Origin of the sequence: Streptomyces fagopyri, assembly GCF_009498275.1 — a bacterium.
GTDB lineage: Bacteria > Actinomycetota > Actinomycetes > Streptomycetales > Streptomycetaceae > Streptomyces > Streptomyces fagopyri.
The window spans coordinates 2929926-3042932 of sequence record NZ_CP045643.1 but is presented as its reverse complement, the minus strand read 5'-3'; the positions used below and the strand labels follow the sequence as shown (position 1 = coordinate 3042932).

Here is a 113007-nt window from a genome sequence, read left to right as displayed (position 1 = left end):
TCGTGGGGTACGGCCTTCGGCATGGTGCTCGCCGACGCGGGGTGCGAGGTCACCCTGTGGGGCCGGCGCGCGGAACTCGCCGAAGCGGTCAACTCCACGCACACGAACCCGGACTACTTGCCGGGCGTCGAACTCCCCGGGAACCTGCGGGCCACCACCGACGCCGCCGAGGCCGCGCGCGACGCCGACTTCACCGTGCTCGCGGTGCCCTCCCAGACCCTGCGGGCCAACCTCGCGGACTGGGTGCCGCTGCTGGATCCGGACACCGTGCTCGTCTCCCTCATGAAGGGCGTCGAACTCGGCTCGGCCATGCGGATGAGTGAAGTGATCGAGGACGTCGCCAAGGTCGGCGCCGACCGCGTCGCCGTGGTGACCGGGCCCAACCTCGCACGGGAGATCGCCGCCCGGATGCCGGCCGCCGCCGTCGTCGCCTGCACCTCGGAAGCGGTCGCCCAGCGCCTCCAGGCCGCCTGTCACACCCCGTACTTCCGCCCGTACACCAATACCGACGTGGTGGGCTGCGAACTCGGCGGGGCGGTCAAGAACGTCATCGGTCTCGCCGTCGGCATCGCGGACGGGATGGCCCTCGGCGACAACGCCAAGGGCTCGCTCATCACGCGCGGGCTCGCCGAGACCACCCGGCTCGGCCTCGTCATGGGCGCCGACCCGCTGACCTTCTCCGGACTGGCGGGCCTCGGCGACCTGGTGGCCACCTGCTCGTCGCCCCTCTCGCGCAACCACACCTTCGGCACCAACCTCGGCAGGGGCATGACCCTGCGGGAGACCATCGCCGTCACCAAGCAGACCGCCGAGGGTGTCAAGTCCTGTGAGTCCGTGCTCGATCTGGCCCGTCGGCACGGCGTCGACATGCCCATCACCGAGACGGTCGTCGGCATCGTCCACGAGGGCAAGCCGCCGGTCGTCGCGCTCAAGGAACTGATGTCGCGCAGCGCGAAGCCCGAACGCCGCTGAGCCGTCGCGCCGCCGCCCCGTCACCGGCCGGACGGGCGGCGCGCGGTGCTCCGTGACGCCTTCCGCGGCACCGGGGATCAACGCTGTGCGACCACTCGCGCGACGCTGAGCAACGGCCGTCGCGGGGCGCTGACTCAGCGCGCTACCACCGGGTACTCTCAACGCGATATGAGCACCGAGAACCTCCCCCAGAGCCCTGAGCAGCCGCCTCGCAAGCCGCGCGTGGCCGTCGTCTTCGGCGGGCGCAGCTCCGAACACGGGATCTCCGTGGTCACGGCCGGCGCCGTGCTGCGCGCCATCGACCGGACGAAGTACGACGTCCTGCCGATCGGCATCACCCTGGACGGCCGTTGGGCGCTCACCGCCGACGAGCCGGAGCGGATGGCCATCGTCGACCGGCAGCAGCCGAGCGTGGACCTCCTCGCGGAGTCGGCCGAGGGCGGCGTGATCCTGCCCGTCGACCCGTCGAACCGCGAAGTCGTCTACAGCGAGCCCGGATCCGTCCCCAAGGCCCTGGGCGAGGTCGACGTCGTCTTCCCCGTGCTGCACGGCCCCTACGGGGAGGACGGCACGCTCCAGGGGCTCCTGGAGCTCTCCGGGGTCCCGTACGTCGGCTCGGGCGTGCTCGCCTCGGCCGTCGGCCAGGACAAGGAGTACATGAAGCGGGTGTTCACCTCCTTCGGGCTGAAGGTGGGCCCGTACACGGTGATCCGTCCCCGGGAGTGGGAGCTCGACCCGGCCGGTGCCCGCGAGCGCGTCGCCGAGTTCGCGGGGGAGCACGGCTGGCCGCTGTTCATCAAGCCCGCCCGTGCCGGCTCGTCGTTCGGCATCACCAAGGTCGACTCCTTCGAGGGCCTCGACGAGGCGTTCGAGGAGGCCCGGCGCCACGACCCGAAGATCATCGTGGAGGCGCTGCTGCGCGGCCGGGAGATCGAGTGCGGGGTCCTGGAGTTCGAGGACGGCCCGCGCGCCAGTGTGCCGGCCGAGATCCCGCCGGTGCAGTCCCACGACTTCTACGACTTCGAGGCGAAGTACATCGATTCGGCCCCGGGCATCGTGCCCGCGCCGCTCACCGAGGAGCAGACCGCCGAGGTGCGGCGCCTGGCGGTCGAGGCCTTCGACGCGGCGTCGTGCGAGGGTCTCGTCCGCGCGGACTTCTTCCTCACCGAGGACGGCGAGTTCGTGATCAACGAGATCAACACGATGCCGGGCTTCACGCCGATCTCGATGTACCCGCGGATGTGGGAGGAGACCGGGGTCGACTACCCGCGGCTGGTCGACCTCCTGGTGCAGGCGGCGCTGCGGCGCTCCACCGGCCTGCGGTAGGTCCTGGATCCGGGTAGATCCTGGATCCGGGTAGATCCTGGATCGAGGGCCGGACGGGCCGGACGGGCCGGGCCGGACGGCTGGGGCCGGACGATCGGTCGCCGTGGGGGCCGGGCACGCCGGTCCCCGGCCTCACCACTCCGGTCCGGCTGTCGCGGCCACTGCGGTCCGGCGGTTCCGGCCGCTCCGTCGCGGCCACTGCGGTCCGCCCGGTTCGTTCCGGCCGGTTCGTTCTGTTCCGGGCGGTTCAGCCCGTTCGTCTCAGTCGGCGATCCCCGCGGGGATCGCCTTCTTGATGGGCGCCGCCAGATCGACGAGCGCGGCCGAACCGTCCCGCTGGGCCCACTTCTTCGGCACGCTGACCTCGACGTACGCCCGGCGCAGACTGCTGGTGAAGCGGTACGCCCCGTCGTCCCGCTTCTCCATCAGCCAGCCGACTCCGTTCACCTCGCCGCTGAGCGCTTCCATGTCGCTCATCTTCGAGGGTCGTTCGACACCACAGCGCAGTATGATCGCCGGGCTTCCCCAGCCCGCGGTCAGCGCGGACCGGGGCTCGGGATCGTTCCGGTCGAGGCCGTCCACCTTCTTCGGCAGCACCTTGTCCAGGTCCCGGCACAGCGCGGAGACCTTCGCGCCCGGACCGGGAACCACGGCCGAGGCGCCGTCGTCTGCTGAGGAGCAGCCCGTGACGGTGATCAGCAGGGCGAGAACGGGCAGCCCGAGAAGAGTGGTGTGCCGGTGACGGGAAGAGTTCACCGGCCAAGGGTAGACGGGGGTTAGAGGTGCACCACCGGGCAGGTCAGGGTACGGGTGATGCCATCCACTTGCTGGACTTTCGCGACCACCATGCGGCCGAGATCGTCCACCGTGTCGGCCTGGGCCCGCACGATCACGTCGTACGGTCCTGTCACGTCCTCGGCCTGGATCACCCCCGGGATCTTGCTGATCGTTTCGGCGACGGTCGACGCTTTGCCGACCTCCGTCTGGATCAGGATGTACGCCTGTACCACGGAACCTCCAGGGCGGCCACGAGGATCATGTGGGGAAAAGGAACGCCACGGTATCGCGTCGCCGCTCGCCGCGGGGAGACCCGCGGTGACTGGGGCTTGCGCGCCGGGGTGAGCGGACTGCACAAGTTGACGGTCAACTCGACCGTACCGAGGACAGAGACGGCTCGCTACCGGGCACCGGTGGCGGCAGAGGGAGCAGTACGACGATGAAGGGCACCGTGGGCGAGTTGGGGGAGTTCGGGCTCATCAAGGAGCTCACTTCGCGTCTCACCACCACCCCGGCGGTCCGGGTCGGCCCCGGCGACGACGCCGCGGTGGTGGCCGCGCCCGACCGCAGGGTCGTGGCGAGCACCGACATCCTCCTGGAGGGCCGGCACTTCCGCCGGGACTGGTCGACTGCGTACGACGTCGGGCGCAAGGCGGCCGCCCAGAACCTCGCGGACATCGCCGCGATGGGCGCCGTACCGACCGCGCTGCTGCTCGGTCTCGTCGTACCGGCCGAACTCCCGGCGACCTGGCCGTCCGAGCTGATGGACGGGATCCGTGACGAGTGCCAGGTCGCGGGCGCGGCCGTGGTCGGCGGCGACGTCGTACGGGGCGACACCATCACCGTCGCGATCACCGCGCTCGGCGACCTGCGCAACCACGAGCCGGTGACGCGGGGCGGCGCGCAGCCCGGCGACGTGATCGCCGTCACGGGCTGGCTCGGCTGGTCGGCGGCCGGGCACGCGGTGCTCTCCCGCGGCTTCCGTTCGCCGCGGGCCTTCGTCGAGGCGCACCGCCGCCCCGAACCGCCGTACCACGCGGGCCCCGCGGCCGCCGGGCTCGGGGCGACGGCGATGTGCGACGTGAGTGACGGGCTGATCGCCGACCTGGGGCACATCGCCGAGGCGAGCAAGGTCAGGATCGACATCCGCTCGGGCGCCATCGACATCCCGTCGCAGATGAACGACATCGGCCAGGCCGTCGGCGTCGACCCGATCCAGTGGGTGCTGACCGGCGGCGAGGACCACGCGATCGTCGCGGCCTTCCCGCCGGACGTGAAGCTGCCCGCGCGCTGGAAGGTGATCGGCGAGGTCCTCAACCCCTCCGCGCTGCCGCAGGTCACGGTGGACGGCGCGCCGTGGACCAGCAAGGGCGGCTGGGACCACTTCGGTGACATCGAGTCGTGAGACGGCCGGGGCCGGTGCGGTGCGCGTCGAGGGCGTGCGCCGTGCCTTCCCCCGGCCTCGCGCGCGGACAGCAGAAAACCCGCCCACCGTGAGGTGGACGGGTTCAGTGCAAGCGAACCAGCAGTGGCCGCGCGCTGGCGGTTGTCAGCGCGTCACCTTGCCGGCCTTGATGCACGAGGTGCAAGCGTTCACGCGCTTCGGCGTCCCGCTCACCACGGTACGTACACGCTGGATGTTGGGGTTCCAGCGGCGGGAAGTACGGCGGTGCGAGTGCGAGATGTTGTTGCCGAAGCTCGGCCCCTTGCCACAGACGTCGCAGTTGGCAGCCACGGGTCACTCCAAAGACTTCAGATGCACTTACGGTGGATCCCGGCATGCCGGGATCAAGATCTAGGATCTGAGTGGCGGTGCCAGGGGGAAGGCCCGATCGGAATCGGGCAACTGGAGCAGCATACAACGACTGCGTCCGGAGAACGAAACTACCATGGCGGCCCCCGGGGCCGGCCCCGGCCCTCCTCCGGACCCGCTACCGTCAGTAACCCGCTCTGGGTCTACGCTGCGTCCCAGTCCAGCAGCTCAAGGGAGGCGCAGGTGCCGCAGGTGCCGCAGACATTGGATGCTCTCGCGGTGCGCACCTGGTGCGGCCTCGCGCTGGAGGCGCTGGGACGGGCCCGCGAGGAGATCGACGCCATCAATGTCTATCCGGTGGCCGACGGGGACACCGGGACGAACCTCTATCTGACCGTGGAGTCGGCGGCGGCGGCGGTGGAGGCGGTCTTCGCCGGCCACGAGACGGTCGCCGCCGCGGGCGCCGGCCGCGCGAGCGCGGCGGGCGGACGGCCCACGCTCGCCGACGCGGTGCGGGCGATGGCGCACGGGGCGCTGATCGGGGCCCGCGGCAACTCCGGGACGATCCTCGCGCAGCTGCTGCGCGGTATGGCGCTGGTGCTGGCCGCCGACGGCGAGAGCGCTCACACCGATGCCGGGGGACTGCGTCTCGCCCTGCGGCAGGCCGCCGACTCCGCGCGTGAGGCCGTCGCGCACCCGGTCGAGGGCACGGTCCTCACCGTCGCCGCGGCCGCCGCCGAAGCGGCCGGAGGTGCCGAGGGCGACTGCGCGACGGTCGCGCGCGCGGCCTACGACGGAGCGTGGGCCGCTCTCGTGGCGACCCCCACGCAACTTCCCGTGCTGGCCCGTGCCGGTGTGGTCGACGCGGGCGGCCGGGGGCTGGTCGCGGTGCTGGCGGCACTGGTGGAGACGTTCACGGGGGAGTCCCCGCGCGCCGGGTGGGCGCTGGGCGAGGCGCACGCGCGCGTGGCGGTGGCGGCCGGCCCCGTGACCGAGGCCGGCGTGGCCGGCGGTGCGCGTCCCGCTCCCGGCGACGCCGCCGGGTACGCCGACCCCGGATGCGCGGACGACCGGCCGGACGACGGAGGACCGGCCTTCGAGGTCATCTACCTCCTGGAGGCGGAGGACACGGCCGTGACGCGGTTGCGCGAGCGCCTCGACCGCCTCGGGGACTCGCTCGTGGTCGTCGGCGGCGACGGACTGTGGAACGTCCACGTCCATGTGGACGACGCGGGCGCCGCGGTGGAGGCGGGTGTCGAGGCCGGACGGCCGCACCGCATCAGGATCACGCACTTCGGGCTCGGCGACGCGCACACCGCCGGTGCGGCGGGGCTGCCGCCGCGGGAGCGGGCGCAGCGGGCCGTCGTGGCCGTGGTGCCCGGCGAGGGACTGGCCGGGCTGTACGCCGAGGCCGGGGCGACCACCGTGCTCGCGCGGCCCGGCGAGCCGCCCGCCAGCGGGGAGCTCGTGGACGCCGTACGACGGGCCCACGCGCGCGAGGTGGTGCTGCTGCCCAACGACGCCGACCTGCGGCACACCGCGGCGGCCGCGGCGGAACAGTCCCGTACGGAGGGGGTGCGGGTCGCGCTGATCCCGACCCGGTCCGCGGTCCAGGGCATCGCCGCGCTGGCCGTGCACGAGCCGGGGCGGCGCTTCGACGAGGACGTCGTCGCCATGACCTCGGCGGCGGGTGCCACCCGGTACGCCGAGGTCGCCGTCGCCGAGCGGCAGTCCTGGACCATGGCGGGCATCTGTCAGGCCGGGGACGTTCTCGGCCTGATCGAGGGGGACGTGGCGGTGATCGGTGCGGACATCGCGGCCACGGCCGAGGCGGTCATCGACCGCATGCTCGCCGCCGGTGGGGAGATGGTGACGCTGGTCCTCGGCGACGAAGCGCCCGGGGCGATCGCCGCGCGCCTCGAATCGCGGGTCAGGGAGACGTACCTGGCGGTCGACACGGTGGTGTATCGAGGGGGCCGGCAGGGCGCGTTGCTGCTGATCGGGGTCGAGTAGCACCCGCGGCCCGACACACCCCGGGGAGTCCCGCCCCCGCCGCCCCTGCCCGACCCGTCCCCCGGCGCCCCTGCCCGACCCGTCCCCCGGGCTCCGCCCCGGACCCCGCCAGGGGCGCCGCGCCCCCTGGACCCCCGCGTCGCCCGAAGGGCTCGTCCTCGAACGCCGGACGGGCTGAAGGACATGACCCCGGCCTTTCAGCACGGGCCGAACTCTCCGGCGCAGGCCCGCACCCTCAGCCCGTCCGGCGCTTGAGGACAAGGCCCTCAAGGCCGAAGCGGGGGTCTGGGGGCGGCAACCCTCAGGCATGGACGGGTCGGGCAGGGGCGGCGCGGGCGGGAGACGTCAGGGCCGGGGACGACGGACCCGGTCACCCCCGTCGAACCCGTCACTCCTCACCCCGCTCCTCCATCATCCGCAGGATCTTCTCCGCCTCGGCCCGCCGCGCCCCCACGACCCCGTCGTCCTCCTCCGGCACCCCCGCGTAGGCGGACAGAACCCCGCGCGCCCGCGCGGCCGCCGCGGCGGGCCGCAGCAGATCCGCCTCCAGCCACCCAGCGGCGAGCTCGGCCCCCGTCCACGCGTCGAGCGCCTCGTCCCCCAGGGACGCGAACACCGATACGGCCCGCGTGACATGCCCCAACGCCTCCTCGAAGAGACCCCGGGCGACGCCCTCCTGTGTGTCGTCGGTGACGGACCGGGCGACGAGGTCGCCGAACTGCCGGTGGGTGTGGCCGAGTTCGGCGACAAGACGGAGAGGGACCTGCGGGTCCCGCTCGTCACCCGCCTCGGAAACCGTCCGCACCGCCTCCTCGCACTCCCGCACCGCCGACGCCATCAGCTCCCGCGCCCGGTCCAGCCCCGCCCCCGTACGCAGGGACGCCCAGGCCCGGGCCCGCAGCGACCGGACCAGCGCGTGCGGGTTGCCGAGCTTTCGCCAGAGGTCGCCGGCGCGGGCGTACGCCTGTTCCGACTCGGCGGGCAGCCCGGCGCGGCCGAGCGCCTCGGCGGCGAGATGGGCGAGCATCGCGTGATCGCGCTCCTCGGGCCAGTGCTGGGCGATGTCCGCGGCCCGCAACCAGTTCTCGGCCGCCGCACTGTGCTCGCCGAGCTCGGTGAGACAGTCGCCGAGCCACCACCGTGTCTGCACGATCGCACCGTCACCATGCATGTCGCCGGTCAGATCGGGCAGCGCGGACTCCAGGATCTCCGCGGCCTCGGCCCAACGCCCCTGCCGGAGCAGGAAACCGCCCAGCTGGTGGCGCGCCCAGGCTCCGAGCGTGGGCCCCTGCCCCGCCTCGTCGGCCCAGTGCGCGGCCTCCAGCGCGTGTCCCGCGGCGGCCGTGAACTGCTCGGTGTCGCCGAGGACCTCGGCGAGCTGGAGGTGCAGCTGCGCCTGCCCCATCGGCTCCAGGGCGGGCCCGCCGTGCTCCAGCGCGGCCCGCGCGGCCCGCTCGGCGCCCGCCGCGTCGCCCAGGTGCCGGGCGATTCCGACGAGCCGGGACTCGTACTCCACGGCGAACGACGGCAGCCCGGCCGCCACGTACGCCTCCGCCGCCCCTCCGAGCAGTTCCGCGGCGCCCTCGGGGTCACCGGACCGCGCCGCGAGCTCGCCTAGCATCGCCTGCGCCTCCGCGGCCCGGGAGGCCATCCGTACGTCCGCGACGTGCGGCCCGGCGAACGCCAGCAGTTCCCGTACGGCCGCCTCGGCGGCCGGGATCCCATCGGCTTCGGCCGCCCCGGGCCGGGCCGGACCGGACCCGTCCGCCTCACCGCTCTCCTGCACCCGGTGCACCAGGATCCGTGCCCGTCCCACCAGCACGGACGCCGTCTGGGACACTCCCGTACCGCCGTCCGCGAAGAGAGCGAGCGCCTTCTCGTACAACTCGGTGACGGCCGCCAGTGCCTCCTCCGACCCGCCGACGAGGGCGAGGACGTAGGCGGCGCGGGCGCGGGCGGCGAGCGCCTCGCCGGGGTCGCCCGCCGCGTCGTACAACTCCGCGGCCTCGTGGAAGAGCCCGATGCCCTCGGGCCCGCGCTCCATCGCCGCGTGGTCGGCGATCTCCGCGCGGTCGCGGACCTCCAGCTCCCGGCCCTCGGCGGCACGGGAGACCGCCGCCCAGGCCGCCACGGCGCCCGGGCCGCGGGACCGCGACAGCCGCCGGGCCTCGGCGAGCAGCGCGGGCAGGTCCGGCCCGGTGGCCCGCTCCGGGCCGTCGCCGCCCGGCCGCGCCGCCGTCCCGGGCGCCGGGACCGGCGCGGGACGCGCGTCCGTTTCCGGCGCCGCGCCGGCCGTGGCCGTCGGTACGTGCCGTGCCGAGCGCACGCCGAGCGGCAGCCGGTCCACCAGCGGCTCCCGGTCCATCCGCGCCCGCGCCCGCCCGCTGACGTACGACGTGCCGTTGCGCGCGTCGAAACGCGCGGCGAGGGAAAGGGCCTCCTCGCGCGCGTGGACGGCGAGTTCGCCCGCGGTCCACACGCGCCCGGCCGGTCCCGGTACCGTCCGTCCGCCGAGGCCGAGCCCCGTCAGGCGGTCCATCACCAGCGCGGTGACGGCCATGAAGTCGAGCCTGCTGCGCGGGTCGCCGGAGTCGGTGAAGTAGGCGGGCCGCTCGGCGAGCAGCTCCAGGGCCCGCCCCTCGTTCCCCGACAGCGCGCAGAACTCCACGTGGTCCGCGTAGGCCGTGCGCATGCTCTCCATGGGGCGCACCAGACGCAGTCCCCGGAGGTGATGGGCACGGGCCTCCTCCGGGCGGCCCAGCCGCAGCAGCGGGACGAGGGAGGACGCCAGTACGGTGTGCGGCTCGTGGGCGCAGCTGTGCTCGCCCTCCAGGACCGGGCGCCACAGCTCCAGCGCCTCCGTGTCGGCGTCGCGCTCGGCCCGCCACCATCCCTGGTTGTGCAGTTCGCACGCGTGGCAGTCCGCCATGCTGTCCCGGTCGGCGGCCAGCCAGGCGGTATGTGCCCGCTCCGCGCGCTCCAGGTCCCCCAGGTGCGCGGCGACACTGAACTCGGCACCGCGCACCGCCCGTTCGGAGTGACCGGCGAGGCGGTAGCGGTACTCCATCTCGCCGAGCCACTTCTCTATGGAGGCGAGCGGGATGTGCGGCTGGTCGAGCATGCCGGCCGACATCCACTTGAAGACCCAGTGCAGCGAGTGGATCTCGTACTCGTCGAAGTCCTCGGGGTGTTCGTCCCACAGGCGCAGCAGGCGCGCGAAGGGGACGAACATCTTGTCCTTCTCGGAGCTGTAGTTGTAGACCTTCAGCTGGTGCCCGAGCGCCTCGATCACGGCGAGCGGGATGTCCAGCTTCTCCGCCTCGGCGAGCAGCTGTTCCGCGCGCGCGTTGCGGGCGGGCCCCTCCGGCTGCTCGTAGTTCTCCCCCATCGCCTGGCGCAGGGTGTCGAAGTCCATGGCCGGGCCGCTCATCGGCGTTCGTCCTCTCCGGGGTCGCTGTGGGTGGCCCATTCCAGGAGGCCGATGAACGCGCGGTTGAGGAGCGCCGAGTCGGCGGGCCGCAGCGGGCGCTGCGCCATCAGGAGGGCCTGGCCGTAGAGGGACTCCGTGGCGGTGCCGATCAGCTCCCGGTCGCTCAGGGAGCTGATCCGCCGGATCAGCGGGTTGAGATGGTTGAGCACCAGACGCGCGCGCGGAGCGCTGCCGCGCAGCGAGCCGAGAATGCCCGCCCACAGGTCGTCGGCCCGCTCCTCGGCCTCCGCGCGGGCCTGCTCGTGACGGGCGGCCCGGTCGTCCAGGTGCAGGGCCGGGACCGACAGCGGGTGGAAGGCGCGCAGGGACACGTCGCAGCCCAGCGGGTCGAGCCTGGCGCGCGCGGCCGCCAGGAAACCCGAGAGGGCCAGCTCCTCGGCGGGGTCGATCGCGTCCAGGTGCGCCGTGACGGTGTCGGCGTCCAGCTCCGCGACCACCGCGCCCGGACGCACCGAGGGCAACGCCTCCACCAGCTCGCTGTCGTAGGTGTAACCGCCGTTGACGACACCGATGCCCTGTGCGGAGGCGATGGGCGCGACCTGGCGGTACTCCTCCACCGTGCGCGTGAAGTGCACCACCGGGTGGCGCTGTGCGAACTCCTCCAGGGACAGCCGTCCGTCGGTCGTCTCGAAGGGCAGCCACGGCAGCATCGTGCGCAGCATCTCGTTGTCGTGCCGCGCCAGGGACTTCACGCCCAGGTGGTGGACGGACAGGAAGGCCGCCAGCCGCTCCGGGTCACCCGCCGCGAGTCCCGTCAGCCACGACCGGATGCGCTCGCCGAGGGCCTCCCGCACCGCCGCCAGGGTCTCGTCCTCGTAGAGGGACTCGCGTGACGCGGTGGGCCGCAGGCTGTCGGTGTCCAGCACACAGCGTACGAAGAACGCCCAGTCGGGCAGCAGTTGTTCGGCCCGCTCGGTCAGCAGCATGCCCTTGAGGTGCACCCGGTGGCTCGCGCGCTGCGCGGGGCTGACCGCGGACGGCAGGACGTACGCGACACCCCGGACGCCCGCGAGCGGCACGTTCAGTTCGATCGAGTCCAGCGGCGTGAAGCCGAACAGCTCGTGGCAGTGCCGGGCCAGGGCCACCCTGCGGGTCGCGGGGCTCGGGTGCGCGCGGTCCCAGGGCGCGGGAAGGTCCGCGATCGCCTCGTCGCCGACGCGCACGTCGTACGGCAGCAGGGAGCCGAAGTCGCGGGCCAGGGACCGCACCCGCTCCGCGGTGAGCCATTCGCCGGCCCCGGCACGCGCCACCAGGTGCACGGTGGTGCCCGGTTCCGCGCGCGCCTCGTGCGGCAGCGTGCGCACGGTGTACGAGCCGTCGTCGGTCGCCGTCCACTCCACGGGCGGCGCGTCGGGCGTCCGGGCGCTGCGGCTGACGACCCGGATGCGCTCGGCGACCACGAAGCACGCCAGCAGTCCGATGCCGAACTGCCCCAGGAAGTCGGAGCGGGCCGCCTGGATGCCGTCGTCCCGCTTGGAGCTGCGGCCGATCGTCGCGAGGAGGCTGTGCACGTCGGACTCGGTGAGCCCGACGCCGGAGTCCTCCACGCGCAGGGTGCCGTCCGCCGCGTGCAGCCGCACGGTGGCGGGCGCGTCCGGCTGCTCGGCACGCCGGGCGGTGATCGCGTCCACGGCGTTCTGCAGCAGTTCGCGCAGATAGACCTTGGGGCTCGAGTACAGGTGATGGGAGAGCAGGTCCACCAGACCACGCAGGTCGACCTGGAACGAATGGGGTGACGGGGATGCCTGTGAGGGCTGTGAGGTCTGGGAGTCCATCGTCGCTGCGCCGAGGGTGGGGGGACGGGCGACGGCGCGGGGTCGGGCGGTCCCGGCGGACGGTGACCGCGAAGAGGTCCGGAGCGCGCCATCCTAGGCCCGGAACGAGCCGCCTGACCAGCGGATTTCCAGGACGTATACGGCATTGTCGGTGGTGTGGTGTGCAATGGATCTCGTGCCCGCGCTCGATGAACCACTGAAGAAGGTGCTCGGTCCCCCCACCGCGAAGGTGATGGCCGAGCATCTCGGCCTGCACACCGTCGGTGACCTCCTGCACCACTATCCGCGCAGATACGAGGAGCGCGGTCAGCTCACCCACCTCGCCGACCTGCCCATGGACGAGCATGTGACGGTGGTCGCCCAGGTCGCCGACGCGCGCCTGCTCACCTTCGCCTCCTCCAAGGCGCCCCGCGGCAAGGGCCAGCGCCTGGAGGTGACCATCACGGACGGCAGCGGCCGCCTCCAGCTGGTCTTCTTCGGCAACGGCGTGCACAAGCCCCACAAGGACCTGCTGCCCGGCACCCGCGCGATGTTCTCGGGCAAGGTCTCCGTCTTCAACCACCGCCTGCAACTGGCCCATCCGGCGTACGAACCACTGCGCGGCGACGGCGCCGACGACACCGCCGCCGCCGCCGAGAGCATCGACTCCTGGGCCGGTGCGCTCATCCCGATCTACCCGGCCACCGCCAAGCTGGAGTCCTGGAAGCTCGCCAAGGCCGTCCAGACGGTGCTGCCCAGCGCCCAGGAAGCCGTCGACCCGCTGCCGGACTCCCTGCGGGAGGGCCGTGGCCTGGTCGCCCTGCCCGAGGCCCTGCTGAAGATCCACCGCCCGCACACCAAGGCGGACATCGCCGACGCCCGCGCCCGGCTCAAGTGGGACGAGGCCTTCGTGCTCCAGGTGGCGCTGGCCCGCCGCCGGCACGCGGACGCCCAACTCCCCGCCGTGGCCCGCAGGCCCCGGCCGGACGGCCTGCTCACCGCCTTCGACGCCAAGCTCCCCTTCACCCTCACCGAGGGCCAGCGGAAGGTCTCCAAGGAGATCTTCGACGACCTGGCGACGGAGCATCCGATGCACCGGCTGCTCCAGGGAGAGGTCGGCAGCGGCAAGACGCTGGTCGCCCTGCGCGCCATGCTCGCCGTCGTCGACACGGGCGGGCAGGCCGTGATGCTCGCGCCCACCGAGGTGCTCGCGCAACAGCACCACCGGTCGGTCACCGAGATGATGGGCGAGCTGGCCGAGGGCGGGATGCTCGGCGGCGCCGAGCACTCCACCAAGGTCGTGCTGCTCACCGGGTCCATGGGGGCCGCGGGTCGCCGGCAGGCGCTGCTCGACCTGGTCACGGGCGAGGCCGGCATCGTCATCGGCACACACGCGCTGATCGAGGACAAGGTGCAGTTCCACGACCTGGGCCTGGTCGTCGTCGACGAGCAGCACCGCTTCGGTGTCGAGCAGCGCGACGCCCTGCGCGGCAAGGGCAAACAGCCCCCGCACCTCCTGGTGATGACCGCCACGCCCATTCCCCGCACGGTCGCGATGACCGTCTTCGGTGACCTGGAGACCTCCGTCCTCGACCAGCTCCCCGCGGGGCGCTCACCGATCGCCAGCCATGTCGTCCCCGCCGCGGACAAGCCGCACTTCCTCGCCCGCGCCTGGGAGCGCGTACGCGAGGAGGTGGACAACGGCCATCAGGCGTACGTGGTCTGCCCCCGGATCGGGGACGAGGAGGACGATCCGAAGAAGGGCGGCAAGAAGAAGTCGCCCGAGGACGAGGCGGAGAAGCGTCCGCCCCTCGCCGTCCTCGACATCGCCCGGCAGCTGGCCGAGGGCCCCCTCCAGGGACTGCGGGTCGAGGTCCTGCACGGCCGCATGCCACCCGACGACAAGGACGCCGTGATGCGCCGCTTCGCCGCGGGCGAGACCGGCGTCCTGGTCGCCACGACCGTCATCGAGGTCGGCGTCAACGTACCGAACGCCACGGCGATGGTGATCATGGACGCCGACCGGTTCGGCGTCTCCCAGCTCCACCAGCTGCGCGGCCGGGTGGGCCGGGGTTCCGCGGCCGGACTCTGCCTGCTGGTCAGCGAGATGCCCGAGGCGAGCCCGGCCCGTCAGCGGCTGAACGCGGTGGCGTCCACACTCGACGGCTTCGAACTCTCGCGCATCGACCTCGAACAGCGGCGTGAGGGCGACGTCCTGGGCCAGGCCCAGTCCGGCGTCCGCTCGTCGCTGCGGATGCTCGCCGTCATCGAGGACGAGGAGATCATCGCCGAGGCCCGTGAGGAGGCGGCCGCGGTGGTCGCCGCCGACCCGGAACTCGCCGGACTCCCGGGCCTGCGCACCGCTCTGGAGGCGCTCCTGGACGAGGAACGCGAGCAGTACCTCGACAAGGGCTGACGGGAACGGCCCGCGGGTGACGACGGGACGGGTGGGAACTGTCGGCGGGGGCTGCCGGGAACGCGGGCGGGGGCTGACGAGGGCTGCCGGCGAGGGTCGACGGGCTGCGGGGGCCGCCGACAACGGCCGACAGGCCCCTACGGGTGCGGAAGAGCACCGGCCACGCGGGCGGCGGAGCCGGCCCGGTCCGGGAAGGACCCCGGTCCGGGAAGGACCCCGGATCAGGAACCACCCCGTACGCCGGACCGGGAGGAACTCCGTACGCCGGACCGGGAGGAACTCCGCGCGCCGGTCCGGGAACCACCCCGGGTCCGGACCGGGCAGCATCCCGGACGTGGGGCGGGGAGGCGGGATCGGGGCTCCGGCTGAGAGACTGGCGCCGACACATCACCAGCGCAAAGGACCCTCATGACCCGCGTGATCGCCGGCCGGGCCGGCGGACGCCGTCTATCCGTCCCGCCGGGCACCGGCACCCGGCCCACCTCCGACCGGGCGCGCGAGGGCCTCTTCTCCACCTGGCAGTCCCTGCTCGGCGGCCCGCTGGAGGGCGAGCGCGTGCTCGACCTGTACGCGGGCTCCGGCGCCGTGGGCCTGGAGGCGCTCAGCCGCGGTGCCGGACACGCCCTGCTCGTCGAGTCCGACGCCCGCGCCGCCCGCGTCATCCGGGAGAACGTGACGTCACTGGGCCTGCCCGGCGCCGAGGTCAGGCAGGGCAAAGCGGAACAGATCGTTCAGATGCCGGCGCCCGCGGAACCGTACGACCTCGTCTTCCTCGACCCGCCGTACGCCGTACCGGACGACGATCTTCGCGAGATTCTGCTCACACTCCGGACGCAGGGCTGGCTCGCGGGCGAAGCGCTCGTCACCGTGGAGCGCAGCACCAGAGGCGGCGAATTCGGTTGGCCGGACGGTTTTGACGCGCTCCGGGCCCGTCGTTACGGCGAGGGGACCTTTTGGTACGGTCGCGCCGCCTCTACGTGCGAAGACGCACGATGACCGGACCGGAGAGCGAGGGACCACAGTTGCGCCGCGCCGTCTGTCCGGGGTCATTCGACCCCATCACCAATGGACACCTCGACATCATCGCCCGCGCTTCCAGGCTCTACGACGTCGTGCACGTCGTGGTGATGATCAATCAGTCGAAGCAGGGCCTGTTCACCGTCGACGAGCGGATCGAGCTGATCCGCGAGGTCACCGCGGAGTTCGGCAACGTCCAGGTCGAGCCCTACCACGGCCTGCTCGTCGACTTCTGCAAGCAGCGGGACATCCCCGCCATCGTCAAGGGACTGCGCGCGGTCAGCGACTTCGACTACGAACTGCAGATGGCCCAGATGAACAACGGCCTCTCGGGCGTGGAGACGCTGTTCATCCCGACCAGCCCCACCTACAGCTTCCTCTCCTCCTCGCTGGTCAAGGAGGTCGCGACCTGGGGCGGCGACATCTCCCACCTGGTCCCGCCGGTGGTCCTGGAGGCGCTGAAGGGGCGGCTCGGCCAGGAGTGAGGGCCTGACAGTGCGTCACCCGGTGTCGGGCGGGGCGGGAGTGGTCGTACAGTCGAACCGTCCGTCTCCATCACAGCTGTAGAGAGTGGCGAGCACACGGTGGACGTGCAGAAGAAGCTCGATGAGATCGTCTCGGCGGTCGGCAGCGCCCGTTCCATGCCCATGTCGGCCTCGTGCGTGGTCAACCGCGCCGAGCTGCTCTCGATGCTCGAAGAGGTGCGCCAGGCCCTGCCCGGCTCCCTCGCCCAGGCCGAGGAGCTCATCGGCGGCCGCGAGCAGATGGTCGAGCAGGCCCGCATGGAGGCCGACCGGATCATCGAGACCGCGCACGCCGAGCGCGGCTCCCTGATCTCCGACACCGAGGTCGCCCGCCGATCCCAGAACGAGGCGGACCGCATTCTCACCGAGGCCCGCCAGGAGGCCGAGGAGATCCGTGTCGAGGCCGACGACTACGTCGACTCCAAGCTCGCCAACTTCGAGGTCGTCCTCACCAAGACGCTCGGCTCCGTCGGCCGGGGCCGCGAGAAGCTCCTCGGCACCGGACCCGGCATGGACGAGCAGGGCTACGAGGACGAGGACGCCCCCGAGCGCAGCCACGACCCCGAGACGCTGCGCCGCAACGCGGACGAGTACGTCGACGTGAAGCTCGGCGCCTTCGAGGCCGTCCTCGCCAAGACCCTGGAGGCCGTGGGCCGCGGCCGCCAGAAGCTGCACGGCCGGATCGCCAGCGACGACCTGGGTGACCTGGGCGCCTTCGCCGAGGACGGGAGTCCCGTCCAGCACACCAGCGACGCCGACTACCTGGCCGGTCTCGCCGAGCTCGCGGAGGTCCCCGAGCGGCCCGTCCAGACCCCCGAGGTGCCGGCCCAGCCGACCTACGCGCAACAGCAGGACGCCTACGCGTACCAACAGCAGCAGCAGGCGGACCCCTACGGCTACCAGCAGCAGTACGCCCAGCAGGACGCGTACGGCTACCAGCAGGCCGACCCGTACGCCTCCTACCCGCAGCACGGCTACGACCAGCAGCAGGCGTACGACCAGGGCGGCCGGCAGGGCTATCCGGAGCAGCAGACGCACGCCATGGACCCGCAGGCGAACACCCTGGACGAGACCAGCCTCTTCGACACCACCATGATCAGTGCCGAGCAGCTGCGGGCGTACGAACAGGGGCGCTGACACCGGATTGGGCCGAGAGCGAAAGGTCCAGTATCCTGGCTCTTCGGTCGCGTGTACGTCCGCGATCACCGCTGCCCGGGAACACCAGGGGCGGCGGCCCCTGGAGTTTTGAAGATCGAAAGCAGGAACGGCTCTGAACACCCACCTCGACCACCGCAACCCATTCGTGTTCGACACACACGAGCTGGGCCGGCGTCCTGGTGCGTTGCAGCGCTTGACCCGCACGATCGACGCCCCCGCGGATCTCGGGATCCAGGGAGTCATCGGAGTGCCGGAAGGCGCCCCGGTGGAGCTCGAACTCAGGCTCGAGTCGGTCATGGAAGGTGTGCTTGTCACAGGCACCGCCCGTGCACAGGCCGAGGGGGAGTGCGTAAGGTGTCTGGAGCCGCTCGAGCAGTCGCTCGCCGCGGACTTCCAGGAGATGTTCTCGTACCACGACGCCGACGACCGGGGCCGCGCCAAAGCGGAGCCGGCCGACGACGCCGGGGAATCCGCGGATAGCGAGGACATGCTCTTCATCGAGGACGGCCTGTTCGACCTCGAACCCGTGCTGCGTGATGCGGTGGTGCTCGCACTGCCGATGCAGCCGGTGTGCCAGGACGACTGCCCCGGCCTGTGCTCCCAGTGCGGAGTCAGGCTCGCGGACGACCCGGACCACCACCACGACGCCGTCGACATCCGTTGGGCGGCACTGCAGGGACTCGCTGGTTCATCCGGAGACGGCGAGAAGGACGAGTTGAGCGGCGGCGCGCTTCCATCAGCGCACGCCGACGAGAAGCAGGAGAAGTAGCCGTGGCTGTTCCGAAGCGGAAGATGTCGCGCAGCAACACGCGCCACCGCCGGTCGCAGTGGAAGGCTGCGGTCCCCACCCTGGTTGCGTGCGAGCGCTGCCACGAGCCCAAGCTGCAGCACATCGCGTGCCCGGCTTGCGGCACCTACAACAAGCGCCAGGTCCTCGAGGTCTGAGCGGCCGGTGAGAGGTCTGATGTCTGACGCCAAGGCGGAACCAAACGCCAAGAAAAAGGCGGAGAACACAGCCTCGTCCCACACGCTTCTGGAAGGGCGGCTCGGGTACAAGCTCGAGTCCGCCCTTCTGGTGCGTGCGCTGACCCACCGTTCCTACGCGTACGAGAACGGCGGTCTGCCGACCAACGAGCGGCTGGAGTTCCTCGGGGACTCCGTGCTCGGCCTCGTGGTCACGGACACGCTGTACCGCACCCACCCCGACCTGCCCGAAGGCCAGCTGGCCAAGTTGCGGGCCGCGGTGGTCAACTCGCGTGCGCTGGCGGAAGTGGGCCGCGGCCTCGAACTCGGCTCCTTCATCCGGCTCGGCCGGGGCGAGGAAGGCACGGGAGGCCGGGACAAGGCATCCATCCTCGCCGACACCCTTGAAGCGGTGATCGGCGCGGTCTATCTCGACCAGGGTCTGGACGCGGCGGGTGAGCTCGTCCACCGGCTCTTCGACCCGCTGATCGAGAAGTCCTCGAACCTGGGCGCCGGCCTGGACTGGAAGACCAGTCTCCAGGAACTCACCGCGACCGAGGGGCTCGGCGTACCCGAGTACCTGGTCTCGGAGACCGGCCCGGACCACGAGAAGACCTTTACTGCTGCCGCCCGCGTCGGAGGCGTCTCGTACGGCACCGGCACCGGCCGCAGCAAGAAGGAGGCGGAACAGCAGGCCGCGGAGTCCGCGTGGCGTGCGATCCGTTCGGACGCGGACGAACGCGCGAAGTCGGCCCAGGCCGCCGAGCAGGTGGCTCAGGCCGCTCAGCAGGCTGCCCAGGCCGCCGAGGAGGCCACCGACGCCCCCTCGGCTCCGACGAGCGACCCGGCCACGGCCTGATTCCTTCGCAAGAACGCCGGCAGAACCCGCGGCGACCGCGGACCCGTCCACCAGCGGTGTCAGCGGTCCCGCGGGGACGGCCGCACCAGCAGTGACAGCGGTACCGCGGTAACCGCGGGGCCCGAACCCCGTCGCAGCATCCGTGCCGCGGCGGGGTTCGGGCATCCCCGCGACCACACCCCGAAGGAGCGCCGTGCCCGAGTTGCCCGAGGTCGAAGTCGTGCGGCGTGGCCTGGAGCGCTGGGTCAGCGGACGGACCGTCGCCTCGGCCGAGGTACGGCATCCACGGGCCGTACGCCGTCACCGGACAGGGCCCGAAGGCTTCACCGAGGCGCTCGCCGGGCAGCGCGTCGGACCGGCGATGCGCCGCGGCAAGTACCTCTGGCTCCCCCTGGACGACTCCCCGTTCTCCGTGCTCGCGCACCTCGGCATGAGCGGCCAGCTCCTGGTGCAGCCGCAGGACGCCCCGGACGAGAAGCACCTGCGTATCCGCGTCCGCTTCGACGACGACCAGGGCACCGAACTGCGCTTCGTCGACCAGCGCACCTTCGGCGGCCTCTCCCTGCACGAGACCACCCCGGACGGCCTGCCCGACGTCATCGCGCACATCGCCCGGGACCCGCTCGACCCCCTGTTCGACGATGCCGCGTTCCATGCCGCGCTGCGCGCCCGCCGTACGACGGTCAAGCGCGCCCTGCTGGACCAGTCGCTGATCAGCGGCGTCGGCAACATCTACGCCGACGAGGCGCTCTGGCGCTCCAGACTCCACTACGAACGCCCGGTGAGCGGCTTCACCCGGCCGCGGACCGCCGAACTCCTCGGCCACATCCGTGACGTCATGAACGAGGCCCTCGCGGTCGGCGGCACCAGCTTCGACAGCCTGTACGTCAACGTCAACGGCGAGTCCGGCTACTTCGACCGCTCACTCGACGCCTACGGGCGCGAGGACGAGCCCTGCCGCCGGTGCGGCACGCCCATGCGCCGGCGCGCCTGGATGAACCGGTCCAGCTACTTCTGCCCGCGCTGCCAGCGACCGCCGCGGCTCACGGACTGACGCCGGCGGCGCGCTTTCGCCGCGACGGCACCGGACGGGCGGAGCCTCGGGCCCCTCGGTCCGCTCAGCTCTCCCGGGCCTCACGCGTCTCGTCGTACCGCTCGCGCGCCTCCAGGACGTCGTCCATGCGCCCCTCCAGGAAGTGGATGAGGGTGAGCAGACGCTCCGCGACCTCGTGGCCGAGCGGCGTGAGGGTGTAGTCGACGCGTGGCGGGTTCGTCGGCCGGGCGTCGCGGTGCACCAGGCCGTCGCGCTCCAGCGCGTGCAGCGTCTGGGACAGCATCTTCTCGCTGACGCCGTCGACCCGGCGCCGCAGTTCGTTGAAGCGGCACGTGCCGCCGTGCAGCGCTCCGAGCGTGAGCGATCCCCAGCGTCCGGTCACGTGCTCCAGCGTGCCCCGGGACGGGCAGCTGCGCGCGAACACGTTGTACGCGAGGTCCTGACACTCACCGCTCTCGGCGGCCGGCACGGTGATTTCCATGAGATCACCATACTCCGCGACAGCGCTAACCAGAAGGTTGCACTAACTAGAAGTTAGTGCTTTCCTTCTGTTCGTTGTCTTCACCTGGAGGAGTCCCATCGTGAGCACCCCTGTCGTCTCCATCGCCTACCACTCGGGCTACGGCCACACCGCTGTCCTCGCCGAGGCCGTCCGTGCCGGTGCGGCCGAGGCCGGTGCCGAGGTCCACCTGATCAAGGTCGACGGGATCACCGACGCCGAGTGGGAACGCCTCGACGCCTCGGACGCGATCGTCTTCGGTTCGCCGACCTACATGGGCACGGCGTCCGGCGCCTTCCACGTCTTCGCCGAGGCGTCCTCGAAGCGCTGGTTCGGGCAGGACTGGCAGGACAAGCTCGCCGCCGGGTTCACCAACTCCGGCTCCAAGAGCGGCGACAAGCTGCACACCCTGCAGTTCTTCCAGATCCTGGCGGCGCAGCACGGCATGAACTGGATCAACCTCGGCCTGCACCCGGGCTGGAACAGCAGCTCCGCGTCGGAGCAGGACCTCAACCGCCTCGGCGTCTTCGCCGGCGCCGCCGCGCAGACCAACGTGGACGAGGGCCCCGAGACCGTGCACAAGGCCGACATCGCGACGGCGGAACATCTCGGCCGCCGGGTCACGGAGGCGGCACGGGCGTTCTCGCGCGGCCGCGCGGCCGCGTAGCCGGCGGGGGAGCGCCCGGGTGCCTCCGCGACTCCCCGCCACGCGCCCCCTACGGCGGGGCCGCGCCCGGCACGCGTACGGCGGGGCCGTGCCTGCCACGCGTACGGCGGCGCCGTGCTGCCCACCCGTACGAAAAGGCCGCGCCCACCGTTGTCCGGTGGGCGCGGCCTCGATCGTGCGTGGGGTGGGTCAGTAGCCGAAGAAGTGATTGGCCGCCTTTCTGACCTGCACGCCCTCCGGCGGCCGACCGCATGACCTGGGCATTAGCGGTCGGCCGCTGTCGTCGTCTGTCACCATTGGCCACCCTCAGACGGCCCAGCGACGGCCCGAGAGCCATCGGTGTCGCTGCCTACCTTTGCCCAGAGCTGCGATGATCTCCCGGTGAGCTATCCCGCAACGGACGAGCTGTCGTCAGCAGAGCGCGCATTCATGATCAATGCGACGGAGATCGATATCCTGCCCGGCGTTCGGGGAGACCTGGACGAACCATTGGCATCTGCCGACCCCACCGAGCTTGCCGCAATCCTTCTGCCGCTCATTGACAGAGGCTGGATTGACGTCTGCCTGCTCATTGCCTGGACCGCTCCGGATGGCCAGCCGGGACTCCAGCCCGGTCCTTCCATCCCGCGATACGACCTTCCTGCCTTGCTGGCGGACGCTGACAACTGGGAGTACCCGGACGACGGTGAGTGGCTGGGTCGCCTCACGCTTGTCCTCACGGAAACGGGGCAGTTGATTCCCCGGTGACCTTGGCGACACCCGCTTTAGGAGCGAGGTTGGGTGATCACCGGTGTGACCTGGGAATCCCGGCCTTGGGCAGTGTGGGGCGGTGCGCACCCTGACGAACCTCGATTCCCCGTGAGTCCCCGTCCGTTCTGGCACGGAAGTGGCACGCCCCGCGGCCCCTCGATGCGAACTATGGGCGGGGCGGTCACTGGGGTCTGCTCGGCTGGTCAGACGGTCATGGGGGGCTGCTCGCGGTTGAATTCGGTCGCGATGGTTGCTGTACCTCGCTGCGGTACGGCAGGAAGGCGTGAGGTACAACTGCGCCATGACGACTCGACCGACGCTGAAGATGTGGTGGGCTGAAATGGCAATCTGCCTTGCCGTGGCGGTCGCGACATTCGCTGGCATCTGCGCCTTTTTGGGGTCATCTGCACCCGAGGGTCGCCACGTCACCTTGGGCGGCGGGGCCTCCATTGTGCTGGTTGCGCTGTCCGCCGGCGTCGGCATCTTCGTGAGTGGCCGGTTCAGGGCGTGGGGGCTGCGTCGGAGGTCCGGGTCCTGCACACGGTCTTGAAAACCGTCGTGGCGCGAGTCACCGTGGGTTCAAATCCCACACCCACCGCAGGTGAACGGCCCCTGACCAGGTAACTCGGTCAGGGGTCGTTGCGTTGCCTGCTGTCCGTGAGTGCCTGCGGTTCACCGTTGTTTCCCGCTGGATCGGGCACGTCTGGGGCACGACGCTTTCAGGGTTGCCTTGAGAGCGCTGATGGGCGACGCCGGCCACGATCGGTTGCCGTGGTTGCTGCACCTCCCACCGCTGCACAGCGCATGTGCCCCGTCAGGCTGGCGTGCACTTCTTCTTCACTGCGTTGTAGAAGTCGTCGGCGAACTCGTCCTCGGACATAGCTGAGGCGAACGAGGGGACGTGGATGGGGTGCTGCGGGTCGTGCGCTCGGTAAGCGGCGCAGTACTCCTGCTGCTGTTTCTTGGTGCTCTCGTACCAGGCCGCTTCCCCTGGCGACCTAGTGGGATGCAGCGGCTTGGGCTCTTCCTGCGAGCACCCTGCAAGCAGGGCAGTCAGCGACAGAGCCAGGGCGGCTATCGATACGCGTCTCACACAGTCTCCCGGTGATGAAAGCGAAGGTCGGCGGAGCGGCTTTGGGCTGGAGCTGCTTTGGGGCGAGTGATCATGGCCCCTTAAGCTTCCGGCGAGTCGGGCAGTCTGTGGACCTGCCCGTTAAAGCACGACGTTGGGGCCATGATCTTAGAGGCTCGCCCCAAAGTGGCTGCCTAAAGCCGTGGAGCCGACCGCCCCGGCCACGACGGGTTCTCACCTCATGCCGCCGGGCAACCCTCTCCAGGGCGCGCGTCGGCGCAGCCCGCGCGGAGCGGGCCGAAGGCAGGAGCGTCGCGCGGAGCGGAGCCGGTAGCGCGCCCGGCGGAGCGGAGCGGAGCCGGGGCTTGATGAGGTAGAGAAACCTGTAACTGTGCTGGTCAGCTCAAAGGCGGCACGGGGACGTGATAGGTCAGCGTGTAGCGGTCGGCCGCAACGATGATGTCGGCAGTCTCGACCGGGCGATCGTTGACGTAGTACGTCCGGGTAATCGCCATCACGGGTACGCCGGGGCCGATTTGAAGGGCCTCGCTCTCGTACGGTCGTGGCGCACGGGCGTTCACGTCCTCGGTGACGTGCGTGATGTGAAGGCCCAACGAGTCCATGCGAGGAACCACGCCTGTGATGGTTCCGCCTTCCGGCTGCTCCACCGGCGTCCCCTCTGTGATCTCAAGGGGCTCGTGCGACGTCGACAGCATGATGGGTTCGTCATCAGCGAAGAAGCGGTACGTCGTTCGCGTAACGGGAGCTCCAGGCTCAAGGGCCAACCGATCGGCAATCGCCTTCGTCGCCATGGTCCGGCGGCTCTGGTACTCCCACTCTGAACGACGGCCTTCGGACTCTGTGGCGCGCTTCATCGGTGAGCCTGTTGGCCGCTTGCCGTAGAGATCGCCGAGTACCCGCCGGCGCAGCGGTCGCTGCTCGCGCACGAAGGTGCCGCGCCCTTGCTGCTTGATGACCAAGCCTTCGTTCTGCACGACTTCCATGGCGTTGCGGATCACGATGCGCGAGACACCGTAGTCCTCCATGAGCTCAGCCTCAGAGGGGATCCGGTCTCCCGCCTGGAGTGTGCCATCCGTGATCTGTTGCCGGATGTCATCGGCAACCTGCACGTACGCCGGTCGTCCCTGGTAGCTGGCCATAGCTATCTACTCTCTCCGTCTACTCGATAGAACAAGTAGACCATGCCCCTTTGAGCCAGGTGAAGACGGGCCGTCAAACCTCCTTGTCGAGTCGTCATACTCATTATAACCTTTTGCCTAGGACGAAAAGCAGGGAGCGACGCCCTACCGCCAAGCAGATACGTCGCTCCCCTGATCCCACGAAGGGAACCTCCATCATGCCTGCTTCTCCCCTGACGGTGCATGTCCTGCTTCAGCGCGGTTGCCCGGCCTGCATGGGTTCTCAGTGCGCTGATCCGGCCGAATGCCTGTTCTTCCTGACCTCGCGCCCCTGGGCCGACTGCGTCAGGTGCGAGGGCTCCGGCTGGGCCGGTGAGGACTGCGACCCGTTGGAGATCTTCTGCGGCTACTGCGACGGCTCCGGCCTCAACGAGTACGCGCCCGGTCAGATCACGGACGACGAGATCAGCGACGGCGCCAAGCAGCGGCTCGCCGCGCACGTCGCCCGTCTCACCGCGCTCGTGCCCCCGCCGGTGCTGGAGGTGGCGGCATGAGCGTGCTCGCCTCCTGCGCCGACCTGCTGGACGCATTACCAGCCCGGTCGCCGCACTGCCCCGCCTGCGGCACCCACGCCCCGGCCTGGGTCCGCGTCGACATCGACGGCCTGTCCATCGTCACCCACGACGGTGACCTGATCTGCCCGCGCGACCATTCCTTCGGCTACACCCCCGCCCCGGCCCCGCTGGCGGTGGCCGCGTGACGGACTTCCCCGTCGCCCCGGAGGCCGTGGCTGGCGCTGCGGCCTCCATGGGCACCGACCCCCTGACCCTCGCCGACCTGCTACGGGTGGCCAACTCGCCCGGCTTCGACCGCTGGCAGGAACAGGTCCGCCGTACCGGCGGCTGCGCCAACCCGATTCACCTGATGGGCCAGACCGTCACCCGCGACCGCGCGACCGGTGACGTCCTCTACTCCTACAGCACCGCCGACGAGCCTGGCGGACGGCTACGGGTCGCGTGCGGCAACCGGCGGGCCTCGCGCTGCCCGTCGTGCGCCTGGACCTACGCCGGGGACACCTATCACCTGATCCGTGCCGGGATCATCGGTGACGTGAACAAGGGCGTGTCCACGATCGTCCGGGATCACCCCCGCGTGTTCGCGACCCTCACCGCGCCCTCGTTCGGCCCCGTCCACAACCGGCCCGCCTCCGGCCGCTGCCGCTGCGGGAGCTTCCATACGGAGGACGATCCGGCACTCGGCACAGCCTTGGACCCGGCTCGGTACGACTATGCGGGCGCGGTGTTGTGGAACAACCATGCCGGGGACCTTTGGCGCCGGTTCACGATCTACCTGCGCCGGGAGATCGCCGCACACGCGGGCCTGACGCAGGCCGCCTTGAAGGAGGTGTGTCGGGTCTCCTTCGGCAAGGTCGCCGAGTTCCAGAAGCGCGGGGCTGTCCACTTCCACGCGGTGGTGCGCATGGATGGTCCGGACGGGCCCGACACCTCCCCGCCGGCGTGGGCCACGGTCGCGCTCCTGGACGACGCGATCCGTGCCGCTGCCGACCGGGTCTCTGTTCCTCTTGCGGCTGCCGGGGACTTCCCCGCCCGAGTACTGCGGTGGGGCTCACAGGTCGACGTGCAGCCCATCGGCGCCCTCGGCAACGAGGAGCTGACGGAACAGGCCGTGGCCTCCTACGTGGCCAAGTACGCCACCAAAGCGGCCGAGACAACCGGCACCGTCGACCGCCGGGTCGGGGAACTCTCGGAACTCGACAAGCTGCCCCTGCCCGGCCACACCCGGCGCCTGATCGAAGCGTGCTGGGACCTGAACGACGCCTACCCGGAACGGATGCTCGCCCACTGGTCCCACATGCTCGGCTTCCGCGGCCACTTCTCCACCAAGTCCCGCCGCTACTCCACCACCCTCGGTGCCCTGCGCCAGGTGCGCGCCGACTACCGCGCCCGGCAGGAACGCCGCGAGCGCGGGCTCTCCGAGGATCTCGACGACTCGGAGGGCTCCACGCTCGTGCTCGCCCACTGGACCTACGCCGGACACGGCCACACCCCCGGCGAATCCTGGCTCGCCGCAACCATCGCAAAGGACATCCAGACGAACCGAGACGCCGCACGCGAAGCCTTGGCCGAGATGCCCGAGCCTGACGGCTGGGAGGTGTGCGCATGACCGGGCCCATGCCCGTCCAGTACCTCACCCCGGAAGACCTGGTCGTCATGTTCCGGCTGCCAAGTGTCGAGACGGTCTACCAGTGGCGCCGCAAAGGCACCGGGCCCCGCGGTTTCCGCGTCGGGCGGCACCTTCGGTACGACCCGGCAGACGTTCAGTCCTGGGTGCAGTCCCTCGTGGAAGGGGCTGCCTGATGGCCGGACACATCCAGGACCGCTGGTACAAGACCGAGCCAGGCGCTGGCGGCAAGACGGTCAAGGTCAAGACCGATCGACACGGGACCGGTCTGCGCTATCGCGCCCGGTACATCGGACCGGACGGCTCGGAGAAGTCCAAGAGCTTCCCCGATCGTAAGAAGCGAGAGGCCGAACGCTGGCTCACCAACATCGAGGCGGACATGTCGCGCGGCGACTATGTCGCTCCTGACGCGGGCAAGGTCACGTTCGAACAGTACGCAACTGGGTGGATAGCCTCGCAGATCACGGATCCTCTCACCCGCGAGTCGGTGGAGAGCCGTCTACGCCTGCACGCGATCCCGCACCTCGGTGTGCGTCCGATGGCGTCGTTCACCCCGTCACACCTCCGGGTCTGGTTGCGGGTACTGGAAGACCGGGGCCTCTCCGCCGGCTACCGCCGGGGCATCTTCGCCCATGTCTCAACGGTGTTCACTGCCGCTGTTGAGGATCGGGTGATCAGGGAGAACCCGTGCCGTGCCCGGTCGGTCAGGGCGCCTCGGCTTGAGCCGCGCAAGGTGAAGCCCTGGTCTGTCGAGCGCCTGTTGGCGGTCCGTTCGGCGCTGCCGGAGCGGTACGCGGCCCTCGTCAACCTCGCCGCCGGATGTGGGCTGAGACAAGGGGAGACGTTCGGCCTGGCGGTGGAGGATGTGGACTTCGCCAACGGAACGCTGCACGTCGTTCGGCAGGTCAAGCTGCTGCGACTGCACCGACCGATCTTCGCTCCACCCAAGGGCGGCAAGGAGCGGGACGTACCGCTGCCCGATTCGGTGGCTCGTGCCCTGGCTGCTCACCTCAAAGCGTGCCCGGCTGTCCGGGTCACCCTTCCCTGGAAGGCTCTCGACGGGCCACCCGTGACGGCTTCGCTGTTCTTCACGGGTCCCGCGGGACTTCCGCTCGACCGCAACCGATTCAACGATCGGGTCTGGCGGCCGGCGCTTCGGGCCGCTGGAGTCGAGACCGGACGCGACAACGGAATGCACGCGCTGAGGCACTTCTACGCCTCGGTGCTCCTGGACGCGGGGGAGAGCATCAAGGCACTCAGCGAGTACCTCGGTCATCACGACCCCGGATTCACGCTGCGGACGTACACCCACCTGATGCCGACAAGCGGAACTCGCACCCGGGCCGCCGTGGACCGTGTCTTCCCGGACTGATCGGTGCCTGACGGCCCAGAGACGGCCCCAGGCAGTACCTGGGGCTCTGACCTGCGATTATCTCAGTAGCCGAAGTCCTGCGTCCACCAGGGGCCGCCCGCGGCGAGGTGCACGCCGACGCCCAGGGTCTTGAAGTCGCAGTTCAGTATGTTGGCGCGGTGGCCCTCGCTGTTCATCCAGGCGTCCATGACCGCGGCCGCGTCCGCCTGGCCACGGGCTATGTTCTCGCCGCCGAGCGCGGTGATGCCCGCCTTCGCCGCACGGTCCCACGGGCTGAGCCCGCTCGGGTCGGTGTGGTCGAAGAAGTCACGCAGGGCCATGTCGTCGCTGAAGGACTGGGCGAGGTCCGTCAGGGCGCTGTTCGCCGTGACCGGGGTGCAGCCGACCTTGGCCCGCTCGTCGTTGACCAGCTTGAGCACCTCGGCCTCCGCGGCGGCCTCGGCCGACACCGTCACCGGGGCGGTGGCCACCGGCGCCTTCGGCCGCGCGACCTCGGAGACCGGAGCCGAGGGCTCCTTGGGCTCGGCGGTCTCGCCCGGCTCGGTGGTCACCGGCTTCTGGGTGGGTGTCGCCGCCGGCGCGGTGGGCACCGACGTGGAGGCGGGCGCGGAAGGGGAGGAGGCGCGGTCGGAGTCGCGGCTCGTCGACTGGTCGTCGCGGCTGTCCGCGCTGCCCGACGTGCCGCCCTGCTGGGTCTCCTGGCTGGAGGGGGAACCGACGGCCTGCACCTTGTCGGAGTTGTTGCTCCCGCCGCCGAGCGCGTAGTCCTTCGCGCCGGGCACCACTCCGGCCGCGACGGCGACGGTGCCCAGGGCGACGGCCGCCGAGACACCGAGCAGACCCGTGCGAACGGGCGTGGCGGCCTTCCTCCTGCGGTGCGAGCGCGCGGCGGCCGTGCTCGGGAGGTCGGCGATGGCCGCGTACCCGTACAGGTTCTCCGGCCCATAGCTTTCCGTAGAGGGTCCGTACGTATCGGTGACCCCGGTGGCGCGGCCTGTGGCGGCGCGGCCGGCGGCGGAGCGTCGGTGGCGTCCCATCTCCTGGCCTTCCTCGATCTTTCGGTCAGCGTCCCTCACTCGAAAGAGTGAGTTTCATATGAGACTCATTGGACCGGGACGGTACCGCATGGCGGGAGGGGAGGAAGTGCCCGGAGAGACTTTGTCCGGTTAGCGTGCACGCATGAACGAGGTTGCACGAGTGGTTGTTTGGGTACGCGGGCGCGTCCAGGGTGTCGGTTTCCGCTGGTTCACGCGGGCCAGGGCGCTGGAGATCGGCGGCCTGAGTGGTTTTGCTCTCAATCTGGACGACGGACGGGTCCAGGTGGTCGCGGAGGGCCCCAGATCCGCGTGCGAGGGTCTGCTCAGCTGGCTCCAGGGGGACGACACACCCGGGCGGGTGGACGGAGTCACTGAGATCTGGGACACGCCCCGGGGGATCTACGACGGCTTCGCCATCCGGTGACGGTCACCGGCGCGAGGACCCCGCCGGAAGCCGCGGCGCATGCCTCTGGCACCTGCCGGGAGCGGAAACGGCCTGGTGGTTGCCAAGAACGGCTTGTCGTGGCAGGCTCCCGGAATAAGGATGATCTCCACACCCCCAGGGCCCCACACGAGTCGCAGCGCAGCCGCCCCAGAGCCGCGCGACAGCGGGTTGCCCCCCAATACGGGGTGTGATCGTGTTGACCGTCAAACTTTTTGGTGAGACGCTGAAAGCCCCGCGCACCTTAGCTGTTTGGCATGTGGAACCGCAGCAAGAATTTAGCAAGTGTCAAGCATCGCGGGTGCGATTCCCTCACGACCCACACCGCTTCGGTCGGTCACTCAGTGTGGAGGACCATCCATCATGGCAAAGGCGCTTCTCGGTTACGTCGGCGGTTCCGACCCGCGACTCATTGCCGAGATGCGACGGCTCCAGCAGCGCGTCCAGGACCTCGAATCCGAGCTCGGACGGATTCAGGCCGAGAACGACGCGCTCGCGGCTGCCGCTTCTCACGATTCGCTTCTCGAGAGCATCGACGTACCCCAGGCGGAGCCTGCGCTCACCTGATCACTGCACCGCACCACGACAGCAGTGGTTGGGCAGCCCCTATCAACCGCTAAGTTGTCAGATTTGCAAGGGACGCCTCTTCGGCGTCCCTTCTTCTTTCCCCCGTCTGCGCCTCAAGCTCTTGTACGTCTGGTGTGCCCTGCACGTTCATGGGTGAAACCGCGGGTTCATGGAGTGAGACCGGCCCGAAAGGTAGAGTCCGGCGGCGTGCACCTCAAGGCCCTGACCCTGCGCGGGTTCAAATCGTTCGCCTCGGCGACCACGCTGCGCTTCGAGCCGGGCATCACCTGCGTCGTGGGCCCCAACGGCTCGGGCAAGTCCAACGTCGTGGACGCCCTGAGCTGGGTGATGGGTGAACAGGGGGCGAAGTCGCTGCGCGGCGGGAAGATGGAGGACGTCATCTTCGCCGGCACCACCGGCCGCCCGCCGCTGGGCCGTGCCGAGGTGTCCCTGACCATCGACAACTCCGACGGGGCACTGCCCATCGAGTACGCCGAGGTCACCATCACGCGGATCATGTTCCGCAACGGCGGCAGCGAGTACCAGATCAACGGCGACACCTGCCGGCTCCTCGACATCCAGGAACTCCTGTCCGACTCCGGCATCGGCCGCGAGATGCACGTGATCGTCGGACAGGGGCAGCTCGACTCCGTCCTGCACGCCGATCCCATGGGCCGCCGCGCGTTCATCGAGGAGGCGGCCGGCGTCCTCAAGCACCGCAAGCGCAAGGAGAAGGCGCTGCGGAAACTGGACGCCATGCGGGCGAACCTCGCCCGGGTCCAGGACCTGACCGACGAACTCCGGCGTCAGCTCAAGCCGCTCGGCCGGCAGGCCGCCGTCGCCCGCCGCGCCGCCGTCATCCAGGCCGACCTGCGCGACGCCCGGCTCCGCCTCCTCGCCGACGACCTCGTACGCCTCAGGCAGGCGCTCCAGACGGAGATCGCGGACGAGGCGGCCCTCAAGGAACGCAAGGACTCGGCCGAGGCCGAGCTGAAGAAGGCGCTCCAGCGCGAGGCGCTCCTGGAGGACGAGGTGCGCCGCCTCACGCCCCGCCTCCAGCGCGCCCAGCAGACCTGGTACGAGCTGTCGCAGCTCGCCGAGCGGGTGCGCGGCACGATCTCGCTGGCCGACGCGCGGGTGAAGAGCGCCACCTCCGCGCCCCCGGAGGAGCGGCGCGGCCGCGACCCCGAGGACATGGAGCGCGAGGCCGCGCGCGTCCGTGAGCAGGAGGCCGAGCTCGAAGCGGCCCTGGAGGCGGCCGAGCACGCCCTGGAGGACACGGTCGCGCACCGGGCCGAGCTGGAGCGCGAACTCGCCGTCGAGGAACGCCGGCTCAAGGACGTGGCCCGGGCCATCGCCGACCGCCGTGAGGGACTGGCGCGGCTGGGCGGACAGGTCAACGCCGCGCGTTCACGGGCCGCCTCCGCCCAGTCCGAGATCGACCGGCTCGCCGCCGCCCGAGACGAGGCCCAGGAGCGGGCGGTCACGGCGCAGGAGGAGTACGAGCAGTTGAAGGCCGAGGTCGACGGCCTCGACGCCGGCGACGCCGAGCTGACGGAGCGCCACGACGAGGCCAGAGCGGCCCTCGCCGACGCCGAGTCCGCCTTCACCGAGGCCCGCGAGGCGACCACGGCGGCCGAACGCAGGCGCGCCGCGACGCAGGCCCGCCACGAGGCACTGGCGCTCGGTCTGCGCCGCAAGGACGGAACGGGCGCGTTGCTGGGAGCGAAGGACCGGCTCACGGGGCTCCTCGGCCCCGCCGCCGAGCTGCTGTCCGTCACCCCCGGGTACGAGGTGGCCCTCGCCGCCGCCTTCGGTACGGCGGCGGACGCCATCGCGGTCACCACACCCGCCTCGGCGGCCGAGGCCATCCGGCTGTTGCGCAAACAGGAGGCCGGGCGGGCGGCGCTGTTGCTGGCGGGGGCACCGGAGGAGCCGCCGGCGCCACGGATCGGGGACGGTGCCGCCACGGACGCGACCGGGCGCCGGGACGCGTACGCCGTTGAACCGGCCCGCCGGGACCGGACCGACAGCGGCCTCGGCGTCCGTCAGCCCGGCCGGCACCACGAAGACGGCCACGACGGCGACGGCAGCCATGGCAGTCACGGCAGTCACGGCAGCGACAACGAGGCCGACGGGACCCGGCCGGCGCACCCCACCGGTCCTCCCCGCGCCGCGGACCTCGTCCGGGGCCCCGCGGAGCTGATGCCGGCCGTACGGCGGCTGCTGCGCGGGATCGTCGTGGTCGGCACCCTGGAGGACGCCGAGGACCTGGTCCACGCGCGGCCGGAGCTGACCGCGGTCACCGCCGAGGGGGACCTGCTCGGGGCGCACTTCGCGCACGGCGGCTCCGCCGGGGCGCCCAGCCTGCTGGAGGTGCAGGCGTCCGTCGACGAGGCCGCGGCCGAGCTCGACGAGCTCGCCGTGCGCTGCGAGGACCTCGGCGAGGCGCAGCACCGGGCCGCCGAGCGGCGCGAGGAGCGGGCCGCGTCCGTCGAGGAACTGGGGGAGCGGCGGCGCGCCGCCGAGCGGGAGAAGTCGTCCGTGGCCCAGCAGTTGGGGCGGCTGGCCGGGCAGGCGCGCGGTGCCGCCGGGGAGGCCGAGCGGAGCGCGGCCGCCGCCGCGCGGGCGCAGGAGGCGCTGGACCGGGCCGTCGAGGAGGCGGAGGTGCTGGCCGAGCGGCTGGCGGTCGCCGAGGAGATGCCCGTGGAGGAGGAGCCCGACGCCGCGGTACGGGACCGGCTCGCCGCGGACGGGGCCAACGCGCGGCAGACCGAGATGGAGGCCCGGCTCCAGGTACGGACGCACGAGGAGCGGGTGAAGGGGCTCGCCGGGCGGGCCGACGGGCTCGACCGGGCCGCGCGTGCGGAACGTGAGGCACGCGCGCGTGCGGAGCAGCGGCGGGCCCGGCTGCGGCACGAAGCGGCGGTCGCGGAGGCCGTCGCCTCCGGTGCCCGGCAGCTGCTCGCGCACGTCGAGGTGTCGCTCGGCCGGGCCGAGGAGGAGCGGGGCGCCGCCGAGAACGCCAGGACGTACAAGGAGCAGGCGCTCGGGGCCGTCCGGGGCGAGGGGCGCGACCTCAAGGCGGAGCTGGACAAGCTCACGGACTCGGTTCACCGCGGTGAGGTGCTCGGCGCCGAGAAGCGGATGCGCATGGAGCAGCTGGAGGCGAAGGCGCTGGAGGAGCTCGGCGTCGAACCGGCGGCGCTGGTCACGGAGTACGGTCCGGACCAGCTCGTACCGCCCTCGTTGCCCGCCGAGGGCGAGGAGCTGCCGGAGGATCCGGAGCACCCGCGCAACCAGCCCCGGCAGTTCCACCGCGCGGAGCAGGAGCGACGGCTCAAGTCGGCCGAGCGGGCCTACCAGCAGCTGGGGAAGGTCAACCCGCTCGCCCTGGAGGAGTTCGCCGCGCTGGAGGAGCGTCACAAGTTCCTCAGCGAACAGCTGGAGGACCTGAAGAAGACGCGTGCCGATCTCCTCCAGGTGGTGAAGGAGGTCGACGAACGGGTCGAACAGGTTTTCACCGAGGCGTACCGGGACACCGCGCGGGAGTTCGAAGGTGTCTTCAGCCGGCTGTTCCCGGGGGGTGACGGGCGGCTGATCCTGACCGATCCCGACAACATGCTCACCACGGGTGTGGACGTCGAGGCGAGGCCCCCGGGCAAGAAGGTGAAGCGGCTGTCCCTGCTCTCCGGTGGGGAGAGGTCGCTCACGGCCGTCGCGCTGCTGGTGTCGATCTTCAAGGCCCGGCCCAGCCCGTTCTATGTCATGGACGAGGTCGAGGCGGCGCTCGACGACACGAATCTGCAGCGGCTGATCCGGATCATGCAGGAGCTCCAGGAGGCCTCGCAGCTGATCGTGATCACGCATCAGAAGCGCACGATGGAGGTCGCCGACGCGCTGTACGGCGTGTCCATGCAGGGCGACGGTGTGTCGAAGGTCATCAGCCAGCGGCTCCGCTAGGTCGGCGGCTTCGGCGGCTCAGGCGGCCGGAGGCTTCACGGGGGCGGGCGGAGTGCCCCCGGTTTCTCGGGGTATCCGAACCACGTCAGCCCCAAGCCTTCAAAACTTGAACACGATGGCCGCACCGGAGTGGGGAAAAGTCACAGCAGTCCGATTATCGGCTTCGATACTTGAAGGCATAGTCTCTGCGACGTTGCTTTTGCCTTCGGGTGGTGGGTGGCGTGAACCCATGCGCCACTGGAACCACCCTTGAAGGGGGCTTGCCCCCCACACCCCCGGCAGCGAGGCCGGTGGCCCGAGGAGTTACACGTGACCAGCACTGCGCAGGCACCCAAATCAGGAGCCGGGACGGCTCACCCCGAACATCTCGGGCACGTCATCTTCATCGCGGCCGCGGCCGCGATGGGCGGCTTCCTGTTCGGCTACGACAGCGCCGTGATCAACGGCGCCGTCGAAGCGATCCGCGGCCGCTACGACATCGGTTCCGCGGCCCTGGCGCAGGTCATCGCCATCGCACTGATCGGCTGCGCCATCGGCGCGGCGACCGCGGGCCGGACAGCCGACCGCATCGGCCGTATCCGCTGCATGCAGATCTCCGCCGTCCTCTTCACGGTCAGCGCCGTCGGTTCCGCGCTCCCGTTCGCGCTGTGGGACCTCGCCCTGTGGCGCATCATCGGCGGATTCGCCATCGGCATGGCCTCCGTCATCGGCCCCGCCTACATCGCCGAGGTCTCCCCGGCCGCCTACCGCGGCCGGCTGGGCTCCTTCCAGCAGGCCGCGATCGTCATCGGCATCGCCATCTCGCAGCTCGTCAACTGGGGCATCCTGAACGCCGCGGGCGGCGACCAGCGCGGCAAGGTCATGGGGCTCGAGGCCTGGCAGGTCATGCTCGGCGTCATGGTCGTCCCGGCCGTCCTCTACGGTCTGCTCTCCTTCGCGATCCCCGAGTCGCCGCGCTTCCTGATCTCCGTGGGCAGGCACGACCGCGCCCGTGAGGTCCTCAAGGAGGTCGAGGGCGACAGGGCCGACCTGAACGCCCGCGTCACCGAGATCGAGCACGCCATGAAGAGCGAGCACAAGTCGAGCTTCAAGGACCTGCTCGGCGGCGGCTTCTTCTTCAAGCCGATCGTCTGGGTCGGCATCGGTCTCTCGGTCTTCCAGCAGTTCGTCGGCATCAACGTCGCGTTCTACTACTCCTCGACGCTGTGGCAGTCCGTCGGCGTCGACCCCTCGCAGTCGTTCTTCTACTCGTTCACCACGTCGATCATCAACATCATCGGCACCGTGATCGCGATGATCTTCGTCGACCGGGTCGGCCGCAAGCCGCTCGCGCTGATCGGCTCCGTGGGCATGGTGATCGGTCTCGGCCTGGAGGCCTGGGCCTTCTCCTACGACCTGGTGGACGGCAAGCTGCCGGCCACCCAGGGCTGGGTCGCCCTGATCGCCGCGCACGTCTTCGTCCTCTTCTTCGCCCTCTCCTGGGGTGTCGTGGTCTGGGTCTTCCTCGGCGAGATGTTCCCGAACCGGATCCGCGCCGCCGCCCTCGGTGTGGCCGCCTCCGCGCAGTGGATCGCCAACTGGGCCATCACCGCGAGCTTCCCGTCGCTGGCCGACTGGAACCTCTCCGCGACCTACGTGATCTACACGGTCTTCGCCGCGCTCTCCATCCCCTTCGTGCTCAAGTACGTCAAGGAGACCAAGGGCAAGGCCCTGGAGGAGATGGGCTAGGCCCCCCGAACGCGAGGAGAAGGGCCAAGTCCCCGCTGCCCCTCTCCTCGTACGCGTGAGAGACGTACTGCCCCGGCTCAGCCCTCCAGGTCCCTGAGCCGGGGCAGTACGTCTTCGCAGAACAGGCGCAGGCTGCGCCAGCCCTCCTCGACGGGCATTCCGCCGGACAGCGGATGGAGCACGTGGTGGTCGAGCCCCTGGGCCGCACACGCCTCGGGCGTCAGGACGCGGTACACGCCCTCGGCGCGCAGCTCCTCGACCGTGGTGGCCGCCGACCGCACCGCCGACCGGATGTCCCCGGACTGCCAGGAGGCGTAGGTGCGTGCCTCGTGCAGGAAGTGCCGGCCGTACGCGGCCCATGCCCGGTCCGGATCCTCCGCGATGTGCAGCAGTGGGGTCTCGGCCGCGGGCATCATGGTCCAGCCCTCGGTGCCGTACTCGATCAGCCGCTCCTTGTAGTAGGCCTCCAGGCCGGGAAGGTGCGCGCTGGGGAAGAACGGCAGCCCGAGCCGGGCGGCGCGGCGGGCGGCGGCCCGGGAGGATCCGCCCACCAGCAGCAGCGGATGCGGATCGGAGAACGGGCGCGGGGTGACCCGTACGGTACGGCCCCGGTAGGTGAACTCCTCGCCGGTCCACGCCTTCAGCACCGTCTCCAGCACCTCGTCCTGGAGCCGGCCGCGCCGCTTCCAGTCGACGTCGAACTGGGCGTACTCCTCAGGCCGGTAGCCGATGCCCGCCACCGTCACCAGACGGCCGCCGCTCAGCAGATCGAGGACGGCGACGTCCTCGGCGAGCCGCAGCGGGTCGTACAGCGGCCCGATGATCGCCGAGACGGTGACCGCGAGGTGCCGGGTCGCGCCGAAGACGGCACCCGCGAAGGTGAACGGCGAGGGCAGCCAGTTGTCGGCGACGCCGTGATGTTCCTCGGTCTGCACGGTGGTGACGCCGTGGTCGTCGGCGTAGGCGGACATCTCGACCGCGGCCCGGTAGCGGGCGCTCAGCGACGCGGGGGTCGCGTCCGGGTCGACGAGGTTGAAGCGCACGACCGTCACGGGCATGGGGAGCCCCCCTTCGTGTGTGGAGGGGGACGGTAGCTGACGGATCGTCAGACAGCCATAGTCGCGCGCTCCTCGGCGGGTTCCGCCCCGGGGCCCACCGGGGGTTTGGGCAGGACGGCGTACAGGAGGAAGGAGGTCACCATCGTCGCCGCCCAGCCGAGGCCGTACGCGCCGACCGGATTGCCCGTCGCCAGCGGACCCGTGAACCAGTCGGACGTGGTGAACAGCAGCCCGCACCCGAGGCCGATCGCCCACGCCGCGACCGCGGCCGGGCTGAAGCCGCCCCGGTACCAGTAGGCGCTGGTGCGCGTGGTGTCGAGCAGGGCCACGGCGTCGTAGGCCGGCCGGCGCAGCATGTCCGCGCCGAAGACGCCGGCCCAGGCCGAGAACGTGACCGCGAGCAGGGTCAGGAACGCCAGGAACGAGCCGATGAAGGAGGGCGCGACCAGCATCAGGACGCCACCGAGGAGCAGCGAGATGACGGCGTTGACCGAGACCGCCCACGGGCGCGGCAGCCTGATGCCGAGGGTCTGCGCGGTGAACCCGGCCGAGTACATCGACATGGCGTTGATCAGCAGCATGCCGACCAGGGCGATGAGCAGGTAGGGCACCGCCAGCCACAGCGGCAGGGCCGCGCCGAGGAACGAGACCGGGTCGGCGGCCGAGGCCAGGTCCGGTGTGGTGACCGCCATGACCGCGCCCATCAGGGTCAGCGGGAGCACCACGACGACGGCGCCGCCGAGCGTGTCGCGCACGATCGCCGCGGAGGAGGTCCCGCGCGGAAGATAGCGCGTGAAGTCCGGAGCCGAGGGGACCCAGCTGATCCCGCCCGCCGCGATCAGACCGATCCCCACGATCATCAGGTGCGTCGGGCCGGCCGGCCGCCGCAGGACCTCGTCCCAGTCCGTACGGGCGACCAGACGGCCGAGGACGAGCAGGGAGAAGGCGGCGAAGAGGCGGACCGCCCACCTGTTGCACCGGTGCACGGCGTCGATGCCGAGGCCGGAGATCGCGAACGTCGCCACCACGAAGAGCAGCAGCGTCACGAGGACCAGGAACGTGTTGCTCCTGACGCCGAAGACGATGTCCAGGACGGTCAGCAGTGCGTAGGCGCCGGTCACCGCGTTGATCGTCTCCCAGCCCCAGCGCGCGACCCAGATCAGCGCACCGGGCAGGAGGTTCCCGCGCTGGCCGAAGACGGCGCGCGACAGGGCCATGCCGGGCGCCCCGCCCCGCTTGCCCGCGATGCCGATCAGCCCGACCAGGCCGAACGACACGGCCGGGGCCACGGTGGCGACCACCAGGGTCTGCCAGAGATCCAGTCCGTAGGAGACGGCCAGCGTGGCGCCCATGGTCAGCAGCAGGACCGTGATGTTGGCCGCCATCCAGGTGGGGAGGAGATCGCGGGTCCTCGCGTGCCGCTGGGAGTTCGGCACGGGCTCGATGCCGCGCGTTTCGACGGCGCCATCGGAGGGCTCGGTGGTACTCATGGGCAATGATCATAGATTATGTCGGTTTGTCGCCTTTACTGTGCTCGGGCCTCTTCCGGTTCCCGTACGAGGTCACGGATTCGCTCCCCGGCAAGGGAATCTCCCTCCCCGGGGAGCGATGACTGATACTGGGGGCGTTATGGAAACCGTCATCCTTGCTGTAGTCATCGCCGTGGTCGTGATCGGCGCACTCGGCGGGCTCGTCATCGGCAGTCGCCGCAAGAAGCCGCTGCCCCCGGCGCCCCCCACCACGCCCGACATCACCGCCCCTCCGGCCGAGCCGCACCTCGGCGACGAGGCCGAGACCCCGCGCGACGAAACGCGCCGGACGATAGAGGAGGTGGACCTTCCGGACGGCTCGTCGCCGTCCGGCGTCGCCGTCGAGGAACCCCCGCCCGTCGTCGAGGCGCCCGCGATCGAGGTCCCGGAGCCCACCGCCGGACGCCTGGTGCGGCTGCGCGGCCGGCTCTCCCGCTCGCAGAACGCGCTCGGCAAGGGGCTGCTCACGCTCCTCTCGCGCGAGCACCTCGACGAGGACACCTGGGAGGAGATCGAGGACACCCTCCTGACCGCGGACGTCGGCGTGCAGCCCACCCAGGACCTGGTCGAACGGCTGCGTGAGCGCGTGAAGGTGCTCGGCACCCGCACGCCCGACGAACTGCGCTCGCTGCTGCGCGAGGAGCTCCTGGCGATCCTCGTCCCCGAGTTCGACCGGACGGTCAGGACCGACTCGAACCTCGACACCCCGGGCATCGTGATGGTCGTCGGGGTCAACGGCACCGGGAAGACCACCACCACCGGCAAGCTCGCCCGCGTGCTCGTCGCCGACGGCAAGAACGTGGTGCTCGGCGCCGCCGACACCTTCCGCGCCGCCGCCGCCGACCAGCTGCAGACCTGGGGCGAGCGCGTCGGCGCCCGCACCGTGCGCGGCCCCGAGGGCGGCGACCCCGCCTCGATCGCCTTCGACGCGGTCAAGGAGGGCATCGAGGAGGGCGCGGACGTCGTCCTCATCGACACCGCCGGGCGCCTGCACACCAAGACCGGCCTCATGGACGAGCTCGGCAAGGTCAAGCGCGTCGTCGAGAAGCACGCGCCGCTCGACGAGGTGCTGCTGGTCCTCGACGCCACCACCGGCCAGAACGGTCTCATCCAGGCGCGGGTGTTCGCCGAGGTCGTCGACATCACCGGCATCGTGCTGACCAAGCTGGACGGCACCGCCAAGGGCGGCATCGTGATCGCGGTCCAGCGCGAGCTGGGCGTGCCGGTCAAGCTGGTGGGTCTGGGCGAGGGAGCGGACGACCTGGCCCCGTTCGAGCCCGGGGCGTTCGTGGACGCGCTCATCGGTGAGTGATCCCGGCTTAGGCGCGAGGGAGGCGCCCGTTCCCCCGGTGCGACGGGAACGGGCGCCTCGTCGTACCGGGCCGTGTCGGCCGTCGTTCGACGCTACGCGCGCGACCGGTGCGCCACGTAGGCCAGCGTCCCCAGCAGCAGCCGCGCCTGCGGCGGCCTGGTCGCGGAGTCCAGCGCGGGGGAGCGCAGCCAGCGGACCGGGCCGAGACCGGCGCGATCGGAGGGCGGCGCGGAGACGAACGCGCCGGGGCCCAGGCCGTGCAGGTCGAGGGACGCGTCGTCCCAGCCCATCCGGTAGAGCAGCTCGGGAAGTTCGGCCGCCGCGCCGGGGGCGACGAAGAAGTGGGCGCGGCCGTCCGGGGTGGCGGTCACCGGACCGGTGGGCAGTCCCATCCGCTCCAGCCGGACCAGCGCCCGACGGCCGGCGGGCTCGGCGACCTCGATCACGTCGAAGGCCCGGCCGACCGGCAGCATCACCGCGGCACCCGGGAACTCGGACCAGGCCTCGGACACCTCGCCGAGCGTCGCGCCCGCCGGGATCACCGGCGCGAAGTCCAGCGGATGCGCCCCCGGCGCGGAGCAGCCGGCCCTGCCGCACGAGCACGCCCCCGCGGCGGCCCGGGCGCCGGGAACCACGTCCCATCCCCACAGTCCGGTGAACTCGGCCACCGCTGTGCACTCCGACGAGCGGCCGCGGCGCCGGGAGCCGGGCCGGATCTCGCGAATTCCCCGGGTGCTGCCGATCGTGAAGCCCATGCCCCCTCCAACGGGTCCGACGCACCCTCGGTTACGACCCGGATGCGAACCGTTACTCACCGTGCCCGCGCCTGGGTCCGCGCCCATGCCCGTGTTCGTGTCTGTTCGTGCGTCTCTGTCTGCGTCCGTGCCCCTACCCTGGACGCCGTGCGGCTCCGCCGGTGCGCGGGGGGCGCGGGCGCGCTCCGATGGGGTGCGTTTCGCCGTGCGCGCCCCCGCACGCATCGCTACGCCCACTTCTGGCTGTCCTATGTCAAGTGAATCGCGTACTGGCGATCTGGAGTTCATTCGAAGGGGTGGCGAAAGGTGGCGTTTCACGGATCGCCATGGCTGGACGGGTGATCGTAGGATTACTTTGAGTACACGAGTCCTGGGGACGAATGCACTCGTGGGTATGCCGGAGGCAACTCGGCTTCCCGTTCGAAGGGTGAGAACCACCGGACGAGCGGCCGTATTTACCGGCATTCTGATAGGGCTTGGCGCACGCAGCGTACAAGTGGTCTCAGGGATGGGGGCGTTCCAGTGGGCGGCAACGGCGGAAGCGGTGTGAACGCTGACAAGCGCCCGAATGAGCTCTTGGGCTCGTGGTTCGTGCGCAGTGGCTGGTCGAAGGGCGAGCTGGCGCGCCAAGTGAACCGCAGGGCCCGTCAACTGGGGGCCAGTCACATCTCCACGGACACCTCACGGGTGCGCCGCTGGCTGGACGGCGAGAACCCGCGCGAGCCGATCCCGCGGATCCTGTCCGAGCTGTTCTCCGAACGGTTCGGCTGTGTCGTCGCCGTCGAGGACCTCGGCCTGCGCGCCGCCCACCAGTCACCTTCCGTGTCGGGTGTCGACCTGCCCTGGACCGGCCCCCAGACCGTGGCCCTGATCAGCGAGTACTCGCGCAGCGACCTGATGCTCGCGCGGCGCGGCTTCCTCGGCAGCTCGCTGGCCCTGTCCGCCGGACCGTCCCTGATCGAACCGATGCAGCGCTGGCTGGTGCCCACCCCGACGCCGCCCCCGGAGGAGCCCGAGCACCCGGCCGCCGCCCGCCGTGCCGGCCGGCTCTCCGCGCCGGAGCTGGATCTCCTGGAGTCCACCACCGTGATGTTCCGCCAGTGGGACGCCCAGTGTGGTGGCGGCCTGCGGCGCAAGGCGGTCGTCGGGCAGCTGCACGAGGTGACCGACCTGCTCCAGGAGCCCCAGCCCGCGGCGACCAGCCGGCGTCTGTTCAAGGTCGCCGCCGAACTGGCCGAGCTGGCGGGCTGGATGAGCTACGACGTGGGTCTCCAGCCCACCGCGCAGAAGTACTTCGTGCTCGCCCTGCACGCCTCCAAGGAGGCCGGCGACAAGCCGCTGGGCTCGTACATCCTCTCCAGCATGAGCCGCCAGATGATCCACCTCGGGCGGCCCGACGACGCGCTGGAGCTGATCCACCTCGCGCAGTACGGGAGCCGGGACTGCGCGAGCCCGCGCACCCAGTCCATGCTGTATGCGATGGAGGCCCGCGCCTACGCCAACATGGGACAGCCGGGAAAGTGCAAGCGGGCCGTCCGGATGGCCGAGGACAGCTTCGAGGACGTCCACGACTGGGACGACCCCGATCCCGACTGGATCCGCTTCTTCTCCCAGGCCGAGCTGCACGGCGAGAACTCGCACTCCTTCCGCGACCTCGCCTATGTCGCGGGCCGCAGTCCCACCTACGCCTCGCTCTCCGAGCCCCTGATGCAGAAGGCCGTCGACCTCTTCGCCAAGGACACCGAACACCAGCGTTCGTACGCACTCAACCTCATCGGCATGGCCACCGTGCACCTGCTGCGGCGCGAGCCCGAGCAGAGTGCGGTATTGGCCAAGGACGCGATGGCGGTCGCCAGGAAAGTGCGCTCGGAGCGCGTGAACACTCGTATCCGAAAGACGGTCGACACGGCCGTCCGCGACTTCGGTGAACTCGCGGAGGTCGTGGACCTCGCCGAGCAGCTCGCCGTGGACCTGCCGGAGACCGCCGAAGCGGTCTGACCCCAGGCCGCGCATGCGGTCCGACCCCAGTACCCCGGCCACGGCCGGCCGTCCCGAACTGCCCGACTCGGCTCCCCCATGCCAGGTCATCGGACGACCGACCGTGGCCGGTTTCTTCGTATCCGGGGAAGGTTGCGCAACAATAACGATCGCTGCGCCCGGTATCGGGCAGTTCATGCACGCGTAACACACGAGACGCCTTCGTCACTGCGGCGAAACATCGAGGGGCGTCGACGGAAACCGCGCTGCGTCAATCTCATGGCGCATAACCGGCCCACCCCTCATACCGCTCAGGCTTCGCCCGCACGGGGCCGTACCAACGACGAGGAGACGCCGATGGCACCAGCCATCACGCTAGCCGCAGAAGCTCCCAAGCTCTCGGCCGCCAACACCGGGTTCATGCTCATCTGTTCCGCCCTGGTGCTGATCATGACCCCCGGCCTGGCCTTCTTCTACGGAGGCATGGTCCGGGTCAAGAGCACCCTGAACATGCTGATGATGAGCTTCATCAGCATGGGGATCATCACGATCCTGTGGGTCCTGTACGGCTTCTCCCTCGCCTTCGGCACGGACAAGGGCTCCTTCATCGGCTGGACCTCGGACTGGGTCGGCCTCAGCAACGTGGGCCTGACGGAACTGTGGCCCGGCTACACCATTCCGATCTTCGTCTTCATGGTCTTCCAGCTCATGTTCGCCATCATCACGCCCGCGCTGATAAGCGGTGCGCTGGCGGACCGGGTGAAGTTCACGGCGTGGTCGCTGTTCATCACGCTGTGGGCCACGGTCGTCTACTTCCCGGTCGCCCACTGGGTCTGGGGCACCGGCGGCTGGGCGTTCGACCTCGGCGTCATCGACTTCGCCGGTGGTACGGCCGTCCACATCAACGCGGGTGCCGCGGCGCTCGGCGTGATCCTGGTCATCGGCAAGCGCGTCGGCTTCAAGAAGGACCCGATGCGCCCGCACAGCCTCCCGCTGGTGATGCTCGGCTCCGGTCTGCTGTGGTTCGGCTGGTTCGGGTTCAACGCCGGCTCCTGGCTGGGCAACGACGACGGCGTCGGCGCGCTGATGTTCGTCAACACGCAGGTCGCCACCGCCGCCGCCATGCTGGCCTGGCTCATCTACGAGAAGATCCGCCACGGCGCGTTCACCACGCTGGGCGCCGCCTCCGGCGCGGTCGCCGGCCTGGTCGCCATCACCCCGTCCGGCGGTGCGGTCTCCCCGCTCGGCGCGATCGCCGTCGGCGCCATCGCCGGTGTGGTCTGCGCCATGGCCGTCGGCCTGAAGTACAGGTTCGGCTACGACGACTCCCTCGACGTGGTCGGCGTGCACCTCGTCGGCGGTGTCATCGGCTCCCTGCTGATCGGCTTCTTCGCCAGCGGCAAGGGCCAGTCCACCGTCGAGGGCCTCTTCTACGGCGGCGGCCTCACCCAGTTCTGGAAGCAGTGCGCCGGCGTCTTCGCCGTCCTCGGCTACTCCCTCGTCGTCTCCGCGATCCTCGCCTTCCTCATCGACAAAACGATGGGCATGCGGGTGACCGAGGACGAGGAGATCGCGGGCATCGACCAGGCCGAGCACGCCGAGACCGCATACGACTTCAGCGGAGCGGGCGGCGGCATCGTCGGCGGCTCGGTCTCCGCTCTCGCGGGTACGCAGAGCAAGAAGGTGGACGCATGAAGCTCATCACCGCCGTCGTGAAGCCCCACCGGCTCGACGAGATCAAGGAGGCCCTGCAGGCCTTCGGGGTGCACGGTCTGACGGTCACCGAAGCCAGCGGCTACGGCCGCCAGCGGGGACACACCGAGGTCTACCGTGGTGCCGAGTACACCGTCGACCTGGTCCCCAAGATCCGTATAGAGGTGCTGGCCGAGGACGACGACGCCGAGCAGCTGATCGACGTCGTGGTGAAGGCGGCCCGCACCGGCAAGATCGGTGATGGCAAGGTGTGGTCCATCCCCGTCGAGACGGCCGTCCGGGTCCGGACCGGCGAGCGCGGCCCGGACGCGCTGTAAGCGGAAGAACAGAACAGGAGTCGCTGGGTGACGAGTACGGACATGCGTACGGATGCAGAGGACTCGGGACCCAGCGGCTACGCGGCGGCCCGGCTGCGCCTCCTCCAGGAGGGGGCGCGGTCCGGGCCGCCGCGCCGTACCGCCCTCGCCGAACTGACGGACGAGTGGCTGACCGGCCTCTTCGGCGCGGGCACCCAGAGCGGTAAGGACGTCAAGAACGGCAAGGACGTCAAGAACGGCAAGGAGGGCGCCGGGGGCGGCAGGGACGGCCAGGACGGCGAGCCCGCGGCGCGGCTCACCCAGAAGGGTGGTGGCGGGCGACGGGAGGGCCTGCGCGGGGTCTCGCTGGTCGCCGTCGGCGGCTACGGCCGCGGTGAGCTCTCCCCGCGCAGCGACCTCGATCTGCTGCTCCTGCACGACGGCAGCGACTCCGGTGCGGTCGCCGCCCTCGCCGACCGCATCTGGTACCCCGTCTGGGACCTCGGTCTCGCCCTCGACCACTCGGTCCGTACGCCCGGCGAGGCCCGCAAGACGGCCGGCGACGACCTCAAGGTGCAGCTGGGGCTGCTCGACGCGCGCCACATCGCCGGCGACCTCGGCCTCACCACCGGACTGCGGACGGCCGTCCTCGCCGACTGGCGCAACCAGGCACCCAAGCGCCTCCCCGAACTCCAGGAGCTCTGCGCCGAGCGGGCCGAGCGCCACGGCGAACTGCAGTACCTGCTGGAACCGGACCTCAAGGAGGCCCGCGGCGGCCTCCGCGACGCCACCGCCCTGCGCGCCGTCGCCGCCTCCTGGCTCGCCGACGCGCCCCGTGAGGGCCTCGCCGACGCCCGCCGACGCCTGCTCGACGTGCGCGACGCGCTGCACCTGACCACCGGACGCGCCACCGACCGGCTCGCGCTCCAGGAGCAGGACCAGGTCGCCGCCGAACTGGGACTGCTGGACGCCGACACCCTCCTGCGCCAGGTCTACGAAGCCGCGCGGGTCGTCTCGTACGCCAGTGACGTCACCTGGCGCGAGGTCGGGCGCGTGCTCAAGTCACGCGCCGTCCGTCCCCGGCTGCGCGCCATGCTCGGCGGCGGCGCCAAGCCGGCGGCCGAGCGCTCACCCCTCGCCGAAGGGGTCGTCGAGATGGACGGCGAGGTGGTGCTCGCCCGCGCCGCGCGCCCCGAACGTGACCCCGTGCTCCCACTCCGCGCCGCGGCCGCCGCGGCGCAGTCGGGACTCCCGCTGTCCCTGCACGCCGTACGGCGCATGGCCGCCGTCGCCCGCCCGCTGCCCACACCCTGGCCCGCCGAGGCACGGGAACAGCTCGTCACGCTGCTCGGCTCCGGGCGCCCGACCATCGAGGTCTGGGAGGCGCTGGAGGCCGAGGGACTCATCACCCGGCTGCTGCCCGACTGGGAACGGGTGCGCTGCCGGCCGCAGCGCAACGCCGTGCACATCTGGACCGTCGACCGCCATCTCATCGAGACGGCCGTCCGCGCCTCCGAGCTGACCCGCCGGGTGGGCCGTCCCGACCTCCTCCTCGTCGCCGCCCTGCTGCACGACATCGGCAAGGGCTGGCCCGGCGACCACTCCGTCGCGGGCGAGATCATCGCGCGGGACGTGGCCACCCGGATCGGCTTCGACCGCGCGGACGTGGCCGTGCTCGCCACCCTCGTACGCCACCATCTGCTGCTCGTCGACACGGCGACCCGGCGCGACCTGGACGACCCGGCGACCGTCCGCTCGGTCGCCGAGGCCGTCGGCTCACAGGGCACCCTCGAACTGCTGCACGCGCTCACCGAGGCGGACGCGCTGGCCACCGGACCGGCCGCCTGGTCCTCCTGGCGCGGCTCCCTCGTCACCGACCTGGTCAAACGCGTCGCCGCCGTGCTCGCCGGGGACGCCCCCGAGGAGCCCGAGGCGGCGGCCCCCACGGCCGAGCAGGAACGCCTCGCGATCGAAGCCTTCCGCACCGGCGGCCCGGTCCTGGCCCTGCGCGCGCAGACCGAGCCGCCCACCGAGGAGGAGCCCTCCGGAGATCCGGAACCCCTCGGCGTGGAGCTGCTGATCGCCGTGCCCGACCAGCCCGGGGTGCTGCCCGCGGTCGCGGGCGTCCTCGCGATGCACCGCCTGACCGTCCGCACCGCCGAGCTGCGCGCCCTCGACCTGCCCGACGGCGTACAGGGCTCGGTGCTGCTGCTCAACTGGCGGGTCGCCGCCGAATACGGCTCCCTCCCGCAGGCCGCCCGGCTGCGCGCCGACCTCGTCCGCGCCCTGGACGGTTCCCTGGACATCGCCGTCCGGCTCGCCGAGCGCGACGCCGCCTATCCGCGGCGCCGCGGGACCATCGCGCCGCCGCCCCGGGTCACGGTCGCCCCGGCGGCCTCCCGGCACGCCACGGTCATCGAGGTCCGCGCGCACGACGCCCCGGGCCTGCTGCACCGCATCGGCCGCGCCCTGGAGGAGGCGAGCGTACGGGTGCGCAGCATGCACGTCTCCACGCTCGGCGCCAACGCCGTGGACGCCTTCTACGTGACCGGACCCAAGGGCGCGCCACTGCCGGGGGAGGAGGCGGCTTCCGTGGCCCGTGGGCTGGAGGAGATGCTGCGGGGATGACCGGGACCGAGGCCGCCCCAGGTCTCGTACGAACGCGGTGGAGACCCCACCGCACCCGGCCGGATACCCTGGAGGGCGATTCCCATCGCCCCCGACCCCTGAGGACAGACGAGCGCCGTGTTCGATACTCTCTCCGATCGCCTCTCAGCGACGTTCAAGAACCTGCGGGGCAAGGGCCGGCTGTCCGAAGCTGACATCGACGCCACCGCACGCGAGATCCGTATCGCGCTCCTCGAGGCCGACGTGGCCCTGCCGGTCGTGCGGACCTTCATCAAGAACGTCAAGGAACGTGCCCTCGGCGCCGAGGTCTCCAAGGCGCTGAACCCGGCCCAGCAGGTCCTGAAGATCGTGAACGAGGAACTCGTCACGATCCTCGGCGGCGAGACCCGCCGTCTGCGGTTCGCCAAGAACCCGCCCACCGTGCTCATGCTCGCCGGTCTGCAGGGTGCCGGTAAGACCACGCTCGCCGGAAAGCTCGGCAAGTGGCTCAAGGACCAGGGCCACTCGCCGCTCCTGGTCGCCGCCGACCTCCAGCGCCCGAACGCCGTGAACCAGCTCAGCGTCGTCGCCGAGCGCGCCGGCGTGGCCGTCTACGCGCCCGAGCCGGGCAACGGTGTCGGTGACCCGGTCAAGGTCGCCAAGGACTCCATGGAGTTCGCGAGGACCAAGGTCCACGACATCGTGATCGTGGACACCGCGGGCCGCCTCGGCATCGACCAGGAGCTGATGCAGCAGGCCGCGGACATCCGTGACGCGGTCAGCCCCGACGAGATCCTCTTCGTCGTCGACGCGATGATCGGCCAGGACGCGGTCAACACCGCCGAGGCCTTCCGCGACGGTGTCGGCTTCGACGGCGTGGTCCTCTCCAAGCTCGACGGCGACGCCCGCGGTGGTGCCGCGCTCTCCATCGCCTCGGTCACCGGCAAGCCGATCATGTTCGCGTCGAACGGCGAGAAGCTCGACGACTTCGACGCCTTCCACCCGGACCGGATGGCCTCCCGCATCCTCGACATGGGTGACCTGCTCACCCTGATCGAGCAGGCGGAGAAGACGTTCAGCCAAGAAGAGGCCGAGAAGATGGCCTCCAAGCTGGCGTCCAAGAAGGGCCAGGACTTCACCCTGGACGACTTCCTGTCCCAGATGGAGCAGGTCAGGAAGATGGGCAGCATCAGCAAGCTGCTCGGCATGCTCCCGGGCATGGGCCAGATCAAGGACCAGATCAGCAACCTCGACGAACGCGACGTCGACCGCACGGCCGCCATCATCAAGTCGATGACCCCGGCCGAGCGCCAGGAGCCGACGATCATCAACGGCTCGCGCCGCGCCCGTATCGCCAAGGGTTCCGGTGTCGAGGTCAGCGCGGTCAAGGGCCTGGTCGAGCGCTTCTTCGAGGCCCGCAAGATGATGTCGCGCATGGCCCAGGGCGGCGGCATGCCGGGCATGCCGGGGATCCCGGGCATGGGCGGCGGCCCCGGCCGCGCCAAGAAGAAGGTCAAGCAGGCCAAGGGCAAGCAGCGCTCCGGCAACCCGATGAAGCGCAAGCAGCAGGAGGAAGAGGAGGCGGCGCGCCGCGAGGCCGGAGCCCAGCCGGGCGGCGCCTTCGGACTGCCCGCCGGCCAGCAGGGCCAGAACTTCGAGCTGCCGGACGAGTTCAAGAAGTTCATGGACTGACCGACCGGTGAACTGACGGACCGACCGCACCGGCGCATGGACGGGCGGTTCGCCCCGCACACCGCCGCCGTCCCGTACGTCACCGGGGGCGCCCCTCGTCCGAGGGGCGCCCCCGGTGCTTTTCTCGCGGCTCCTGCACGTGCTGGCGAGCATGACGTGGCGTAACGTCCTGATATGAGCAACCCTGTGCCGCCACGCAAGGACCCCGATCAGCCGTGGCGTACCGAGGGCACGCCACCGGAGCCGAACCCGCCGCCCTCCGGCCGGCGGAAGATGCCGGGTGGCTGGATAGGCCTGGCGGTCGCCGCGCTGATCGTGTTCGTGATCGCCGTCCTGGCGCTCTCCTTCTTCAACGAGGGCAACGAGCCGACGATCTCGTACACGGAGTTCAGCAAGCAGATCGACGGGGGCAACGTCACCAAGATCTACTCCAAGGGCGACGCGATCCAGGGCGAGCTGAGAACCGCCCGGAACAAGCCGGACGGCGGCGGGAAGTACACCAAGTTCAAGACGCAGCGCCCGTCCTTCGCCGACGACAAGCTCTGGCAGAACCTGGAGAAGCGCGGCGTCACGGTGACCGCCTCACCAGTGGTCCAGCAGCGCAGCCTGCTGTCCAACCTGCTGCTCTCGCTGGCCCCGATCCTGGTCCTGGTGGCGCTGTGGTTCTTCGTCGCGCGCCGGCTGCGGCCGGGGATGGGCGGCCCCGGGGGAATGCTCGGCCGCAAGGCGCCCCCCAAACCCGTCGAACTCCAGCCCGGCGCCCAGCGCACGACCTTCGCGGACGTGGCGGGCATCGACGAGGTGGCCGGCGAGCTCAACGACGTCGTGGACTTCCTCAAGAATCCGGACGCCTACCGCAGGATGGGCGCCAAGATGCCCCGCGGCGTACTCCTCGCGGGCCCTCCCGGCACCGGAAAGACCCTGCTCGCGCGGGCGGTGGCGGGGGAGGCCGGGGTGCCGTTCTTCTCGGCCTCGGCCTCGGAGTTCATCGAGATGATCGTCGGCGTGGGCGCCTCGCGCGTCCGTGAGCTCTTCGCCGAGGCCCGCAAGGTCGCCCCCTCCATCATCTTCATCGACGAGATCGACACCATCGGACGGGCCCGCGCCGGAGGCTCGGCGATGGGCGGCCACGACGAGCGCGAGCAGACCCTGAACCAGATCCTCACCGAGATGGACGGCTTCTCGGGCGCCGAGGGCGTCATCGTCATCGCCGCGACCAACCGCGCCGACATCCTGGACCCGGCGCTCACCCGCCCCGGCCGTTTCGACCGGGTCGTCAGCGTCTCACCGCCCGACCGCGGCGGCCGCGAGTCGATCCTGGAGATCCACACCCGCGAGATCCCGCTCTCCCCGGACGTGGACCTGGCCCAGGTCGCCCGGACGACCCCGGGCATGACAGGTGCCGATCTGGCCAATCTCGCCAACGAGGCGGCACTGCTCGCGGTCAAGCGCAAACAGGAACGGGTGACGCGGACGGACCTCTCCGAGGCGCTGGAAAAGGTGCAGCTGGGCGCCGAACGTCCTCTGGTCATGCCCTACGAGGAGCGCCGCCGCACGGCGTACCACGAGAGCGGCCACGCCCTGCTCGGCATGCTGAGGCCGGGTGCCGACCCGGTCCGCAAGATCACCATCGTCCCGCGCGGGCGCGCGCTCGGCGTCACGCTCTCGACCCCGGACGCCGACCGCTACGCGTACACCGAGGAGTACCTGCGCGGCCGGATCATCGGCGCCCTGGGCGGCATGGCAGCCGAACACGTCGTCTACGCGGTCGTCACCACCGGCTCCGAGAACGACCTCGAACAGGTCACCAACATCGTCCGGGGCATGGTCGCCCGCTGGGGCATGACCGAACGCGTCGGCCGGCTCTCCGCCCTCCCGGGCGACGCCCAGCAGGCCTACGGCCTCGCCGCCGCACCGGCGACCCTCGACTCCATCGACCACGAGATGCGCCGCATCGTCGACGAGTGCTACGAGGAGGCCTGCCAGAACCTCCGCGACCACCGCGACCAGCTGGACGCCCTGGCGGAGGCACTGCTCGCCAACGAGACGCTGGAGGAGGCGGACGCCTACCGGATCGCGGGCATCACGCGGACGCGGAAGGAGGAGGGCTGAGCCCTCGCCCTCCGCGGCGCCGCCGGACCCTCCGGCCTACCTCGTCCGGGCGATCAGGTACCGGAAGACGTTCGGCATCCACACCGTCCCGTCCCGCCGGCGGTGGGGGTGGAGCGCCTCCGTGAGCTCCTTGTCGACCTGGACCTCGTCCGCCGCGGCCACCGCCGCGTCCAGCAGCCCGGTCGACAGCAGCCCCCGTACCGCGCTCTCCACGTCCGCGTACCCGAAGGGGCAGGCGACCCGGCCCGACCCGTCGGGCCCGAGCCCGGCCCGCTGGGCGATCTCCTCCAGGTCGTCCCGCCGGGCGGGCCGCCATCCGCCGTCGCGCAGCGGTTCGGCCAGTCCGCCGACGCTCCGCAGCACGCCGGACGTGGCGCAGCGCTCCGGCGGCCCCCATCCCACCAGCACCACGGCCGCCCCCCGCGCGGCGAGCGGGGCGGCCGACGCCAGCGTTTCGGCGAGTCCTTCGGAGTCACCCGCCACGGCCCCGACCGGCTCGAACGCCGTCACCAGGTCGTACGCGGGACCCTCGGCGCCGGCCAGGTCGGCGGGCGTTCCGCCCACGATGCGGGCGTCGCCGCGCGAGGGTGCGCCGTGTTCCCCGGGCAGCAGCCTCTCCCGCGCGAGCCTCACTCGTTCGGGTGAGGAATCGTCGACCCCGGTCACCGCGGCGCCCCGGGAGGCCGCCGTCAGCAGGGCCAGCCCGGAACCGCAGCCGAGGCCGAGCAGCCGTGTCCCGCCGCCGACTTCGAGTCGCTCGTAGACGGCCTCGTGGAGCGGTACCAGCATCCGCTCCTGGATCTCGGCCCAGTCACGCGCGCGTACCCGCCGGTCCACACGGGAGCGAGGTCCCGCGTGCCGCAGGTGTTGCCGCACGAGCGTAGGTGTCATCGAAAGCGCCCCAATCCGCCGAGAGTTGTCGCTGTGCCCCGTTTCCCCGACCCCCGCGCCGTGCGCGCGCACTTCCCCCGTATGTCAGATAACTCCGCACTCGTCGCGCCGTCCAGGGGTTGCGGCGCGCTGCTTGTGCGCTGTCCGCGCGCGGCGCGAGAATTCACGTCCCGGCAACGTGGGCCCGTACCATCGCGCCATGGCAAAGGCACCTGTTCTCACGCCCCAGGCGGAAGACTTCCCGCGCTGGTACCAGGACCTGATCAACAAGGCCGAACTGGCCGACAACGGGCCGGTGCGCGGCACCATGATCATCCGGCCCTACGGGTACGGGCTGTGGGAACGGATGCAGCAGGAGATGGACGCCCGCATCAAGACGGCGGGCGCCCAGAACGCGTACTTCCCGCTCTTCATCCCCCAGTCGTACCTGACGAAGGAGGCCGAGCACGTCGAGGGCTTCGCCCCCGAGCTCGCCGTCGTCACGCACGGCGGCGGCAAGGAGCTGGAGGAGCCGGTCGTCGTCCGCCCCACCTCCGAGACGATCATCAACGCCTCCTTCTCCAAGTGGGTGCAGAGCTACCGCGACCTGCCGCTGCTGATCAACCAGTGGGCGAACGTGGTCCGTTGGGAGATGCGCCCGCGCGTGTTCCTCCGCACCACCGAGTTCCTGTGGCAGGAGGGCCACACCGCCCACGCCACGTACGAGGACGCCCGGGACTACGCCGCGTACATCCACAAGGAGGTGTACGAGGACTTCATGGTCGACGTCCTGGGCATCGACGTACTGCTCGGCCGCAAGACCCCGCGCGAGCGGTTCGCGGGCGCGATCAACACCCTCACGCTCGAAGGCATGATGGGCGACGGCAAGGCCCTCCAGATGGGCACCAGCCACGAACTCGGCCAGAACTTCGCGAAGGCCTTCAACACCCAGTACCTGTCCAAGGACGGCAGGCAGGAACTCGTCTGGCAGACCTCCTGGGGGTCCTCGACCCGCATGGTCGGTGGCCTGATCATGTCGCACGGCGACGACAGCGGGCTGCGGGTGCCGCCCCGGCTCGCCCCCGTGCAGGCCGTCGTCCTGGCGATCAAGGACGACGAAGCGGTTCTGGCCAAGGTCCGCGAGATCGGCGACCGGCTCTCGGCGGCGGGCGTACGGGTCCAGGTGGACGACCGTACCGACACCCCCTTCGGACGGCGCGCGGTCGACTGGGAACTCAAGGGCGTACCGGTTCGCATCGAGGTCGGGCCCCGTGACCTGGAGAACGGCACCGCGATGCTGGCCCGCCGCATCCCCGGCGGCAAGGAACCGGTCGCCCTCGACGCCCTGGCGGGACTGCTCCCCGCCGTCCTGGAGGAGGACCAGGCGCTGCTCCTGAGGCAGTCGCGCGAGCGCCGTGAGTCCCGTACGTCGGACGTGGCGACGGTCGAGCAGGCCGTCGAGGCCGCCGCGGCCGGTGGCTGGGCCCGCATTCCGTGGGCCGACCTCGGCGAAGAGGGCGAGGCCAGGCTGGCCGAGCACTCCGTGACCGTACGGTGTCTGGTCGCCGAGGACGGGTCGGTGCCCGACAGCGACGACGCACCCGGTAACGTCGCCGTCGTGGCGCGCGCCTACTGAGCCGTCCCCCAGGGCGGCCGAAACGCCTCTTGCGCATCTGATGACGACAGGTGACCCGGCGTGCGGACAGCGTCTACGCGCCGGGGCGTACGCGTTACTACGTACCGGCTTGGTGTGAGCTGTGAGGCTTCTCCGCAGATCAGCGCACCCGCCCTCGTCAGGACGCATCAGCGGCAACTGACGGGTACGTGCAAATTATTTGGGATGCCCCGGAATAGGAACACACAGGGCCCCCGGCTCGTTGTCACGACGTGAGCACGACACCACCTGTTCTTGCCGCAGAGCTGGCAGGGGCGTGGGCCGACATTCAGCGGCACCACCCCGAGCTGCCCGATCTGGCCGCGCCCGAGTCCCTGATCGGAGAATCGTCGTCCGCCTGCGGGCACGAACTCTCCTTCGAACGCCTGTTGCACGAGGCAGTCCATGGCATCGCCGCCGCCCGCGGAGTCCGCGACACCTCACGCGCCGGCCGCTACCACAACCGCAGATTCCTGGCGATCGCCGAGGAGCTGGGCCTTGACCACCCCGAGGAACCGCACCCGAGCAGCGGCTTCTCGCTCGTCACGCTCAACCCCGAGGCGAAGCGCCGCTATCGCCCGACCATCGAGCGGCTCCAGCGGGCCCTCAAGGCGCACACCGCCGCGACCACCGCCGACACGGCCCGCTCGTTCCGGGGCCCCGCCGCCCGGCACGGCTCCTCCGGAGGAGGCGTCCGCGTCAAGGCCGTCTGTGACTGCGGCCGCAACGTACGGGTCGTCCCGTCCGTGCTGGCACAGGCGCCGATCGTGTGCGGGGGGTGTGGCAAGCCCTTCCGGATCCCGGAAGTGGTCGGGGCGGCCGCGAGCTGAGAGGACGGCTGCTCGTGGCAGCCGTACTCGGCCGCACCGCCCGGTGAGCGCCGGGTGACGGCGCCCCGGGGCCGGCGCCGGGCCCCCTTCAGGCATGGCCCCGCACATACGCCCGGTGAGGTGAACCTCCAGGGTGTGGCACAATGGCTAGCTGTACTCGACAGTCGCATAGGACCCCTCTCTCCTCCGGCTGACGCGTCCGTCGGGCACTCGGGTACCGCAACCCCACGCGGCAATCTCGCCGTGCCCAACCACGTCAAGACCAGGAGACACCACTTCCGTGGCAGTCAAGATCAAGCTGAAGCGTCTGGGCAAGATCCGTTCGCCTCACTACCGCATCGTCGTCGCCGACTCCCGTACCCGCCGTGATGGCCGGGCCATCGAGGAGATCGGCCTGTACCACCCGGTGCAGAACCCCTCGCGCATCGAGGTCGACACGGACCGCGCGCAGTACTGGCTGGGTGTCGGCGCGCAGCCGACCGAGCCCGTGCTCGCCATCCTCAAGCTGACCGGCGACTGGCAGAAGTTCAAGGGTCTGCCCGCCCCCGCTCCGCTGCTCGTCGCCGAGCCGAAGGCGTCGCGCCCGCTGTTCGACGCCCTGGGCGGCGACGACGAGGGCAAGGGTGAGGCCATCACCCAGAAGAAGAAGGCTGAGAAGAAGGACGAGGCCGCGGCCGAGTCCGCGTCGACCGAGGCCTGAGCATGCTCGAGGAGGCTCTCGAGCACCTCGTGAAGGGCATCGTCGACAACCCCGACGACGTGCAGGTCGCCTCGCGCGACCTGCGCCGCGGGCGCGTACTGGAGGTCCGGGTCCACCCCGACGACCTCGGTAAGGTGATCGGCCGCAACGGCCGCACCGCGCGCGCTCTGCGTACGGTCGTCGGCGCCATCGGCGGCCGCGGTGTCCGCGTCGACCTCGTCGACGTGGACCACGTCCGCTGACGTAACAGGCAGCACCGGCTCGGGCCGGGGAGGGCCATCCGGCCGTCCCCGGCCCGTAGTCGTCTGCGAAACAACGCCGCAGGCACACCGACAGGAGATCAAGCACAGTGCAGCTGGTAGTCGCTCGCGTCGGCCGCGCCCACGGCATCAAGGGCGAGGTCACCGTCGAGGTACGTACCGACGAGCCGGAAGTCAGACTCGCCCCCGGCGCCGTCCTGGCCACCGACCCCGCCTCCACCGGTCCGCTGACCATCGAGACGGGCCGCGTGCACAGCGGCCGTCTGCTGCTCCGTTTCGAGGGCGTACGCGACCGCACCGCCGCCGAGGCGCTGCGCAACACCCTGCTCATCGCCGACGTCGACCCCGACGAGCAGCCCGAGGACCCGGACGAGTACTACGACCACCAGCTGATGGACCTGGACGTGGTCACCAAGGACGGTGACGAGGTCGGACGGATCACCGAGATCTCGCACCTGCCGGCGCAGGACCTGTTCGTGGTCGAACGGCCCGACGGCACCGAGGTCCTGATCCCGTTCGTCGAGGAGATCGTCATCGAGATCGACCTGGACGAGCAGCGAGCCGTCATCGACCCGCCGCCGGGCCTGATCGACGACCGCGCCGAGATCGCGTCCTCCCGGGACTCCACCGGGGAAGAGGCGTAATGCGGCTGGACGTCGTCACGATCTTCCCGGAGTACCTGGACCCCCTGAACGTCTCGCTCGTCGGCAAGGCACGCGCGCGTGGACAGCTGAACGTGCACGTGCACGATCTCCGGGAGTGGACGTACGACCGCCACAACACGGTCGACGACACCCCGTACGGCGGCGGCCCCGGCATGGTCATGAAGACCGACCCCTGGGGCGAGGCCTTGGACTCCGTACTGGCCGACGGCTACGAGACGGGCTCGCACGAGCCCGCCCTCGTCGTGCCCACGCCCAGCGGACGCCCCTTCACCCAGGAACTCGCCGTCGAACTGTCCGAGCGCCCCTGGCTGGTGTTCACCCCCGCCCGCTACGAGGGCATCGACCGCCGCGTCATCGACGAGTACGCCACCCGCATGCCCGTCCACGAGGTGTCCATCGGCGACTACGTGCTCGCCGGCGGCGAGGCGGCCGTCCTCGTCGTCACGGAGGCCGTCGCACGTCTGCTCCCGGGCGTCCTCGGCAACGCCGAGTCCCACCGGGACGACTCCTTCGCACCCGGGGCCATGGCCAACCTCCTGGAGGGCCCCGTCTACACCAAGCCCCCCGAGTGGCGCGGCCGGGAGATCCCCGACGTGCTGCTCAGCGGCCACCACGGCAAGATCGCCCGCTGGCGCCGCGACGAGGCACTGCGCCGCACGACGGCCAACCGGCCCGACCTCATCGAGCGCTGCGAGGCGTCCCTCTTCGACAAGAAGGACCGCGAGATGCTCTCCATCCTGGGGTGGCAGCCGGATCCCGACGGCCGATTTTGGCGCAGACCCGAGGCCGTGGAAGAATAGGCCGCTGCTCTACGTCGTCCGGCGTGCGCCCCTGCCACAGGGGGACACGACGCCCGCCCCGACGCGGCAGCACTCTCCTGAAAACCCTTCTCCCGTCGATGACCTGTGGCATCGGCGAAGAAAGCAGATTTCATGTCTCACCTGCTCGACTCCGTCGACAGCGCCTCGCTGCGCACCGACGTCCCGGCCTTCCGCCCGGGTGACACCGTCAACGTCCACGTGCGCGTCATCGAGGGCAACCGCTCTCGTGTGCAGCAGTTCAAGGGCGTCGTCATCCGTCGCCAGGGCGCCGGTGTCCGCGAGACCTTCACGGTCCGCAAGGTCTCCTTCTCGGTCGGCGTCGAGCGCACCTTCCCGGTGCACACCCCGATCGTCGAGAAGATCGAGCTCGTCACCCGCGGTGACGTGCGTCGCGCGAAGCTGTACTACCTCCGTGACCTGCGCGGCAAGGCCGCGAAGATCAAGGAGAAGCGCGACAACTGAGCTCACGCGGAGGCTCATACGGACGCCGGATAGCATCTGGCTCCGATGAACACCGAAGCACAGCACACGGAGCGCGACCGCTCCTCCCACCCCGCAGAGTCCGTGGAGAACACGGACACCGAGGGGGCGGAGGGACGGTCGCGTTTCGCGTTGTCGGACCGGGTCGTGGAGTGGGTCCCCGGCGGCCGGATCACGCTGACCGTGCTGGTCTGTCTGCTGTTCCTGGTCGGTTTCAGCACCTTCGTGGCGCAGCCCTTCGAGATTCCCAGCAGCTCGATGGAGCCGGGATTGAGGATCGGGGACCGCGTTCTCGTAAATAAGTTGGCGTACCGTTTCGGTGCTGAGCCGCAGCGGGGAGACATCGTCGTGTTCGACGGCACCGGCTACTTCGGGAACGCCGACTACGTCAAACGCGTCGTCGGTGTGGGGGGAGACCACGTGGTCTGCTGCGACAAGAAGGGGAGGCTCGAGGTGAACGGCCGTTCGGTCGACGAGTCGACGTTTCTGTATCCGGGGGACAGCCCGTCGGAGGTGCCCTTCGACGTCGAGGTGCCCGCCGGCGGCCTGTTCCTGCTGGGGGACCACCGCAGCGACTCCAGCGACTCCCGGGACCACCTGGGGTCCCCCGGGGGCGGCATGATCCCCGTCGGCGACGTCATCGGCCGAGCCGACTGGATCGCCTGGCCCTCGGACGACTGGACCCGTCTGAGGCGCGCCGGCGCCTACGCGCGCGTCCCGGCAGCGGACGGTGCCCATGGGTAACCGCGGGAGGCCGCGCGGAGTCTCCGAGCACGCGGCCGACAACCTGCTGCCCACCGGGACACGGCGCGCCTCCGGAGGCGCCGTACGCCCCGGCCGCGCCGAGCGCCGCAAGCTCCAGCGCAAGGTGAAACGGCGACGGCGGCGCTCCGCGGTCAAGGAGATCCCGCTTCTCGTCGGCGTCGCGGTGCTCATAGCCCTGGTCCTCAAGACCTTCCTCGTCCAGGCCTTCGTCATCCCGTCGGGCTCCATGGAGAGCACGATCCAGATCGGCGACCGGGTGCTCGTCGACAAGTTCACGCCATGGTTCGGCTCCAAGCCGCAGCGCGGTGACGTCGTCGTCTTCAAGGACCCGGGGAACTGGCTGGCCGGGGAGAAGACCACCAAGAAGAACGACCCGGTCGTCATCAAGCAGGTCAAGGAGGGGCTGACCCAGATCGGTCTGCTGCCCTCCGACAACGACAAGGACCTCATCAAGCGGGTCGTCGCGGTCGGCGGCGACACCGTCAAGTGCTGCGACACGCAGGGGCGCGTCACGGTCAACGGCATGCCGCTCGACGAGCCGTACATCCACGCCGACAACAAGCCATCGGATTTCCCCTTCGAGGAGACCGTCCCCAAGGGCCGCCTCTGGGTCATGGGCGACCACCGGGACAACTCGGCCGACTCCAGGTACCACCGCAAGGAGAAGTACGGCGGTACCGTCTCCGAGAAGTCCGTCGTCGGCAGAGCCATGGTCATCGCGTGGCCCTTCGGGCACTGGACTCGCCTGAAGGAGCCGGACACGTACGCTTCGGTGCCGAGCGGGTCGGCCACGGCCATGGGACCGTCGCATAGGGTGGCGTCCGCGGATCTCAATGGATTGATCCCGCTCCCGAGCCCTGCGGAACTCCCGCTCGTTATGGGAGTGGTGGGCCTGCGCCGGATCCGGGGCAGGCGGTGGCACGGAGTGAGGAGTGGATGTGGGGGATTTGGCGGTCGGCGCACGATCCGGACACGATGGCCCCGAGGAGCAGCCGGAGCGAGTCGACGGATCGGCCACCCCGGCCACGAGCGAGGACGTCGGTACCGGGAGTGACTCCGGGGACGGCGGCGGTACGAAGGAGCACGGCGAGCAGGACGAGAAGCCCAAGAATCCGCGTTCCTTCTGGAAGGAACTGCCGCTCCTCATCGGTATCGCACTGGTCCTCGCGCTGCTGATCAAGACCTTCCTGGTGCAGGCGTTCTCGATCCCCTCGGACTCGATGCAGAACACCCTCCAGCAGGGCGACCGGGTACTGGTCGACAAGCTCACGCCCTGGTTCGGCTCGGAGCCCTCACGCGGCGAGGTCGTCGTCTTCCACGACCCCGACAACTGGCTGGCGGGGGAGCCGACGCCCAACCCGAACGCCGTGCAGCAGGTCCTCAGCAAGATCGGCCTGATGCCGTCCGCGGACGAGAAGGACCTCATCAAGCGGGTCATCGGCGTCGCCGGTGACACGATCGAGTGCGAGAACTCGGGCCCGCTGACGGTCAACGGCAAGGCGCTCAACGAGACGTACGTGTACGCCGGGAACACGCCGTGCAGCGTCGACGACCAGGGCGGCCAGTTCAAGGTGACGGTACCCGCGGGCAAAATCTGGGTCATGGGTGACCACCGGCAGAACTCGCTGGACTCCCGTTACCACCAGCAGGACAAGTACCAGGGCTTCGTACCCGTGGGCAACGTCGTGGGCCGCGCCATCGTGATCGCCTGGCCGCCCACCCGCTGGAACACGCTGCCGATCCCCGACACCTTCGACCAGAACCTCAGCGCGGCCGCCCCGGGCGCCCTGGGACTGGCCGGCGCGGCGCCCCTGGTGCTCTGGCGCAGGCGTCGCCTTACCGCCGGAAACCCCAGGGTTTCTGGGCGGGGTACCGCCGGGTAGGGTGCCGTCCCAGATCGCCGATCTTCCGCGGCCCGTACCCAGGACCGCGTGGTCGATTCTCCGAGTCGGAGGAGCACTGGGATGAGCAGCACGTCAGGTCGTACGGACGAGGGCCACGGGCGGCTCGGCAGCGTGCTGTCGGGACTGGCCGTGGCCCTCGGCTGTGTGCTCTTCCTCGGCGGCTTCGCCTGGGGCGCGGTCGTGTATCAGCCGTACACGGTGCCGACCGAGTCGATGGTGCCGACCATCAAGGTGGGCGACCGCATCCTGGCGGAGCGGATAGACGGCGCTGACGTCGAGCGCGGTGACGTCATCGTCTTCAAGCAGAAGAGCTGGGGCGACATGCTCATCGTCAAGCGGGTCGTCGCGGTCGGCGGTGACACCGTCGCCTGCTGCACGAACGGCAAGCTGACGGTCAACGGCAAGAAGATCGACGAACCGTATCTCCCCCAGGGCGAGGCCGCCGAGACGAAGCGCATCCCGACCGTCGAGGTCCCCGAAGGACGGCTCTTCCTGCTCGGCGACGAGCGCAGCGGCTCGCTGGACTCGACGGCACACCTCACCGAGGCCTTCAACGGCACGGTGTCGCGCGCCGCGGTGAAGGGCCGCGTCGACGCCATCGCCTGGCCCATGGAGGGCATGCTGAAGCGCCCCACGGGCTTCGAGGCGCTCGGCGGGATCTCCACCCCCGGACCCCTGCGACTGATCCTGACCGCCGTGGTGGCGGGCGCCGTGCTGGTCCTCGGCGGGGCGGCGTACGGCCCGGTCGCCAAGCGACTGGGACGCCGGCGAGGGAGGCGGACGGAGCCCGTCGGTGTCGGCTGAGCCGTCCGGGCCGTCCGGGCCGTCCGGAAAGACCGCCCGGCCCGGACCGGCCGCCATGCCGCCCGTGGCACCGGAGCGGGCCCCGGGCACCGGCCCGGGAGCGGACTCGTACGACGGCGGGCTGCGGAGAGTCGCCCGGGTGGTGCTCCTCGACGCGCAGGAGCGCATTCTGCTGCTGCACGGACATGAGCCGGACGATCCCGCGGACGACTGGTGGTTCACCCCCGGCGGCGGCCTGGAGGGCGACGAGACCCGTGAGCGGGCCGCGCTGCGGGAACTCGAGGAGGAGACCGGCATCACCGAGGTCGAACTGGGCCCGGTGCTGTGGCGGCGCAGATGCTCGTTCCCCTTCGCGGGACGCCGCTGGGACCAGGACGAATGGTACTTCCTGGCCCGTACCACCCAGACGGGAACCGTCGCCGCCGGGCTGACGGAGCTGGAACGGCGAAGTGTCGCCGGAGCGCGCTGGTGGACGTGCCAGGAACTGACCGAGGCACATGAGACGGTGTATCCGACCAGGCTCGCCGAGCTGCTGCGGAGGCTGCTCGACGAGGGTCCCCCGGCCCGGCCCGAGGTCCTCGACACCGAAATCGTCTAGGGGCTCGCGGTGCTGGCGCACAATAGGGGGACGCACGGCTGAAGGGGAACATGCCATGAGCGCCGAGGACCTCGAGAAGTACGAGACCGAGATGGAGCTGAAGCTCTATCGGGAGTACCGCGACGTCGTCGGTCTGTTCAAATACGTGATCGAGACCGAACGGCGCTTCTATCTCACCAACGACTACGAGATGCAGGTGCACTCGGTCCAGGGTGAGGTTTTCTTCGAGGTGTCCATGGCGGACGCCTGGGTGTGGGACATGTACCGGCCCGCGCGCTTCGTGAAACAGGTACGGGTGCTCACGTTCAAGGACGTGAACATCGAGGAGCTGAACAAGAGCGATCTGGAGCTGCCCGGCGGCTGAACGCCGCGGGGGACCCCATGACCGCGTGAGTACGGCAGGCGGCCGCTGACGGACGACGATCACTCGTGAGGGTGACGGAGTTGTCCCCAGTCGGCCGCCTGTCCACCAAGATCCAACAGTGGGCGGACGCGGCCGCAATGTTGGCGCCGGAGGTGGTGCCGACATGAAGACGTCCAAGGCACGCAACGCACTCGGCAAGTACGGCGAGGACCTGGCCGCACGGCGGCTGACCGAGACCGGAATGACCGTCCTGGCGCGCAACTGGCGCTCCGGCAGGACCGGCGAGATCGACATCGTGGCCCGGGACGGCGACGCGCTCGTCGTCTGCGAGGTCAAGACACGCAGGACGGGGGCCTTCGAGCACCCGATGGCGGCCGTCACCCCGGCCAAGGCACAGCGCCTGCGCGGCCTGGCGGAGCGCTGGCTCCAGGAACACGGCGGAGCCCCGCCCGGCGGTGTCCGCATCGACCTGATCGGCGTCCTCCTCCCCGACCGCGGCGCACCCGTGGTCGAGCACGCGCGGGGAGCGGCCTGATGGGGTTCGCGCGTACGTGCTCGGTGGCCCTGGTCGGCGTCGAGGGCGTGGTCGTCGAGGTCCAGGCGGACCTGGAACCGGGCGTCGCGGCGTTCACCCTGGTCGGCCTCCCCGACAAGAGCCTCTCCGAGAGCAGGGACCGGGTCCGCGCGGCAGTGGTGAACTCCGGCGCGGTGTGGCCCCAGAAGAAGCTCACCGTGGGCCTGAGCCCGGCCTCGGTGCCCAAGGGCGGCAGCGGGTTCGACCTGTCAAGCGCTACGCAAGGACGCCTTTAAGCGCTACCGTATTGGGCTATGAAGACCGAGCCTGCCGCCGGTGCCCGGCGCCGCGTCGTGATCTACGCCCGTATCTCAGACGACCGCGAAGGCCGCCGCTACGGGGTACGGCGCCAGGAACGCGACTGCCGAAAGCTCGCCGAGGAACTGGACGTTGACGTCGTCGAGGTCCTGATCGAGAACGACATCAGCGCCTACTCAGGCAAGCGGCGCCCCAAGTACGACCGCATGCTCAAGATGCTCCGCAGCGGCGAGGCGGACGGCGTCCTTGCACTCACCTCACGCCGCCTCCAGCGCCGCTACCGCGAGGCCTTCGACTTCCTCGACCTCGTCGAGGAGAGAAGCCTCCTCGTAGCCACCGTCAAGGGCGGCACCTACGACCTCACCACCGCCGACGGCCGGCGCGAGGCCCGGCGGAAAGCCGTCGACGACCAGCACGAGGCCGAGGAGATCGCCGAGCGGGTCCGCGACGCGAAGCAGGACAGCCTCCGGGAAGGCACCTACCGCGGCGGCCCCCGCCCGTTCGGCTACGAGAGCGACGGCGTAACCCCCCGCTCCCTGGAATGCCTCGCGTGCACCGCGGCCACGGACTTCGTCATCACGCGCACGGACACCGAGACCGGGGACGACTTCGCCGTCGCGGCCCACTGCGGCGCGTGCGGCGGCCCGGCCCACATCGTCGAAGGCTCCGAGGCCTGGCTCGTCGACAAGGCCATCGACTCCGTCATCGCCGGTGAATCCCTCGGCTCCATCGTCCGCCGGTGGACAGCTGACAAGGTGCTCACCGTGCCCCGCAGGAAGCGGCTGGAGGACGGCACCCGGACCGAGCCGACCGGACGCGGCTGGAAGCACACGGAGCTACGCCGCGTGCTGCTGCGGCCCCGGAACGCCGGCCTGATGGACCACCGCGGCGAGATCGTCGGGAAGGCGGCGTGGCCGCCGTTGACGACAGAGGAGAAGTGGCGGGCAGCGAAGACGATCCTGGAGCAGCCGGAGCGCCGCACGTCGTTCGGGAACGCTCGTAAGTGGCTGGGGTCCGGCCTCTATGTGTGCGGGGCCCTCGTGGGGCGGTACACGGCCCCTGACGGCCGCGTGTTCCTGTTCTCCGGGTACGCCGAGGACGACGACGCGCTGCCCCTGTACGTGGCCGCTGACGGCCCCGACGGGCAACAGTGGACACCCAGGGAGCTGGAGGCGGAGTTCGGGAAGCTGAAGGCCGCCGAGGTCGTCCCCGTCCCGGAAGGGCGGCGAGGATGCCGCGAGACGATGCGCTGCTCAACCTCCGGGCGGAGTAGCGGAGCCACCAAAATTGCCTACCGGTGCCGGGCTGCGGTGCACGTGACGCGAACCGCGGAGCTGCTCGACGGGTACGTGGAGGCACTCGTCGTCGAGCGGCTGAGCCGTCCGGACGCGGTGAGCCTGTTCGTGCCGAGCCCGAAGGTGGGGGAGTCCACGGAGCAGCTGGCGCTCCGGGCCAACACCCTGCGCGTGAAGCTGGACCAGTACAGCGCCGACTACGCCGACGACCTGATCACCCGGAAGCAGATGCTCGACGGCACCGCGCGCACGCGGTCCAAGCTCACGGAGATCGAGGGGGAGATGTCTCGCCGTGCCACGGTGCCGCTCCTCGCGCGGCTGCCCATCGGTACGCCGGGGTTCGAGCAGGCGTGGGAGGCGTACACGCTGGAGCGGAAGCGGGCGATCATCGACGCCCTCATGACGGTGACGGTGCTGCCGTCGCGCCGGGGCCGGCCGAAGGGCTTCAAGCCGGGGACGGGGGCTGTCTACTTTGACCCGAGCGCGGTGCGCATCGAGTGGAAGGCGCCCCGGTAGGCGGAGAAGTAGGACACCCACGAGGCCCGACCTGAGAGATCAGGCCGGGCCTCGTCAGCATGTTCCTACCTGAAGCCGATCTCGAACTCGTGCCTCAGCTTGGGCCCGGGCTCGGCGCCAGCGCGGCCCTTCACGCTGGGCCCCAACCAGCCTTCGCGGCGCGCTCGCGCAACCCAGGTGCGGATGGTCTCTTCCGGCCGATTGAAGTCGGCGGCGAGACGCTTGACTGCTCCCGGCGGCTGGCCCGGGCCGGTGTAGAGCCAGTAGCGGTGCGCCACCGCGCGAAGCAGTTCATCGTCGAGGGACACGCGTCCGCCCTCACGAATGCGCTGAGCAAGTTCGATGTCAGGAAGCGTCGTCGTAGGGCCAGCGTCGGGGCCCAGTTCTGCTCGGACGTGGCGCAAAATCTGGCCGACCGGCACCTTCTGCACCATGCCGCCCGTCACTCCGCCAGCTGCGCGCGCGCCTGGTCTGACTTCGAGACGAGAGATGACGAGTCCCTGATCCTTACGGCTTACGTCGCCGTTCGCGAGCCACTCGCCTGAAGGGGATTCGCATTCGAAGGTGGCCACCGTGTCGCCGTCACCGCTGGTCAGCGATGCGCGAACGGTCGGCTTCGAGTGCTCTGCGCCCGTCACCATGTCTCCTTTAGTCACCTGGTGAGTATCGCTACAGCGCTGCACGCGGTCAACATGCACCAGGTCGCGTGACATGGTTGAACTTACTCACCAAGTCTGGGAACATGGCTACATGGCCGCAACAGTAGCGGAGCAAATCCGCTCTCGGCTGCGCATCCGCGTCGACCTGCCGCCCCCGGACGAACGCCGAGGACTCAGGGAAGAAGCCGGACTGTCGCAGCAGGAACTCGCCGACATCGTGGGCGCCACGCGTCAGGCAGTAGGGCATTGGGAGACCGGCGCCCGTGAGCCCCGCGGGGAGCTGCTCGCCCGTTACGTCGAGGCGATCCGCACCCTCAGGGAAGTGGCGTGACAGCGCGGGAGAAGGCAGCCGCGGCTGCCGAACGGGGAGACCTCGCGGGGGAGAGCTACTGGCTTTCCATCGCGGAGACCGTCGACCTGGCCCCGCCGCTGGCCCCCGAGCAGACGGCCCGCCTTCGCATCCTCGTGGCCGTCGACTCCCAGGTATCCACTGCCGCATGAAAGCGGCCCCCAGCAGGCGCGTCAACGCCTGTAGCCAGGGGCCTATCCGAACCGAGAAACGCCGAAGGCCCGGCGCACCTACGACAGCAGACCGGGCCCTCAACAGAACGGATGTAAGCACTATGGCACAGACCCTCACGGCCAGCACCAGCGCACTTCCGGCCGAGGCCGTACGCCCGCGCACCGACTCCGCCACCATCGCCGCGGCCGGCCTGTACGTCGCTGGCGCCGCGTACGAGGAGGCGCTCCGCCACCCGAACCGGGTCGCCACGCTGGACAACATGTGCGACGGGCTCGCCGAGATCGCTCCGGAGATCGCCCGCGTCCTCAAGACCGAGGCCAGCGCCGAGTTCGCCGAGGCCCTGCGCGCCGCGACCGTCGCTCCGCTGTGGGCGTTCACCGCGATCGAGCGGGGCCGTGCCGAGGCGGGCGCCGGGTACGGCTACCTCTTCGACCTGCTCGCGGACAGCCTCCGCGGCGGCGCCAACCCGGACATCGTCAGGACGACCGCGCTCGGTGCGCCCGCCCGGATCCGTGAACTCGCCGAGCACGCCGAAAGGTGACGTCAGCACCCGGCAACTGCCGTCCCGTCCCGGCTGCTTCGGCGGCCGGGCGGGGCGCAGGCACCACCTAGACCTGATCACCGCGAGGCCGCTCCCAACAGGGAGAGAAGAACTAGCCAACCCGCACCGGCCGAGCCCTCGCGAACGGACCACGAACCATGCTCGACACACAGCGGAGGCGAGGGCCGACCGCCCGCGGCCGTAGCCGTTGGGCCCACCGGATCGCCCGCACGTACAGCCTCACCCTCCCCGAAGCGCGCGCCGAACTCCGGCGCCTCGCCGCCCACGGCTGGCAGGCATGGGAGTTCCACACCCGCTTCGCCGGCGCACGCAAGGACGACAACACCTGATGGGCTACGAGCTGTACCGCGAGGTGAAGGTGTGGGCACCGCCTTCTCTGACCCACCGCGAGAAGTTGACGGCGATGGTCCTCGCAGACGACGCCAACGATAGGTCGCGCCTCACGTGGAACAGCGCGGTCGACGCCGAGATCATGCGGCACGCCATGGTGAAGAACGACCGCGACATGCGGAAGATCCTGGCCCGCCTCCAGGACGAAAAGGTCATCGAGCATGCGGGTGGCGGGCACAACGGCAAGGTCGCCAAGTACCGGTTCCTCCACCTGCATCCCGACGGGTGCCCCGGTGAGGCCGGCTGCGGGTGCCCGCTGACGTTGGCGGTCCAGAACGAACCGGCTACGTCTCCGAAGGAGGTTCAAACAGGACCGACAACGGGCTCTGTAGCCGGTCCGATTCGGACACCCAACAGCGAGGGGTCGGTCCAAAAAGAACCGCCTACGGACGGAGTAGCCGGTTCAAATTGGCACCGTAGCCGGTTCGAATCGAACCCCCCTACTCCTCTATCTCCTCAACTACCTCCTCTCTCTCTGGCTGAGCAACTCGTACGTGACTCCGGCGCCGTGGCCGACGACGAGAGAGAGACCTTCATCGACTGGATCACCACCACCCACAAGCCCAACGGCCCGGCCTGGTGGCGCACCGTCGCGAACAACAACGACTTCGCCGCCCTCGCTGAGAAGTGGCGCGCCGATCAGCCCACCAAGCCCGCGTCCAAGACACCGGCCTGGTGCGGCCACTGCGGTGACGACAACCCCGCAGCCCGCTTCAACCCCAACTTCCGGCTACTCGACGGCGCCCCATGCCCCGACTGCCACCCCGACGCGCGCAGGAGCAAGACCGCATGACCGATGACCAGCCCGACATGGAACGGGTTCCACCACGCGACCGAGCGTCGGAACAGTCCGTCCTCGGCGCCATGCAGCTGTCGAAGGACGCCATCGCCGACGTCATCGACAGCCTCCGCTCGCCGGCCGACTTCTACTTCGCCAACCACCAGACGATCTACCGGACGATCCTCGACCTCTACGGCCGCAACGAACCCGCCGACCCCGTGACCCTCGGCAGGGAACTCGCCAAGACCGGAGACCTTGAGCGCGTCGGCGGCGCCTCCTACCTCCACCAACTCATCCAGCAGGTGCCATCCGCGACCAGCGCCGAGCACTACGCCGGCATCGTCCGCGATCTCGCCGAGTTCCGCAGCATCGGCAGCGCTGGGGTCCAGATCACAGAGCTGGGCTACCGGGCACACGGTGACATCGACCAGGCCAAGGAGTCGGCCGCCGCCGCTCTCGAAGGCGCCTTGACCACGAGCGAGGAGTCACAGGGCGCGTACATCGGCGACACCCTGGGCGAGTACCTCGACGCCCTGGAAGGCCGCCGCAACAACGGGGAGATCACCGGCGTACCGACCGGCTTCTCCGACCTCGACCTGCTGACGAACGGTCTCCACCCCGGGCAGATGGTCATCGTCGCGGGCCGCCCCGCCATGGGGAAGTCGACGCTGGCCCTCGACTTCGCCCGCGCCTGCTCCATCAAGCACGGCCGGCCGTCCGCCTTCTTCTCCCTGGAGATGGGCCTGACCGAACTCCAAGACCGGACGCTGTCCGCTGAGTCGCGGGTAGCCCTCCACCACCTCCGGTCTGGGAACGTCACCGACGACGACTGGGCACGGATCGCCCAGCGCATGTCCGACGTCTCCGCCGCACCCTTGTTCATCGACGACACCCACGGCCAGACCCTGTCGTCGATCAAGGCCAAGTGCCGCCGGAGGCAGCAGCGTGAAGGCCTCGACCTGGTGGTCATCGACTACCTCCAGCTCCTCGGCGCGGGCACCTCCCGCAGGCACGAGAACCGACAGCAGGAAGTGTCGGAACTGAGCCGTGGGATCAAGCTCCTCGCCAAGGAACTGCACGTCCCGGTCGTGGTCCTGGCCCAGCTGAATCGCGGGTCGGAGCAGCGGCAGGACAAGAAGCCTCAGCTCTCGGACCTCCGGGAGTCCGGCTCCCTGGAGCAGGACGCCGACATGGTGATCCTCGTGCACCGCGAGGACGCGTACGACAAGGAATCACCGCGCTCGGGCGAGGCGGACCTCATGGTCGTCAAGCACCGCAACGGGCCACTGGCCACGCTCACGGTGGCGGCCCAACTGCACTATTCCCGGTTCGTCGACATGGCACAGACGTGACCGGCATGGAGCGCTGGACCAGTCGAGCCGACCGGATCCGGGACGGAGGCGGCTACACGTACGCGAGCCTCGCCCGGGACCTGGTCGACGGCCTCGGTTGGACGGCCGCCGTAGACCTCGCTGCCGCACTCCGGCACCACGTGTATGGCCAGCCTGGCAGCCACCCGCTGCACGTCTCGGTGAAGCCCCTTTACGACCGCCTCGGGTGGGAGCAAGCGGCCCTGCTCACCTCGTGGTTCCGCAACGCACGCAACCGCCCATGAACTTCCGGCCGTCAACCGGCGGCCGGTCAACCCCGAACAGGGAGAACCACTGTGAAGATCGCCACCGGCAACATCATCAACATGGCCCCGGCGCAGTCCGGATGGACCGTCAACTTCCACCACGGTGAACCCGAGACCGTCACCTGCCCCGTCATCGGATGGGCCACGGTCGTCGAGGGCATCGTCGGGGATGGCGTCGCGCTCACCTCCGTGAAGGCCGCGTTCGTGTACCTCGACACGGTCTGGACCGCCGACGAACTGCGCGAACACGACCACGAGGTGAGCGCCGTTCTGCTCAACGCCCCCGCGTCCACGCCCGCCCACGCGCTCGTCTGACCCGCACACCAATCGGCCGGCCCCGCGGGAGACGGGGCCGGCCACCCCAAGGACACCACGAAGGAGAACCACGTGACCATCACCACCGACGAGAAGAAGGTCATCCGCGCGCAACTCCGCGACCTCCGCGGAGAACTGAAGACCTGGACGCTGAAGACGCCCGGCCTCCACATCGACCAGGCCCTCGTCTGCCAGGACCACCGGAAGCCGAACACGGCCTGCGAACCGTGCTGCTCCGGCCTGTACCGCAAGGAGAAGACGGACCGGATCCGCTCCGAGATCCGGACGCTCAACGACCAGCTGACGCCGCCGGAGCCGGAGAGGTCCGCTGTCCGAGAAGCCACGGTCATCACCGGCAACGGCGAGCAACTCGTCATGTTCGTCTGACCCGCCCACGAGCAGGCCGCCCCGGATCTCGGGGCGGCCACCCACGCACACAGAAACCGGCCCCCGACCAGCAGTAACACCAACCGCCCACGCACACGTAAGGAGTGAAACGGATGAGCCCCAGACAAGCCGGCCCCACCCCCTACCGCCGCGTACCCCTGGAGACCAAAGCCGCGCAAGGGCTCGCCGTTCTCGAACTCGTCACAGCAGGCGCCAGCATCCGCACCGCCGCCGAACAGACCGGGCTGTCGACGACCACCGCGTGGCGGCGCGCGCACTGGGTCCGCGACTGGTCGCTGCCCGGGTTGTACGGGCTCACGCCGCGCAGGCTGCCGCCGCAGCGGGGCACGGCCCTGTGTCCTCGCGGCCGGCCGTACATCGAGGAACTGGACGGGCCGGGTGGCCCGCTCTACCGAGGAGGAATCTGATGACTGCAACTCACCCCAGGCACAAGGCGTCCGCTGTTCTGTGGCTCGCGGCAGGGAAGTCTCAGCGGGCCGCGGCCGAGGCGGCCGGAGTTTCGCCGAGCACGGTCCGGCAGTGGGTCACGGACCCCGTGTTCGTCGCGGAGGTCGAGTCGACCAGGGTCGTGTACTCGCAGAAGCCGCAGGACGGGCGGGCGTTGGTCGAGCACCTCGCCGAGGTGGAGGCGCGACTCGCCCCGCAGGGTCCGGAGCGGCTGCGTGACGGGAGTGTCCGCGTGCCGGTGGCGGTCCCGGCGGGCGCGTCGCCTCGGCAGCAGGAGCGTGCGGTTGCTCGGGCGATTGCCCGAGGTCTCCGCGTGGCGCGGGAGGCGGAGTCGTGAACGTCGACGACGTCATCGCGGAGCAGATCGAGCGGGCCCGTCAGCGGATCGAGCGGGAGCGGCGTCAGCGCGCCGAGCTGGCCCTGGCGCGTCGGGCGGGGCTGGCTCGGCGGCACGCGCAGAAACTCCGGAACCTCGCCCTGAGTCCGCTGAGCAATGGGTCGTTGGCCGCGTCCGGGGCCTGACCACACAGACCAACCCGCACACCGAAGCCAGTACGAGCAGATCAGGAGAGAACATGATCGACGTCAAGGGAACGCCGTGGGCCGTCAACATCTCGGGGGACCGTGAGCACCCGTTCGCGATGCCCCGCGACCTCGCGATGCTGCCGCCGAAGGTAGCCGCGGCCTACGAGAAGGTCGTGGCGGCGCAGAAGGCGGAGGCCAAGGGCCCGGCGAAGAACGGGAACAACTTCGTGGCGATGAAGGAGACGAACGACGCGGTGCGTGCCGCGCTCGGCGAGCTGTACGACGTGGCTGCCTCGACGTCGCAGGCGGCTCGGCAGCAGTACGCGGAGGCGTTCGAGTACGGGGTGCGCCGGTACGTGCGGGCTCTCGCGGACGCGCAGAGCGCACTCCAGGACGTTGCGACGGCCGCGGCCCTGTACGACCAGGCGGCGCACGGTCACGGGGTCGGCCTCAACCCGGTGTCGACCATGAAGGCGGCGATGACGGCCCGGTCTCTGTCCGAGTCGCTGGAGTCTCTGCCGGCCGTGCCCGAGCTGGAGGCCTGATGAACCGGAGGACGATGACGCGGTCGGCGACCGCGGAGGAGAGGGCTGCGGCCCGGGCTGCGGGTCTGCCGGCGCCGACGGTGGTTGAGGTGCCGTTGACCTCGGCGGCGGAGCAGCACGTGGCGCGTCTCGGGCCCCGGAGGAAGTCGCCGAAGCCAGCGGGGATGGCGACGTCGGACTACTACGGGCAGCGCGCTCGCGGGGTGTACGGGCTGCCGGACGCGGACGCGGAGGGGGAGCCCGAGGTCGAGGAGGTCGAGGAGGAGGAGCCGAAGGCGGAAACCGCGGCGAGCAGCGGCCCCAGGTTCCGCACCAGTGGCGGGGCCATCATCATCTGAATTCATCGCCCGCTGAATTGCGCCCGGTCACCGCGGTGGTGGCCGGGCGCAGTCGTGTCAGATAAGCGCTCGGGTCCACCGATGGCGGCGCCGAAGAAGTGGACCGCGCCAGGTGACCACGAGGGAGAAGTCTGCGGGGGACGCCATGTGCGCGAACGCCAGCACCGGCACGACCTCGCCTGGCGCGACCCTCGCCGCGGACGCCTGCGTGTCTACGTCCCTGTCGTTGGATGCCGACCCCACCCGCACGTGAACGTCCCGCGCGGTGGCCCGGCCTGCATTGCGCACCATCGATCGTCCGCGCTCGGCTCGGTCGAACTCCCACGTGACGGCGCCGCGTTCCCGCCACCACACCGCGACCGACGCAACAGCAGCGACCACTGCGGCCGTTGACCCGACCCACGTCGCTCCATCTCCGGCTTCCATGGGCGAACCGTAACCGTTGGGCCACGGCGCGCCCAACCCCCGGCCGAACGGCTCTGACTCCCGATAACATTCCTTCTCATGAGCCAGAGTTCGGAGATCGCTGTACGCCGCAACGACCCCGCCGAGACCCTCGACAACACCACCCCGCCACTGTCGGGCGCCGCACGCGAGGCCCTCGCCGCCGGCACCGCGGACTCCACCCGCCGCGCCTACTCCTCGGACTGGTCGGAGTTCACCACCTGGTGCGCCACGAACGGCCGGCCCCCACTGCCCGCGTCCCCGGAGACAGTCGTCGAGTACGTCGCCGCACTCACGACCACACCGCGCCCGCGTACCGGCCGCCCGTACTCGCCGAGCTCCATCGAGCGGGCCATCGCCGCGATCCGCACCGCGCACACCGCAGCGGACGTCGCACCCCCGTCGACCAAGGGCGCCCGCATCATCCTGCGCGGCTACCGCGACCGGCTCGCCCGCGCCAAGGACCCGGCCGCCAAGACCCGCAAGGCGCAGCCGGCCGTGCCGACCGCACTCCGCGCGATGCTCGACACCCTCGACCGCGACACCCTCCAGGGCAAGCGGGACGCGGCCCTGCTGCTCCTCGGCTTCGCCACGGCCGCCCGCGTCTCCGAGCTGGTCGCCCTCGACCTGGCCGACGTCCCCGAGACGGACAACGGCATCGAAGCCTCCGTGTACCGGCGGAAGGTGAAGGCATTCAGCGACACCGCCGTGCCGTTCGGCAGCAACCCGAGCACCTGCCCCGTCCGCGCCGTGCGTGCCCTGCGGGAGGCCCTCGCGGAAGCGGGCCGGACCGAGGGCCCCCTGTTCGTACGGATCGACCGGCACGGCCGGATCGCCCCGCCGATGTTCCGCCACGGCGTACCGATCGGGGACCCGGCCGGGCGCCTCACCGCGCAGGCCGCGGCGCAGGTCATCGAGCGAGCCGCGGAGGTCGCGGGGCTGGAAGGCCAGTGGTCCGGGCACAGCCTGCGCCGCGGGTTCGCCACGGCCGCACGTAAGGCCGGGCACGACCTGGTGCGGATCGGCCGGCACGGGGGATGGGCCGACGGATCGAAGGCGCTGCTCGGCTACTTCGAGGACAGTGACCGGTGGGAGGACAACCCCGTCGCCGGAACCGGCCTGTAGTCCGGGGCGGCACAGCGCGATGCCCCGCCGGTGGTGCTGTTCATTGGGCGGGGCATCGGGAGTCCAGCGCGTGCAGCCAGCAGACGCTCAACAGTGATGACGTGAACGCTACCCGTGGCCACTGACAACGCCTCAGCCGCCCAGGAGCCGGGCCTTCTGCTGCTCGAACTCTTCCGGGCTCAACAGGCCCTGCTCGCGCAGCGCCCCCAGCTTGGCCAGCTCATCGGCCACCGAGCCCGCTGCGGCAGCCTGTGCCTGGGGTGCGTGGTGCGCAGCGATGGCGGCCTCGATCTCGGTCCGCACCTTCTCGAACTCCGGCATCTGCTTCTTCGTGAAGACGACCGAGTTCTCATCCTTCACCGCGTTCGTGGTCTGGCTGCCGAACGCGGAGCGCCGCTCGTTGCCCCCGGGGACGGTGAGCTGGATGAAGCCGTTCACCATCATCCCGGCTGGCTTCCACTGCACGCCGCTGATCTGCGACACGTGGATGCGCTTCTCGCCCTTGCCCACCGTCATCCGGGCGTTGAAGCCCTTGCGGGTGATCGTGACGTACTCGCCATCGAACACCACCTGCCCGGTGTGGCCCTTGACCTCGATCATGCGGGTACCCCTCTCGCTCATGGGTGGGCATCGTTCCACGGGTGCCGCCCATACCGGGAGGAGAACGCCACTACTGCGCAGACGTGTTGACGCGCCGCCTCGGGCGTGTGTGGCGGACGCCGCGCCGGCTGTGGAGCGCCGCGTCGTCAACGGCCGCCGACTGTAGGACCGCGGCCTCCCACGCGTCGAGTTGCAGCGCCTCGGAGATCCGCACGGCCATGGTCGCGGACGGTGGCCGCATCGCGTCTTCGAGAGCTTGGACGAGCCCCTTCGAGGACTGGGTGACTGCGGCGAGCGCGTCCCGGGAGAGGCCCGCGTCGATGCGTGCGTTGCGCAGCAGGACGCCGAAGCCCGCCGGGAGGGCCGGCCAGCGGGGCGAGGTGGTGGATGCCATGCGCCCCAGCATCTAACGGCCTGCGATTCACAGGCAAGGTGCAGCACGAACCTACGATTCGTAGGGCACCTGGCGTATCATTCCAGCCAGGACAACCCGCACTCAGTGCCAGCCGACGAACCGAAGGCAGCTGCCAGCCCGCGATGGGCGCTCGGAACCGAGGCGCATGGCACTGCGGCGACGGCCCGTGATGGGCGCCGCAGAGGTCCTGTACCTGCCCGCGCCCATCACGAAAGCCCCCTCATGGCACGTCACTTCAGCGGGTGCCGCCTACGCGCAGCCCGCCGCGCCGCCGGCCTCACCGCCGAGCAAGTCGCATCCGCAGTCGGCCGTACCCCGTGGACCGTGTGGAAGTGGGAGTGCGGCGCTGCTGCGCCCGGCATCCACACCGCCGATCTCCTCGCCGACGTGGTGGGCGTAGCGCTCCCCGATCTCCTCGCCGATGACCGCCAGGCGGTGAGCGCCTGATGGCCGGCCAGTTCCGCATCGCCGAGGGCTACGTAGAAGTCACCGCCGACGAGAGCGGCTACAACCGCGCGATGGACCGCCTCAAGTCCAAGCGGACCGAGGTCGGCGTAGGGCTGAAGCTCGACGACCGCGAGGCGCGGGTCGCCCTCGACCGGTTCGTGCGCGACCGGTCGCTGAAGGTGAAACTCAACCTCGACGACACGGCTCTCTCTCGGCTGCGACTGCGGGACCTCGCGGTCAACATCAGCCCGAAGATCTCCGAGGCCGCCGAGCGGATCGTCCGCAACAAGCTGGACCGGCTCACCACAGAGCGCGTCGTCCGCATCCGCGCAGACGTCGACACCCGCGTCGGCGCGAACGAGATCGCGAACTTGACCCGGCGGCGCACCGTCCGCATCGGGATGGACGTCGACACCCGCGTCGCAGCCGACGACATCGCCAACCTCACGCGGCGCCGGCAGATGACGATCCAGGCCAACGCGGACGTCACCGCGGCCGCCGCCCGTCTGGCCACGCTCACCCGGGACCGCACCGTCACGATCCGCACGCGCACCGTCGGTGGACTCGTTGGCCTTGGCGAGAGTGCAGCCGGCGCGGGCATGCTGTCCTCCCGCTTCGCAGGCCTCGCCGCCGCAGCCCTCAGCGCCTTGCCCGCGGTCGCCTCGCTCGGGCAGAGCATCATCTCGATGGGCCCCGCGGCCGCCGTAGCCGTGCCCGCGCTCGGCGGTCTCGTCACCGTCGTCGGCACGCTCGCGCTCGGTCTCAGCGGCATCGGCGCGGCCTTCAAGGCCGCCGGGTCGTCCAGCGGGCAGAGCGGCGCCCAAGCGGCCACCGCGGCCCGTGCTGTGGCCGCCGCGCAGTTGAACGTCGCCCGCGCTGCGCGAACCCTCAAAGAGGCGCAGCAGGACGCGGCACGGCAGATCGTCGACGCTCAGAAGCAGGTGAAGGAAGCGGCCGAGGATGTCCGGGACGCGGAGGTCAGGGCCGCAGCGGAACGGCAGGCCGCGCTACGCCGGATCGCGGACGCCGAGCGCGACCTGACGGACGCGGTCAAGGACGCCCAGCAGGCCGAGGAGGACCTCACCCAGGCGCGCAAGGAAGCCTCGGAGCAGCTGGAGGACCTCAACAACCGGCTCGTCGACGCGCAGCTCGACCAGCGGCAGGCCGTGCGCGACGTCCAGGACGCCGAGAAGGAACTCGCGGCGGTCAAGGCGAAGGGTGCCGCGGCCACAGCAGCGGAGCTTGAGGACGCGCAGATCGGTTACGACCGAGCCACGCAGCGCCTGAAGGAACAGCAGATCGAGACGGCCCGCCTCCAGGACGAGACCGCGTCGGCGAACACGGCTGGCGTCGAGGGCTCCGAGGCGGTCGAGGCTGCGCACCAGAAGGTGGCGGACGCGCAGCGCACGGTCGGCGACCGGACGCGCGAGGTGAAGGACGCGCAGGCCGAGGCCGCGAAGACAGCGAAGGACGGGGCCGAGTCCGTTCGCGACGCGCAGCAGAAGCTGGCCGACGCGCAGCAGGGTGTGGCTGACGCTCAGGTCGCCGCGTCCCGGCAGGTGCGGTCCGCTCAGGAAGCCCTCGCGGACGCGCAGCGCTCCGTCAACTCGGCTCAGTCGCAGGGCGCGGCGACGACGGACAAGTACGCGGACGCGATGGCGAAGCTGTCGCCGAACGCCCGCGCGTTCGTCACCGCGGTCCGCAGCATGGGGCCCGCGTTCTCCGCGCTGAAGATGGACGTGCAGGACCGCCTCTTCCGCGGGCTCGCCGCCTCCGTGACCCGCCTCGGCGCGGCCGCGCTGCCTGCCCTGCGTACCGGGCTCGGCGGGATGGCCGACGTCCTCAATGGCATGGCCGTGAACCTGCTCGACACGTTCACGAAGCTCGGCAACCAGGGGCTCCTCACCCGGATGTTCCAGGGCTTCACGGACGGCATGGCCCCGTTGACGAAGGTACCCGGGCAACTGGGCCAGGCGTTCGTGCAGTTGTCCGTCGCAGCGTCGCCGGCCTTCAGGCGGATCACGACGGCGATGGCCAACGAGTCGACGAAGATCTCCGAGAAGCTGACGGACGCCTTCGAGTCCGGGCGGCTTGAGGGCGCCATCGACCACGCCATCGACCTCGGGAAGAAGTTCGGCCGCGTCCTCGGCAACGCGTTCGGCGCGCTGAAGAACATCTTCAAGGCTGCGGAGGCGGGCAACGGCGGCGCCCTCGGGGCGGTCGCGGACGCGGTCGCGGAGCTGCGACGCATCACGGGTCTGCCGGGGATCCAGAACGCGCTCACCACGATCTTCAAGGCGTTCAACGACATCGCCGGGGTCATCGTCGACGTGATCGGCGTCGCCCTGGAGAACCTCGTGCCGATCGCCGCGCCGTTCGCCGACATGCTCTCGGGCATCGCCGACACGGTGAAGGGCCCGCTGATGACGTTCTTCGGCTGGCTCGGCGACCACCAGACCTTGGTGGGGTCACTGGCCGCGGGCATCCTCGCGATCGTCGGCGGGATGAAGCTGTGGGCCCTGGCGACGGCCGTCCTCACGGGCGCGCAGGCCATCCTCACCGCGGTCATGTCGGCGAACCCGATCGGCATTGTGGTGCTCGCCCTGGCTGGCCTGGCTGCCGCCTTCGCCTACGCGTGGAGCCACTCGGAGAAGTTCCGGGACATCGTCAAGGGCGTGTGGGAGACGGTGTCGGGCTTCTTCGCCGGCACCTGGGACATGCTCTACACGTACGTGGTCAAGCCGTTCGTGGACCTCTACGACATCCTCGTCGGGCACTCGATCATTCCTGACCTGGTGAACGCGGTCACCACGTGGTTCAAGTCCCTGTGGACCGGAACCAAGAAGATCTTTACCGACCTGAAGAACGCGGTCGTCGGGATCTGGAACAGCCTCTGGGGCACCATCCGCGAGAAGTGGAACAGCTTCTGGTCGGGCCTGAAGTCCTCGTTCACCGGGGCGTGGAAGGTCTTCCGCGACAGCGTGACGAGCCTGAAGACGTCCATCACGAACACGTGGAACAGCCTCTGGAACGGGGCCAAGGACAAGCTGACGAGCATCTTCACCACGATCAACGGGAAGATCACGTCCTTCAAGAACGGAATGAAGTCCGCGTTCACCGCGCTGCGGGATTCGCTCGGCACGATCTGGAACGGGATCAAAACCAAGATCGGCGCCCCGGTGAAGTTCGTCATCGCGTCGGTGTACAACCAGGGCATCCGCAAGATGTGGAACTCGATCGCAGGGAAGATCAGTTCAAAGATCACCCTGCCTGCGGTGCCGATCGGATTCAGCGCCGGCGGTGTCGTCCCCGGACAGCGCTCGAACCGCGACAGCGTGCCCGCGGTCTTGGCCCCGGGCGAGCGCGTGCTGTCCAACGCTCAGGTCGACCAGCTCGGCGGACACCGGGGTATCGACGCGATGCTGGGCAAGGACCGGCCCACCGGCACGGGCGGGGACCCGAGCGCTTCCGAGGAGCGGCGCCGCTACCAGGGGTCGACTCAGCACTTCGTGGACGGTGGCATCGTCGGCAAGGTGACCTCGGCGGTCTCCGGGGCCGTGAGCGGGGCGACGTCGTGGGCGAAGGATGTGTTCGTCGGCGGGATGAAGTCGGCGGCGCAGAAGGCGCTCAGCGCCCTCGTGCGACCCCTCATCGGCCGGATCCCGTCCAGCGGCATCGGCAACCTCATGCGCGGCCTGTCCAACAAGGCGGTCGACGGGATGCTCGGCTGGTTCGGCAACGAAGACAAGAAGGCCAAGGGTGGGCCGGCGGTCCAGAAGGCGTTGTCCTGGATGAAGACGCAGGCGGGTCTCCCGTACCAGTGGGCGGGCAACGGAAACCCCAGCTGGGACTGCTCAGGCCTGATGAGCGCCATTGAGTCGGTGATCCGCGGCGAGCGCCCGCACCGTCGTTGGGCCACGGGTGCATTCGGCTCGTCGGCCCCGTCGGGCTGGGTGCGGAACCTGAACTCCCCGTTCATGATCGGCATCACGAATGCGGGGGTCGGGCACACGGCCGGCACGCTCGCGGGAGTGAACGTCGAATCCTCGGGCGGCGCGGGCGTCCACATGGGCAGCAGCGCCCGCGGCTACAAGGACAGCCTGTTCACGTCGCAGTGGGGGTTCGCGCCGGCAGCGAAGTACGACCAGGGCGGGCTGCTCGCCGACGGGGCGACGATGGTCGTCAAGCAGACGCGGAAGCCCGAGCGCGTCCTCGACCCGCAGCAGACCGCACTGTTCGAGCAGCTCGTCACCGGTGCCGGCGCAGCGGGCGCATCTGGCATCACCATCGAGCAGATCAACATGACGGTGCAGAGCCTGACGATGCCGTCCAGTGCGGAGAAGAAGAAGTTCGCCGACGGGATGGTCTACGAGATCAAGGAATCGCTCCGTAGGTACGACGAGAGCCGGCGGCGCTGAGGGTGGACAATCGGCCGATGGAACCGGACGACGAAGACATCGCGGCCTACGCGGCACAGCACGCAATCATCAGCGCCGCGTGGAAGTTCGTGGAGCCCTATTGGGTCGACCACGACGTGCGCGCCGCGTGGGTGGCCACACACCCGACGCTCCGCCTCTGCTGGGCTCAGCACTGGCTTACGCCTATGCGGGCGCAGGCCCGGGCTGATGGCCTCAGTCCTGACGCAGTCGTCGAGGCGTTCACCGCGGACGAGGTCGACCACCCGCTGTGGGAACCGTTCGAGCGCGCGGCCCTCAAGGGCGCCACCCTGCCGGTGACTCGGGAGACGTGGGGCATCAAGGCCAACCCCGAGTATCTGGCCCCGGACGTGGCGCTCCTTCGGCTGCTGCCCACCCCGACCGATGGCGTGATCCGCCCGGGCGAGCAGTACATGTCCGTGCCGCTGGTCATGCAGTACGAGGACGGCCCCGGCTGGCGCCTGCTGAACTTCGCCAGCGAGCAGATCCCCGAGCCGGGTTGGCCTCCGCGGCTGGGGGCGGACGGCGGATGACCGTATTCGCGCGGCTGATCCTGCCGACGCTGGACCTGGAAGCCGGCCCCCTTGCGTGCCCGATCTGCAAGCAGGTCGACGGCCTGGTCGTCAGCGTGGATGTCGAGGACCGGAGCGAGACGCCCGCGTTCATGTCCTGCGACACCGGGCACCGGTGGGCGGACGCGCAGATGACGCGGGGCCTCGCGGTCGAGATCTTCGAGCTGATGAAGGACAAGTACCCGGAGACGCTGGAGCTGTCCGTCATCGAGTAGATCGAACCCGCCCGCCCTCGGGGTACGCCTGGGAAGCGCGAGGACGGACGGGGGCCTATTCAGCCGAGGCTCTCATGGTGGTCGACCAGAGCGTTGACCACACGGGCCAGACGGCGGGCGTGAGCCAGCTGGTTGGGCAGACCCGGGCCCGCGTCGATGCCCACCTTCCGGTGCGCCTCACCGATGCAGGCGAGGGCGCAGTAGCGGGGGATGTCGTCCTCGGGCATCGCGTCGGCCGCGGCCTGCACCTCAGGGATCAACACCGCGATGTGGCCACGCAGTAACTGCGTGAGCGTCTCCAGCTCCGCGGCCTCGGGTGGCGCGCTCGCGGACAGCAGCCGGCGCACCGTCGCACGCATGGTCTCGACGTCCACCGGCCGACTGTCCCGACCGTCCGCGGATACGTCTTCTGTCGCGTTCTGTGTACGTCCCATAGCCACACCGCGATGATGAGCGTGCACGGTGAGACGCGAATAGGTCGCGGCGTGGCCACGTGCGGCCACGTAACGGCCACGGCCGGGGTAGGGCGCGATGACACCTCAGACTGGGCAGATGGGCCGCAACGACGCGCTGAGAGCCGCACGGCTCCGCGCAGGCTGGCGCACCGTAGGACAAGCCGCGGAGCAGCTCACCGCGCACGGGCAACGCCTCCTCGACGACGTCCACTTCACGGTGTCCGCCCGCACCTGGCGCCGGTGGGAAAGCGACCGCCCGGGCTGGCCCTCCGAAGAGACCGCGATCGTCCTCCACGACGCGCTCTCCCGCTGGCCCGAAGACCTCGGATTCACCACCCCGCCCGGATGGATCCGCCCCGAGCACCACGAAGAGGCCGATGTGAAGCGCCGCGCGTTCGTGTCCGTCACCGCCGCGGCACTCGTCGCCGGCCCCGTCGCCCCGCAACACGTCGACCCCGCCCTGATCGACTACTTCCAACAGCAGCTCGAAGGCCACTACCGGGCGGACATGTTCCTCGGACCGCACGACCTGATCGGCACGGTGTCCGCGCAGTACCAGCTCATCGACAAACTCGTGCGCTCGGCGAAGGGCGAGACCCGCCGCGGCCTGCTTCGCGTCGGCGCCGCCTACGCCGCACTCGTGGGCTGGCTGTACCAGGACGCCGGCGACATGGACGGGGCGCACTTCTGGCGCGGCGTCACGCAGGAGATAGCGATGCGCTCCCGCGACCCGCACCTGATCGGCTACAGCCTCGTCAACCAGGCGCAGGTGCGCACCGACCTCGGGGACGGGCACGCGGTCGTCGACCTGTGCGAGGCCGCGCTCGACGACGCGGGCCGTCTCGTGCCGAAGGTGCGGATCATGGCGCTTCAGCAGCAGGCGCACGGAGCCAGCCTCACCGGGGACCGGGGCGCGGTCGACCTACTCATCGACCAGGCGGACGGACTCCTCGGCAGGGTCGACGACGATCTGCCGTGGGGCAATGCCTGTCGGCGGACGCCCGGTTACCTGGAGATCCAGCGGGCGACTTGTTACGGCCGGCTCGGGCTCGGCGTTGAGGCGGTGTCCCTGTGGGAGCAGGTCCTCGACATCGTCCCGGAGACCGCGCGCAGGGACCGCGGCGTGTACCTGGCGCGGCACGCCACAGCAGCGGCAGGAGCGGGCCAGCCGGACCAGGCGGTAGAGATTGCCCGCGCGGTCGCGGACATCGCGGTAGAGACCCGCTCAGCGCGTATGCGCCGGGAGTTGGTGACCCTTCAGCGGGCGATGCGGCCGTGGCAGGATGCCCCGGTCGGCCAGGACCTCGCGGAGGTTCTGGCGCCTGTGACCGAGGGGAGCTGACGGGTGGCTGAGGGACCGGTGCCGCTGACCGAGGACGAGATCGTGATCGCGCTGGACGGGATGCCGGGGTGGCGGCGCGAGGGTGACGAGATCACTCGAACGTACGGGATCCGCTATCACGGTGGGGTCGCGATGATCGTGCACGTGGCGGATGTTGAGCGGTTGATCGGGCATCACGCGGACATCGATCTGCGGTGGGATCGGCTGCGGTTCGGGATCACGACGCACGACGCGGGCCACAAGCTGACGGCCGCTGACTTCGACCTGGCGCGCCGTATCGACGACATCGCCGCGGCGCACGACGCCGAGCCTGTCGACGCCTGACGACTCAGCATGCGCCTGTTCGGTCGCTGGTGAGCGGGACATGGGGCGACGCGGCACTGCGCGACACACGGAGGAAAGTTAGAGAGGCCTGCTGTCCCGTCGCCGAGTGCTGACCTTAGGGGGTAGAAACACCCCTCCCAAGGAGAGCGTCATGGACAACAGCCCCGCCGCGTACAGCTTCTGCCCCCGCTGCCAGCGACCCGTAACGACGGGCCGCCGCACCCCTGCCGGGGAGGCGATCCCGCCCCGCCATGTCCTCGTGCCGGGCCAGCCGGTCGACTGCCCCGAGGCGGCCGATCCCTCCGAGAAGGGCGCGGCGTAGGCGACGCCCTCCCCATAACCCGCGCTGCCGGGTTGACCACGGCTGTACTGTGCCGCGATGACCGACAACTGGACCATAGGCAGCACGGTCGTCACGGCCGTCGCTACGGGCGTCGCCCTCTGGGTGGCCGGCCGCGGCGAGTACATCCGGGCGGCCGAGCGGCGCGACGAGCGGCAGGCTCAGGCGCGTCTCCTCTCGGTGTACGTCAACGAGGGCGACACGGAAGCGGTCGTCCGGAACTACTCCAACGAACCGATCCGCGAGATCCGCTGGTACGACGCAGGGGCACGGAACTCAGACGGTGGCACCGCGGCCGTGGTGAGGTTCCAGGACGGCGAACGCAGGGAGCGAGGCCACCTCCCGCCGGGCGAGAGCTTCACCGTGCCCCTGGCCCGGTTCGGGTGGGGCGATGAACTACCCGAGTCCGCGGCGCCGGCCGGAAGCACGATCTGGGTGACGGTGCACTACATGGACGCCCATGGCTTCTGGTGGAGCCGCACCGGAGACAGGCAACCCGTGCCGCTCCACGACGGGCCGGGAGAGCCCCTCGTGCACGACTGACGCAGCCGGGGAGGGAGGCGAGGCGGGGGAGGCGGAACCCCCTGTTTCCCGTTTCCTCGCCTCCCGGGCGTCTGCCTCCCCGCCCTCCCTGAACCCGGATACGTGCAGGTCGTTGCGGGGGAGGCCGCTCAGGGACCGTTCGGGGAGACCTCCCCAAGATCCCCGACCGGACTCACTCGTCGTCGTAGTCGTCAACGTCCTCGGCGAGACGCTCCAGCACGGCGTCCTGGACGCGGTCACGGGCGACGACCATCACGCCGTTGCTCTTGTACTGCTCCGCCCCGAACGGCTCCAGGGCGCGCTTCAGGTCCGTCGGCCCCCAGCTTCCGTACGCCTCCGGGTTGCGGGCCGCGAGCCGGTGCAGCACCTCCACCGCGAGGACGCGCACCTCGTTGCCGAGGACCGCGGCGACGTCGGCGAGCGGGTCGGCCGGCTGGAACGTCGGCTCGTCGACGGCCGTCCCGCCCTCGTACAGGCCCATCGCCCGCGTGACGACCGGGGTCACCTCGTCGATGCCCTTGTCGGGGTCACGGGCCACGTAGTGGGCACGGACCACCTCGAACGGCTTGCTGCTGAACCCCACGGTCACGGCCGTGCCGACGTCCTCGCCCGGGATCAGCGTCGTCGCGGTCACGCCGGCCTTGTGCTTCCCGGAGCCGAGGAGCCCATCGTTCGCCACGTGGTCGCCGACCGCGAACGCCACACGGTGCGAGGTGTTGCGGGTGACGTCGCGCGGCAGGCTGTCCGCGGTCGGGGAGACCGTGACCCACACCAGGGTGATGGCCGTCTTCCTGGCCTTCTTCATCACCTTGATGGCCAGCTCAGCGGCCTCTTTCCCGTACTCCTTGTGCATGAACAGCTCGTGGCACTCGTCGAAGACGACAACCTTCGGCCGCATCCGCGGGTCCTTCAGCGCCAGCTCGCGCGTCACCTTCGTTGCCCCGTCGCCGAGTTCCTCCAGCAGCTTGCCGCGGAGGGTCACCTCGTCGCGCAGGTTCCGCAGTGCCCTCAGCGCGGCCTCGATGTCCTCGTCGTCGTCGCCCTTGACCAGCTTCCGCAGCCGCGGGCGCAGCGGGTCGTAGTCGGTGTTGTACGCCATGACGTACGCCTCGACGATGACGAGCGGGTCGAGGATCGCGCCGAGCAGCAGGGCGATGACCAGCGAGGACTTACCCGAACCCATGATGCCGCCGACCATGTAGTTCGCGGCCATCAGCTTGCCGATGATCGGCTCGCCGCGCTGCGACACCGCGACGGGCACGCCCTTGAAGTAGTCGACGGTGCCCTCGGTGAGCAGCGGCCACGGGGGCACCATCCCGGAGAGGGAGCCCTGGTCGGCGACCCACAGGTCGAGGGTGCCGGGCTGGCGCGGGGGCTCGGTCGGCCAGACCTCGACGGGCTTCCTGAGCAGGTTGTGGGCGAGCACCTTCTTCTTCTGGTTGATCATCTCGACGGTGACGCCCATCGGGAGCTGCAACTGCGTGTGCCAGCCGTTCCCGGACCGGGTGGTCGGCTGCTCCCAACGCGGCTGCCATCCGTCCTTGATGGCCTTGTTCAGCGGGGCGATGCCGAGGTTGCCGAGCGCGCGGAGGATGGCGCCCTCATCAGGCACGATGTCCCGCTCGTCGCCTCCCGTGGGCAGGGCCCACGACGGTGCGGTCTGCCGGTGTCGGCCGACGGCCCACACCCCGGCGAGGGCGAGGAGCGGCAGGGAGTAGAGGAGCGGCTCCCACAGCACCCCGGCGATGAACGCGACCCATCCGACGAACTCGACGACCGTGGCGAGCGGGGTGAGGACGTCGCGGACGTCGTGGTTGTACCCGGCCAGCATGAGACCGAGGACGAACAGGACGCCGGCCCCGGTGAGTACGGCGGAGCCGATGGCCTTCGGGGCGTTGAGCATCATCTGAAGGATGTCCATGCGCCGCTTGTGGCGGGCGAACCGGTACGCGTACGCGCGCTGCTCCCACTGCCGTACGAGTTCCTCGTTCCCGGCGATCTCCGCGGCGCGCATCATGCGCGAGTGCATGGCGGTGGTGCGGGCCTCCCACGCGCGGCGGGTGAGGACGCGGGTACCCCCGAGTACGTAGGCGCCGTGGCGTACCAGGGCGCGGTACGTGGCGTGTTCGCGGGCCTCGACGACGACCCGGCGGAGGTCGCCGGTGCGGAGCCTGCGGCCGGCCTTCGGCGAGGCTGCGGGTACGGGTGTACCCGGCTGCTTAGGTACGGCGGGTACGGGTGTACCCGTGTGCTCGGTGTTGGCGGGTACGGCGGTGTCCGTCATGCTGTGCTCTCCGGTCGCTGTGAGGTGAATCGGGCCCCGGGACGGCCGTCGCCCGGCCAGGTAGAGCGGCCGTCCCGGGGGTGTACCTACTGCTTGCGTTTCGCGTCCTCGCGGGCCTGCGCCTTCTCGCGGATTCGCTCGACGCGGTTCTCCAGCCGCTTGGTCGGCTTGCCGCGGTCCTGCCGGCGCAGGATGCGCGCGCCGAGGAGCACGGTCGCCGCGAGCTCGCGGGCGTTGTGCGGGTCCTTACTGGTGAGCGCCATGTGGGCTTCCTCCTGGTCGCGGGCCGGACCGTCCGGCCCCACCGCACCCCCGCAGGCGTTTCATCTGAAACACCTGACGGAGGACGGAAGGGCAGGTCAGCGGCCCCTCTGGAAGTCCCGCCACATCGAGCGCAGGACAAGCACACAGGCGGTGGCGCAGCACGCGCCGATGGCGATGGCGATCGAGGCCAGGGCGAAGGCGAGCGAGCAGACGCACGCCACCCCTCCGATGACCAGCCACTTCTTCGTGTCGAACTGTCGGGCGGGCGGGGCCTGGTGCTGGCAGGCCGGCGCCTGGTGCTGCGCGTTGGCCAGCTTGGCCAACTCCACGGCGGCGAGGGCGACCTGCACGGCTGCACTGTTCGTCGCGGCCTCGACGGCGGCGGCCTCCGCTTTGGCGAGCGGGTCGGACTCGGTCATCGGAGCCGCCTCCGCAGCCGGGGCAGGAACGGGCGGGCGAGCAGACCGAGGCCGAATGCCACGGCTACGGGCTTGGAGAGCAGCACCGCGGCGACCGCGATCAATAGGGCGAGGATCGACGGGTATGCGAGGAGCAGGCCCGCGAGGGCGCCGAGGAGAATCCACTTCACGAGGCCACCGCCATCAGCTGGTCACGGATGCGCTGCGCGCGGGGCTGGCCGATCGCGTACTGCTCCTTCAGGCGCCGTACCCCGGGTACCTCGGTACCGAAGTCGGCCCGTACCTGGGGGATGAGCGGGTCGGGGTCGGGGGTGTCGTCCTCGGGGTCGTCGTCGGCGTCGTTCGGGTCGGGGTACTCGGTCCGGTCGGTCTGGTACCAGGGGTGTTCCTGCCCGGCGGGTACGTGTACCTCAGGGTCCGGTTCGGGGTCCGGCTCACGGACGACCGGACGGAGTCCGCACGGGGCCGCGGTGGGCAGCAGTCGGACGCCCGGAGGGACAGCCACGGGCGGGGCAGGTACGCGTACCTCAATCTCCGGGTACGCCTCAGGTACCTCAGGTACACGGTGTACCTCGACGGTCACGTCGGGCTCGTCGGGCACGAACGGCGACGGGAGTTCCACCGTGGCGAGAGAGCCGGCGCCCCGCCTCGCGGCGAGCATCCGCATCATCACGTCCCGCTGCTCGGCGTCCGTGCCGACCCCGGATCGGGCCACCGCGGCGGCCAGACGAGCCTTCCCCCAGCGGTGCAGGTTCGGGCGGGCGGCGAGCTGCACGGCGCGGGCGGTCGCCCGGTCGCGGGTGATCTGCTCGGCGGTGCGGTCGCGGGTGGCGAGGCCGAGGCGGGACAGCAGCCGCTCGCGCAGCTCCCTGCCCACGACCGCGACGAGGGACTGCGATCCGGCCCCGGGCTTCGAGTGCCGCAGCTCAATCCCCATGGCGAGATGCCAGAGAAGCGCTGCCATGATCGGGCCGACGACCGCGCGGACGGTGCCGCCCACGATGCCGGACTCCGCGTAGGCCGGGATGACCTGCACGCCGGTGATGAACCAGACCAGCAGGCCCGGGGTGCCCGGGGCGCCGGTGGTACGCAGGTTCTGCCGTGCCATCAGCGCGCAGGCGAACAGGGCGAGTTCCGCGGCGAGGAACATCACGGAGCGTTCCTCGACCGCGGTCATGCCGAGGCGGTCGCGGGCGAACCCCCACGAGGTGTCACCGGAGTACGCGGTGCAGACGAGGGCGCCGAGCGCGGCGACGACGACAGCAACCGGGGTGCGGCGCTGCGGGGCCCGTAGCTTCAGCCAGGCCAGTACGGCGAGGAGCAGCACCGCGGCGCCGGCGGTCGGGAGCGGATGGGCTTGGGCCCAGACGAGAGAGGAGTTCATTCGCCCACCTCCGGGGCGGAGGCCCGCACCACACGGTGCGCGGCCAGTTGGACGCCTTCACGGTCGCGGCGCTCGTTCGCATCGAGGAGCGCGGCCATCAAGGCAGGTACAGAGGGGAGGGGCCGGGCCGACCGGGCGGCCGCGCGGATGGCGGCGGTCTCGGTCGGCCGGCGTACGGTGCTGCGCTTCACCCGGTGTTCCGGGTGAGCGCGGCGAGTTGGTCGGCGAGGTCGCGGAGCCGGTCGGCGTAGCCGTCGAGGGCTGCGGCGAGTTCGTAGAGGGTGATCGGGCCGAGGGTCTCGCCGAGCGGGTAGACGGAGACGCCGGTCGCGCGGCTACCGAGCTCAGGGGTGGCGTCGATAGCGGCCCGCGGATGCTGGACCAAGCCCGCGGCGAACAGCTCCGTGTTCCGGAAGGCGAGGCTGGTCTCCGGGCCGGAGTGGACCAGGTCGGCGGCCAGGGTGAGCGGGTCGTGATGCGTGTGTCCGGAGCACCATGCGGGCTCGGGAAGGGTCACGTCGCCGCGGTCGGCGGTGGCCAGGGTGACGGTGCGCGCCCCGGTCATCGGCCATCGCCCTGGTGCGCGGCGAAGTAGCGGAGCGAGGCTGCGGCCTTGAAGACCTCGGAGGCCGCGCCGACGGGTGCGTCGGGCAGGGCGACGGGGTGCGTGTTGTTGGTGGCGGCGAGCAGCTGCGCGGCGTGGTGTCCGCAGCCGTCGGCACCTTCTCCGCGCGGCGCGTACACGGTGACGATGGGCGGTCCGTCGCACGGGCTCGGGTCGTCTGCCTGCGCGGCCGGGCAGCGTTCTCCGAGGTCGCTCAGCTTCCCCGATCGGGGAACCTCGGCGTCGACCGCGCGGAGGACCAGGCGGAGCGCCTCGGCGAGTGCACCGTGGGCGCGGTTCACCGCGTACAGGTCGCGGTGGTCCACCTGCTCGTGCTGCGCGAGGAGCAGCCGGGCCACGTTCACGGAGATCGTGAGGTTGCTCGGCTCGCGCAGCTGCTCGCGGACCGCGTCGGCCTCGGCCCCATGCAGGGGCTCACGGATGCTGGTCATCGGCGGGCCCCCTGCTCGGCGCGGACGCGGCGGAGTGCTTCGTTCATGTCCGGGTCGGAGTCGCCGGTGCGGGGCGACGGGGCCGGGCGGGCGGCCCGCTCAGCGCGGGCCGCCTTCGGGGTGCGCTCCATCACGCGGCCACCGTCGCGAGGACCTCGACGGAGACCGGGGCGATGTCGACGGCCTCGACCTTGAGACTCGGGGCGCAGGCCTTCATCGGGACGGGACCGAGACCGTTCTCCTTGAAGATGCGGGTGATCTCCGCGAGGTCCGGGGTCTGCCGCGAGGACGGGGTGCGGAAGATCTTCCATCCGCCGTAGATGCCGGCGGGCAGCTTGTCGAGGACCTTCTTCGCTGCGCGCTTCCCACGGTCGGCGCGGCGGGCCTGGTCGGCGGCGCGCTCGTACTCCTTGGCCGCGGCCTCGATGGTCTCGACGGTGGGGAGTTCGTCAGCGGTGAGGACGTCGGCCGGATCCGGGACGGTCTCGACGGCCGGCTGCTCCTGCTCGGTGGCGAGGGCGGCGGGGGCGATGACCGAGCGGACGGCGTCGGCGACGGTGCCGATCAGGCGGCGGACGGTACGGGCGGTGCGGGGGGACATGAGAAGCTGAAGCACAGCGGGTCTCCTGGTTGCTCAGGTAAATCCGTCAGGCCCTCGCCGGTGCGCTAACACCGTCGGGGGCCGTCTTGCGTTAGAAGAGTCTCAGAGCAGCATTCGACCTCGCAGTCGCCTGCGCCGTCCTGGGCGCGGCGGAGCGGATCGACCCCCGGGTGCTCTCCGACATCGTCATGATCGGCGAGCTGGGGCTCGACGGGCGCGTCCGGCCGGTGCGAGGAGTACTGCCCGCGGTCCTCGCCGCCGCGGACGCCGGATACGAACAGGTGGTGGTACCCGAGTGCGCGGCGGCCGAGGCCTCACTGGTGCCGGGGATCTCCGTGCTCGGCGTGCGCAGCCTCGCACAGCTGATCGCCATGCTCACCGACGAACCGGTCCCCGAGGAGGACCCCGACGAAGCGGGCCGGCCCCAGCCCCTGATGGCCGGCCTGCGCATGCCGGGCACCGGCGCGGCCACCGGCATGCACGGCGCCCAGCACGACCAGGGTCATGACCTCGCCGACGTCGTGGGCCAGCGCTCCGCGCGCACCGCCGTGGAGGTCGCCGCGGCGGGTATCGGTAAGCCCGGCTATTGGAACTTGAGGAATGAGAGTTAGCGGCGTCGTTTGCGCCGCTTGCGTTCGCGGGCGAGCCGGGTCTCGACCGTGTCGACGGACAGGTTCAGGATCTTTGCGATCTCGGTGTTCATGTAGCCGAGCGCGCGCAGTTCTGCGATCTTGCGGAGGTTCGTGGGCAAGGTGGCGATGATGCTCTGCTCACTCTCCTTGGCGATGACGGCCGCCGCCGGATCCGGATCACCCAGGGCGAAGTCCCTGTCCAGGACAGTGACGAGTTCCGCATCGTCGAAAAGGAGCAGGTCACGGTTCTCGAGCGACTTGCTCCAGCGTCGGTAGCTGTTCGGGAAGCTCCTGATGCAGGCGCCGGTGAAGTACGTAGTGAGGCTGGAAGTGCCTGGTTCCCAGCGACCGATCATGAGGCTTTCGCGAAAGCTGTCCGACGCGGCGATCACGGTGTCCGTCACGAGGTCGCTGCGCGCTTCCCGGTTGTCCCGCAGGATGCTGCGGACTGTTTCGTCGGCGCGAAGGCCTCGGTTGATCTTGCTGCACTCTTCGAAGATCTGGCCGTCCTGCACCCACTTCATGAGCACCGACCACCCGTAGTGCATGAGACGTTCCTCGACGACCCCCCATCGCGGTCCCGTGAAGCCTTCCGCGCGGAGGATGTCGACGATCTGGGCGTCGGCGGCGAGTCGGGCAGACTCTTCGGCAGGTGAGAGTTCCTGGGCAGCGGAAAGCGCCGGCGACGGGTTGTCGCCGCCGGCGCGATCTGCTTTGGTGGAACGCTGCACTGCCTAGGGAACTACTGCTCGCGGTCCGTGTGGAACAGAGCACCCAGCAGGGTGAGCAGTTCCAGAGCCTGGTCAGCGGTGAGGTGGCCACTCTGAACCAGGATGATCACGATGACCACCACCCAGGTCTGAGGGTGTGGTTTTTCCCAGGGGGTGTCCCCGGGCAGCACGCATGCCGCCATGGTGTTCTCTCTTCGATCCGCATCGTCACGGTCACAGAGCCCCGCTCCGCCAAGATCGGGATGTGTCCGCGTTCGGCCGTGTGGCCGGTGTGATGGGATCATTGCGCAGTGTGAGCGGGCAATGCAATGCAACCCCGGAGAATTGTGGGGTGCGTCACAGAGGGAACGGCAAGGGGAGGCCCGCCGGTTTCTTGGCGGAGCGCGGCGGGCCCCCTGCGGATCGAGTAGCACGCGGTGCGTGATGAGCTCGACTAACTACTTCATAGGTCGATCTCGCAGGAGAAGCCGTCGCGGTAGTGACGCAAGTCACTATCGATTCGCTCTAATTGCTTCCGTTGGCCTTCAGGGGCACTTCAGCAGCGCAAATGCTTCGGGTTCACCTCATCCGGAAGGTGCTCGGATTGCCTCAGCCCGATGATGGCCCATGCGAACGGGGCCATCATCGGGCTGAGGGGGTCAGGAGGCCAGGACTTCGGGCGCCTTCTTTTTGATCTCCCGGATACCTTCCCGGAGGAGTGGGTGTAGCGAGCGCTGGACGAAGTCGTTTATGGACCAGGCGACGTCTGCCGGCACGGCTGTCTGGATGCCTTCGAGCGCCACGAGTGCGGTTTCGGCGTCGCGGATGGGCTGCAGGATGCCGGTGAGTACATCCCGGACGTGCCAACGGTTGTGGTAGTGCCCCAACTCCGGGAGCGTCTGGACGGTCAGCCTGAGGACGGTGGCGTCGCTGGTAGTGCGCACCGCGCGCCTGGCGAAGTCGGCGATGACGTCGCAGTACTCGAACGGGAACGTGGAGGCGTTCACGGTCGTGCAGAAGTTGGCGAAGATGGCGATGAAGGCGGCGCTGTCCGTCTGCCAGCAGAGCTGGATCGTCTCGGCCGACATGGCGCCCAACACGCGCATGACTTCTTTCTGGGCGAGCAGGTCATCTGCGTCGACTCGCTGGGCCCAGCCGAGGAACTCGTCGACCGCGATGGGGTCGGCATCCTTGGCGGCGAGCCGAGAGGTCAGGATGTCCGCGATGTCGCTCGGGGCCTGCCAGGTGATCTTGTCGGCCTCCATTGCCTTCTCGATCGCGTTCAGGAGGTCGCTCGGTGTGCGGTAGCGGTTCGCGTGCCTGGCTGTCGCACGCAGGATCACGGGGCGGAGCGGACCGTTGGGGATGTCGTCGTCCGACAGCGGTAGTTCCCCGGTGACGAGGTGCTGGAGGATCTTTCCCAGAGAGAAGACGTCGGCCCGTTCGTCCGCGTCCTTCGGCTTCTTCCACTGCTCGGGGGCGGAATAGACGTAGGTTCCCAGGCCCTGGGCGAGGGTGGAGGTGAGGGCCTCGGACTGGCGCTCGGCTTCGCGGGCCAGACCGAAGTCGCTGATCGCCCACCCGCCCTCGGCGGTCCGCAGAACGTTCGCCGGCTTGAGATCCCGGTGTAGCACCTTCGCCTGGTGGACATAGGTCAGGCCGGCGCAGATCTGGCGCATCACGTCCGCGATTGCTGGCAGGTTGTCCTTGAACTGTCCCGCGACGTCGTGGAGGTTGCCCCGCGCGAGCGGCATCGCGTACCAAATCTCGGAAGTCTCCGTGCAGTCCCCGTGGGTGATGACGGGGATGACGTTCGGGTGCGAGAGCTTCTCGCTGAGGAGCCGCAGCTCACGCACGAACCGACGCGCGGCCTCCTCCTCGATGTTCTCGACGTCCCGCAGGACCTTCACAGCCACGAGGTTGCCCGTCTTGGTGTCTGTGGCCCTATAGACATCTGCGAATCCGCCGCTGCCGACGGGGGGTTCCTCCAGCGTGAAGCGGTTGCCCAGAATGCGGCGGGCTTCCGCGGCACTCGGGCGTCCCGCAGTTGTGCGGCGCAGACCCGAACCGATCCAGGCCTCCACTTCATCCAGGTCCCAGATCGGGCCGAGTGCGATCTCGGCGACCGGATCCGGGAACGTCCCCTTGTCGCGCAAGGTGGCGATCCGCTGTCGGCTGATACCGAGAAGACCTGCCACTTCGCTCACGCCACCCAAGCGTGCCATCAGCACCTCCTGAAAAGGTTGTCCCGGGGACAACATAAAGTAATCATTGTCGCAGGCGCAACCTTTTCAGGGAGGCGGGGAGTGCGCAGGGTGTTCGCGCGCCCGGCGGGCGAGTTCGGCTGCGTAGCCGGGGCGGATGTTGCCCGCTTCGGCGGCCCAAGCGGTGGCGGTTTCGACGTGGATGCCGAGCAGGTTGCTGAGGACGACGGCGGGCAGTTCGGCGGCGAGGTCCAAGAGGGCGCTGTTGCGGCCGGCGCGGCCGCGGAGTCCGATCCGGTTGAGCCGAGTGCCGAGGTGCTCTGCGCTCATCGGGCGGCCCGCGCGGGCGCCGGGGAAGAGCCAGGGGTGGGCGTCGGTGTGGCCGAGGGCGGCGTGGCCGCGGCGTCTGCGTACGAGTTCCCGGATCAGGGCGGCGAGCGGTTCGGGGACATTTAGGGGCGCGGAGCCGAGAATGAGGGTCAGGCCGGCAGATGTCTCCTTAACCTGATCCGTGGTCAGCCCGGCGATGCGGCTGATGCGTTGTCCGTAGAGGACGACGAGGCAGCCGGCGACCCGGTCCACCGTGTCCAGGGAGGTGTCGGTCAAGAGGCGTTTGCTGATGGTCCACCGCTGGTCGGCTTCGGGGAGCACTTCCTGGCCGCGAGTCGTGGTGTGGGTCGGGATTTCGAAGCGGCAGCAGTAGCCGCGGGCTGAGCACCAGATCATGAAGTTGCGGATGACGGTGCGGCCCTTCTGCCCGCCGCTCAGCCAGACGTCGATGTCGGCCTGCGTGCAGGTGGCCAGGCTCATGCCGTGTTCGTGGAGCCAGCTCAGCAGGCGCATAGCCGCCCGGATGTCAGTGCGGGCGGTGGTGAGTTGTCCCTGGGTGAGCGGGCGACGGCGGGCGCGACGCCGTAGATTGCGCAGGTGAAACCAGGTCCCGTAACGCTTGACGATCGCTCGCTCTTCGGGATCCGGTATCTCTTCCAAGGTGCGCGGGAGCCAGTGCTCGAACATCGCGAGGTATTCGTCGCGGGCGGGCAGGACGTCGTGCGCGACCAGAGCGGCCCGAAGGTAGAAGATCGACTTCGACCGGGGCAGCTGGTCGATGACCGCGTGAGTGACGGGCCCGGCGCCGGAGGCCAGGATGCCAAGAAGTTGCTGTGTGCCCGGCCTGCCCAGCCAGAGCAGCAGGGATGAGGGCGGCGAGGCCGCGAGGGCGGCGGCCACCTGTTCTAGCGGTGTCCGCAGTATGCCGTCCGAACCGGTGAGTAGCGCGCGCAGCTGGCGGTCGGCGGCGCAGGCCGGACATATCCCGTGGTGGTGCAGGCGTTCATGGCTGCCGCACCGGGAGCACTCGCGAAACGAGATCGGGTGCTTGGGATAACAGACTTTGCAGAGGGCGCCTCCGTCAGGGCCGCGGCTGTTGACGGGCCGGGTGTGACTGCACTGCGCGCAGGGCTCTCTGCGGCGGCTGCACCGCTCACAGAGCGGACCGCCGTTCGCCGCACGGGCCCAGACCGCGCGGTCGTCGCCGCAGAGTGAGCACGGTGCCGTGTTCCGCCGGGCCGTGCAGGCCGGACAGCGGGGTGCGTCAGTGCCGGCGAAGTGGCAGGGTTTGAGGATTCCGCAGACCGAGCAGACGGCCAGCGGGTCGCGCCAGCACCGCTTGCACCAGGGCTTGCCCTCCGTGTCGTGCCGGGCGAGGGCGAGGCGTCCGCAGCCGGCGCATAACTCGTGATCGACAGGATCGCGGCGGGCGCAGGAACAACACAACGGTCCCCCCTCGGGGGTGCGGCGGTTGACCCTGGTAGGCCGTCCGCAGTCCGAGCAGGATTCCATCCGGGCCTCGTCGTAGCAGTTGCGGCAGCACCGGAGCTCGTCACGGCGATATTTCAGCTCGGCCCGACGGTGGCAGAACGGGCAGGAGGGCGCGGTGATGCCTTGCGCGTGCTGGGTGAGCAGGGCGTTGATCAGAGCGATCACCCGTGGTGAGCCGTGGGCGCCCTCACCGGTCAGTAGTCCGGGACGGCGCATGAGCTCGACCAGGACACTGCGCTGCTGCGAAGGCAGCGGCAGCGCCCGAGTGACGAGGTCTTTCAGGATCGTGGCGTCCAGGCCGGTTCCTGCTTTGTGCAGGATCAAGCAGATCTCTTCCACCTCGCCCTGCTGACCCGGGCGGTGCCGCTGGCAGCGGGGACGGCCATCGCGGTCCCAGCCCACGACCTTCAGGGACTTGCCGCAGATGCTGCAGGGCAGTCTCAGCTGTCCTTGTCCGGCGGTTTTTCCTCCGCAGTACGCACACATGCGGCGTGTGCCGTTGGTGCGGGATAGTCGCTTTTGCTGCCCACATCCGGCGCAGCGGGGCAGGACGAGTTTGGTCGAGCCGTGCGGCAGCAGGGCGCGGATGAGGTCCTCGACCTGCCGTGGGCCTTCCGGTCGGCCGGAGGAGAGCAGCTCTGGGTCTTCGGCCAGGGCCCGGGCCAGGCGGCGTTGCTTGGCCCGGGTGTCGGCGACCCGGACGATCTCCAGCGCGACGGTCTCGGGTGCGATGCCGGCGTCGGTGGCGACGACGGCCTCCGCGATGACCGTGCGCGGGTCGGTGAGGAACCTGGGAGGTGCTTCCCTGGATTGGACGCTCACTGGGAATCGGGGAGGATGCGGGCCCGCCGGGGCCGGAACGAGCCGACACCGCCCTCTGCGGTGCCGTCGGCCGGGGCCTGGTCGGAGGCGGTCCGCCTGGCCTTCGCGGTAGCGCGGACCGGCTCGATGAGTTCCTCCATCCGGCAGCCCAGGATGTCGAGTACGGCCATCAGCGTTTTCATGCTCAGCCGTTCGGGCTTCTCAGTCACCAGCCGGTAGGTCTGGCTGGCCGACAGGTCGATGCCCCTCTCAGCGAGTAGCGGCCGTAGGTCCGTTGTGGAGAACATGCCTCGCTGGGCCATGAGCTCGCGCAGGTGCCACTGGTAGTCGAGTTTCGCGGTCACGCCATCTCTCCTTCGGCAGCGAAGGCACGGTCCAGCGCCTTGCGCATCATCGTGTTCATGAAGTCGTTGCTGACCCCGGTGTAGATCGCGGTCGTCGACGCATAGCGGTGCCCGACCTGCTCCTGTACGAACTTCGGGTCGGCGCCGTCCTCGATCAGGTGCGTGACGTAGGAGTGCCGCAGGCAGTGCGGCACCAGGTCCTCGTCGAAGCCGAGGGCGTTGCGGTAGGCGGCGAACCGTTCCTCGATTTCCCGCGGTTGCAGGCGTCCACCCCGCTCGGTCAGCCACACAGCCTTGTGGCCGGCCTGGTGCCGGAACCGCGGACGCATGTTGACCAGGTAGTCCTCCAGGGACTCCACCGCCCACGGCATCACGCTGGCCACCGTGCGGCGGCGCGGGCCAGAGCCCCGGCTGGCCTTGCCATAGCGGACTGTCATTAGCCCGAACCGTCCCAGCTCAGGTGCCTTGGGGTTGCGGTAGAAGTCGGTGACGTCCAGCCGTGACACCTCACGGCAGCGCAACCCCCAGCCATAGATGGTCTTGAACACCGTGGCGTCTCGGTAGGCCTGCAAGGCTCCCTTGCGGCCCCGGCGGACCGCGTGTTCGACCTGGTCGTCGGCGTAGTCGAAGAGGGCCTGGATCTCCTCCCGCGTCATCGGCCTCCGGTCGGCGTCGCCCTCGTACTCGTCCAGGTGCGCCGCGGTGTTCCACTCGTGACAGATCTGCACCGGATGCGTGCCGAACCGCTTCTCGCACTCGCTAACCCAGGTGTAGTGCGGCGAGGTGAGGAAGTCGCAGAACTGCCGGATTGCCCCCTGGTAGGAGCGGATCGTTGACCTCGCCCTCTGGAGTTCGGCGATCAAGGTCGTCGACCACTCGTCCATGTGGGCCGCGGTCCACCGCCACGGGTATTCGCCGCTGAACTCGGTGAACCGCCGTACCACCCGTACCCGCTCGCCGATCGTATCGACCCCGAGACGGCGCCCCCGCTGCTGCTTCTCCCAGCCTTCGAGCATCGCCTCGAAGACGGCGTCCTCGGGGTGCAACAGCGAGACCCCATCGATAAGCAGCAGCCGGGCCGATCCCGGTGGCTCCTCACCCCTTCGAACCACTCCGACCTCCCATGCAGTGGAAGACCGAATAATGCATCAGATGCACGATGGTCTCCACCTTGCCTGGTCAGAAAGGTGAATGACACATGACAAGCCATTACGATGAAGCGCAGGTCCCGGCAGCATCGGACATCCTGTCGCGCATCAGATGCAATTCCCCGGAGTTCGGACACCACCTCTTCCTGGAGGGCCCACCGGGGGCGGGCAAGACGATGCTCGCCGAGCGGCTGCCCGCCGTCCTGCCACCGCTCACCAGGGGCGAGTCCCTGGAGGTCACGGCCGTCCACTCGGTCGCCGGTCTGCTGCCACCGGGCAAACCCCTCGTCGACGTCGCGCCCTACTGCGCGCCCCACCACTCGGCGACCATGCAGGCCCTCGTCGGCGGAGGCCAGGGAATCGCACGACCGGGCGCGGTGTCGCTCGCCCACCGCGGGGTGCTCTTTCTCGACGAGACCCCGGAATTCAGCGGCCAGGCCCTCGACGCGCTGCGCCAGCCCCTGGAGGCGGGGCATGTCGTGATCGCGCGCAGCGCGGGAGTGGTGCGGTTCCCGGCACGGTTCCTGATGGTGCTCGCCGCCAACCCCTGCCCCTGCGGACGCTTCTCGCGCCGCGACGACCTGTGCGACTGTCCGCCCTCCGCGATCCGGCGCTATCAGGCCAGGCTCTCCGGCCCCCTGCTCGACCGGGTCGATCTGCGCGTCGAGGTGGACCGGGTCACACGCTCCGAACTGACCGGGCGCGGGGCGCGCGGCGAATCCACGGAAACCGTCGCCGGCCGCGTACAGGCGGCCCGGGAGCGCGCCGCGACGCGCCTGACGGGCACCCCCTGGCGGACGAACAGCGAAGTGCCGGGACGCGAGCTGCGCAGCCGGTGGCACGCGTCGCCGGGCGCGCTGGACGAGGCCGAGCGGAGCCTGGAGCGGGGCGTACTGAGCGCCCGGGGCCTCGACCGGGTGCTGCGCGTCGCGTGGACCGTCGCCGACCTCGTGGGACACGACCGGCCCGACGCGACGGACGTCGCCCTCGCGCTGCAACTGCGCACCGGGGTGCCGCGCGGGGTGCCGATGGCGATCGGCGCACTGTCATGAACGGCCGAGGTGCACCCCGGGAGGGCGAGAGCCGGGACGCCGGGCGCCGGGAGGACGGACGGCGGGAGGACGGGCGGCAGGATGGCGCTCGCGGGGCGGACGCTGCCCGTAGGGACGGCCGTGGAGGCGAGCGGGAAGGGGGCCGCGGAGAGGGCGCAGGTCCTGGGGACGTCCACCGCGAGGATGTGCGCCGGGAGCGCGCCTGCCGGGGCACGGACTGCGGGGACGCCTTCCGGGAGGGTGCGCGAAAGGATTGCGGGGGCGCCTGCGGGGAGGGGCCGCGGCAGGAGTCCGAGAGTGCCTTGCGGGTGGGCTCGCATCAGGAACGTAGGGATCCCTGTCAGGTGGGCCCGCGTCAGGAGCGTGGGGATCCCTGCCCGGTGGGCGCGCGGCGGGAGTACGGGGATGCCTGTCAGGAGCGCGCCCACCAGGCGGACGTCGGCAGGGAAGGCGCGCACCGGCAGGACCCCGACCGTGCGGGCGAGCGCGCGCACCGGGCCTTTCTCGCCCGGGTCGCCGAACCGGGCGACGAGGTCTGCGGGCGCTGGATCCGTGAGGTCGGGACCGAGCGGGCCGTCCGCGGACTCCTGGACGGCGGGGAGCGGCCGAGGGGGGTGACGGACCGGAGATGGGCGGGACTGCGGGCGCGGGCCGAGCGGGCCGACCCGGAGCGGGACCTCGCGGCGGCCCGTGCCGCCGGAATCCGCTTCGTGTGCCCGGGAGACTCCGAGTGGCCCGCACAGCTCGACGACCTCGGGGACGGCCGTCCCACCGGACTCTGGGTACGAGGGAGCCCCAGCCTGCGGATGTGGGCACTGCGGTCCGTCGCCCTCGTGGGCGCACGGGCGTGCACGGAGTACGGCGCCCACATGGCGACCACCCTCGCCGCCGGACTGGCCGAGCGTGGCTGGGTGGTGGTGTCGGGCGGCGCCTACGGCGTGGACGGAGCCGCGCACCGGGGCGCCCTGGCGGCAGGAGGGGCCACCGTCGCCGTGCTGGCCTGCGGAGTCGACCGGCCCTATCCCCGCGGACACACCGAGTTGATCACCAGGATCGCCGAACAGGGCCTGGTCGTGGGGGAGTTGCCGCCAGGAGAGCATCCCACGCCGAGCCGGTTCATCCTGCGCAACCGGGTCATCGCCGCGCTCACCCGGGGAACCGTGGTCGTCGAGGCCGCCTACCGCAGCGGCGCGCTGGTCACGGCCCGTGCCGCACAGCGGCTGGGCAGATTCGCGATGGGCGTGCCCGGCCCGGTCACCAGCGGGTTGTCGGCCGGCGTCCACGAACTGCTGCGCGGGGAGGCGGTCCTGGTCACCGACGCCGCGGAAGTCGCGGAACTGGTGGGCGACATGGGTGAGCTGGCCCCGGACCGGCGCGGGCCCGTGCTGCCTCGTGACCTGCTGGACCCGGGTGCCGGACGGGTGCTCGCCGCGCTGCCGGCGCGCGGACTGACGGGAGCGGAGGAGATCGCCCGCGGGGCCGGGACCACGACGGACGACGCGGTCGGGAGACTGTACGAACTCCGCTCGCTCGGGTTCGTCGAACGACACGGCGACGGCTGGAAGTTGACACGCCAGATGATGATCTCGGTCCGCGACGGTCGGCCCGGGTGCTGACCGAGCGTGTTCGGCCGTCCGGGCGAACGTCGACACCCTTGGCAATACCCGCAGTTGGCGGCTGATGACGGTCACGGACGGCGACGAGGGTGACCGGGACAAACCCTGAGCGGAACGTATCTGCGCACGGTCCGCCTCCAGCCCTTCGCGCACTGCGACACCTCAGTCACGCTACGCTCACGTGGGTTCCGACGCAGACACACAACTCGGCATCAGAGCGACAGCTCACCCAGGCACCCCCAGTTCACGGCAGAACGGCACAAGGCGACGAATGCCCCAGCACACCTCCGGGTCCGATCGGGCGGCGATCCCCCCAGCCGCCCGCGACGGCGGTAGCAGGCGGCCGCCCGCTCCCTCGACGCTCGACGAGCTGTGGCGGTCGTACAAGACGACGGGCGACGAGCGGCTGCGCGAGCAGCTGATCCTGCACTACTCGCCCCTGGTCAAGTACGTCGCGGGACGCGTCAGCGTGGGTCTGCCGGCCAACGTGGAACAGGCGGACTTCGTCTCCTCGGGGGTGTTCGGACTGATCGACGCGATCGAGAAGTTCGACATCGAACGGGAGATCAAGTTCGAGACGTACGCGATCACACGCATCCGGGGCGCGATGATCGACGAGTTGCGCGCACTGGACTGGATCCCCCGCTCGGTGCGGCAGAAGGCGCGCAACGTGGAGCGGGCGTACGCGACGCTGGAGGCGCGGCTGCGACGCACCCCGTCGGAGGGCGAGGTGGCCGCCGAGATGGGGATCGCGGTGGAGGACCTCCATGCCGTCTTCAGCCAGTTGTCCCTGGCCAACGTGGTGGCGCTGGAGGAGCTCCTGCACGTCGGCGGCGAGGGCGGCGACCGGCTGAGCCTGATGGACACCCTGGAGGACACCGCGGCCGACAACCCGGTCGTGGTGGCCGAGGACCGGGAACTGCGCAGGTTCCTGGCACGGGCGATCAACACCTTGCCCGACCGGGAGAAGACCGTGGTCACGCTCTACTACTACGAGGGCCTCACACTCGCGGAGATCGGGAACGTCCTGGGAGTGACCGAGAGCCGGGTCAGCCAGATCCACACCAAGTCGGTGCTGCAACTGCGCGCCAAGCTGGCCAGTTTCGGACGCTGATCCGGAGCGTGGCGCGGGTGCTGAATCGTCCCTTCGTCACCAGGGCCGCGATTCCTCCAGGTGGTGGGAGTGGCTGCCGCCATCCTCCGTCCGTCCGTAAAGTGGAGGCGTGCCAAGGATTCGAGCGGCCTCCGTGGCCGAGCACCGGTCGATGCAGCGAGCCGCCCTGCTGGACGCGGCCCGCTCCCTGCTGTCCGAGGGCGGGACGGAAGCACTGACCTTCCCCGCCCTCGCCGAGCGGACGGGCCTGGCGCGCTCGTCCGTCTACGAGTACTTCCGTTCCCGCGCCGCCGTGGTCGAAGAGCTGTGCGAGGTCGACTTTCCCGTGTGGGCGGCCGAGGTCGAGGCCGTGATGGCCGCGGCCGAAGGGCCCGAGGGCAAGGTCGAGGCCTACGTCCGACAGCAGCTGGCGTTGGTCGGGGACCGGCGCCACCGTGCCGTCGTGGCCATCTCCGCGAGCGAGCTCGACGCCGGAGCCCGCGAGAAGATCCGCGCGGCGCACGGCGGGCTCGTCACGATGATCGCCGAGGCGCTCCGGGACCTGGGCCATGCCGAACCGCGCCTGGCCGCGATGCTGCTCCAGGGCGTGGTCGACGCGGCCGTGCGACGCATCGAGCTGGGGGCGGCCGAGGACCCCGACGCGATCACGGACGCGGCGGTCGCGATGGCCCTGCGGGGCGTACGCGGCTGAACCCTGCCTCCGCCCCCGCCCCCCGCCCCCCGCCCCCCTCCCCCCTCCCGCCCCCACCACCCCCGCGCCTGCCTCACCGCACCTGTCCCGCCAGTCGCCCTCGAAGCCTGGCGCGCATGTCCCACCCGTCCCTCCACTCACCCACGCCCGGCGCGCCGTGCCCTGCGCCCGCGGCCTCGCCGATCCCCGTGGGCCCTAGCCGCACGCATGCGGGCCCCGTCGATCCCCCGAGGGCCTCGCGGTACTCCGCGCCTCGCCGTTCCCCCACCCTCTCCGGGTGTCACGGCCCCACCGGTTCCTCCCCGGCGGTAGGTGTGTCCGGGGCGGGGGCGGTCACGGTTGTCCGCCTGTTGTCGGTACCGGCAGCAGACGGGACGGTGCGTGGTGCAGGAGCCACGCGGGGAGCAGGGAGAGCGGGTCGAGGTAGGTCCGGTCCCGCAGGAGGCCCCAGTGGAGGCAGCTCGTGGGGCAGTGCGAGCCGTCCGGTTCGAGCGTGCCGAGTACCTCGCCCGCGGCCACCTGGTCGCCCTTCTTCACCGTGGCCCGTACCGGGGTGAAGGTGGTGCGCAGGGGCGGGTCGCCGGTGCCGGCCAGCTCCACGGCGACCGTTCCGCGGCCCGCCACCCGGCCGGCGAAGGAGACCCGGCCCGGGGCGACGGACCGGACCTGGTCGCCCTGGGCCGCCGCGAGGTCGACGCCCCGGTGGCCGCGGCCGTAGGGCGTCGCCGGGGGCTGCCAGGCCCGCAGGACCGAGGGGCGTGTGCCCACCGGCCAGAGACGGGCGACCGCCGGGACCCTCGCCCCGGCGCCGGGCGGCTCCCCGGGGACCGGAGGTGCGGGACCGTCCGGCCGTGCCGAGGACGTCGGGGTGGCCAGGGCGACGGGCACGGGTGCTGAGACGGCCCGTATGGCGGGCCCGGCAGGGCCGGTGGGCACGGTGGGCCCGGCAGGTATGGCCAGCGCGGCCACCGTGATTCCCGACAGCAACTCCAGCCACGTACGCACGCATCGTTTCGCTCGCATGCGAGAACGGTCCCGCATCGGGCGGATCTTGGCCGGGATCTGTGGACCACCGCCCGGTTGTGGACAGCGGCGTCACCCCGCACCTCGCGGGTCCCGTACACTTCTCGTGGCGATCCGGGTCACCGGGTCGACTTCGCACGCCCCGACACGCGGTCATCAAAAGCCGGTGTCAGCGCCCCTCGGTCCCTTGTGGCAAGGCGCAACGCGGGCGTCAGGCGCGAGTGCCGTCCGGCACACGCGGCACAACCGAGAACACCAAGGAGAACGGCCATGGCCGTCGTCACGATGCGGGAGCTGCTGGAAAGCGGCGTCCACTTCGGTCACCAGACCCGTCGTTGGAACCCGAAGATGAAGCGCTTCATCTTCACGGAGCGCAACGGCATCTACATCATCGACCTGCTCCAGTCGCTGTCGTACATCGACCGCGCCTACGAGTTCGTCAAGGAGACCGTCGCCCACGGCGGCACGGTCATGTTCGTCGGCACGAAGAAGCAGGCGCAGGAGGCCATCGCCGAGCAGGCCACCCGCGTCGGCATGCCCTACGTGAACCAGCGCTGGCTGGGCGGCATGCTCACCAACTTCTCGACCGTCTACAAGCGTCTGCAGCGCCTCAAGGAGCTCGAGCAGATCGACTTCGAGGACGTCGCCGCCTCGGGTCTCACCAAGAAGGAGCTTCTCGTGCTCTCGCGCGAGAAGGCCAAGCTGGAGAAGACCCTCGGTGGTATCCGCGAGATGCAGAAGGTGCCCAGCGCCGTCTGGATCGTGGACACCAAGAAGGAGCACATCGCGGTCGGTGAGGCCCGGAAGCTCAACATCCCGGTCGTCGCCATCCTCGACACCAACTGCGACCCCGACGAGGTCGACTACAAGATCCCGGGCAACGACGACGCGATCCGCTCCGTCACCCTGCTCACCCGCGTGATCGCCGACGCTGTCGCCGAGGGCCTCATCTCCCGCTCCGGTGCCGGCAAGGCCGAGGGTGACAAGGCCGCGGGCGAGCCGCTCGCCGCGTGGGAGCGTGACCTCCTCGAGGGCGAGAAGAAGGCCGACGACGCCGAGGTCCAGACCTCCGCCGAGACGGAGAAGGTCGCCGACGCCGAGCAGGCCGAGGAGACCCCGGCCGCCGAGGCCGCGACCGAGGCCCCCGTCGTCGAGGCTGTCGTCGAGGCTCCCGCCGCGGACGCCGAGCAGGCCTGACCCCTCACCCCTTCGGGTAACGGACGGCGGGGGCGCACCAAGCCCCCGCCGTCCGCCCCGTAGATCTTCAGACTTCGAGAGAGATTCCAGGAATCATGGCGAACTACACCGCCGCCGACGTCAAGAAGCTCCGTGAGCTCACCGGCGCAGGCATGATGGACTGCAAGAAGGCGCTGGACGAGGCCGACGGCAACGTCGACAGGGCCGTCGAGGAACTGCGCATCAAGGGCCAGAAGGGCGTCGCCAAGCGCGAGGGCCGCTCCGCCGAGAACGGCGCCGTGGTCTCCGTCATCGCCGACGACAACACCTCCGGTGTCCTGGTCGAGCTGAAGTGCGAGACGGACTTCGTCGCCAAGGGCGAGAAGTTCCAGGCCGTCGCCGGCCGGCTCGCCGACCACGTCACCAAGACCTCCCCGGCCGACCTCGAGACCCTCCTGGGCTCCGAGATCGAGCCCGGCAAGACGGTTCAGGCGTTCGTCGACGAGGCCAACGCCAACCTGGGCGAGAAGATCGTCCTGGACCGCTTCGCCCAGTTCTCCGGCGTCTACGTGACCGCGTACATGCACCGCACCATGCCCGACCTGCCCCCGCAGATCGGTGTCCTGGTCGAGCTGGACAAGGCCAACGCCGAGCTCGCCAAGGGTGTCGCGCAGCACATCGCCGCCTTCGCCCCGAAGTACCTCGCGCGGGAGGACGTGCCGGCCGAGGTCGTCGAGTCCGAGCGCCGCGTCGCCGAGGAGACGACCCGCGCCGAGGGCAAGCCCGAGGCCGCCCTCCCGAAGATCGTCGAGGGTCGCGTCAACGCCTTCTTCAAGGAGGCCACCCTGCTGGGCCAGCCCTACGCGCTGGACCAGAAGAAGTCCGTCCAGCAGGTCCTGGACGAGGCCGGTGTCACCCTGAAGCGCTTCGCGCGCATCAAGGTCGGCATCTGAGTCCGTACAGCGATCGACGCGCGACCCCTATAGGGTCGACAGCAGTCGTCCGCGTACGCCGGCACGCGCGCGTGCGTGCCGGACGACAGCAGATCTGACGAGGAGGCCATTGCCGAGCATGGGAGCCAACACCCCACCGGCAATGGCCTTCTTCGTATGTGCACCATGAGGAGATCTCCATGACCAGCACCCAGGCCGACAAGAGCGAGAAGACCGACGACGGCAAAGGCGCCGGACGCTTCATGCTGAAGCTTTCCGGTGAGGCGTTCGCCGGTGGCGGCGGACTGGGCGTCGATCCCGACGTGGTGCACAAGATCGCCCGCGAGATCGCGGCCGTCGTGCGCGGGGGTGCCCAGATCGCCGTCGTCATCGGCGGCGGCAACTTCTTCCGCGGCGCCGAACTCCAGCAGCGCGGCATGGACCGGGCGCGCTCCGACTACATGGGCATGCTCGGCACGGTGATGAACTGCCTCGCTCTCCAGGACTTCCTGGAGAAGGAGGGCATCGACAGCCGTGTGCAGACCGCCATCACCATGGGCCAGGTCGCCGAGCCGTACATCCCGCTGCGCGCCGTACGGCACCTGGAGAAGGGCCGTGTGGTCATCTTCGGCGCCGGTATGGGCATGCCGTACTTCTCCACCGACACCACGGCCGCCCAGCGTGCCCTGGAGATCGACGCCGAGGCCCTGCTGATGGGCAAGAACGGTGTCGACGGGGTCTACGACTCCGACCCCAAGACCAACCCCGAGGCCGTCAAGTTCGACTCGCTCAGCTACGGCGAGGTCATCACCCGCGACCTCAAGGTCGCCGACATGACCGCGATCACGCTGTGCCGTGACAACAAGCTGCCGATCCTGGTCTTCGAGCTCCTGGCGGAGGGCAATATCGCGCGGGCCGTCAAGGGTGAGAAGATCGGCACACTCGTGGGTGACCCGAGCGGCCGGGCCTGACCCGGGGACGGACGGACCCTGACCCGGGGACGGACGGACCCTGACCGGGGGATGGACAATGTCCTGCCGGTCCGGAACCGTGCAGGAACAAGACGCGACGCAGCCGGCTGCCACCCCGACGAGGAACAGCTGCCGGGCCTACTCAAGACACGCAGGAGCAAGTGGTGATCGAAGAGACCCTCCTCGAGGCCGAGGAGAAGATGGAGAAGGCCGTCGTGGTCGCCAAGGAGGACTTCGCCGCGATCCGCACCGGCCGTGCGCACCCGGCGATGTTCAACAAGATCGTGGCCGACTACTACGGCGCGCTGACGCCGATCAACCAGCTGGCCTCGTTCGCGGTCCCCGAACCGCGCATGGCCGTGGTCACCCCGTTCGACAAGAGCGCGCTGCGCAACATCGAACAGGCGATCCGCGACTCCGACCTGGGTGTCAACCCGAGCAATGACGGCAGCATCATCCGCGTGGTGTTCCCCGAGCTGACGCAGGAGCGCCGCAAGGAGTTCATCAAGGTCGCCAAGACCAAGGGTGAGGACGCCAAGATCTCGATCCGCTCCGTGCGCCGCAAGGCGAAGGAGACCATCGACAAGCTGATCAAGGACGGCGAGGTCGGCGAGGACGAGGGCCGCCGTGCCGAGAAGGAGCTCGACGACACCACCGCGAAGTACGTCGCCCAGGTGGACGAGCTCCTGAAGCACAAGGAAGCGGAGCTGCTCGAGGTCTGATGAACGACTCTTCCTGGGGGGCTCCGCCGCAAGCCGGATACTGGGGGCCCTCCGAGCAGGGGTCTGCCCAGGGGGCAGGCCCGGTGGGTCCCGCGTACGATGCGCATGACGCGCAGCACACTCGCCCCATGCCCATCGTGCCCGACGGACCCGCACACGGCGGAGACCAGGATGACGACCGGGGGGCCGCTCGGCTGAGCGGCCCCCCTGTCCGCGACGACACACCGTCGACCGGGTCCTACGGGAACCCGTCGCAGAAGCCGCAGGAGCCCATGCCCAGCGCCGCCCCGCAGCCCGCGCCCGCACCGAAGAAGAGTGCAGGCCGCGACCTGGGTGCTGCGATAGGGGTGGGCGTCGGGCTCGGTGCGGTGATCGTCGCGTCGTTGTTCATCGTCAAGGCCGTGTTCGTCGGTGTGGTCGCCGTCGCCGTGGTGGTGGGGCTGTGGGAGCTCACCTCGCGGCTCGACGAACGCAAGGGCATCAAGGCGCCGCTCGTGCCGCTCGCGGTCGGTGGCGCGGCCATGGTCGTGGCCGGCTACGTACGGGGCGCCGAGGGCGCGTGGGTGGCGATGGCGCTCACCGCGCTGGCGGTCCTGGTCTGGCGGATGACGGAACCGCCCGAGGGATACCTCAAGGACGTCACGGCGGGGGTCTTCGCGGCCTTCTACGTGCCGTTCCTGGCGACCTTCGTGGCGATGATGCTGACCGCGGACGACGGGCCGCGCCGCGTCCTGACGTTCCTGCTCCTGACGGTCGTCAGCGACACCGGCGCGTACGCGATCGGCTGGCGCTTCGGCAAGCACAAGCTCGCGCCCCGCATCAGCCCCGGCAAGACCCGCGAGGGCCTGGTCGGAGCGGTCGCCTTCGCGATGGTCGGGGGCGCGCTGTGCCTTCAGTTCCTGATCGAGGACGGCACATGGTGGCAGGGCCTGATCATCGGCCTCGCGGTCGCGGCCACGGCCACGCTCGGCGACCTCGGTGAGTCCATGATCAAGCGGGACCTGGGCATCAAGGACATGGGCACGCTGCTGCCGGGTCACGGCGGCATCATGGACCGCCTGGACTCGCTCCTGCCCACGGCTCCCGTGGTCTGGCTCCTGTTGGTGATCTTCGTAGGGTCCGGCTGACCTGCGCTTTCGTCGGTGAGGGGTCCGTTGCCCACAGGGCGGCGGGCCCCTCACCGTATGTCCGCGCCCCTGGAAGGGCTGTGCCCGCAGCTGGAGAACTGATGTGATCCGGCGCGAAGAATCCCCCTCACCGGCGAAGTTGTCGCCTGTAGGGGGCTGTCTCATGGCCGCTGGGCCGTCTCCGGGCCGTCAGGGGTCCTGGGCCACGAGGCCCGAGGGCGGCCGGCGCTCGCCGCGACGAGGTGCTCGGGAAGCCGGGACGGGAAGTCGATCATCACCCGTTGGTCGCAGACGATCTCCACGCCGGGCCGACTCGCGGCGTACGCCGTGTCCTTCGGTGGGTACACGCCGCCCCCCCAGCGTCGAGCCGGGGAGCTGTTCGATCTCCCAGCCCGGGTAAAGGCGGCGCATCATCTCGGATGTGCGCGGCAGGTCCGCCGCCCCCGCCTGCCGTAGCAGGTCCGGCATTTCGCCGTGCGCGTAGATGAGCAGTCCCGTTCTGGCTCCCATGGCCCCTCCCCGATGAGTCGCGCTCGATGGTCGTCGCACGCTAGTCACCGGCACTGACATCGCCACGAGGGTCCGGCCGAGGACCGTGCCGGGCCGTCCCTGGGCCGTGCGAGGCCGACCGAAGCTGACAGACGGCACCCACAGGTGACCACCCCCACCCCGCTCCGGCCTGGGACGGCCGAGTTGATCTGCGACACTGGAAGGGTTATGCCGAAGCCCGGAGAACTCACATTCGTCGCCCCCCGCGGAGCCAAGAAGCCGCCGCGGCACCTCGCCGATCTCACGCCCGCCGAGCGTAAAGAGGCCGTCGCCGCGATCGGGGAGAAGCCGTTTCGCGCCAAGCAGCTCTCGCAGCACTACTTCGCCCGGTTCGCGCACGACCCCGCGGAATGGACGGACATCCCGGCCGCCGCGCGCGGCAAGCTCCAGGAAGCGCTGCTTCCCGAGCTGATGACCGTCGTGCGGCATCTGTCGACCGACCAGGAGACCACTCGCAAGACGCTGTGGCGGCTCTTCGACGGCACGCTCGTCGAGTCCGTGCTGATGCGCTACCCGGACCGGGTGACCATGTGCATCAGCTCCCAGGCGGGCTGCGGGATGAACTGCCCGTTCTGTGCCACGGGCCAGGCCGGACTCGACCGGAACCTGTCGACCGGCGAGATCGTGCACCAGATCGTGGACGGTATGCGGGCGCTGCGGGACGGGGAGATCCCCGGTGGCCCGGCGCGGCTGAGCAACATCGTCTTCATGGGCATGGGGGAGCCGCTCGCCAACTACAAGCGGGTCGTGGGCGCCATCCGCGCGCTCACCGACCCCGAGCCGGACGGTCTCGGACTCTCCCAGCGCGGCATCACCGTGTCGACGGTCGGACTGGTCCCGGCCATCCACCGGTTCTCCGACGAGGGCTTCAAGTGCCGCCTCGCCATCTCCCTGCACGCGCCGGACGACGAGCTGCGCGACACCCTCGTCCCCGTGAACACGCGCTGGAAGGTACGGGAGGTGCTCGACGCGGGCTGGGAGTACGCGGCCAAGTCGGGGCGCCGGCTCTCCATCGAGTACGCCCTCATCCGGGACATCAACGACCAGGCGTGGCGCGGTGACCGGCTCGGGCGGCTGCTCAGGGGCAAGCCCGTGCACGTCAACCTGATCCCGCTGAACCCGACCCCGGGCTCGAAGTGGACCGCGTCGCGGCCCGAGGACGAGAAGGCGTTCGTCGAGGCCATCGCGGCGCACGGCGTGCCCGTCACCGTGCGGGACACCCGGGGCCAGGAGATCGACGGGGCGTGCGGCCAGCTCGCGGCGACCGAGCGGTAGTCTGACCGGGCACGTACATTTTCATATTCCGACATCTTCATATCCGACAGGGGAGCGCCACAGCGCTGAGAGTGCGGCAGCCGGAGCACCGGTGGGCCGCAGACCCTCTGAACCTCGCCCAGGTCATTCTGGGTAGGAAGTTCGGGCATCACTCAAGCTGTTGCGCCCTGCCCGGGAACCGCCGAGTTCCCGGGCAGGGCCGCGTCTCTTCCTGGTCACCCCAGGAGGAATTCAGTGAGCATCGACAAGAGGACGACCGCGGCCGCGGTCGTCGCGCTGGGCCTCGTCACGCTGTCCGCGTGCGGCTCGTCCGGCTCCGGCGACAAGGCCGCCGACTCCGGGACCGTGACCCTCGTCAGTCACGACTCCTTCGCCTACTCCAAGAGCGTGCTGCGCGCCTTCGAGCACGAGTCGGGCTACAAGGTCCGGATCCTCAAGGACGGCGACGCCGGCCAGGCCGTGAACAAGGCCATCCTGACCAAGGACAACCCGCAGGGCGACGTGCTCTTCGGCGTCGACAACACCCTGCTCTCCCGGGCGCTCGACAACGGGCTGTTCCAGCCGTACGAGCCCAAGGACTCCGACCGGATCGTCCAGCGGTACCGGGTCGACGAGGACAAGCACCGGGTCACGCCCATCGACTCCGGCGACATCTGCGTCAACTACGACAAGGCCTACTTCGCCGAGCACAGGCTGGCCCCGCCCACCTCCTTCGACGACCTGGTCAAGCCCGAGTACAAGAACCTCCTCGTCACCGAGAACGCGTCCACGTCCTCGCCCGGCCTCGGCTTCCTGCTCGGCACCGCCGCGAAGTACGGGGACGCCGGCTGGCAGGACTACTGGAAGAAGCTCAAGGCCAACGGCGTGAAGGTGGTCGACGGCTGGGAGCAGGCGTACAACGACGAGTTCTCGGGGTCCGCGGGCGGCAAGAAGGCCAAGGCCGACCGGCCGCTCGTCGTCTCGTACGCCTCCTCACCGCCCGCCGAGGTGATCTACGCCGACCCGAAGCCGAAGACCGCGCCGACCGGGGTCGCGAACGGCACCTGCTTCCGCCAGGTCGAGTACGCGGGGCTGCTGAGCAACGCGAAGAACACCAAGGGCGGCAAGGCGCTCCTCGACTTCCTCATCAGCGCCCGGTTCCAGGAGGACATGCCGCTGAACATGTTCGTGTACCCGGTGCGTGAGGCGGCCAAGGTGCCCGAGGCGTTCGTGAAGTTCGGCCCGCAGGCCGAGCACCCCGAGACCCTGGCCCCGGCCGACATCGCCAAGAACCGCGACCAGTGGGTCACGTCGTGGACCTCGCTCGTACTGAAGTAGCGGAGGCGGCGCGCGGGCGGCGTGGCAGCGCGACCCGGCTGTGGCTCATGGCCCTGCCGGTCGCGTTCTTCGCCGTCTTCTTCGCCTACCCCGTCGCGGCGATCGTGGCCCGCGGTCTCCAGGCCGACGGGGTCTGGCGGTTCGGGCGGATCGGTGAGGTGCTCGGCCGGTCCGACATCCGGCACGTGCTGTGGTTCACCACCTGGCAGGCGCTCGCCTCGACCGCGCTCACGCTGCTGATCGCGCTCCCCGGCGCGTACGTCTTCGCGCGCTTCGACTTCCGGGGCAAGCAGGTGCTGCGCGCGGTGGTGACCGTCCCGTTCGTGCTGCCCACCGTCGTCGTCGGTACGGCGTTCTTGGCACTGATCGGCCGCGGCGGGCTTCTCGACGGCCTCTGGGGCGTCCGGCTCGACACCACCGTCTGGGCGATCCTGCTCGCGCACGTCTTCTTCAACTACGCCGTGGTCGTGCGCACGGTCGGCGGGCTCTGGTCGCAGCTCGACCCGCGTCAGGAGGAGGCCGCGCGTGTGCTCGGCGCCTCCCGCTTCGCTGCCTGGCGCACGGTGACGCTCCCGGCCCTGAGCCCGGCCGTGGCCGCCGCGGCGCTCATGGTCTTCCTCTTCACCTTCACCTCGTTCGGAGTGGTCCAGATCCTCGGCGGGCCGACCTTCTCCACCCTTGAGGTCGAGATCTACCGGCAGACCTCGGAGATCTTCGACCTCGCGACAGCGGCGGTGCTGACGATCATCCAGTTCGTGGCCGTCGGCGCGATCCTCGCCGTCCACGCCGGGACCGTACGCCGCCGGGAGACCGCCCTGCGTCTGGTGGCCCCGGAGACGACCGCCCGCCGGCCGCGCGGGGCCGGGCAGTGGGCACTGCTCACCGGAGTGCTGGCGAGCATCGCGGTACTGCTCGTGCTCCCGCTCGGAGTCCTGGTCCAGCGGTCCCTGGACACTCCCGGTGGTCTCGGCTTCGGCTACTACAGGGCGCTGGCCTCCGACGACGACGGCATCTTCCTGGTGGCCCCGATCGAGGCGATCGGCAACTCACTGGAGTACGCGCTCGCCGCCACCGCGATCGCCGTGGTCATCGGAGGTCTTGCGGCCGCCGCTCTCACCGGCCGCGCCGGTCGGCTCGTACGGGGGTTCGACGCGCTGCTGATGCTGCCGCTCGGTGTGTCCGCCGTGACCGTCGGTTTCGGGTTCCTGATCGCCCTGGACGAGCCGCCGCTCGACCTCAGGAGCAGCTGGATCCTGGTGCCGCTCGCCCAGGCACTCGTGGGCGTCCCCTTCGTCGTACGGACGATGCTGCCCGTGCTGCGGGCCGTGGACGGACGGCTTCGGGAGGCGGCGTCGGTGCTCGGGGCCTCGCCGTGGCGGGTGTGGCGGGAGGTCGACCTGCCGATGGTGCGGCGCGCGCTGCTGATCGCGGCGGGGTTCGCCTTCGCCGTGTCGCTGGGCGAGTTCGGGGCGACGGTCTTCATCGCGCGCCCCGACAACCCGACGCTGCCGGTCGCGGTGGCGCGTCTGCTCGGGCGTGCCGGGGACCTCAACTACGGGCAGGCGATGGCTCTTTCGACGATCTTGATGATGGTGTGCGCGGTGGCGCTGCTGCTGTTGGAACGCATGCGGACCGACCGGACAGGGGAGTTCTGATGGCGAAGCCCGGCACCGGCGCGACGGCGGGGCCCACGGGTGCGGGTACCGGTGCGGGGGTGCCGGACGTCCTGCTCGGCGTCGAGGCGGCGACCGTGCGCTTCGGCGGCCGGCCCGTGCTGGACGCCGTCGGCCTGGAGGTCGCCGAGCGCGAGATCGTGTGCGTGCTGGGGCCGAGCGGCAGCGGCAAGTCCACGTTGCTGCGGGCGGTGGCCGGGCTGCAGCCGCTCGACGCGGGCCGTGTGCTGCTGTCCGGCCAGGATCAGACGGGGGTGCCCGCGCACCGCCGCGGTGTCGGCCTGATGTTCCAGGACCACCAGCTCTTCCCGCAGCGCGACGTCGGCGGCAACGTCGCCTTCGGGCTGCGGATGCACGGCGCGTCGAAGGAACAACAGGGCCTGCGCGTAGGCGAGTTGCTGGACCTGGTCGGGCTGCCCGGCGCCGCGTCCCGGGCGGTGGCGTCCCTGTCCGGGGGCGAGCAGCAGCGGGTCGCGCTGGCCCGTGCCCTCGCCCCCCGACCCCGGCTGCTGATGCTCGACGAACCGCTCGGCCAGCTCGACCGCTCGCTGCGCGAACGACTGGTCGTCGAACTCCGCGCGGTGTTCGGCGAGTTGGGCACGACCGTGCTCGCGGTCACGCACGACCAGGGGGAGGCCTTCGCGCTGGCCGACCGGGTCGTCGTGATGCGCGACGGGCGGATCGCCCAGTCGGGTACGCCTCTTGAGGTCTGGCAGCGTCCGGCGGACGAGTTCGTGGCGCGCTTCCTGGGCTTCGACAACGTCGTCGACGCGACGGTGACCGGCCGGGTGGCGGACACGCCGTGGGGGAAGGTGCCGGTGCCGGAGGGTGCCTCGCAGGGTCCCGGCACGCTGCTGGTGCGGCCCGCGGGTGTCCGGCTGGTGGCTCAGGCGGACGGGCTGCCCTGCACCGTGACCGCGCGCACCTTCCGGGGCACCCACGTCGCCGTGCGTCTCCAGCCGGAGGGCGCGCCGGGGCTGGAGGCGGCCTGCGCGCTGCGGGAGGCGCCCGCGCCCGGCGAACGGGTCGCCGTGGCGTTCGACGCGGCCGAGGTCGTCGTGCTCGGGGAGCCCTCGGACGGGTAGACCTCCGACCACTGGCGGGGCTTCCAACCGTGGGGGAGGCGTCCGACCGCCCCCGGGGTGCCCGCGGGCGCGACGCACGCCATCGGGGCGACGTACATGACACGGCCGAGGCCGGCGCAGACGTGTGGCCCGCCCCCTCGACGAGGGGACGGGCCACACGGTGCTACAGGCGTTGTGCGGTTCAGCCGGTCTTCGAGGCGCCGCGGCGGCGCATACCGAAGAAGACCGCTCCGCCGCCGACGACCACGAGGGCACCGGCGATGCCGGCGATCATCGGGGTGTTGGAGTTCGCACCGGTCTCGGCGAGGTTGGAGTCACCGACCGCGGGGGACGGGGCGTTGTCTCCCGGCGTCGCGGGCGCGGCGCTGCTCTCCGACTCCGACGGGGTCGCGGAAGCCGACTCCGAGGGGGCGGGCGAGGAGGAGGTCTCCGACGGCTTCGGCGTCGGAGAGGGCGACTCTTCGGTCTTGCACGCCTTGGAGGGCGTGGTCAGCTGCGGAGAGACGTCCTTGTCGACGATCTTCCCGGCGGTGACGTGGACGCGGTAGGTGGCGTTGGGCGCCCAGTCCTCGGAGAACGTGACAGTGGCGCCCTCGCGGGTGCCCTTGACCGTCTCGGAACCGACCTGACGGGCGTCCGCGCCGTTGGTCTCGAGGAAGACGGAGACCGTGGCCTCGACGCCGGA

The 113007-nt window shown here is 70.5% G+C and carries 115 protein-coding genes, 1 tRNA gene and 3 pseudogenes (2 of these 119 running past the window's edge); 84 read left to right on the top strand and 35 right to left on the bottom strand.

The features are described from left to right. Together GFH48_RS12930 and GFH48_RS12925 are read left to right on the top strand one after the other, a co-directional pair. Positions 1–972 carry the 3' portion of an NAD(P)H-dependent glycerol-3-phosphate dehydrogenase gene (locus GFH48_RS12930; RefSeq protein ID WP_153288414.1) on the top strand. The gene continues 39 nt to the left of window position 1, outside the view, so 972 of the gene's 1011 nt are visible here — the last part of the coding sequence; its start codon lies beyond the left edge, outside the window; the stop codon is at positions 970–972. A gap of 168 nt (positions 973–1140) precedes the next feature. Beyond that, a complete protein-coding gene (locus GFH48_RS12925; RefSeq protein ID WP_153288413.1) occupies positions 1141–2298 on the top strand; it encodes a D-alanine--D-alanine ligase family protein in 1158 nt (385 codons plus the stop codon). A 261-nt stretch (positions 2299–2559) separates the two neighbouring features. Here GFH48_RS12925 and GFH48_RS12920 read toward each other — a convergent pair whose 3' ends face one another. Together GFH48_RS12920 and GFH48_RS12915 are read right to left on the bottom strand one after the other, a co-directional pair. Continuing rightward, on the bottom strand, positions 2560–3054 hold the full coding sequence (locus GFH48_RS12920) for a DUF3515 domain-containing protein (RefSeq protein WP_153288412.1): 495 nt from the start codon (positions 3052–3054) through the stop codon (positions 2560–2562). A gap of 20 nt (positions 3055–3074) precedes the next feature. Continuing rightward, positions 3075–3308 (bottom strand): Lrp/AsnC family transcriptional regulator, encoded by a 234-nt coding sequence (locus tag GFH48_RS12915; RefSeq protein WP_003997603.1) that lies wholly within the window; start codon positions 3306–3308, stop codon positions 3075–3077. A 206-nt stretch (positions 3309–3514) separates the two neighbouring features. Between GFH48_RS12915 and GFH48_RS12910 the strand changes: the two genes are divergently transcribed. Beyond that, positions 3515–4480: a thiamine-phosphate kinase gene (locus GFH48_RS12910; protein ID WP_153288411.1), complete on the top strand. Its 966-nt coding sequence runs from the start codon at positions 3515–3517 to the stop codon at positions 4478–4480. Between the two features lie 144 nt (positions 4481–4624). On the opposite strand, the gene rpmB is transcribed toward GFH48_RS12910, so the two are convergent. After that, positions 4625–4810, bottom strand: a complete 186-nt coding sequence (gene rpmB, locus GFH48_RS12905) for a 50S ribosomal protein L28 (RefSeq protein ID WP_153288410.1) — start codon at positions 4808–4810, stop codon at positions 4625–4627. Positions 4811–5071: 261 nt separating this feature from the next. Between rpmB and GFH48_RS12900 the strand changes: the two genes are divergently transcribed. Continuing rightward, complete coding sequence (locus GFH48_RS12900; protein ID WP_153288409.1) at positions 5072–6841, top strand: DAK2 domain-containing protein; 1770 nt, start codon at positions 5072–5074, stop codon at positions 6839–6841. A gap of 388 nt (positions 6842–7229) precedes the next feature. Here GFH48_RS12900 and GFH48_RS12895 read toward each other — a convergent pair whose 3' ends face one another. Beyond that, the gene (locus GFH48_RS12895) at positions 7230–10271 is read right to left on the bottom strand and encodes a tetratricopeptide repeat protein (RefSeq protein WP_228120548.1); all 3042 of its coding nucleotides are present in this window, start codon (positions 10269–10271) and stop codon (positions 7230–7232) included. Beyond that, positions 10268–12106: an HSP90 family protein gene (locus tag GFH48_RS12890; RefSeq protein WP_153288408.1), complete on the bottom strand. Its 1839-nt coding sequence runs from the start codon at positions 12104–12106 to the stop codon at positions 10268–10270. Before GFH48_RS12890 ends, GFH48_RS12895 begins: the two co-directional genes overlap by 4 nt. Before the next feature lie 166 nt (positions 12107–12272). On the opposite strand from GFH48_RS12890, the gene recG reads away from it, so the two are divergent. From recG to mutM, 8 genes are all read left to right on the top strand, one after another. Further along, a complete protein-coding gene (gene recG / locus GFH48_RS12885; RefSeq protein WP_153288407.1) occupies positions 12273–14501 on the top strand; it encodes an ATP-dependent DNA helicase RecG in 2229 nt (742 codons plus the stop codon). Between the two features lie 408 nt (positions 14502–14909). After that, positions 14910–15497, top strand: a complete 588-nt coding sequence (gene rsmD / locus GFH48_RS12880; protein WP_153288406.1) for a 16S rRNA (guanine(966)-N(2))-methyltransferase RsmD — start codon at positions 14910–14912, stop codon at positions 15495–15497. 26 nt (positions 15498–15523) lie between these two features. After that, the gene (gene coaD / locus GFH48_RS12875) at positions 15524–16003 is read left to right on the top strand and encodes a pantetheine-phosphate adenylyltransferase (protein ID WP_194280847.1); all 480 of its coding nucleotides are present in this window, start codon (positions 15524–15526) and stop codon (positions 16001–16003) included. Positions 16004–16102: 99 nt separating this feature from the next. Next, positions 16103–17179: an ATP synthase F0 subunit B gene (locus GFH48_RS12870; RefSeq protein ID WP_153288404.1), complete on the top strand. Its 1077-nt coding sequence runs from the start codon at positions 16103–16105 to the stop codon at positions 17177–17179. Positions 17180–17312: 133 nt separating this feature from the next. Then, positions 17313–17969: a YceD family protein gene (locus GFH48_RS12865; RefSeq protein ID WP_153288403.1), complete on the top strand. Its 657-nt coding sequence runs from the start codon at positions 17313–17315 to the stop codon at positions 17967–17969. A gap of 2 nt (positions 17970–17971) precedes the next feature. Beyond that, positions 17972–18145 (top strand): 50S ribosomal protein L32, encoded by a 174-nt coding sequence (rpmF, locus tag GFH48_RS12860; protein ID WP_006139588.1) that lies wholly within the window; start codon positions 17972–17974, stop codon positions 18143–18145. 19 nt (positions 18146–18164) lie between these two features. Further along, the gene (rnc, locus tag GFH48_RS12855) at positions 18165–19022 is read left to right on the top strand and encodes a ribonuclease III (protein WP_153288402.1); all 858 of its coding nucleotides are present in this window, start codon (positions 18165–18167) and stop codon (positions 19020–19022) included. Between the two features lie 193 nt (positions 19023–19215). Then, positions 19216–20076: a bifunctional DNA-formamidopyrimidine glycosylase/DNA-(apurinic or apyrimidinic site) lyase gene (gene mutM / locus GFH48_RS12850; protein ID WP_153288401.1), complete on the top strand. Its 861-nt coding sequence runs from the start codon at positions 19216–19218 to the stop codon at positions 20074–20076. A gap of 64 nt (positions 20077–20140) precedes the next feature. Here the strand turns inward: mutM and GFH48_RS12845 are convergent, their stop codons facing one another. Then, entirely contained in the window at positions 20141–20557 is a 417-nt protein-coding gene (locus GFH48_RS12845; protein WP_153288400.1) for a winged helix-turn-helix transcriptional regulator, read from the bottom strand. A gap of 100 nt (positions 20558–20657) precedes the next feature. Between GFH48_RS12845 and GFH48_RS12840 the strand changes: the two genes are divergently transcribed. From GFH48_RS12840 to GFH48_RS12830, 3 genes are all read left to right on the top strand, one after another. Continuing rightward, positions 20658–21242 carry a flavodoxin family protein gene (locus GFH48_RS12840; RefSeq protein WP_153288399.1) on the top strand — a complete coding sequence of 195 codons (585 nt, stop codon included), beginning with the start codon at positions 20658–20660 and terminating at the stop codon, positions 21240–21242. Between the two features lie 381 nt (positions 21243–21623). Then, a complete protein-coding gene (locus GFH48_RS12835; protein ID WP_153288398.1) occupies positions 21624–21989 on the top strand; it encodes a hypothetical protein in 366 nt (121 codons plus the stop codon). 508 nt (positions 21990–22497) lie between these two features. Beyond that, a tRNA-OTHER gene (locus GFH48_RS12830) sits at positions 22498–22592 on the top strand. Between the two features lie 214 nt (positions 22593–22806). On the opposite strand, the gene GFH48_RS12825 is transcribed toward GFH48_RS12830, so the two are convergent. After that, a complete protein-coding gene (locus GFH48_RS12825; protein ID WP_153288397.1) occupies positions 22807–23085 on the bottom strand; it encodes a hypothetical protein in 279 nt (92 codons plus the stop codon). Between the two features lie 377 nt (positions 23086–23462). After that, positions 23463–24224, bottom strand: coding sequence for a GntR family transcriptional regulator (locus GFH48_RS12820; RefSeq protein ID WP_153288396.1), 762 nt, complete (start codon positions 24222–24224; stop codon positions 23463–23465). A 197-nt stretch (positions 24225–24421) separates the two neighbouring features. Here GFH48_RS12820 and GFH48_RS12815 point away from each other — a divergent pair, with 197 nt between their 5' ends. From GFH48_RS12815 to GFH48_RS12795, 5 genes are read left to right on the top strand one after another with little or no spacing between them, the layout of a single operon-like run. Then, the gene (locus GFH48_RS12815; RefSeq protein ID WP_153288395.1) at positions 24422–24757 is read left to right on the top strand and encodes a hypothetical protein; all 336 of its coding nucleotides are present in this window, start codon (positions 24422–24424) and stop codon (positions 24755–24757) included. Beyond that, positions 24754–24963 carry a hypothetical protein gene (locus GFH48_RS12810; RefSeq protein WP_153288394.1) on the top strand — a complete coding sequence of 70 codons (210 nt, stop codon included), beginning with the start codon at positions 24754–24756 and terminating at the stop codon, positions 24961–24963. The genes GFH48_RS12815 and GFH48_RS12810 overlap by 4 nt, the downstream gene beginning before the upstream one ends. Before the next feature lie 47 nt (positions 24964–25010). Then, positions 25011–26387: a replication initiator protein RepSA gene (gene repSA / locus GFH48_RS12805; protein WP_153292885.1), complete on the top strand. Its 1377-nt coding sequence runs from the start codon at positions 25011–25013 to the stop codon at positions 26385–26387. Continuing rightward, positions 26384–26581, top strand: a complete 198-nt coding sequence (locus tag GFH48_RS12800; protein ID WP_153288393.1) for a helix-turn-helix transcriptional regulator — start codon at positions 26384–26386, stop codon at positions 26579–26581. The genes repSA and GFH48_RS12800 overlap by 4 nt, the downstream gene beginning before the upstream one ends. Beyond that, positions 26581–27777 carry a tyrosine-type recombinase/integrase gene (locus tag GFH48_RS12795; protein ID WP_153288392.1) on the top strand — a complete coding sequence of 399 codons (1197 nt, stop codon included), beginning with the start codon at positions 26581–26583 and terminating at the stop codon, positions 27775–27777. Before GFH48_RS12800 ends, GFH48_RS12795 begins: the two co-directional genes overlap by 1 nt. Before the next feature lie 62 nt (positions 27778–27839). Here GFH48_RS12795 and GFH48_RS12790 read toward each other — a convergent pair whose 3' ends face one another. Continuing rightward, complete coding sequence (locus GFH48_RS12790) at positions 27840–28814, bottom strand: CAP domain-containing protein (RefSeq protein WP_153288391.1); 975 nt, start codon at positions 28812–28814, stop codon at positions 27840–27842. Positions 28815–28956: 142 nt separating this feature from the next. Here GFH48_RS12790 and GFH48_RS12785 point away from each other — a divergent pair, with 142 nt between their 5' ends. From GFH48_RS12785 to GFH48_RS12770, 4 genes are all read left to right on the top strand, one after another. After that, entirely contained in the window at positions 28957–29238 is a 282-nt protein-coding gene (locus GFH48_RS12785; RefSeq protein WP_153288390.1) for an acylphosphatase, read from the top strand. Positions 29239–29619: 381 nt separating this feature from the next. Then, complete coding sequence (locus tag GFH48_RS12780) at positions 29620–29823, top strand: hypothetical protein (protein ID WP_107021972.1); 204 nt, start codon at positions 29620–29622, stop codon at positions 29821–29823. Positions 29824–30030: 207 nt separating this feature from the next. Beyond that, positions 30031–33786 (top strand): AAA family ATPase, encoded by a 3756-nt coding sequence (locus tag GFH48_RS12775; RefSeq protein ID WP_153288389.1) that lies wholly within the window; start codon positions 30031–30033, stop codon positions 33784–33786. Positions 33787–34095: 309 nt separating this feature from the next. Beyond that, positions 34096–35514 (top strand): sugar porter family MFS transporter, encoded by a 1419-nt coding sequence (locus tag GFH48_RS12770; RefSeq protein ID WP_153288388.1) that lies wholly within the window; start codon positions 34096–34098, stop codon positions 35512–35514. A 77-nt stretch (positions 35515–35591) separates the two neighbouring features. Here GFH48_RS12770 and GFH48_RS12765 read toward each other — a convergent pair whose 3' ends face one another. Beyond that, complete coding sequence (locus GFH48_RS12765; RefSeq protein ID WP_153288387.1) at positions 35592–36572, bottom strand: LLM class flavin-dependent oxidoreductase; 981 nt, start codon at positions 36570–36572, stop codon at positions 35592–35594. A gap of 47 nt (positions 36573–36619) precedes the next feature. Continuing rightward, entirely contained in the window at positions 36620–38062 is a 1443-nt protein-coding gene (locus tag GFH48_RS12760; protein WP_153288386.1) for a purine-cytosine permease family protein, read from the bottom strand. Positions 38063–38201: 139 nt separating this feature from the next. On the opposite strand from GFH48_RS12760, the gene ftsY reads away from it, so the two are divergent. Then, entirely contained in the window at positions 38202–39413 is a 1212-nt protein-coding gene (gene ftsY, locus GFH48_RS12755; RefSeq protein ID WP_153288385.1) for a signal recognition particle-docking protein FtsY, read from the top strand. A gap of 92 nt (positions 39414–39505) precedes the next feature. Here ftsY and GFH48_RS12750 read toward each other — a convergent pair whose 3' ends face one another. Next, positions 39506–40168 carry a bifunctional DNA primase/polymerase gene (locus GFH48_RS12750; protein WP_153288384.1) on the bottom strand — a complete coding sequence of 221 codons (663 nt, stop codon included), beginning with the start codon at positions 40166–40168 and terminating at the stop codon, positions 39506–39508. A gap of 522 nt (positions 40169–40690) precedes the next feature. Between GFH48_RS12750 and nsdA the strand changes: the two genes are divergently transcribed. The 6 genes from nsdA (at position 40691) to ftsH (ending at position 50565) form a co-directional block, all read left to right on the top strand. Continuing rightward, positions 40691–42166 carry a transcriptional repressor NsdA gene (gene nsdA / locus GFH48_RS12745; RefSeq protein ID WP_153288383.1) on the top strand — a complete coding sequence of 492 codons (1476 nt, stop codon included), beginning with the start codon at positions 40691–40693 and terminating at the stop codon, positions 42164–42166. Positions 42167–42502: 336 nt separating this feature from the next. After that, positions 42503–43840, top strand: a complete 1338-nt coding sequence (locus GFH48_RS12740) for an ammonium transporter (RefSeq protein WP_153288382.1) — start codon at positions 42503–42505, stop codon at positions 43838–43840. Beyond that, positions 43837–44175: a P-II family nitrogen regulator gene (locus GFH48_RS12735; protein WP_054235369.1), complete on the top strand. Its 339-nt coding sequence runs from the start codon at positions 43837–43839 to the stop codon at positions 44173–44175. The genes GFH48_RS12740 and GFH48_RS12735 overlap by 4 nt, the downstream gene beginning before the upstream one ends. A gap of 27 nt (positions 44176–44202) precedes the next feature. After that, entirely contained in the window at positions 44203–46782 is a 2580-nt protein-coding gene (locus tag GFH48_RS12730) for a [protein-PII] uridylyltransferase (RefSeq protein ID WP_407698626.1), read from the top strand. A gap of 117 nt (positions 46783–46899) precedes the next feature. Beyond that, entirely contained in the window at positions 46900–48453 is a 1554-nt protein-coding gene (gene ffh / locus GFH48_RS12725; RefSeq protein WP_153288380.1) for a signal recognition particle protein, read from the top strand. Between the two features lie 174 nt (positions 48454–48627). Continuing rightward, the gene (ftsH, locus tag GFH48_RS12720) at positions 48628–50565 is read left to right on the top strand and encodes an ATP-dependent zinc metalloprotease FtsH (RefSeq protein WP_153288379.1); all 1938 of its coding nucleotides are present in this window, start codon (positions 48628–48630) and stop codon (positions 50563–50565) included. Positions 50566–50601: 36 nt separating this feature from the next. Here the strand turns inward: ftsH and GFH48_RS12715 are convergent, their stop codons facing one another. After that, positions 50602–51456 carry a methyltransferase domain-containing protein gene (locus GFH48_RS12715; protein ID WP_153288378.1) on the bottom strand — a complete coding sequence of 285 codons (855 nt, stop codon included), beginning with the start codon at positions 51454–51456 and terminating at the stop codon, positions 50602–50604. A gap of 199 nt (positions 51457–51655) precedes the next feature. Here GFH48_RS12715 and proS point away from each other — a divergent pair, with 199 nt between their 5' ends. The 16 genes and pseudogenes from proS to GFH48_RS12635 all read left to right on the top strand — a co-directional run bounded on the left by proS (position 51656) and on the right by GFH48_RS12635 (position 63923). Beyond that, a complete protein-coding gene (proS, locus tag GFH48_RS12710) occupies positions 51656–53071 on the top strand; it encodes a proline--tRNA ligase (protein ID WP_153288377.1) in 1416 nt (471 codons plus the stop codon). A 251-nt stretch (positions 53072–53322) separates the two neighbouring features. Beyond that, positions 53323–53919 (top strand): hypothetical protein, encoded by a 597-nt coding sequence (locus tag GFH48_RS12705; RefSeq protein ID WP_153288376.1) that lies wholly within the window; start codon positions 53323–53325, stop codon positions 53917–53919. Between the two features lie 280 nt (positions 53920–54199). Then, entirely contained in the window at positions 54200–54619 is a 420-nt protein-coding gene (gene rpsP / locus GFH48_RS12700) for a 30S ribosomal protein S16 (RefSeq protein WP_153288375.1), read from the top strand. Positions 54620–54621: 2 nt separating this feature from the next. Continuing rightward, the gene (locus GFH48_RS12695; protein ID WP_005479813.1) at positions 54622–54861 is read left to right on the top strand and encodes an RNA-binding protein; all 240 of its coding nucleotides are present in this window, start codon (positions 54622–54624) and stop codon (positions 54859–54861) included. A 107-nt stretch (positions 54862–54968) separates the two neighbouring features. Beyond that, positions 54969–55523 carry a ribosome maturation factor RimM gene (gene rimM / locus GFH48_RS12690; RefSeq protein WP_153288374.1) on the top strand — a complete coding sequence of 185 codons (555 nt, stop codon included), beginning with the start codon at positions 54969–54971 and terminating at the stop codon, positions 55521–55523. Continuing rightward, positions 55523–56344 carry a tRNA (guanosine(37)-N1)-methyltransferase TrmD gene (gene trmD, locus GFH48_RS12685; RefSeq protein WP_153288373.1) on the top strand — a complete coding sequence of 274 codons (822 nt, stop codon included), beginning with the start codon at positions 55523–55525 and terminating at the stop codon, positions 56342–56344. The genes rimM and trmD overlap by 1 nt, the downstream gene beginning before the upstream one ends. Positions 56345–56476: 132 nt before the next feature. After that, a complete protein-coding gene (gene rplS, locus GFH48_RS12680; RefSeq protein ID WP_153288372.1) occupies positions 56477–56827 on the top strand; it encodes a 50S ribosomal protein L19 in 351 nt (116 codons plus the stop codon). A 45-nt stretch (positions 56828–56872) separates the two neighbouring features. Next, positions 56873–57589, top strand: a complete 717-nt coding sequence (gene lepB, locus GFH48_RS12675) for a signal peptidase I (protein ID WP_153288371.1) — start codon at positions 56873–56875, stop codon at positions 57587–57589. Continuing rightward, a complete protein-coding gene (lepB, locus tag GFH48_RS12670) occupies positions 57582–58664 on the top strand; it encodes a signal peptidase I (protein ID WP_153288370.1) in 1083 nt (360 codons plus the stop codon). The genes lepB (GFH48_RS12675) and lepB (GFH48_RS12670) overlap by 8 nt, the downstream gene beginning before the upstream one ends. Then, positions 58549–59493 carry a signal peptidase I gene (lepB, locus tag GFH48_RS12665; protein WP_153288369.1) on the top strand — a complete coding sequence of 315 codons (945 nt, stop codon included), beginning with the start codon at positions 58549–58551 and terminating at the stop codon, positions 59491–59493. Before lepB (GFH48_RS12670) ends, lepB (GFH48_RS12665) begins: the two co-directional genes overlap by 116 nt. Before the next feature lie 81 nt (positions 59494–59574). Further along, positions 59575–60318 carry a signal peptidase I gene (gene lepB / locus GFH48_RS12660; protein WP_153288368.1) on the top strand — a complete coding sequence of 248 codons (744 nt, stop codon included), beginning with the start codon at positions 59575–59577 and terminating at the stop codon, positions 60316–60318. Between the two features lie 55 nt (positions 60319–60373). After that, on the top strand, positions 60374–60916 hold the full coding sequence (locus tag GFH48_RS12655) for an NUDIX hydrolase (RefSeq protein WP_153292884.1): 543 nt from the start codon (positions 60374–60376) through the stop codon (positions 60914–60916). Between the two features lie 55 nt (positions 60917–60971). Beyond that, positions 60972–61280 carry a DUF2469 domain-containing protein gene (locus GFH48_RS12650; protein ID WP_003965949.1) on the top strand — a complete coding sequence of 103 codons (309 nt, stop codon included), beginning with the start codon at positions 60972–60974 and terminating at the stop codon, positions 61278–61280. A gap of 163 nt (positions 61281–61443) precedes the next feature. Next, positions 61444–61815: a YraN family protein gene (locus tag GFH48_RS12645; protein ID WP_153288367.1), complete on the top strand. Its 372-nt coding sequence runs from the start codon at positions 61444–61446 to the stop codon at positions 61813–61815. Next, positions 61815–62072 (top strand): annotated as a pseudogene (locus tag GFH48_RS12640) (magnesium chelatase domain-containing protein); the annotation flags it as partial. The gene GFH48_RS12645 and the pseudogene GFH48_RS12640, both read left to right, overlap by 1 nt. A gap of 36 nt (positions 62073–62108) precedes the next feature. Continuing rightward, on the top strand, positions 62109–63923 hold the full coding sequence (locus GFH48_RS12635; RefSeq protein ID WP_153288366.1) for a recombinase family protein: 1815 nt from the start codon (positions 62109–62111) through the stop codon (positions 63921–63923). A 65-nt stretch (positions 63924–63988) separates the two neighbouring features. On the opposite strand, the gene GFH48_RS39105 is transcribed toward GFH48_RS12635, so the two are convergent. Continuing rightward, on the bottom strand, positions 63989–64564 hold the full coding sequence (locus GFH48_RS39105; RefSeq protein WP_228120546.1) for a hypothetical protein: 576 nt from the start codon (positions 64562–64564) through the stop codon (positions 63989–63991). 109 nt (positions 64565–64673) lie between these two features. On the opposite strand from GFH48_RS39105, the gene GFH48_RS12625 reads away from it, so the two are divergent. The 15 genes from GFH48_RS12625 to GFH48_RS12555 all read left to right on the top strand — a co-directional run bounded on the left by GFH48_RS12625 (position 64674) and on the right by GFH48_RS12555 (position 72621). Next, positions 64674–64913 carry a helix-turn-helix transcriptional regulator gene (locus GFH48_RS12625; RefSeq protein ID WP_153288365.1) on the top strand — a complete coding sequence of 80 codons (240 nt, stop codon included), beginning with the start codon at positions 64674–64676 and terminating at the stop codon, positions 64911–64913. After that, positions 64910–65083: a hypothetical protein gene (locus tag GFH48_RS12620; RefSeq protein WP_153288364.1), complete on the top strand. Its 174-nt coding sequence runs from the start codon at positions 64910–64912 to the stop codon at positions 65081–65083. The genes GFH48_RS12625 and GFH48_RS12620 overlap by 4 nt, the downstream gene beginning before the upstream one ends. Positions 65084–65205: 122 nt before the next feature. Beyond that, complete coding sequence (locus GFH48_RS12615; RefSeq protein ID WP_153288363.1) at positions 65206–65646, top strand: hypothetical protein; 441 nt, start codon at positions 65206–65208, stop codon at positions 65644–65646. A 158-nt stretch (positions 65647–65804) separates the two neighbouring features. Then, positions 65805–65996: a hypothetical protein gene (locus GFH48_RS12610; protein ID WP_153288362.1), complete on the top strand. Its 192-nt coding sequence runs from the start codon at positions 65805–65807 to the stop codon at positions 65994–65996. Continuing rightward, on the top strand, positions 65996–66850 hold the full coding sequence (locus GFH48_RS12605; RefSeq protein WP_153288361.1) for a hypothetical protein: 855 nt from the start codon (positions 65996–65998) through the stop codon (positions 66848–66850). The genes GFH48_RS12610 and GFH48_RS12605 overlap by 1 nt, the downstream gene beginning before the upstream one ends. Continuing rightward, positions 66805–68190, top strand: a complete 1386-nt coding sequence (gene dnaB / locus GFH48_RS12600) for a replicative DNA helicase (RefSeq protein ID WP_153288360.1) — start codon at positions 66805–66807, stop codon at positions 68188–68190. Before GFH48_RS12605 ends, dnaB begins: the two co-directional genes overlap by 46 nt. Then, positions 68187–68453, top strand: coding sequence for a hypothetical protein (locus GFH48_RS12595; protein ID WP_153288359.1), 267 nt, complete (start codon positions 68187–68189; stop codon positions 68451–68453). Before dnaB ends, GFH48_RS12595 begins: the two co-directional genes overlap by 4 nt. Before the next feature lie 51 nt (positions 68454–68504). Beyond that, the gene (locus tag GFH48_RS12590) at positions 68505–68789 is read left to right on the top strand and encodes a hypothetical protein (protein ID WP_153288358.1); all 285 of its coding nucleotides are present in this window, start codon (positions 68505–68507) and stop codon (positions 68787–68789) included. 72 nt (positions 68790–68861) lie between these two features. Further along, entirely contained in the window at positions 68862–69176 is a 315-nt protein-coding gene (locus GFH48_RS12585) for a hypothetical protein (RefSeq protein WP_153288357.1), read from the top strand. Positions 69177–69289: 113 nt separating this feature from the next. After that, on the top strand, positions 69290–69604 hold the full coding sequence (locus tag GFH48_RS12580) for a hypothetical protein (protein WP_153288356.1): 315 nt from the start codon (positions 69290–69292) through the stop codon (positions 69602–69604). Beyond that, positions 69604–69981, top strand: a complete 378-nt coding sequence (locus tag GFH48_RS12575; protein ID WP_153288355.1) for a helix-turn-helix domain-containing protein — start codon at positions 69604–69606, stop codon at positions 69979–69981. Before GFH48_RS12580 ends, GFH48_RS12575 begins: the two co-directional genes overlap by 1 nt. Continuing rightward, positions 69978–70166, top strand: coding sequence for a hypothetical protein (locus GFH48_RS12570; RefSeq protein WP_153288354.1), 189 nt, complete (start codon positions 69978–69980; stop codon positions 70164–70166). Before GFH48_RS12575 ends, GFH48_RS12570 begins: the two co-directional genes overlap by 4 nt. Positions 70167–70219: 53 nt before the next feature. After that, positions 70220–70714 carry a hypothetical protein gene (locus tag GFH48_RS12565; protein WP_153288353.1) on the top strand — a complete coding sequence of 165 codons (495 nt, stop codon included), beginning with the start codon at positions 70220–70222 and terminating at the stop codon, positions 70712–70714. 164 nt (positions 70715–70878) lie between these two features. Continuing rightward, entirely contained in the window at positions 70879–71052 is a 174-nt protein-coding gene (locus GFH48_RS12560; protein ID WP_153288352.1) for a hypothetical protein, read from the top strand. Between the two features lie 504 nt (positions 71053–71556). Next, a complete protein-coding gene (locus tag GFH48_RS12555) occupies positions 71557–72621 on the top strand; it encodes a site-specific integrase (protein ID WP_153288351.1) in 1065 nt (354 codons plus the stop codon). Positions 72622–72753: 132 nt separating this feature from the next. On the opposite strand, the gene GFH48_RS12550 is transcribed toward GFH48_RS12555, so the two are convergent. Together GFH48_RS12550 and GFH48_RS12545 are read right to left on the bottom strand one after the other, a co-directional pair. Next, the gene (locus GFH48_RS12550; RefSeq protein WP_153288350.1) at positions 72754–73221 is read right to left on the bottom strand and encodes a DUF4429 domain-containing protein; all 468 of its coding nucleotides are present in this window, start codon (positions 73219–73221) and stop codon (positions 72754–72756) included. 70 nt (positions 73222–73291) lie between these two features. Next, positions 73292–73615, bottom strand: a complete 324-nt coding sequence (locus GFH48_RS12545) for a helix-turn-helix domain-containing protein (protein WP_194280570.1) — start codon at positions 73613–73615, stop codon at positions 73292–73294. A 243-nt stretch (positions 73616–73858) separates the two neighbouring features. On the opposite strand from GFH48_RS12545, the gene GFH48_RS12540 reads away from it, so the two are divergent. Genes GFH48_RS12540 through GFH48_RS12525 form a run of 4 tightly spaced genes read left to right on the top strand, consistent with a single transcriptional unit; the run spans position 73859 to position 79306 of the window. Beyond that, positions 73859–74083, top strand: a complete 225-nt coding sequence (locus GFH48_RS12540; protein WP_153288348.1) for a helix-turn-helix transcriptional regulator — start codon at positions 73859–73861, stop codon at positions 74081–74083. Next, on the top strand, positions 74083–78501 hold the full coding sequence (locus GFH48_RS12535; protein WP_153288347.1) for a hypothetical protein: 4419 nt from the start codon (positions 74083–74085) through the stop codon (positions 78499–78501). Before GFH48_RS12540 ends, GFH48_RS12535 begins: the two co-directional genes overlap by 1 nt. A gap of 17 nt (positions 78502–78518) precedes the next feature. Continuing rightward, the gene (locus GFH48_RS12530) at positions 78519–79052 is read left to right on the top strand and encodes a hypothetical protein (RefSeq protein ID WP_153288346.1); all 534 of its coding nucleotides are present in this window, start codon (positions 78519–78521) and stop codon (positions 79050–79052) included. Continuing rightward, on the top strand, positions 79049–79306 hold the full coding sequence (locus GFH48_RS12525) for a hypothetical protein (RefSeq protein WP_153288345.1): 258 nt from the start codon (positions 79049–79051) through the stop codon (positions 79304–79306). Before GFH48_RS12530 ends, GFH48_RS12525 begins: the two co-directional genes overlap by 4 nt. Before the next feature lie 59 nt (positions 79307–79365). Here GFH48_RS12525 and GFH48_RS12520 read toward each other — a convergent pair whose 3' ends face one another. Then, positions 79366–79680 (bottom strand): DUF6415 family natural product biosynthesis protein, encoded by a 315-nt coding sequence (locus GFH48_RS12520; protein WP_228120543.1) that lies wholly within the window; start codon positions 79678–79680, stop codon positions 79366–79368. 157 nt (positions 79681–79837) lie between these two features. Between GFH48_RS12520 and GFH48_RS12515 the strand changes: the two genes are divergently transcribed. From GFH48_RS12515 to GFH48_RS12500, 4 genes are all read left to right on the top strand, one after another. Continuing rightward, the gene (locus GFH48_RS12515) at positions 79838–81103 is read left to right on the top strand and encodes a Twin-arginine translocation pathway signal (protein ID WP_228120541.1); all 1266 of its coding nucleotides are present in this window, start codon (positions 79838–79840) and stop codon (positions 81101–81103) included. A 3-nt stretch (positions 81104–81106) separates the two neighbouring features. Then, positions 81107–81427, top strand: a complete 321-nt coding sequence (locus GFH48_RS12510) for a 4a-hydroxytetrahydrobiopterin dehydratase (RefSeq protein WP_194280569.1) — start codon at positions 81107–81109, stop codon at positions 81425–81427. 151 nt (positions 81428–81578) lie between these two features. Beyond that, positions 81579–81749, top strand: a complete 171-nt coding sequence (locus tag GFH48_RS12505; protein ID WP_153288343.1) for a hypothetical protein — start codon at positions 81579–81581, stop codon at positions 81747–81749. A gap of 57 nt (positions 81750–81806) precedes the next feature. After that, on the top strand, positions 81807–82310 hold the full coding sequence (locus GFH48_RS12500; RefSeq protein ID WP_153288342.1) for a hypothetical protein: 504 nt from the start codon (positions 81807–81809) through the stop codon (positions 82308–82310). Positions 82311–82482: 172 nt separating this feature from the next. On the opposite strand, the gene GFH48_RS12495 is transcribed toward GFH48_RS12500, so the two are convergent. The 9 genes from GFH48_RS12495 to GFH48_RS12465 form a co-directional block, all read right to left on the bottom strand. Continuing rightward, the gene (locus tag GFH48_RS12495; protein WP_153288341.1) at positions 82483–84594 is read right to left on the bottom strand and encodes an FtsK/SpoIIIE domain-containing protein; all 2112 of its coding nucleotides are present in this window, start codon (positions 84592–84594) and stop codon (positions 82483–82485) included. A gap of 86 nt (positions 84595–84680) precedes the next feature. Further along, a complete protein-coding gene (locus GFH48_RS38540) occupies positions 84681–84857 on the bottom strand; it encodes a hypothetical protein (RefSeq protein ID WP_194280568.1) in 177 nt (58 codons plus the stop codon). 96 nt (positions 84858–84953) lie between these two features. Then, positions 84954–85277 (bottom strand): hypothetical protein, encoded by a 324-nt coding sequence (locus GFH48_RS12490; RefSeq protein ID WP_153288340.1) that lies wholly within the window; start codon positions 85275–85277, stop codon positions 84954–84956. Next, positions 85274–85447, bottom strand: coding sequence for a hypothetical protein (locus GFH48_RS38535; protein WP_194280567.1), 174 nt, complete (start codon positions 85445–85447; stop codon positions 85274–85276). The genes GFH48_RS12490 and GFH48_RS38535 overlap by 4 nt, the downstream gene beginning before the upstream one ends. Continuing rightward, positions 85444–86661: a hypothetical protein gene (locus tag GFH48_RS40115; RefSeq protein WP_153288339.1), complete on the bottom strand. Its 1218-nt coding sequence runs from the start codon at positions 86659–86661 to the stop codon at positions 85444–85446. The genes GFH48_RS38535 and GFH48_RS40115 overlap by 4 nt, the downstream gene beginning before the upstream one ends. Then, complete coding sequence (locus tag GFH48_RS12480) at positions 86658–86852, bottom strand: hypothetical protein (RefSeq protein ID WP_153288338.1); 195 nt, start codon at positions 86850–86852, stop codon at positions 86658–86660. The genes GFH48_RS40115 and GFH48_RS12480 overlap by 4 nt, the downstream gene beginning before the upstream one ends. Further along, the gene (locus GFH48_RS12475; RefSeq protein WP_153288337.1) at positions 86849–87226 is read right to left on the bottom strand and encodes a DUF6907 domain-containing protein; all 378 of its coding nucleotides are present in this window, start codon (positions 87224–87226) and stop codon (positions 86849–86851) included. The genes GFH48_RS12480 and GFH48_RS12475 overlap by 4 nt, the downstream gene beginning before the upstream one ends. Beyond that, positions 87223–87717, bottom strand: a complete 495-nt coding sequence (locus tag GFH48_RS12470; RefSeq protein ID WP_153288336.1) for a hypothetical protein — start codon at positions 87715–87717, stop codon at positions 87223–87225. The genes GFH48_RS12475 and GFH48_RS12470 overlap by 4 nt, the downstream gene beginning before the upstream one ends. 130 nt (positions 87718–87847) lie before the next feature. Next, positions 87848–88333, bottom strand: a complete 486-nt coding sequence (locus GFH48_RS12465) for a hypothetical protein (protein WP_153288335.1) — start codon at positions 88331–88333, stop codon at positions 87848–87850. A 92-nt stretch (positions 88334–88425) separates the two neighbouring features. Between GFH48_RS12465 and GFH48_RS12460 the strand changes: the two are divergent. Then, positions 88426–88887: pseudogene (locus GFH48_RS12460) on the top strand (magnesium chelatase domain-containing protein); the annotation flags it as partial. Positions 88888–88925: 38 nt separating this feature from the next. Here GFH48_RS12460 and GFH48_RS12455 read toward each other — a convergent pair. From GFH48_RS12455 to GFH48_RS12430, 6 genes are all read right to left on the bottom strand, one after another. Beyond that, the gene (locus tag GFH48_RS12455) at positions 88926–89681 is read right to left on the bottom strand and encodes an RNA polymerase sigma factor (protein WP_153288334.1); all 756 of its coding nucleotides are present in this window, start codon (positions 89679–89681) and stop codon (positions 88926–88928) included. Between the two features lie 11 nt (positions 89682–89692). Beyond that, a complete protein-coding gene (locus tag GFH48_RS12450; protein WP_153288333.1) occupies positions 89693–89863 on the bottom strand; it encodes a hypothetical protein in 171 nt (56 codons plus the stop codon). Between the two features lie 456 nt (positions 89864–90319). Continuing rightward, on the bottom strand, positions 90320–91885 hold the full coding sequence (locus GFH48_RS12445) for a serine/threonine-protein kinase (RefSeq protein WP_228121319.1): 1566 nt from the start codon (positions 91883–91885) through the stop codon (positions 90320–90322). Positions 91886–91951: 66 nt separating this feature from the next. Further along, entirely contained in the window at positions 91952–94507 is a 2556-nt protein-coding gene (locus GFH48_RS12440) for a site-specific integrase (protein ID WP_153288332.1), read from the bottom strand. Then, positions 94504–94851 carry a helix-turn-helix domain-containing protein gene (locus tag GFH48_RS12435; RefSeq protein WP_153288331.1) on the bottom strand — a complete coding sequence of 116 codons (348 nt, stop codon included), beginning with the start codon at positions 94849–94851 and terminating at the stop codon, positions 94504–94506. The genes GFH48_RS12440 and GFH48_RS12435 overlap by 4 nt, the downstream gene beginning before the upstream one ends. After that, positions 94848–95963, bottom strand: coding sequence for a tyrosine-type recombinase/integrase (locus tag GFH48_RS12430; protein ID WP_228120539.1), 1116 nt, complete (start codon positions 95961–95963; stop codon positions 94848–94850). The genes GFH48_RS12435 and GFH48_RS12430 overlap by 4 nt, the downstream gene beginning before the upstream one ends. A gap of 167 nt (positions 95964–96130) precedes the next feature. Here GFH48_RS12430 and GFH48_RS12425 point away from each other — a divergent pair. The 4 genes and pseudogenes from GFH48_RS12425 to GFH48_RS12410 form a co-directional block, all read left to right on the top strand. After that, positions 96131–97051 (top strand): annotated as a pseudogene (locus tag GFH48_RS12425) (YifB family Mg chelatase-like AAA ATPase); the annotation flags it as partial. 380 nt (positions 97052–97431) lie between these two features. Beyond that, positions 97432–98667 carry a DNA-processing protein DprA gene (gene dprA / locus GFH48_RS12420; protein WP_153288330.1) on the top strand — a complete coding sequence of 412 codons (1236 nt, stop codon included), beginning with the start codon at positions 97432–97434 and terminating at the stop codon, positions 98665–98667. 271 nt (positions 98668–98938) lie between these two features. Then, positions 98939–99781, top strand: a complete 843-nt coding sequence (whiG, locus tag GFH48_RS12415; protein ID WP_153288329.1) for an RNA polymerase sigma factor WhiG — start codon at positions 98939–98941, stop codon at positions 99779–99781. Positions 99782–99914: 133 nt separating this feature from the next. Next, positions 99915–100472, top strand: a complete 558-nt coding sequence (locus GFH48_RS12410; protein ID WP_153292878.1) for a TetR/AcrR family transcriptional regulator — start codon at positions 99915–99917, stop codon at positions 100470–100472. 333 nt (positions 100473–100805) lie between these two features. Here GFH48_RS12410 and GFH48_RS12405 read toward each other — a convergent pair whose 3' ends face one another. Beyond that, a complete protein-coding gene (locus GFH48_RS12405; RefSeq protein WP_228120538.1) occupies positions 100806–101495 on the bottom strand; it encodes a murein hydrolase activator EnvC family protein in 690 nt (229 codons plus the stop codon). A gap of 270 nt (positions 101496–101765) precedes the next feature. Here GFH48_RS12405 and rpsB point away from each other — a divergent pair, with 270 nt between their 5' ends. The 5 genes from rpsB (at position 101766) to GFH48_RS12380 (ending at position 106423) form a co-directional block, all read left to right on the top strand. Continuing rightward, complete coding sequence (gene rpsB / locus GFH48_RS12400; RefSeq protein ID WP_153288327.1) at positions 101766–102692, top strand: 30S ribosomal protein S2; 927 nt, start codon at positions 101766–101768, stop codon at positions 102690–102692. 95 nt (positions 102693–102787) lie between these two features. After that, the gene (tsf, locus tag GFH48_RS12395) at positions 102788–103624 is read left to right on the top strand and encodes a translation elongation factor Ts (protein WP_153288326.1); all 837 of its coding nucleotides are present in this window, start codon (positions 102788–102790) and stop codon (positions 103622–103624) included. Between the two features lie 179 nt (positions 103625–103803). Continuing rightward, the gene (pyrH, locus tag GFH48_RS12390; protein WP_153288325.1) at positions 103804–104574 is read left to right on the top strand and encodes a UMP kinase; all 771 of its coding nucleotides are present in this window, start codon (positions 103804–103806) and stop codon (positions 104572–104574) included. Between the two features lie 164 nt (positions 104575–104738). Next, positions 104739–105296 (top strand): ribosome recycling factor, encoded by a 558-nt coding sequence (frr, locus tag GFH48_RS12385; protein WP_153288324.1) that lies wholly within the window; start codon positions 104739–104741, stop codon positions 105294–105296. Further along, positions 105296–106423 carry a phosphatidate cytidylyltransferase gene (locus GFH48_RS12380; protein ID WP_153288323.1) on the top strand — a complete coding sequence of 376 codons (1128 nt, stop codon included), beginning with the start codon at positions 105296–105298 and terminating at the stop codon, positions 106421–106423. Before frr ends, GFH48_RS12380 begins: the two co-directional genes overlap by 1 nt. A 161-nt stretch (positions 106424–106584) precedes the next feature. Here the strand turns inward: GFH48_RS12380 and GFH48_RS40110 are convergent, their stop codons facing one another. After that, on the bottom strand, positions 106585–106725 hold the full coding sequence (locus tag GFH48_RS40110) for a hypothetical protein (RefSeq protein ID WP_407698710.1): 141 nt from the start codon (positions 106723–106725) through the stop codon (positions 106585–106587). Between the two features lie 415 nt (positions 106726–107140). Between GFH48_RS40110 and rlmN the strand changes: the two genes are divergently transcribed. The 4 genes from rlmN to GFH48_RS12360 all read left to right on the top strand — a co-directional run bounded on the left by rlmN (position 107141) and on the right by GFH48_RS12360 (position 112322). Then, on the top strand, positions 107141–108247 hold the full coding sequence (gene rlmN / locus GFH48_RS12375) for a 23S rRNA (adenine(2503)-C(2))-methyltransferase RlmN (RefSeq protein ID WP_153288322.1): 1107 nt from the start codon (positions 107141–107143) through the stop codon (positions 108245–108247). Between the two features lie 240 nt (positions 108248–108487). Then, positions 108488–109564 carry a thiamine ABC transporter substrate-binding protein gene (locus GFH48_RS12370; protein ID WP_407698709.1) on the top strand — a complete coding sequence of 359 codons (1077 nt, stop codon included), beginning with the start codon at positions 108488–108490 and terminating at the stop codon, positions 109562–109564. Continuing rightward, on the top strand, positions 109540–111219 hold the full coding sequence (locus GFH48_RS12365; protein WP_194280846.1) for an ABC transporter permease: 1680 nt from the start codon (positions 109540–109542) through the stop codon (positions 111217–111219). Before GFH48_RS12370 ends, GFH48_RS12365 begins: the two co-directional genes overlap by 25 nt. Then, the gene (locus GFH48_RS12360; RefSeq protein ID WP_153288319.1) at positions 111219–112322 is read left to right on the top strand and encodes an ABC transporter ATP-binding protein; all 1104 of its coding nucleotides are present in this window, start codon (positions 111219–111221) and stop codon (positions 112320–112322) included. The genes GFH48_RS12365 and GFH48_RS12360 overlap by 1 nt, the downstream gene beginning before the upstream one ends. Positions 112323–112503: 181 nt before the next feature. On the opposite strand, the gene GFH48_RS12355 is transcribed toward GFH48_RS12360, so the two are convergent. Further along, positions 112504–113007, bottom strand: partial view of an LAETG motif-containing sortase-dependent surface protein gene (locus GFH48_RS12355; RefSeq protein ID WP_153288318.1) — the 3' portion only. 180 nt of this gene lie beyond the right edge of the window; the window shows 504 of its 684 coding nt (coding positions 181–684); its start codon lies beyond the right edge, outside the window; its stop codon occupies positions 112504–112506.

What these genes read in the sequence shown, in the direction of transcription:
- GFH48_RS12925 (WP_153288413.1), top strand. Translation starts at nt 1,141, where the DNA reads ATGAGCACCGAGAACCTCCCCCAGAGCCCTGAGCAGCCGCCTCGCAAG.
- GFH48_RS12910 (WP_153288411.1), top strand. Translation starts at nt 3,515, where the DNA reads ATGAAGGGCACCGTGGGCGAGTTGGGGGAGTTCGGGCTCATCAAGGAG.
- GFH48_RS12895 (WP_228120548.1), bottom strand. Translation starts at nt 10,271, where the DNA reads ATGAGCGGCCCGGCCATGGACTTCGACACCCTGCGCCAGGCGATGGGG.
- GFH48_RS12890 (WP_153288408.1), bottom strand. Translation starts at nt 12,106, where the DNA reads ATGGACTCCCAGACCTCACAGCCCTCACAGGCATCCCCGTCACCCCAT.
- recG (WP_153288407.1), top strand. Translation starts at nt 12,273, where the DNA reads ATGGATCTCGTGCCCGCGCTCGATGAACCACTGAAGAAGGTGCTCGGT.
- rsmD (WP_153288406.1), top strand. Translation starts at nt 14,910, where the DNA reads ATGACCCGCGTGATCGCCGGCCGGGCCGGCGGACGCCGTCTATCCGTC.
- rnc (WP_153288402.1), top strand. Translation starts at nt 18,165, where the DNA reads ATGTCTGACGCCAAGGCGGAACCAAACGCCAAGAAAAAGGCGGAGAAC.
- GFH48_RS12845 (WP_153288400.1), bottom strand. Translation starts at nt 20,557, where the DNA reads ATGGAAATCACCGTGCCGGCCGCCGAGAGCGGTGAGTGTCAGGACCTC.
- GFH48_RS12820 (WP_153288396.1), bottom strand. Translation starts at nt 24,224, where the DNA reads ATGGCCAGCTACCAGGGACGACCGGCGTACGTGCAGGTTGCCGATGAC.
- GFH48_RS12815 (WP_153288395.1), top strand. Translation starts at nt 24,422, where the DNA reads ATGCCTGCTTCTCCCCTGACGGTGCATGTCCTGCTTCAGCGCGGTTGC.
- GFH48_RS12810 (WP_153288394.1), top strand. Translation starts at nt 24,754, where the DNA reads ATGAGCGTGCTCGCCTCCTGCGCCGACCTGCTGGACGCATTACCAGCC.
- repSA (WP_153292885.1), top strand. Translation starts at nt 25,011, where the DNA reads ATGGGCACCGACCCCCTGACCCTCGCCGACCTGCTACGGGTGGCCAAC.
- GFH48_RS12800 (WP_153288393.1), top strand. Translation starts at nt 26,384, where the DNA reads ATGACCGGGCCCATGCCCGTCCAGTACCTCACCCCGGAAGACCTGGTC.
- GFH48_RS12795 (WP_153288392.1), top strand. Translation starts at nt 26,581, where the DNA reads ATGGCCGGACACATCCAGGACCGCTGGTACAAGACCGAGCCAGGCGCT.
- GFH48_RS12790 (WP_153288391.1), bottom strand. Translation starts at nt 28,814, where the DNA reads ATGGGACGCCACCGACGCTCCGCCGCCGGCCGCGCCGCCACAGGCCGC.
- GFH48_RS12785 (WP_153288390.1), top strand. Translation starts at nt 28,957, where the DNA reads ATGAACGAGGTTGCACGAGTGGTTGTTTGGGTACGCGGGCGCGTCCAG.
- GFH48_RS12780 (WP_107021972.1), top strand. Translation starts at nt 29,620, where the DNA reads ATGGCAAAGGCGCTTCTCGGTTACGTCGGCGGTTCCGACCCGCGACTC.
- GFH48_RS12765 (WP_153288387.1), bottom strand. Translation starts at nt 36,572, where the DNA reads ATGCCCGTGACGGTCGTGCGCTTCAACCTCGTCGACCCGGACGCGACC.
- GFH48_RS12760 (WP_153288386.1), bottom strand. Translation starts at nt 38,062, where the DNA reads ATGAGTACCACCGAGCCCTCCGATGGCGCCGTCGAAACGCGCGGCATC.
- ftsY (WP_153288385.1), top strand. Translation starts at nt 38,202, where the DNA reads ATGGAAACCGTCATCCTTGCTGTAGTCATCGCCGTGGTCGTGATCGGC.
- GFH48_RS12750 (WP_153288384.1), bottom strand. Translation starts at nt 40,168, where the DNA reads ATGGGCTTCACGATCGGCAGCACCCGGGGAATTCGCGAGATCCGGCCC.
- GFH48_RS12740 (WP_153288382.1), top strand. Translation starts at nt 42,503, where the DNA reads ATGGCACCAGCCATCACGCTAGCCGCAGAAGCTCCCAAGCTCTCGGCC.
- GFH48_RS12735 (WP_054235369.1), top strand. Translation starts at nt 43,837, where the DNA reads ATGAAGCTCATCACCGCCGTCGTGAAGCCCCACCGGCTCGACGAGATC.
- ftsH (WP_153288379.1), top strand. Translation starts at nt 48,628, where the DNA reads ATGAGCAACCCTGTGCCGCCACGCAAGGACCCCGATCAGCCGTGGCGT.
- GFH48_RS12715 (WP_153288378.1), bottom strand. Translation starts at nt 51,456, where the DNA reads ATGACACCTACGCTCGTGCGGCAACACCTGCGGCACGCGGGACCTCGC.
- proS (WP_153288377.1), top strand. Translation starts at nt 51,656, where the DNA reads ATGGCAAAGGCACCTGTTCTCACGCCCCAGGCGGAAGACTTCCCGCGC.
- GFH48_RS12695 (WP_005479813.1), top strand. Translation starts at nt 54,622, where the DNA reads ATGCTCGAGGAGGCTCTCGAGCACCTCGTGAAGGGCATCGTCGACAAC.
- trmD (WP_153288373.1), top strand. Translation starts at nt 55,523, where the DNA reads ATGCGGCTGGACGTCGTCACGATCTTCCCGGAGTACCTGGACCCCCTG.
- rplS (WP_153288372.1), top strand. Translation starts at nt 56,477, where the DNA reads ATGTCTCACCTGCTCGACTCCGTCGACAGCGCCTCGCTGCGCACCGAC.
- lepB (WP_153288371.1), top strand. Translation starts at nt 56,873, where the DNA reads ATGAACACCGAAGCACAGCACACGGAGCGCGACCGCTCCTCCCACCCC.
- lepB (WP_153288370.1), top strand. Translation starts at nt 57,582, where the DNA reads ATGGGTAACCGCGGGAGGCCGCGCGGAGTCTCCGAGCACGCGGCCGAC.
- lepB (WP_153288368.1), top strand. Translation starts at nt 59,575, where the DNA reads ATGAGCAGCACGTCAGGTCGTACGGACGAGGGCCACGGGCGGCTCGGC.
- GFH48_RS12655 (WP_153292884.1), top strand. Translation starts at nt 60,374, where the DNA reads ATGCCGCCCGTGGCACCGGAGCGGGCCCCGGGCACCGGCCCGGGAGCG.
- GFH48_RS12650 (WP_003965949.1), top strand. Translation starts at nt 60,972, where the DNA reads ATGAGCGCCGAGGACCTCGAGAAGTACGAGACCGAGATGGAGCTGAAG.
- GFH48_RS12645 (WP_153288367.1), top strand. Translation starts at nt 61,444, where the DNA reads ATGAAGACGTCCAAGGCACGCAACGCACTCGGCAAGTACGGCGAGGAC.
- GFH48_RS12635 (WP_153288366.1), top strand. Translation starts at nt 62,109, where the DNA reads ATGAAGACCGAGCCTGCCGCCGGTGCCCGGCGCCGCGTCGTGATCTAC.
- GFH48_RS39105 (WP_228120546.1), bottom strand. Translation starts at nt 64,564, where the DNA reads ATGGTGACGGGCGCAGAGCACTCGAAGCCGACCGTTCGCGCATCGCTG.
- GFH48_RS12625 (WP_153288365.1), top strand. Translation starts at nt 64,674, where the DNA reads ATGGCCGCAACAGTAGCGGAGCAAATCCGCTCTCGGCTGCGCATCCGC.
- GFH48_RS12615 (WP_153288363.1), top strand. Translation starts at nt 65,206, where the DNA reads ATGGCACAGACCCTCACGGCCAGCACCAGCGCACTTCCGGCCGAGGCC.
- GFH48_RS12610 (WP_153288362.1), top strand. Translation starts at nt 65,805, where the DNA reads ATGCTCGACACACAGCGGAGGCGAGGGCCGACCGCCCGCGGCCGTAGC.
- GFH48_RS12605 (WP_153288361.1), top strand. Translation starts at nt 65,996, where the DNA reads ATGGGCTACGAGCTGTACCGCGAGGTGAAGGTGTGGGCACCGCCTTCT.
- dnaB (WP_153288360.1), top strand. Translation starts at nt 66,805, where the DNA reads ATGCCCCGACTGCCACCCCGACGCGCGCAGGAGCAAGACCGCATGACC.
- GFH48_RS12580 (WP_153288356.1), top strand. Translation starts at nt 69,290, where the DNA reads ATGAGCCCCAGACAAGCCGGCCCCACCCCCTACCGCCGCGTACCCCTG.
- GFH48_RS12575 (WP_153288355.1), top strand. Translation starts at nt 69,604, where the DNA reads ATGACTGCAACTCACCCCAGGCACAAGGCGTCCGCTGTTCTGTGGCTC.
- GFH48_RS12565 (WP_153288353.1), top strand. Translation starts at nt 70,220, where the DNA reads ATGATCGACGTCAAGGGAACGCCGTGGGCCGTCAACATCTCGGGGGAC.
- GFH48_RS12560 (WP_153288352.1), top strand. Translation starts at nt 70,879, where the DNA reads ATGGCGACGTCGGACTACTACGGGCAGCGCGCTCGCGGGGTGTACGGG.
- GFH48_RS12555 (WP_153288351.1), top strand. Translation starts at nt 71,557, where the DNA reads ATGAGCCAGAGTTCGGAGATCGCTGTACGCCGCAACGACCCCGCCGAG.
- GFH48_RS12550 (WP_153288350.1), bottom strand. Translation starts at nt 73,221, where the DNA reads ATGATCGAGGTCAAGGGCCACACCGGGCAGGTGGTGTTCGATGGCGAG.
- GFH48_RS12545 (WP_194280570.1), bottom strand. Translation starts at nt 73,615, where the DNA reads ATGGCATCCACCACCTCGCCCCGCTGGCCGGCCCTCCCGGCGGGCTTC.
- GFH48_RS12540 (WP_153288348.1), top strand. Translation starts at nt 73,859, where the DNA reads ATGGCACGTCACTTCAGCGGGTGCCGCCTACGCGCAGCCCGCCGCGCC.
- GFH48_RS12535 (WP_153288347.1), top strand. Translation starts at nt 74,083, where the DNA reads ATGGCCGGCCAGTTCCGCATCGCCGAGGGCTACGTAGAAGTCACCGCC.
- GFH48_RS12530 (WP_153288346.1), top strand. Translation starts at nt 78,519, where the DNA reads ATGGAACCGGACGACGAAGACATCGCGGCCTACGCGGCACAGCACGCA.
- GFH48_RS12525 (WP_153288345.1), top strand. Translation starts at nt 79,049, where the DNA reads ATGACCGTATTCGCGCGGCTGATCCTGCCGACGCTGGACCTGGAAGCC.
- GFH48_RS12515 (WP_228120541.1), top strand. Translation starts at nt 79,838, where the DNA reads ATGACACCTCAGACTGGGCAGATGGGCCGCAACGACGCGCTGAGAGCC.
- GFH48_RS12505 (WP_153288343.1), top strand. Translation starts at nt 81,579, where the DNA reads ATGGACAACAGCCCCGCCGCGTACAGCTTCTGCCCCCGCTGCCAGCGA.
- GFH48_RS12500 (WP_153288342.1), top strand. Translation starts at nt 81,807, where the DNA reads ATGACCGACAACTGGACCATAGGCAGCACGGTCGTCACGGCCGTCGCT.
- GFH48_RS12495 (WP_153288341.1), bottom strand. Translation starts at nt 84,594, where the DNA reads ATGACGGACACCGCCGTACCCGCCAACACCGAGCACACGGGTACACCC.
- GFH48_RS38540 (WP_194280568.1), bottom strand. Translation starts at nt 84,857, where the DNA reads ATGGCGCTCACCAGTAAGGACCCGCACAACGCCCGCGAGCTCGCGGCG.
- GFH48_RS12490 (WP_153288340.1), bottom strand. Translation starts at nt 85,277, where the DNA reads ATGACCGAGTCCGACCCGCTCGCCAAAGCGGAGGCCGCCGCCGTCGAG.
- GFH48_RS40115 (WP_153288339.1), bottom strand. Translation starts at nt 86,661, where the DNA reads ATGAACTCCTCTCTCGTCTGGGCCCAAGCCCATCCGCTCCCGACCGCC.
- GFH48_RS12475 (WP_153288337.1), bottom strand. Translation starts at nt 87,226, where the DNA reads ATGACCGGGGCGCGCACCGTCACCCTGGCCACCGCCGACCGCGGCGAC.
- GFH48_RS12470 (WP_153288336.1), bottom strand. Translation starts at nt 87,717, where the DNA reads ATGACCAGCATCCGTGAGCCCCTGCATGGGGCCGAGGCCGACGCGGTC.
- GFH48_RS12450 (WP_153288333.1), bottom strand. Translation starts at nt 89,863, where the DNA reads ATGGCGGCATGCGTGCTGCCCGGGGACACCCCCTGGGAAAAACCACAC.
- GFH48_RS12445 (WP_228121319.1), bottom strand. Translation starts at nt 91,885, where the DNA reads ATGGCACGCTTGGGTGGCGTGAGCGAAGTGGCAGGTCTTCTCGGTATC.
- whiG (WP_153288329.1), top strand. Translation starts at nt 98,939, where the DNA reads ATGCCCCAGCACACCTCCGGGTCCGATCGGGCGGCGATCCCCCCAGCC.
- GFH48_RS12405 (WP_228120538.1), bottom strand. Translation starts at nt 101,495, where the DNA reads ATGCGAGCGAAACGATGCGTGCGTACGTGGCTGGAGTTGCTGTCGGGA.
- rpsB (WP_153288327.1), top strand. Translation starts at nt 101,766, where the DNA reads ATGGCCGTCGTCACGATGCGGGAGCTGCTGGAAAGCGGCGTCCACTTC.
- tsf (WP_153288326.1), top strand. Translation starts at nt 102,788, where the DNA reads ATGGCGAACTACACCGCCGCCGACGTCAAGAAGCTCCGTGAGCTCACC.
- pyrH (WP_153288325.1), top strand. Translation starts at nt 103,804, where the DNA reads ATGACCAGCACCCAGGCCGACAAGAGCGAGAAGACCGACGACGGCAAA.
- GFH48_RS12380 (WP_153288323.1), top strand. Translation starts at nt 105,296, where the DNA reads ATGAACGACTCTTCCTGGGGGGCTCCGCCGCAAGCCGGATACTGGGGG.
- rlmN (WP_153288322.1), top strand. Translation starts at nt 107,141, where the DNA reads ATGCCGAAGCCCGGAGAACTCACATTCGTCGCCCCCCGCGGAGCCAAG.
- GFH48_RS12360 (WP_153288319.1), top strand. Translation starts at nt 111,219, where the DNA reads ATGGCGAAGCCCGGCACCGGCGCGACGGCGGGGCCCACGGGTGCGGGT.